Genomic DNA, 111,965 nt, shown 5'->3' with positions numbered 1-111,965 from the left:
CCGGCGCGCGCCAGCCCGAGGGCCGACGCGTCGAAGGCCATGCTGGCGCGCAGGGCCACGAACATCGCGGCGGAGAGGGGAATCAGTTCCAGCACCAGCACCCGCACCACCATCTCGAGCGCGAAATGCGACAGCCCGTAGCTCTTGGCCGTGACCAGCACGATGCGGATGATGACCAGGCTGATCAGGGCCGAGGCCAGCGAGAACCCCGGCAGCACCTGCCAGGTGCTGGCGTAGATGTGGCGCGCGGCCGCCAGCCGGTTGGCGCGGTTGTAGGTCGAGGGCGACAGCGCCATCACCAGCGCGACCGCGCCCAGGTGCACCATGTACCACCAGCTGCGCAGGTAGCGCAGGAACGCGAGGCCCCACAGGCTAGGCTTGGCGTAGAGGTCGAGGGTTCGGCGCATGGTGTCAATATGATACAAATTTTGGTGGATATGCCCGTTTTTTGTATCGAATTGATACCGGCGGCAGCGCGAACCCCGTCATTGGCGGCGCGCCTCCATCACCCCCTTCACTTCCGCGATCGCCGCCAGCGCCTTGTTCAGCTGCCCGGTCGAGCCGATCTCCGCGGTGAAGACCATGCGCGCCTGCCCCTTGCTGCTTTGCGTGTTCACGCCGATCACGTTGATCTTCTCGCGCATGAACACATCCGAGATATCGCGCAGCAGTCCCTGCCGGTCCATCGCCAGGATGAACAGGTCGACCGGATACACGGTCTCCAGCCCGGCCGAACCCCATTCGGTCTGGATCACCCGCTCCGGCGCCTTGGCGCGCATCTCGGCGAAGTTCTTGCAGCTGAGGCGGTGGATCGAGACGCCCTTGCCGCGCGTGACGAAGCCGCAGATCGGGTCCGGCGGCGCCGGCTTGCAGCACTTGGCCAGCATGGTCATCAGGCCCTCGGTGCCGACCACCAGCACGCCCGACTTGGCGCCCTGCTCCACGCTCGAAGCGCGGCTCTTGTTGACCACCGCTTCGTCGACGGGCGGCGGCGCTTCCACCGTGTCGTGCAGGGCCGCTTCCACGTGGCGCAGGCTGAACTTCTCCTTGCCGACCTGGATGAACAGCTCGTCGACCTTGGCAAAGCCGAGCTTTTGCGCCAGCGCTTCCAGGTTGACGGCGGTCTTGCCCTCGCGCTGGAGCGATTTTTCGACCAGCGCGCGCCCCTGGGCCAGGGTCTCGGCCTGTTCCTGCGCGTGGAACCACGCGCGGATCTTCGACCGGGTCCGGCTGCTGACCGTATAGCCCGGGCTGAGCCAGTCGCGCGACGGCCCCTGGGTGCCGGTCGGCCCCTTGGCAGTGATGATCTCGCAGGTCTGGCCGTTGCGCAAAGGCGTGTTCAGCGGCACCATCACGCCGTCGATCTTGGCGCCGCGGCAGCGGTGGCCCACCTCGCTGTGCAGGTGATAGGCGAAGTCGATCGGGGTCGCGCCCTGCGGCAGTTCCAGCACCCGCGCCTGCGGAGTCAGGACGAAGATGCGGTCGTCCAGGGTGGCGGCCTTGAGCTTTTCGACCCATTCCTTCTGCAGGTCTTCCTGGCCCGCGACCACGTCGGCCACGTCGCTCTTCCAGGCCAGCAGCTGGCGCAGCCAGGCGATCCTCTCGTCGTATTTCTGGCTCTTGAAGTTGGAGCCGCCCTCTTCCTTGTAGCGCCAGTGCGCGGCCACGCCGTACTCGGCGAAGTTGTGCATTTCCTGGGTGCGGATCTGCACCTCCAGCGGCCGCCCGTCCTCGGCGGTGACGACCGTGTGCAGCGACTGGTAGCCGTTCGGCTTCGGGCGCGAGATGTAGTCGTCGAACTCCTTCGGGATCGGGGTCCAGATGTTGTGGACGATGCCGAGCACCGTATAGCAGGCCTTGACGTCCTCGACGATCACGCGGAAGGCGCGCACGTCGTACAGCGAGGAGAAATCGAGCTCCTTGCCGCGCATCTTCTTCCAGATGCTGTAGATGTGCTTCGGCCGCCCCGACACCTCGGCCTTGATGCCGGCGTCGCGCAGCTCCTTTTCCAGCCGGTCGATCGAGGACTGCACGAAGCCTTCGCGCTGCATGCGCTTCTCTTCGAGCATCTTGGCGATCTGCTTGTAGGCGTCCGGCTCGATGAAGCGGAAGGACAGGTCTTCCAGCTCCCACTTGAGCTGCCAGATGCCGAGCCGGTTGGCCAGCGGCGCATAGAATTCGAGCACCTCGCGGCCATAGGCGCGGGTGACCTCGTCGAAGCGCTTCTGCTCCGAGAAATAGCGCAGGCTGGCGGCGCAGGCGGCCAGGCGCATCAGCACCACGCGCATGTCCGAGGCCATCGCCAGCAGCATCTTGCGCAGGGTCTCGACCTGGGCGGCGGCCTGCTGGGCGGCGTTCTTGCCCGCATTTTTCGCTTCCGCCACCTGGTCCTTGCCGGCCGTGAGGTCGCGCAGCTTGACCAGCTGGTATACGCCCTGCACCAGGTCGGACACTTCCTTGCCGAAGCGCTCCTCGAGCGAGCCCGCCACCGCCGGATCCATCATCGCCAGCTCGAACAGCAGGCCGGCGATGCGGGTTTCGGCGTCGGTGCGCAGCACCGCCAGCGTGCCGGCCACGCCGAGCGAGAACTCGAACGCATCCTGGCCCGTGCCGGCCCTGCGCTCGCCGTACATGCTGCTGGCGTAGTCGAGCGCCGTCTGGACCCGCGCGCAGTCTTCCACGCTGAGTCCCTGGACCAGCTGGGTGCTGGCGTCACCGAGTAGAACGCTTGATACCATCTAGCTTGTATGCCTCCGACTCAGCGCAGTGCTGCGGTGATGCAGACCTCGACCAGGCATGCGGGATTGGCCAGCTTGGCCTCGACGGTGGCACGCGGCGGGGTGTGGCCCTGCGGCACCCACTCGTCCCAGACGCTGTTCATGCCGGCGAAGTGCTCCATGCTCGAAATGAAGATCTGGCACATCAGCACGCAGGACTTGTCGCTGCCGGCTTCGTTCAGCAGGCGGTCGACGTGGCCCAGCACCTCGCGCATCTGGCCTTCGATGCCCTGGGTGGTGTCTTCGGCGATCTGGCCGGCCAGGTAGACGGTGCCGTTGTGGATGGCGGTTTCGGACAGGCGCTTGCCTACGTGGAGTCGTTTGATTTCCATAGCTGCTTTCTTATAAAACGTGGCGGAAGCCTCATGCTCCGCCGACTAAAAATTCGCGTGCGATCGCGATCTGGTCCGCACGCACGAAGGTGGGCGCATGGCCCACGCCCGGGATCTCGACCAGGCGCGGCTTCGGTCCACGCGTGCACATCTCCAGGGCCGTCTCGCGCGACAGCAGGTCGGACTGCGCGCCGCGCACGAGCAAGGTCGGGCAGCGGATCGCATCCCAGGCCGCCCACAGCTGGGCCTCGTCGCCGGCCGCGCGCTCCGGCGTGATGGCGCGGAAAGGCTGGGCCAGGCCGAGATCGTAATGGCGCACCCACTGGCCGCCCGGCTCCTGGCGCAGCACGTCGCTCGCCAGCTTGAACCATTCTTCCTCGGTGTGCGGACCGAAGGACATCGACACGGCCTTCACATAGGCCGCGCCGGTGTCGAAGTCGGGGAAGCGGATGTCCTGGCCGATGTACTCGCCGATGCGGGCCAGCGCGCCCTGGTCCAGCACCGGACCGATGTCGTTGAGGACCAGCTTGCGGATCGGGCTGTCTTCGAGCGAGGCCAGGATCATGCCGATCAGGCCGCCCATGGAGGTGCCGAACCAGTGCACCCCGAGGGTGTCGTCCTGGGTGACGCGCGCGATCAGCGTGACCATGTCGGCGACATACTGCGGCACCGTGTAGTACTCCGGATCGCGCAGGCGGCCGGAGCGGCCGCGGCCGACCACGTCCGGGCAGACCACGCGGTATTCGTCGCTCAGTGCCCGCGCCAGACCATCGAAGTCGTTGGCCACGCGCGTGACGCCGTGCACGCAGACCAGCACCTTCGGATTCGCGGGGTCGCCCCACTCCTTGTAGGCCATGCGGTGCAGGCCGGCGGGCGAACTGCACTGCACGCTTTTCAATCTGGCTTCGCCGATTTGCACCTTCGCCCCCGCTCAGTCATGACAATATTGGTTACTTTGCATCGCAACACGCCATTTTACTTGGCATTGCCATTAGAATTCTACCAATTCTGAGGAAGCAACCCGTTCACCCACGAAAGAGGACGCAATGAAATCCAATATGCTCAGCGGTAAAACAGCACTCGTCACCGGTTCCACCTCGGGCATCGGCCTGGGGATCGCCCGTTCGCTGGCGGAACAGGGCGCCAACATCGTGTTCAACGGCTTCGGCGACGCCCAGCAGATCGAGAAGCTCTACACGGACGTGGGCACCGAATTCGGCGTGCAGACCGCCTACCACAATGCCGACATGAGCAAGCCGGCCGAGATCGAGGCGATGATGCGTTTTGCTGCCGACAAGTTCGGCGGTGTCGACATCCTGGTCAACAACGCAGGCATCCAGCACGTGGCCACCGTGGACGAGTTCCCGGCCGAGAAGTGGGACGCGATCATCGCCATCAACCTGACCTCGGCCTTCCATACCAGCCGCCTGGCCATCCCCGGCATGAAGCAGAAGGGTTGGGGCCGCATCATCAACCTGGCTTCGGTGCACGGCCTGGTAGGCTCGGCCGGGAAGTCGGCCTATGTCGCGGCCAAGCATGGCCTGGTGGGCTTCACCAAGGTGACCGCGCTCGAACTCGCCGCGACCGGCGTGACCTGCAACGCGATCTGCCCGGGCTGGGTCCTGACCCCGCTGGTGCAGAAACAGGTGGACGACCGCGCCGCCCGCGACGGCCTCTCGAACGACGCGGCCAAGAAGGCCCTGCTGAGCGAAAAGCAGCCTTCCGGCGAGTTCGTCACCCCGGCGGAACTGGGCGCGCTGGCCGTGTTCTTCTGCAGCCCGGCCGGCGACCAGGTGCGCGGCGTGGCCTGGAACATGGACGGCGGCTGGGCCGCACAGTAAAGGCCACCATGACCGAGCGCCTCGACGAACAGAGCTTGCAGGACGCCTGCCAGGAACTGGCCCGGGTGGTGCTGGCCGCCGGGCAGCCCCAGGTCTCGAACGACATCCTGGAGACCCTGGCAGACCGTTTCTTCCGCGAAGTCGTCGATTTCGCGCCCGGTGTCGCCCGCGCCGGACGCGATCCGAACCTGCTCACGCGCGCGGTCCACTACCTGAACGACGCCCACGCCCTGCCCCTCATGGGCACGGACATGGAGTGGTTCCGCCAGGCCCTGGTATGCCTGGTGGAGCTGGCCGTGCCGGGCATTGCCCTGTCCGAACAGGGCGGCGCCTTCCTGCGCGACGTGCAGCTCGGGATCGAGCAGTCGCTCGGGGACCTGGAGGGTTGATGCCTGTGTCCACAAACGTGTTATTCCTGTCGCTCGCCCTGGTGGCGACGAATGCCCTCGCCGCATCCTGCGGCGCTCCGCCTTCCGGCATACTTCAGGCCGAACGCGTTGCCGCCGTCACGGCCTCGCGCGCCGAACCCGGCCTGTTCGAGGGGCCGGTGTGGATCAAGGATGCGCTCTACTTCTCCGACTTCAGCTTTGCCAAGGGCTTTCCCTCGCGCGTGCGCAAGCTGGCCCAGGACGGCACCGTAAGCACCGCGATCGAGAACAGCGGCAGCAACGGCCTGGCGGTGGACGCCGCCGGCAGGCTGGTGCTGGCCAGCCACAAGGACAAGGCGCTGGTGCGCCATGAGCCGGATGGCCAGGCCGTGCGGCTGGCCGCCGGTTTCAAGGGGGATGCGTTCAACTCGCCCAACGACATCGCCATCGCGGGCGACGGAACGATCTACTTTACCGATCCGGACTGGCAAAAGGCGGCCGCGCCCGGCGGGCAGCCGGTGACGGGCGTCTACCGCGTCGGCACGAACGGCGAGGTGACGCTGGTGGACGGCACCCGTCCCAATCCCAACGGGATCGCGCTGTCGCCCGCCGGGGACGTCTTGTACGTGAACGCCAGCGACGGCTTGCTGGTGGCCTATCCGATCGTCAAAGGCGTGCCGCAGGCCGGGCGCTCCCTGGTGAGCGGACTGGAAGGTGCGGACGGCATGACGGTCGATTGCCACGGCAACTTGTACGTGACCGAGCATGGGGCCAGGCGGGTGCGCGTGTTTTCGCCGCAGGGCGGGCAGCTGGCGACGATCCGGGTGGATGCCAATGTCACCAATGCGGCGTTCGGGGGCAAGGACGGCAAGACCTTGTATATCACCGGGGCGGGGGCGCTGTGGAGGCTGCCGCTGGAGGTGAGCGGCAGGCCCTACTGAGTTGCCAGGCGCCGCAGTTCGACGCCTGGCATCCTCACGCACTATCGCCTGCGGCCATACCAACCCGGCGGCTTCGTCAGGGAGGGAACCCGGGGCACTATCGGCTCGTATGCCATCTCGATGCGGAATTCATCCACGATGATGGTCCTCCCCGCCGGTGGATTGTCTCCATCGATACGGACCCAGGACAAGGTTAATGTCGACAGGTCTTTCGGACGTTGACGCGTGAGAAGCTCACTGATGTCGAACTCCAGTCTCGCCGGCCCATGGTGCGACGCCCCGGCAATCTGAAACGGTCCCAGGCTCCCGATAAGGAAGCGCGCACGCTCGGCGTGCGATGCAAACGTGTCCGGCATGTTCAGATAGAGCGCATAGAAATACCCGCCATCCTTGGCGAGTCCAGTCAGCAGCGCGCGGTCGATAACGAGCTTGGCAGCCAGGGCCTGCTGTCTCGCAGCGTCGACCACAGCTGACGTGCCGGAGGCAATCAAGGCCAATTCGGCCGCATCGACAGGGTCCAGCCCCAAGCGTATCGAACCGGAACGCTCATCGAACGCAAACTGTGCCGCCCCGCCGAGGACGCGACGCGTATCCGAGATACGGCGCCTGGCCACCGGCGCGAAGGCGCGCAACGGCGGCCGCTTGCTCGACGCGGCCTGTGTCGTCGCCGCCGTGTTGCCAGTGCCATTGCGCGCAGCAGTGGTGTACGGCGCTGGAAGCGTGTTTGGAACGTTGTTACTTGCATAGTCATTGCCGAGCCAGGTCGGTATCAGGGTCCACCAACGTTCCATGCTCAGGTCGGTCGCGTAGTCATGGTTACCGGCCCAGTACGGGTCGCTGTTCGTGCTTGAATACGGATGCGCCGACAGGGGAATACCCTTGCCGTCAGGAAGAGCCCACGCATGGGTAAGCCGATCGATATTCGCGTGATGCAAATAGAAGATCGGGTCGAGTGGCGACTGCATCGTCGCCATCAATCCGCCGATGAGGTTATGTACGGAGTTGTGCACGTTTTCGAGCTTCGGCTCGAAGGCATTCGGGGTCCCGTGCTGGAAATTGTAGACGTCGGGCGCGAAAGGCAGCAAGTCCAGTGCGCCGTGGATATTCGTGCCCATGCGTGGCCGGTAGAGGGGATTTCCCGGCGTCGAGTCGGTGAATTCGGCTGGTATTGTCGGATACGAATAATAATCCCAGTAGGGGACATTCAATTCCGGGTCGCCTGAAGCCAATCGAAGTTCTTGTTCGAAATAATGCAGATACCCCCGGTGCCATGCGATGAAGTAGGGCGCCCCGTGTGGACAAAAATTGACGTGTACGTTCGCCCAGTATTGCAAGGACTTGCGGTCCGATGGATTGGTATTCTGGCGCATTGCGGCGATTCCCTTCACGAACGACGCGTAATGGCTACCCATTTTGAACTGCTGCCATTCCTGACGGATGCGATGCTGTGATTGGGCAAGACCAGGCCGGGGCAAGCATTGGGCAATTGCGCCCGCTACCCCCGTCATGAGCAGTTTTCGCCTACCACGATTCAATTGCTTCATTTCATTCTCCTCCGTATGAACCAGACCATGAAAGGCAGTTTAGAGGGGAACGTCGCCAAGCAAGCAAGCACAACTACGACCTTTGAGAATGATCAAACCAAGTCTTGATCAGGTTGCTTGCGCCCGACATACAAAGCGAGCTGTCCGGCAACTGGCCTATGAAGAGCGTAATCCTTCATGACAGAGGCGTGCCACTATGCAGCTCTACCGGTTTCCTCAGGAATGCAATGCCGGGCCTGCCATTCGGCATCGAGGCTCGGACCAAAGCGGACTCGGCCGACATTTGCGCTGCATCAAAGCTTACTCGTCAAGATGAACGAAAATCTCTGACGCGGCGCAAATATTCTTGAGAGGAAGTTGCACTCATTAGATAACTAGCCCGGACAGCACGCTGCCGTCTCCCGGACGTGGCTTCGTAGCGATTCGGCTACTGCCAATTCACGGATCAGCTCACCTGGATTCTTTGTCAACAGAACAAAAATGATGCTCCTATGACGACTAGCGTGCTTACTGCCGACAATGGCGTGTCCGTTTCGATCTTTCATGACGAAATTCCGCTGGAAATCGAACAGGAATTAAACAGGTGCTATGAAACGCTGCACGCCTCATTGCCGTTCTTCAGGGTATTCCGACGCACGGACAATGCGAGTTGCTACGTGGCGCGGAAACTGGACAGCGTATTGGAGATCCTGGTCTTTCGCATCGAGCGCAGGCGTGTGCTCGTTCTGAATGAGATGTTTCACATCGACGCAGCTGAACTGACACGCTTCGTTCAATCGATCTTCAACTCATTTCCGCGCATCGATGTCATCAGCTTCAACGCACTCGACTGCTGTACTGGGAGCCTGGCCTACCCATTTCAGCGCTTCAATGCGAAAGACACCTACCTGGTCTCGCTTCCAGCAACGCCTGAAGCATACACCGCCAGCCTTGGAAAAACGACCCGGACCAGCATCCGACATCAGCTGAATACCGCGAGCAAAACTTTCCCTTCGTTGACGATGCGCTTCCTGGTGAAGGAGGAGATCGATGAGGACACGGTCCGTGCGATCGCACGGCTGAGCGAGCAAAGGATCAGCGGCAGCGGGGTGAAATTCACCCACGACGTCAAACGCATCCTCGCGTTGGCCAGGGAATGCGGTTTCGTATCGCTCCTCTGCATCGACGGAAAAATGTGTGCCGGTTCGGTGAATTATCAGATTGGCAGAAGCTTTTTCGGTGACATCACTGCCTACGCACCAGAATATGGACGTTATGGTGTCGGGAAGCTGTGTACCTACCTGACCATCTGCGAATGTATCCGCCGCGGCGGTGCGAAGTTCTACCTAGGCGGCGGTGAATTCGAATTCAAGCAACGCTTGTTGGGACAGCGGATCGGCATGGACGAGCTACAGGTGTACCGCTCGACAAGACGATTACTCGCCAATGTCGATTGTGTGCTGCAGGCATTCGCACGTTGCCAGCTTCGGCGATTGAAAGTTGCTTTGCATCAGCGTAAGAGTAGCCGGGCAGGCACCATTGCCTTCAGAGCCTTGCATGCCCTGAAAAACAAATTTGCCAAGTGATCCATCTTGGTTGGCTCATCCATCTGGTGATCGAACGTCCTTCAGCGTCCCTGGGGTCCGCACCGGTGATATCGGGGCTGAATATATCGTGACTGAACGCTCACCCAATCTCGACCTCCTGCGGACGATGGCAGTCATGTTTGTCGTCAGCAGTCACCTTTTGCTCGACAATTTTCCGCCCCTGGTGGGCTGGTTCCACCTCCAGTCGCTTGGGACGCTGGGCGTGATGATCTTTTTCGTCCATACCTGCCTCGTACTGCTGCAATCGATCGAACGGCATACGGTGATCAATGGCGCACCTCCCAGCGCCCTGTCGTTTCTTGTCGCTCGTGCTTTCCGCATCTACCCCATGAGTATCGTGGTGGTGGTGACGCTCGCCATGCTGGAACGGATTGCAACTGGCACGCAACCCAGCTTAAGTACTTTCTTGAGTAATGTTTTCCTTATTCAGAATCTGACAGGCGACAGCAACATCACACCGGTACTGTGGAGCCTTCCATTCGAACTGCAGATGTATCTGTTTCTTCCCGCGCTGTATAGCGTTGCAAGCGTCCCTCTCTGGCGTTCGGCACGCACCGTCGCCCTGCTATGGTGTGCATCCCTGGGATTGATTGCGCTGTTCCTGCTACTCGGATGGAACACGGATCTCATCAAATTTTTCCCCTGCTTTCTACCCGGCGTGCTTGCCTATACCTTGCGCGGGGCGCCGAAGACATGGGGATCGCTGCTGCTATTCGGCTATGTCGGCACGTTGGCTTTCGTCTACCCGCTACTTGTAGGGATGGGCCTCAGCGCAACCGTATTGGCCTGGATCAGCTGTCTGAGCTTGGGACTACTCATACCCCGGTGTGTCCAGCTGGAGTCCCGATGGCTGCAGTCCTGCAGCAGCACGATCGCGCGCTACTCCTACGGCATCTACCTTGTCCACGTTCCTGTCATGCACCTTTGCTTCGATTATTTCGGCGGCCTCCCAGGCTACCTGTCCTGGCTGTCGTTTTTCGCCGGGGTGGCTGGCCTGTCCTATCTGGGCTACCATTTGATTGAAAAGCCCGGCATCGAGTTTGGCCATGCGCTGATGCGCCGGATGAATGCGAGAGTGTCGGGAACGATGCGTCAGCTCCACTAGCGAAACCCCGCACGCAGGCGCGTACCGCCGCGTGCGGTGATCATGTCATGTCGCATGACACTACCGGATGACTTTGCTGACCGGAGCTAGGATTGGCTGTCTTCGGTGGCTAGTTCAATTCTTACTTCCCCGATCCCGATCGCCGGTCCGCGCGGGGCTTTGCTACCGTTGACGCGCACGAAAGACACGCTTGCCAACCCGACCTGCAGGCTGGAAGCGCCAGCCAGCTTCCTGCCAATCGGATAGGCGAGCTGCACACTGCCATGTCCATGGTGGCTTGCACCTGAGACCTGGAAAGCTCCCAGGGTCCCGATCAGCACGGAAATAGGTGTGCTTGACGGCCCGCCATCTGCCGGGATGTTCAAATAAACCTGGTAATAGAACCCCCCTTTTCTCCCTCCTTCCGAAAGCTCGACCTCATCCAGGACCAGCACAACCGAGCGATACTGCTTGGAACTGCCTGGAACACTGGCGGCATTTCCACGCATGATCTCCTGCAATGCTTTCCAATGCGAGGAAGAAACCGGTAACTGAGCACTGATCGAGCGTTCGTCCAGGCCGATACGACGCGCCCCGCCGATAGAGAACCTGGTCTCGCTTGTTGCCCGGGCTGCAGTCACTGGGAACGTGCCCAATGGCGGGAGCGTCGCCAACCTCTGCCCAGGTTCCGCTTGTACCCGGTGAATTTTTGCCGGAGACAACTGAGCAAGTGGGAGCCTGGTAGGCAGCGATTCGTTCTGGTAGGAATATTGCAAGACGCTCCGGGTATCATAGGTTGCACTGCGCGCCATGCTGAGCGTCGACGCATAGACGTGATTGCCTGACCAGTACGCCGATTTTTTCGACGGCATGGTCCGTCCTCCCCCGGCCGCCACCCACGCTACCCATAGACGGTCCACGTTTGCATGGTGCAGCCAGAAGATCGGATCGACCGGCGAACGCATGGTAGCCATCGTGTTTCCGATAATGTCGTGTACAGGGTTGTGCGGTGCACTTTCCAGGCTCGGCTCGAATGCATTGACCATCCCACGCGGAAAGTTTGTGAGCGTTGGAGAGAACGGTGCCAGGGTCAGCGCCTGTCGAACGTCGGTATTCACGCGCTCAACATAGAGCGGATTCGTCGTACTGGCGTTGGTAAATTCGGCCGGCAACGCAGGCGACGCATAATAATCCCAGTATGGGAGCGCCAGCCGACTGTCACCCGACACTGTCTTTAGTTGTCGTTCGAAGTAATACAGGTATCCCCGGTGCCAGGCGTAGAAATACGGCACGTTGTGAGGGCAATAGTTGATGTGTACCGCTGTCCAGTACTCCCAACTATTGGGGTCGGCTGGGTTGGTATTCGCCTTCATCCGACGAATGGCGTTCAAGAGTGAATCATATTGCGTGGTCACCTTGAACGCTTCCCAATCAAGCCGGCGCTGCAGGTTCTTCTGTGCGAGCGCATCCTGCATGAATGCAGGGATGGTCAGACCAAGTGCGGAGCTGCGCAAGAATTTGCGGCGGTTATTTGATTGAAGCATCATCTCCCTCCAACGAGCCGACCACGGTTCGCTGCGCCAATTATCTGGATAGCAAGAATTCTCCAATGCAAACCTAGTCTTTTCGAGCTGTTTTGAGCTAGCGCAAATCAATGTTACGTCTGCAAGCCGGAGAGGTTTTGATGTGGGTCATGGGTCGAGGCCGGTCGCGCGTAACATTTGCGGTAATGCAGCGCAGACACCCGTAGTGCGTTTGGTACGGTGCCACGCGGCGTAAAGAGGCACGGCGATACAGACTTTCATCAACGAAGCCCCCTGCGGCTTCGAAAATATCAGGCAATACAGGATCCACATATCCCGTGCAAGATATAAGGCCTGCGGATATCCACAATAGATACGGCGGCATGCTTCGGTGAACATGGCAACACCACAAACTTCACTACGAAGCGTTGCCATGAAAAAGCCATTCTATAAAGTCCTGTATGTCCAGGTGCTGTTCGCCATCGTGCTTGGCGTGCTGCTGGGGGTGTTCTACCCTGAACTGGGCGCGAAGATGAAGCCCTTGGGAGACGGCTTCATCAAGCTCATCAAGATGATCATCGCCCCGGTGATCTTCTGTACTGTCGTCGCCGGTATCGCCGGCATGCAGGACATGAAAAAAATCGGCCGCGTCGGCGGCAAGGCCCTGCTCTACTTCGAGGTCGTCTCGACCTTCGCGCTGGCCATCGGCCTGGTAGTCGCCAACTGGGTCAAGCCGGGCGCCGGCTTCAACGTCGACGCCGCCCACCTGGATGCCTCGTCCATCGCCCAGTACACGGCGAAAGCCAAGGACCAGAGCACCGTCGACTTCGTGATGAACATCATCCCGAACACCTTCGTCGATGCCTTCGCCAAGGGCGACATCCTGCAGGTCCTCCTGATCGCGCTGCTGTTCGGCTTCTCGCTGTCGATGCTGGGCGAGCGTGGCCGTCCGGTGACCAGGATGATCGACGACTTCTCGCACGCCATCTTCGGCGTGGTGAACATCGTCATGAAAGCCGCCCCGATCGGCGCCTTCGGCGCGATGGCCTTCACCATCGGCAAGTACGGCCTCGATTCGCTGCTGCCGCTGGCCAAGCTGATGGGCTCCTTCTACCTGACCTGCTTCGTGTTCGTGATCGGCGTGCTGGGCCTCATCGCCAAGTTCACCGGCTTTTCGATCATCCGCTTCATCAAGTACATCAAGGAAGAACTGCTGATCGTGCTCGGCACCAGCTCGTCGGAAAGCGCCCTGCCGGCCCTGATGCGCAAGCTCGAACGCCTCGGCTGCTCCAAGCCGGTGGTCGGCCTGGTGGTCCCGACCGGCTACTCGTTCAACCTGGACGGCACCAACATCTACATGACGATGGCAGCCCTGTTCGTTGCCCAGGCAACCAACACCGACCTGACCCTGATGCAGGAACTGACCATCCTGGCGGTGGCGATGCTGACCTCGAAGGGCGCATCGGGCATCACCGGCGCCGGCTTCATCACCCTGGCGGCGACGCTGGCGGTGGTCCCGACCATCCCGGTGGCCGGCATGGCCCTGATCCTCGGCATCGACCGCTTCATGAGCGAAGCCCGCGCCCTGACCAACTTCGTCGGCAACGGCGTCGCCACGGTGGTGGTGTCGAAGTGGGAGAAGGAACTCGACACCCAGCGCATGGACGACGTCCTGCACGGCCGCGTGCCGGTCGACGGCGACAAGGACCTGGAGCCGGTGCGCGCCGCCGCCTGATCCCCCTGTCCCTCCACAAAACGCGTCCTTCGGGACGCGTTTTTTATTTGGCGATCCTCAGTATTCTGCAAACAACCGTTGTCAAATGTGTCTGAAAAGCCTTGATTGTTCAATAACTCGCCTATACAGCCGAACAGTAGTTACGTAAGATGCTTGCCGCGGAGAAAATTACGAACATTCATTGCAACATTCAAGGACACAGCATGCCGGACCACACCATGGCGCCCCGCCAGGAAATCGCCTTCGTCAACGCCAACCTGGCAGATCTCGAGACGCTCATTGCAGGCATGCGTCCCGACATCGAGATCGTCATTCTCGACCCGGCAGGCGACGGTTTCGCGCAGATCGCGCGGACCCTCGACGGCCGCAGCAATCTCGATGCGATCCACCTGCTGGGCCATGGCGCCGCCGGCATGCTGGAACTGGGTGACGTCGTCGTCGACGCCGCCTACCTGAAGCAGCATGCCGACGTGCTGGCCGAGATCGGCGCCGCCCTGCACCAGGACGGCGACATCCTGCTGTACGGCTGCGACACCGGCGCGGGCAGCGCCGGCGCGGACTTCCTGCAGACCCTGGCGCAGGCGACCGGCGCCGACGTGGCGGCGTCGGACGATGCCACCGGCGGCGCGGCCGCAGGTGGCGACTGGCAGCTGGAAATCGCGGCCGGACAGATCGACAGCGGCACTGCATTCGCCGACGGCGCCGCCTGGTCGCCGATCCTGGCGCTGAGCGCGGGCACGGTGCATACCTACAGCCAGAACACCTGGGCTTTCAGCAGCCTGGCGAAGGATGCCGCAGGCAACATCTTCCTGGCCCATAAGCTGGACCAGACGGCGATCGCCATCAAGCAATGGACCGGCGCCGCCTGGACCACGGTGACCACCCTGACGACGGCGATGACCGGCGACACCTCGTTCTCGGACGACCTGTCGCTGCGCGTCGACGCGGCGGGCAATCTCGACCTGCTGTTCCGGCATGCGAAAGACGTGACCAGCTCGATCGATTCGATGCGTGGCATTAAGTTCGGCGAGTTCGACATGACGAGCCGCACCTGGACCACCACGACCATCGACGAGGCTTCGCACCCCAACGGCGCGCGCAACTACAACGATCCGGTGCTCAGCATGTCCCCGGACGGCACCCTGCATGCCGTGTACAACTACGCCCATACCTGGGACCCAGTCCGCGACTACACCATCAAGTACGCGACCAGCACCAATGGCGGCGCCAGCTGGACCACCTCGACGATCCTCACCACCAACTCGGCAACGGACGAGCTCAAGACCCCGACCGCCTTCACCGACGCGAATGGGACGGTGCATCTGTTCTACGTGCGCGAGGATTCCCAGAACACCTATTACGGCAACCTGTACTACGCCACCAAGGCCGCAGGCAGCGCCAGCTTCGGCACCGCCACCAAGATCGCCGACAACCTGACCTCGGCCTTCACCATGACCAGCGACGGCAATGGCCACTTCTACATCGGCTATTCGCTGCGCACCACCAACCCGGACAACAGCGTCTCGGGCTCCAAGCTGAATATCCTGAGTAACGAATCCGGGGCCTGGGCGACCGAGACCGTGCTGCAGGATGCGCGCGCCAACATCGTCGGCGGGCTGCAACTGGCCAACGGCAAACTCCACATGCTGGTGAACTCGCGCGCCCTGGACAACAGCGCGACCGACATCTACGTGATGCGCGACGACGGCGCGGTGTGGCAGAAGGGCTTCCAGGGCGAGGCGAGGCTGCCCCTGCTGAGCACGCAGAGCAGCACCGAGTATTTCTCGGAACGCACGTTCATGGTCAAGGACGACGGCAGCATCATGGTCCTGGCCCAGGACGGCGGCACGCCGAACCTGCGCAACATCTATTTCACCACCGGATCGTCGGCGGACTTCGGCCTGGTCAGCAACGTGGCGCCGACCATCGGCGAACTGCACGGCGATGCCACCGACTTCACGCCGGGCGTGGATCCGGTGCTCGAGGGCGCGTACATCGACGACCAGATGAACAGCCTGCCGGTCATCGTCAGCGATGCCGACAGCAGCGATTTCGCGGGCGGCCAGCTCTCCATCACCCGCAGCTCAGGCACCGCCAACGGCCAGTTCGTCTTCGATGCCGCCAACAGCGGCTTCCTGGCATTCGGCGCCGACAGCGCCAGCGCCGGGGGCAGCATCCACGCCGGCGATATGCTGTTCCTCTACCAGGGCGGCTCCTGGACCGCCATCGGCCAGGTCGACGGGATCCACGACGGCCAGGCCGGCCGCAACCTCGTGATCGCATTCAGCGACGCGGGCGCCACCCCGGCGAGGGTCCAGGAACTGATCGCCAACCTGCTGTTCACCGCGCCCACCCCGGGCCAGCGCGTGTTCTCGCTCACCGTCTCCGACGGCGACGGCGCCACCTCGAACCCGGTCAGCTTCACCATGAACGGCCGCGACGTCGTGGCGCCGACCGTGACCAACATCACCTCGACCACGGCGGACGGCGCCTACAAGGCCGGCGCCGCCATCCTGATCCAGGTGCAGTTCTCGGAAGCGGTGTACGTCACCGGCGCGCCCACGCTGCTGCTGGATAACGGCGGCGTCGCCACCCGCGTCGGCGGCAACGGCAGCAACACCCTGGTGTTCAGCTACACGGTGCAGCAGGGCCAGGTCTCGGCCGACCTCGACGTGGCCGGCACCGGCGCGCTCCAGCTCAATGGCGGCGCCATCAAGGACGGCGCCGGCAACGACGCCGTCCTGACCCTGGCTACGCCCGGCGCCGCCGGCTCGCTCGGTGCCAACAAGGCGATCCGCGTGGACGGCGCGGCCCCGACCGACATCGTCCTGAGCAACGCCGCCATCACCACCCTGGACGGCGCCAACGCCGTGGTCGGCAACCTCGGCAGCGTCGACGCCAACACCCAGGACAGCTTCACCTACAGCCTGGTGAGCGGCGACGGTTCGACCGACAATGCCGCGTTCGCGATCGTCGGCGGCACCCTGCGCGCCCTCGACGCGGGCGCCCTCGGCGAAGGCGTGAGATCGGTGCGCGTGCGCAGCACCGACGCCGCCGGCAATACCTACGAGGAAGCGCTGTCGATCGCGGTCAGCTCGCCGCCGACGGTGGCGATCACGGCCGCGCAGAACTCCCTCGGCGTGGGCGGCAGCACCCTGGTCACCTTCACCTTCAGCAAGACCCCGGTCGGCTTCGCCGCCGCCGACGTCAGCGTGACCGGCGGCAGCCTGGGCGCCCTCACGGCCGACCCGCAGAACGACAAGGTCTATACCGCCACCTTTACCCCGGACGCGGGCGTGCAGAACCTGGCGGCCACGATCTCGGTCGGCGCCGGCGCCTTCACCGACGCCGGCGGCCTGGCCAACGTCGCCAGCACCGTCAACGCCGCCATCGGCGGCGACACCCTGGCGCCGGCCGTCACCTCGGTGAGCGCCAGCAGCGCGAACGGCAGCTACAAGCTGGGCGACACCATCGCGATTCAGCTGAGCTTCTCGGAGGCGGTCACCGTCACCGGGCAACCGGGCCTGCAGCTCGACACCGGCGCCACCGACCGCATCGCGACCTACAGCGGCGGCAGCGGCACCAACACCATCAGCTTCAGCTACACGGTGCAGGCGGGCGACCTGTCCGCCGACCTCGACCTGGCCGGCACAGCCTCCCTGCTGCTCGGCGGCGGCAGCATCCGCGACGCGCTCGGCAACGATGCCAGCCTCACGCTGCCGGCGCCCGGCGCCGCCGGCTCCCTCGGCGCCAACAAGGCGATCCGCGTGGACGGCGCGGCCCCGACCGACATCGTCCTGAGCAACGCCGCCATCACCACCCTGGACGGCGCCAACGCCGTGGTCGGCAACCTCGGCAGCGTCGACGCCAACACCCAGGACAGCTTCACCTACAGCCTGGTGAGCGGCGACGGTTCGACCGACAATGCCGCGTTCGCGATCGTCGGCGGCACCCTGCGCGCCCTCGACGCGGGCGCCCTCGGCGAGGGCGTGAAATCGGTGCGCGTGCGCAGCACCGACGCCGCCGGCAATACCTACGAGGAAGCGCTGGCGATCGCGGTCAGTTCGCCGCCGACGGTGGCGATCACGGCCGCGCAGAACTCCCTCGGCGTGGGCGGCAGCACCCTGGTCACCTTCACCTTCAGCAAGACCCCGGTCGGCTTCGCCGCCGCCGACGTCAGCGTGACCGGCGGCAGCCTGGGCGCCCTCACGGCCGACCCGCAGAACGACAAGGTCTATACCGCCACCTTCACCCCGGACGCGGGCGCGCAGAACCTGGCCGCCACGATCTCGGTCGGCGCCGGCGCCTTCACCGACGCCGGCGGCCTGGCCAACATCGCCAGCGCCGTCAACGCCGCCATCGGCGGCGACACCCTGGCGCCAAGCGTGGTGATCGGCAGCGACCGCGGCACGTTCCGCGCCGGCGAGCAAGCCACGGTCAGCTTCACGTTCAACGAGACGCCGACCGGCTTCGGTATCGACGACATCACGGTCACCGGCGGCACGCTGAGCAACCTGGCCGTGACCTCCGACAGCAAGGTCTATACGGCGACCTTCACGCCGACCGCCGGCATCGACAGCCTGTCCGGCGCCATCGGCGTCGCGGGCGCGCGCTTCGTCGACGCGGCCGGCAACGCCAACGCCGCGTCGCTGCCGCTCACGATCGGCGGCGACACCCTGGCCCCGAACGTGAGCGCCCCCCACATCGGCATCGGCGGAGCCAGCGGCGCCGACGGCAGCTTCGTCACCGGCGACACCGTCACCGTGACCTGGAACGACGGCCCCGACGGCGACCGCAATGCCGACACCGCCGCCGTCAGCGTCGACTTCAGCGCCTTCGGCGGCCCTGCCGCGGCGGCAGCCGTGCTGGCGGGTGGCGTGTGGAGCGCCAGCTACCAGGTAACCGCGGGCAGCATCGATGCCGGAAACCGCAACGTGGCCGTCACCGTGACCGACAATGCCGGCAACAGCACCACCCGCGTGGACGGCGCCAACGCGTCGGTCGACAACCAGGCCCCAAGCGTGAGCGCGGGCGCCCTGGCCCTGTCCGGCGCCACCGGCAGCGGCGGCGCCTACCGGGTCGGCGACGTGGTCACCGCGACCTGGAACAACGCCAGCGATGCAAATGCCGACGTTGCCAACGTCCAGTTCGACTTCAGCCAGTTCGGCGGCGGTACCGTGGCCGGCAGCGCCAGCGGCGCCACCTGGAGCGCCAGCTACACGATCGTCGCGGCCGACATCGACGCAGGCAATCGCAACGTCGCGGTGAGCGTCACCGACGACGCCGGCCAGGTGACGCAGCGAAGCGGCGCCGCCAATGTGTGGGTCGATGCGATCCTGCCGCACGTGACCGCGATCAGCGTCGCCGGCAATCCGCCTCCGGACGCCACCGGCATCGACTTCACCGTCGTGTTCGACGAGGCGGTCAGCGGACTCGATCTGGGCGACTTCGTGCTCGGGACCGGCGGCAGCGCCACCGGCACCCTGGCCGGCATCAGCGGTTCCGGCACCACCTGGACCGTGAGCGTGAGCGGCATCAGCGGCAACGGCAGCCTGGAACTCGGCCTGAAGACGGGGGGCACGGGCATCGCCGATGGCGCCGGCAATATGGCGACCGCCGGCTACGACGCCGGCGCTGCCCATGCCGTCACCTTCAATGCGGCGCCGGTCATCGGCAGCAACGGCGGGGGCGCGACGGCGGCCTTGAGCGTTGCCGAGAAACAGCGTGCGGTGACCACCGTCAGCGCCACCGACGCCGAGTCCCATGCGATCACCTATGCGATCGCCGGCGGCAGCGACGCCGCGCTGTTCGAGATCGACGCCGCGACCGGCGTGCTGCGCTTCATCGCCACCCCGTCGCACGCGCAGGCGCTCGACAGCGACCGTGACCACGTCTACGAAGTCACCGTCAGCGCGCAGGACGGCCACGGCGCCATCGACAACCAGGCGCTGTCGGTCACCGTGCTGGCCGACCTGGACGGCGACGGGATCCCGGACCAGAACGACAACGACATCGACAACGACGGGCGCCCGAACAGCACCGAAGATCCGGTACCGGGCGCGCATGGCGGATTCGGCGACGGCAACGGCGACGGCATGCCCGATAGTAGCCAGCTGAACGTGGCCTCGCTGCCGACGGTAGCGGCGGGCGCGCCATTCGCCACCCTCGAGGTAGCGCCCGGCCTGAGCCTGGGCGCGGTCAGCAGCATCCCGGCCGCCAATGGCCTGCCGCGCCACGTCAAGATGCCGGTCGGCCAGTTCGACTTCACCATCGGCGGCGTCACTCCTGGCGGCACCGTCGAGGTCAGCATCTACGTCGACAGCGCGTACAAGGTCAATGGCTACTACAAGCTGGACGCATCCAACAACTGGGTCAACCTGGCGGCGCCCGTGACCACGGTGGGCAGCAAGACCAAGGTCACTTTCTCGCTCACCGACGGCGGCATGTTCGACGCCGACGGCGTGGTCAACGGCAGCATCACCGATCCGGGCGGCCTGGTCGTGATCGGCCCGGTCATCACCAGCAACGGCGGCCTGCCGATCGCCACCCTCGGCCTGACCGAGGGCGCAACCGCGGTCACCACGGTGCAGGCCGGCGAAGGCGTGAGCTACGCCATCACCGGCGGCGCCGACGCGGCGCTGTTCACGATCGATGCCGCCACCGGCGCGCTGCGCTTCATCAGTGCGCCGTCCTTTGGCGCGGCGCTGGATACGGGCGCGGACAACGTCTACGACGTTAACGTGAGCGCAAGCAACGCGTTCGGCACGGATACCCAGTCGCTGGCGGTGCGCGTGGACGCGGCAGCGCCGCCGACCACCGTCATCGACGGCGTCAGTGTCGGCACCGGAACCCGCAGCAACGCCGATGGCAGCATCAGCCAGGTGATCACGATCCCGGTGGTCGTGCCGACCCGCAGCGAATCCGTCGGCAACAATGACGTCGCCGACATCCCGCTGGTGAGCAGCGGTGGCGCCACCGTGCTGGGAGCCCAGGTGCCGGTCGGCGTCGGCCTGCAGGTGACCGGCTCCGGGGCATCCGGCGTGGCCGATGCCATCACCAACCTGATCCGCGAGATCAAAGGGGTCACCCAGGCCGGTTCGCACGACCAGGCCCAGATGACGGGCGGCGGTTCCGGTTTCCTGTCGAGCCTTCCGGCCAATGCCAACCTGCTGGTGCAGACCGTGGTGCCGACCGTGGCGCCGGGCGCCACCGCCGCCACCGGTCCGCTGGTGATCCAGGGCGCCGCGCCTTCGACCGGCGCCCCGCTGTCGGCGCTGGTGATCGACGCCCAGGGCCTGCCGTCCGGCTCGACCATCGAGCTGCAGAACGTCGACTTCGCGGCCATCGTCGGCGCGGTCCGGGTGACAGGCGGCGCCGGTTCGCAGACCGTGTGGGGCGACGGCGCCAGCCAGACCATCATCCTCGGCGCCGACGACGATGTCCTGCACGGCGGCGCCGGCAACGACATCGTCGGCAGCGCCGGCGGCAACGACAAGATCTATGGCGACGAGGGCGACGACATCGTGTTCGGCGGCCTTGGCGACGACCTGGTCGACGGCGGCAGCGGCATCGATACCGTCCAGCTGGTCGGCAGCGGCCGTGCCGACTACGTCGCCCGCTTCGTCGACGGCCACCTGGTGCTGGCGCACAGGAATGGCGGTGCGGACGGCACCGATACCATCGCCAACGTCGAGGTCCTGCGCTTCACCAGCGCGGCGGCCGACACCAGCGCACGCGGCAGCATCGAGCGCCTGTACGAGGCGGTGCTGGGACGCGAGGCCGATGCGGCCGGGGTGGATGCCTGGCTGGCCGCGCTCGGCCGCGGCGCATCGCTGGCGGATGTCGCGCGTCACATGCTGGCGAGCGGCGAAGCGCAGCTCCAGGCCGGCGGCGATGCCGACTTCGTGTCGGCACTGTACAGCCGTAGCCTGGAACGTGGCGTCGACGCCGGTGGCCTGCAGCACTGGACCGGCGTGCTGGCGTCCGGCGCCCTCACGCGTGCCGAGCTGGCGCTCCACATCACGGACTCGGCGGAGAAGCTGGCCAGGCCCGCGGTCCAGGACCTGGCACTCGGCGACAGCGACATCGGCGCGCTGGTGCGCATGTATGCCACGCTGTTCGACCGCGCGCCGGACAGCGCCGGCATGAACCACTGGCTGTCGCTGTCGGAAGCCGGCGTCTCGCTGGACCGGATCGCCGACCACTTCCTTGCCTCGAGCGAGGCACAGGCGTCCTACGGCGCGCTCGACAACCAGGGCTTCACGCAAGCGCTCTACCAGCACGCCATGCACCGCACCGGCAGCGACGTGGAAGTCGCGTACTGGACGGAACTGCTCGACAGCGGCGCCCTCGACCGGGGCGACGTGCTGCTGCAGTTTGCCGGCTCGACCGAAAAGGTGGAGCTGGTCGGCGTGATCGGCACCAGCCTGGACGGCGCAGGCATGCTCTGAGCGGCTGATTCGCCTCGCTGAAGCAAGGCCATGACGGCCCGGTCGCGTAGTCGGCCGGGCCGTTTTTTCATGCGGCGCAGCACCAAGCTGATCCCGGCGCTGGCCCACGCTCGAACCAGAACGCCAGCAAGCCGGACTACCCACCGCGCATGAAGCACGCACGACACGCGAAAAGAGTAGACATCAGTGTCTAGACACACTATTCTAGACCTGACCGAACCAATGAGGACGCTCATGCCACGCAAACCCGATACTCCCAAGCCGACCCCGGCCGAACTCGAACTGCTGCAAGTCCTGTGGCCAATGGCCTCGGGCACCGCCAAGCAGGTGCACCAGGAAATGCAGAAGACCAAGCCCGAAGTCACCTACGCCACCGTGCTGCGCCTGATGCAGATCATGCACGGCAAGGGCCTCCTGGTGCGCGACGAGAGCGAACGCTCGCACGTCTACGCCCCGGCCCACGCCCAGGACTCGGTCGAGAGCAACCTGCTGAAGGACCTGATGCAGCGCGCCTTCGCCGGTTCGGCCAAGGCCCTGGTGCTGGCCGCGCTGAAGACCGGCATCTCGAAGAAGGAACGGGAAGAGATCGAGGAACTGCTGCGTGAGGACAAGCCGGAGGACAAGGCCGGGGTGAAGAAATGAACGCCGCCGACCTCGTCGCCAGCGTCGGCTGGACCCTGGTCCACTTCCTGTGGCAGGGCGCGCTGATCGGCTGCGCCACCGCCACCCTGCTGACCGTGCTGCGCAACAGGCGACCCGAATCGCGCTACCTGGTCGCCTGCACTGGCCTGTTCCTGTGCCTGGCCTGGCCCGCTCTTGAGCTGGCGCTGCGCCTGCAGGGCGGCGGCAGCGACGGCGGCGATGCGATGGTGCTGTTCGCCGCCGGCCTGATAGCCGGCTCGCCCGTCGACGAGGGCTGGGGCGCCCTGCTGGCGGACCAGCTGACCTGGATCGTGGGCACCTGGGCCGTGTGCGCCCTGGCGATGGCCCTGCGCATGGTGGCCGGGCTGCTGTGGATCGAGCGCGCCGCCACGCACGAGCGCGCCGACCCGGCGTGGCAGGCGCGCATCGAACGCATGGCGACGCAGTTCGGCATCGACCGGGCCGTACGCCTGCGCGTGGTCGAACGCCTCGGCAGCCCGATTACCGCCGGCTGGTGGCGACCGGTCGTGCTGGTGCCCGCCTCGCTGGTGTCCGGCATGCCGGCCCACCTGCTGGAAGCGCTGCTGGCCCATGAACTGGCCCACATCAAGCGCCACGACTACCTCGTCAACCTCGGCCAGAACCTGGTCGAGACCCTGCTCTTCTACCACCCGGCGGTCTGGTGGATTTCAAGCCGCATCCGAGTGGAGCGGGAACAGATCGCCGACGATCACGCGGCAAGGATACTGGGCGAACCGCGGCGCCTGGCCCTGGCCCTATCCGAACTGGAAAAACTCCAGTTCTCAACCCACCACCTGGCCCAGGCGGCCAACGGAGGAGATCTTATGTCACGCATCAAACGATTGGTTCGTCCCGATACACAGGCGTTGAACTGGAAGGCGGCCATTCCCGTACTGGGACTGGTCATCGGCGCCGCAAGCTTTGCCCATGCGGCGCCCACGACCCCGGTCAAGAAGGATAGCGAGGCCGTGGCCAACTTCGACACCTGCAAGCGGCCGTACTACCCGGCCGAATCGATCAAGCTGCAGCATACCGGCACCGTCACCCTCGGCTTCCTGGTCGGCAAGAACGGCAAGGTCAAGGAATCGAAGGTCACCAAATCGTCCGGCCACGTGGCGCTCGACGAGGCTGCGCATACCGCACTGACCAAGTGCACGTTCAGGCCGGCCATGACCAAGGGCAAGCCGGTCGAGGCCTGGACCGCGGTGCAGTACGTCTGGACGCTGGAGTAAGCCTTCACCCAGCCTCATCGTGGCGGCTGGGGACGCCCGCCGCCGCCCACCCTCTCCTCACCTACGGAGCGTCATGAAGCTGTCTTCTCTCCTGCTGCTTGCCCCCCTCCTGATCTCCACCCTGGCTTTCGAGGCGCGGGGGCGCGCATCCCGGCCGCGTGTACCGGATCCACCCCCACCTGTCGGTGTTCATTCCCAGCGGCCGGGCGATCAATCCGGTCAGCAAGACCAACTGGGAAGGCAGCGGCGTGGCGCCGGACGTGAAAGTGAAGGCAGCCGACGCCCTGCGCACCGCTGAACGACTGGCACTGGGCGAACTCCTGAAGTCGCCCGCCAACGAGGCGCATGCGCAGCGGCTGCGCATGCGCTTGGCCGAGCTGAAGTAGGAGCTCGGCAGTACTCGTGTTACGCTGCGCTGCTTGCGGAATACCGCCAGCCTGAGGCGCAGCACGCCGCCCACCAAGGAGATCGCATGACCTGCATGAACCGTTTCGTCATTCTGTTCCAGCGCGCCTGGCCGCACGCCCCCGTATTCGCCATGTTCTTGGCAGGCGCATCGGCTGGCCTGGCGCATGCCGCGCCAGAAGAGGCGGCGCCGAAGCCGCGCTCGGCCTTCGACACCAGCACCTGCAGCAGGCCGGTCTATCCCGACGAAGATGCGCGACTGAAGAACGCCGGCACGGTCACGATGCAATTTCTCATCGGACCCGATGGATGGGTCGTGGAGTCGAGAATCCAGAAATCGAGCGGCTATCCCAGCCTCGACGAGGCGGCGCGTACGGCGCTGGTCAAGTGCAGATTCAGGCCGGCCACGCTCGAGGGCAAACCGGTGCGCGCATGGACGGGTGTCCAGTACGTCTGGACGCCGGAATGAAAACAAGCCCGGGCGCTCGCGCGGCCGGGCTTGCCTATCGGCGGGCGGCGCAGGCCACCCGTTTTCCTTATACCGCCGAGACGTCCAGCTCGCAGCCGGTCGCCGCCAGCACCTGCTCGGTCGTCACGCCCGGCGCCAGCTCCACCAGCTTGAGGCCGGTATCGGTCACGTCGAGGACGCCCAGGTCGGTGATGATGCGGTCCACCACGCCGACGCCGGTCAGCGGCAGGTCGCATTTCGGCAGGATCTTGTGGCTGGTCGAGCCGTCCTTGGCGGTAGCGACATGTTCCATCACCACGACCACGCGCTTGACGCCGGCCACCAGGTCCATCGCGCCGCCCATGCCCTTCACCATTTTGCCCGGGATCATCCAGTTAGCGAGGTCGCCGCGCTCGGACACCTGCATCGCGCCCAGGATCGCCAGGTTGATCTTGCCGCCGCGGATCATGCCGAAGGAGTCGGCCGAGCTGAAATAGGCAGCGCCCGGCAGCGCCGTGACGGTCTGCTTGCCGGCGTTGATCAGGTCGGCGTCCACTTCGGCGTCAAGCGGGAAGGGGCCGATGCCCAGCAGGCCGTTTTCCGACTGCAGGAAAACCTCGATATCGTTGGGGACGTAGTTCGCCACCAGGGTCGGCAGGCCGATGCCCAGGTTCACATAGAAACCGTCCTGCAGTTCCTTCGCCGCGCGCGCGGCCATTTCATCACGAGTCCATGCCATGTTTCTGTCTCCGCTCTAGTCTCAGTTGGCGCGCACGGTGCGCTGTTCGATGCGCTTTTCCGGCGTCGGGTTATGCACGATGCGGTGCACGAAGATGCTCGGGGTGTGCACCTGGTCCGGATCGATCTCGCCGATCTCGACCAGCTCTTCGACTTCCACAATGCAGATCTTGCCCGCGGTGGCCACGTTCGGGTTGAAGTTGCGCGCGGTCTTGCGGTACAGGAGGTTGCCGGCCTTGTCGGCCTTCCATGCTTTCACCAGCGAGACGTCCGGCAGCAGCGAACGTTCCATCACGTAGTGCTCGCCGTCGAATTCGCGGGTTTCCTTGCCTTCGGCGACGATGGTGCCGTAGCCGGTCTTGGTGTAGAAGGCCGGGATGCCGGCGCCGCCGGCGCGCAGCTTCTCGGCCAGCGTGCCCTGCGGGGTGAATTCGAGTTCGAGTTCGCCGGCCAGGAACTGGCGCGCGAATTCCTTGTTTTCGCCGACGTAGGAGGAGATCATCTTCTTGATCTGGCGGGTTTCCAGCAGCTGGCCCAGGCCGAAGCCGTCCACGCCCGCATTGTTCGAAATGGCCGTCAGATTCTTGACGCCGGAATCGCGCAGCGCCGCGATCAGCGCCTCCGGAATGCCGCACAGGCCGAAGCCGCCCACGGCGATGGTCTGGCCGTCTGCAACGATGCCGGCGAGCGCCGACTTCGCATCAGGATACACTTTGTTCATACCCGTCCCTTTTATAGGTTAAGCGAAAAGCTCTTCTGTACTACAGAGTAGAGGGCACCTCGAAAAACCGTCGCGAGCGGCAGCAGTTGCGATCGAGAAGCGTAGTCGTACGGCGGTACGACAAGCATCGCAGATCGCAAATGCAACGCGCAGCAGGTTTTTCGGGGTGCCCTTGAGTCTCAGCATAAAATACGCTGTACTGAATAACAATACCGTAGAAATACGGGCGGCCCCGTCCATGAACCGAGCAGTCGATCCACCTCAAGTGAACCCATCCGCAGTGTCGACCGCCTCCATCGATTACGAGATGATCTTCCAGCACGCGCCGGTGGGTATGTGCGTCTCGGCCGATCGCGTGATCCAGTCCTGCAACCGGGCCCTGGCAAGCATGTTCGGCTACGCCGAGGGAGACCTGAACGGCAAGTCCTTCAGCGTGCTCTACCCCACGATGGACGAATTCCTGCGCACGGGCGACCGCATCGTGCCGATCATGAACGCCAAGGGGCGCTATTCCGACGAGCGCATCATGCGCCGCGCCAGCGGCGAGCTGTTCTGGTGCCACGTGACCGGGAGCGCGCTCGACCCGGGCCTGCCGCTCGGCGCCGGCGTCTGGACCTTCGAGGACGTGAGCGAAAAACGGCCGGTGTCGGCCGAGCTGACCCCGCGCGAGCGCGAGATCGCGGCGCTGCTGGTGGAGGGCAAGACCAGCAAGATGATCGCGCGCGATACCGACCTGAGCCCGCGCACGGTGGAGATGCACCGCGCCAGCCTGATGCGCAAGTTCGCCGCATCGACCTCCTCCGAGCTGGTGCATAAGCTGGTCGGGGCGCGCTGAGCCGCTACTTCCTTGAACGCCGCACCGTGATGGCGCCGTCGCGTTCGATATAGGCTAATTTGACCTCCTCCAGGCTGGTGATCTCCTGCTGCCGCAGGGAGCTCATCAGTTCGTCCTCGGTGAGGAATTAGCGCCGCATGTTGCGTCTCAAGAGCTTTCCATCGCGGACCACCGGAATCGGCGGCGCCGACACCAGCCGCTCGATGAAACGGAAGCGGTAGCTCGCCGCGTTCAGGGCGTAGTCCCACAACACCAGCACGGCGATCAGGATCAGCCCTTCCGTCACCGATTCATAGGCGCCGAATGCGTTCGACGCCGCACCCGTACAGCACCGTGGCGCGTACGGCCAGTTCGATAAGTGGTGTATTGACTGCGAACATGGCGTCCCAGTCAGGCTGCGCAAATCTCGCGATCATCGGCTTACTCCTGCAGGTGCGACCGCCTTGCGACGGCATGCTCATGGAGCATATTTAACCATCAGCCGACGTCAGCGGGCGCAGCGCTCGTTCCGGATGAACAGCCTACGTGAGGCGGCACCAGGGTCTAGCACACGGTAGTGTGCCGCGCAAGGGCCAGGAGACCGTGCGGATACCGGTGACCCGCGCCGTGCCGCTCGTCGCCCAAGCGGCGCTGGCGGATTCAACGGTTGAAGAAACCCATCCACGGCAAGATGCATCGTGTAAATGTGATCCAGAGATCTTCTGCTTTGACTTCGTCCGAGCTGGACGACAAGCGTGTCGCGGGAGCGGCCGCTTCTTCAACAAGGATTCTTTGCGGCATCTTATGCCTGAGTAATGTCTTTCGCTCATTGACCGATATCAAAGCCGATGTTGAGATAAAGCGAAAAATGGCTTGAAACGAGCAGAACCGCAGTACCACGGTCGCCTTGCGCAGGACCTTCCACAACGTTGTGAACTGCGCAACACATGGACAGCCAGAGCAGGCGAGATGCTGTCTTCAAGTTGCGACGCAGTAGACACCATTCCTCTTGGGAAGGAAGACTTTTCCCCCTCCCCCGGCGGCGCCCCCGGCTGACCCTGGCTTACATGCTTGGCGAACCTGTCCAAAAGGCCACTGTAGACGATCATGAAGAGTAGAAGGGAACTCGACCTGGAACTCGTCAAAGCGGCGCAGGCCGGTGACATGCACGCCTTCGAAACACTCATCAGGCGCTACAGGACCAGGCTGACGCGTTACCTCTCGACCTTCCTCCGCGATCAGAGCGAAAGCGAGGATGTCGCACAAGAAGCTTTCATCAAGGCTTACACCGCCCTCCACACTTTTCGCGGCGAGTCGTCTTTCGCGACCTGGTTCTTCCGCATCGGCATCAACACTGCCAAGCGCACGCTCGTCCGCAACAGGTTGCGCTTTCCGCAGGCTGCCGAGCCTGCAGGCGAGAACGGCAACAGCCAGCAATACGCGGCCGCGGAGATGGATTTCGATACGCCGGAAGCGAAACTCGAAACAAAGCAGATTTTCGAACTGCTCAACCATGTACTCGACGAGCTTCCCGAGGAGCAGCGCACGGCCCTGGTGCTACGCGAACTCGAAGGCCTGAGCTACGAACAGATCGCGGAGCGGATGCACAGTCCCGTCGGAACCGTCCGGAGCCGCATTCACCGTGCCCGCGACACCATTGCTGCGGTCCTGAAATCCTCCTGAATCGCTGCTTGTGCAGTTGCCAAAAAAAATGCCCGCTGCAAGGCAGCGGGCGCGAGCGACGTGAGCCGGTCCGGAAGGACCGGCCACGGTCAGACGACCTTACGGAGCGACGCCGACAGTGTGCTGCAGGTTGTTGAAACCGGTACTGGCTTCCCAGGTACTGGTGTTCGCCATCTGGATCGAGTACTCCGGACGGGCGCTCAGCGAGGCCTGCGGATCGGGCAGGTTCAACAGCAGAGCGTAGGAGCCCTTCGGCATGGTCGACGGCAGCGTCACGGTCTGGTTGATGGCCACGGTCTGGCCAGCTTGCCACCTGCGCGGATCGGCGTTCAGCTTGACACGGTAGAGGGCATTGGTCGCGGTGTTACGGAAGACCAGTTCCACGTTGCGGCTGTTGAACGGCGCGGCCCAGCCGGTGTTCTGGATCGACAGGTTGACAGCAAAGGCGCCACCCGGCTTCGCCGTGCTCGAGAACGAGCCGGTCTTCATGACGAAGCGATAGCCCAGCTTCTGCTCGACTTCGGTGAAGCAGCCCTTCGAACGCCAGGCGTTGAGCACCGTGGTGTTGTAGTCCAGGTTCAGGTAAGACCAGTGGAACTTCGACATTTCGCTGATCGCGGTCGGGCAATCGCTGCGCGGCGGAACGTAGGCGCAGGTCTCGCCGCCGGCGACCGTGAAGTTGGTCTCGGCCGCGAGGTAGGGATACTCCACCGACGGGTTCACATAGGTGCCGTAGTCCGACCCGTTCGACAGGAAGCAGTCGTTATGGTGGCCGAGGCGCGCTTTCGCAGTGCCGGTGAAGGCTTCGCTGCTGGTCAGCGCGGTCGGGCTATAGAGCTTCATCTTGAACAGCGGCATGCGCAACTGCACCATGCGCTCGGCCGGGACGACAGCCAGCAGCTTGTCCACGACCGCTTTGCGGTCCGCCATGTTCTGGGCGGTCATGTTGTAGCTATCGCCGTAGTTCGCGGTATTGCCCCATTCGCCCCAGGCGCCGATCAGGCCGGCCTGGACGACTGCGATGACATCCTTGTTGGCGGCGAGGTAGGGCTGCAGCTGGGTCAGGTGGGTATTCACCATTGCCGGCTTGGCGTCGTTCGGGTTGTTGGCATCGGCGTATGCAAAGCGCACGATCGCTTTCAGGCCGGCCTTGCGCACCGTGTCCATCTGCTGCTGGAACAGGTTGAGCGTGGTCGAGCTGATCGGCGAGTTGACGAAGTTACGCAGGTAGAACACGCACAGCATCAGGGTCTCGCCATCTGCGGTGCGGAAGTTCGTCAGCTGCGTCTGGCTGAGCGGCGTTTCGCAACCGACGTGGCGGTAGAGACCGCGCTCGGGGTTGGCGATGGTTGCCGCGCTCGGGTTGTAGTTGACAGTCACCGATGCGCCCGGAGCCGGGGACGGCGTCGGGGTCGGGCTCGGTTCCGGGGTCGGTTCCGGAGTAGGCGTCGGGGTTGGAGTTGGAGTCGGGCTTGGTTCCGGAGTAGGCGTCGGGGATGGCGCCGGGGCCGGTCCTGACGAGGTCGAGGGAATCCAGCAGTACTTGGTGTTGCTCGGCGCGGGATCGCCGAACACTGCGTTCGTGCACTTGACTGGGCCAGTCAAGGTTTTGGTGACGTACCGGGTCGGAATGCCGTACCGCACCTGGGAAGTGCCGCTGAACGAGCAGGTGCCCCACTCGACGGCGCACTGGGTCCAGCCGGTCGGGCTGGTCGTCGTGCTGGTCGTCAAGGCGAGCACCGGCGAAACGCGCACCGGCGCTTCGCTCTGGGTGACCACGTTGGCGGCGGTAGGCGAGCCGATGTCGGCACGCGCCACCTGTACGGTGGCCACGCCATTGCTCGCGACCGAGCTGACGGTCTTGACGAAGGTCCAGCCCCACGCACCGTTGGTGCCGGAGTAGCGGTACAGGCGGCCGTTCTCGATCAGGTAGCTCGAACCGATGTTGTAGCCGCGATAACCGGTCGTGGCATTGCGGTCGGTGTCGAGATATACCCGCACCCAGGTCGGGCTGGTGGTGTAACCCATCTTCACGGTGACGGTCGTGCCGTCGCTCGTAGCGGTGGAGGCGCTTTGGGCCAAGGCAAACGGGCTGGATACGAGACCCGCCAGCAGTAGCAGAGTATGGATGTTGCGTCGAGCTGGTGCAGCAGAAAGCTTTTGAACTTGCATGTAAAGTTGTCTCTTATGAAAACGCGGGACGAAACCGTCCAGCCGTCGCTCGCGGATGAGCGACAGGATCTTGATGAGTCAGGAGAGAAGCCGACCAGGCAGACGCTGGTCAGGCGGCAGCGGGGAACTGCGCTGCGTTAGGAAGCAAGACGGGAAAGTGACTGGCGAGAATTCGGCAGTGTCACGGTTCGGCCATTAGGGACCATCGGGAAGTTGCCTTGCAGGAAAATACCCTTCAGCTGAACTGATTTGCGTGTTGCCATAAAGCTCCTCAATTACCGGTGGAAAGTACACGTTAGACTTTCTTTTAGGCGATTAGTTCCGCAATTCAAAAAAAAATTTTCTTTTGCGAAATTTATAATCTTCCGGAAAGAGCATTTGTGACAAAAACTCTTGCAATTAGTAATTCAATCTAAATCAATGTACAACATTTGTCTGAGATTTTTCTGCCATAATGGCAATTCTTGACTGGGGGAACTTAGTTAAGCACAAAATTATGCGTTCGATATTGGATTGATGCCAATGCACAATGCGCGGATGGACTTATAGATTTGCTTCATGGAGCTTTGTGCAATCGAGAGCCCTTGCTGCCGTTGGCAACGAAAACTGAACGATTGTCGAGCTGCCCGAACAAGTCAAGCCACATGGCGGCAATTCGCTCCATCGAGAACCGCTCCCGTACTTCAAGGGCGCGCCCGGCAAGGCGCATTCGCAGCTGGTCGTCCTTCATGAGACGCCCTAGCGAATCCTCGAGGCCCTGGGTGTCGCCGGGCTTGACCAGGTAACCGTCGACGCCGTGCCGGATGATATCGCGCGGTCCAGTATCGCAATCGAAACTCACGGCAGGCAGACCGCTGGCCATTGCCTCCACCAAGGTATTGGGAAAGCCCTCGAAGCGCGAACTCATTGCGTACAGATCGGCGCGGGCATACCATGCGCCGATGTTGCCGACCCGGCCTGGAAGGAACACCCGGTTCTCCAGCCCGGCGTGCGCGACCTGCGCCCCCAGTGCGGTACGCAGGGGACCATCGCCGAGAATGACGAGGTCCCATGTGGGATGGCGCGCAGACAAGCGGCCGAATACGTCGACAAGAACATCGAAGTCCTTTTCCTCGCTGAGCCGGCCGACGCCGAGCAGGATGCGCCGTCCCGGGGTGCAGGCGGATGCCGGGTCCAGTCTTGGCTCCTGCTCAGCCAGCGGCCAGCTCACGGGATTCGGAATCACCGGAGCGCTGCGCGCCTGCGTATGGGCTTCCAGCCACCAGGCGGATTCCTGGGTCAGGGCGACGACAGCCCCCAGACCGCCATAGGCAAACCGCCGCAGGCTCTCCCGCGCGAGACCAAGGGGGGCCATGGGAGGATAGGTATGCTCGGAACCCAGGGTCCGCACATCAGGCATTCCCCACGCCGCAAGTGCCAGTATCACGCTTGCAGTTTGCATGGCGCCCAGGGCGACGTCGGGTCGAAGTTCACGCAGCCAGCCTCGGAGCGCATGAACCCGCCTGGCAGTCCGCAGCGCTCCCGACAGCACATCCTCGCTCCCGCCCGTCATGTCCAGGCAGATCCGGCGAATGGCAGGATCGAGGGCATAGAAGTCTGTCGTCCGCGCTGCGACCGTCAATATCGTGATGTCCCAGCCGATCGAAGCCCAGTGATTGGCCAGATTCGCCACGACGCGTTCAGCGCCGCCGTTTTCAAGCGAATGCACGTAGATGAGCAATTTCATGAATTACCTCGGTTCGACGCGGGCTTCGTTCAGGATGGCCGGACCCGAAAGCTGGCCGCCAGTTTCTCGCCTCGGGCCAAGGCAGCGAGCTTGGCGTCCAGGTAGATGGTACCGGGCACGCTGCTGACCGTCGGATTGGCAATGACCCGGCCATCGAAGGCACCGGCGACCTTGCCGTGCAGCCTGATCCGGTCCCAGCTACGCTGTGTCCTGGCAATCACTCCCTCGGTCTCGTGGTCGAAGGTGAACATGGTCCGTGCACCCTCCACATGCATGAGATTGACGGTGGCGTCGATGTCATGCATGCTGCCCCGCTTTTCCGGCCCTTGATGGTAGAAATGCACATAGCTGGCATGGATGCAGGCACCGGTCACGTCCACCCTGACCCTCACCTTCTCCACATTTCCCATGCTTGCTCCTTCCGATACGAGTGCAATCAGCCCGTTGCTTCCCGGCCAGTCTGGCGTGCAGGAAACACGAACAGCGATGTCGGCGTCCTTCAGGCCATAGGCAATGAAGGCGCGCCGCACGTTATGGCAGGAAAGGTCGACATCGACCCCGCCGCACACGTAGTTTGCGCCGACCCCGTAGTAGCTGTCGCGCACCTCGCCGCGTACCTTGATCCCTTTCAGGTAGCTTCGCGTAGTAACGTTGTTGTTCGAGGAAAGTAGCCCGAGGACACGTTCGGCGTAACAATCGACCATGTTAAATCCGCTGCTCGCGGCGTCGGCCTGCAGACCGACGCAATACATGCCCTGCCAATCGACCCACGGCGTAAAGCCCTTGTCGAAGAAGCTCGCGCCTGCCAGGGTCAGGTTCGAGAAATTGAAAAAGTAGAACAGGCTCGGCATGAGCTTCCCCGCTGTCGTCGCGTGGAAGCTCGCTCCGTAGGCGGATATCGCGATATCGCGCGCACCGCGGCACAGGATGATCGGAGAGGCATCGCTGCGCGTCCCGAAATCGTACAGGCCCGGAGGCACCAGCAAGGTACCGCCACCGGCATCGGCCAGGATGCCGAAGGCCCGCTCGAAGCCGCGTACCAGCGCTTCCGGTGCCGCGCCAGGCACGCCGCCGAGGTCGGCCAGGCTGACCACCAGGGGAGGAACGATGGCGCCGCCTTTGGATCCGATCTTGTCGACATGCTGCGGCCGTCGGGGCGCTTCAGCGGTCTCGGCCGGGAGAATGCCTGCGATTCCGGCGCCAAGTCCGCCGAGCAGCAAGCGGCGGCGGCGCGAAAACGGCCATGCTGCCGGCGGAGCCATCGCTCAACTCCATCTCGCCGGTATCGGCCTGTGAACACCGCACTTCACTTTAGGTTCCTGCTCTTGATCAGGTAAAAGCCCTCGAAGACGAGCCTGGCCAGGGCGTGATGACGATGGCGATGCAGGAACTCCTTTGCTGCACGAACCCGTGCGTCGAGAAACATGCCCGCCGCCTGGTGCAGGTTTGCCAGCATCCTGGAATGCGAGCGGTAGATCTTCAGCTCATCCATACACAAGAGCTTTCCTCCCATATGCCGCTTGTACTCGAAGTGGCCGCCACCGAGATAGCAGCGGCTTCCCCCGCGGACCACGATCTCGCGAATGGTCTGGTAGACGCAAATCGTCCCCATTCCATACTTGCAGAACCGCTTGTCGTAGCCCAGCAGTTCGAAGAAGTAGCTTGATCCGAACTGGTAAGCGATGATGCCTGCGGCAATGCGTCCGTCGACCAGGACTGCGCTGGCAAAACCACAGCGCCTCGCCATGGCCGATATCTTCTCCCTGTCGTGGCGCATGTTCAGTCCGCGCGCCGCGATACCTTCTTCGCTCAGTTGCATGATTTCATCCAGCCAGGCGTCGTCGATGTCGCTGCCGTTGCGGAATTCCATGCGCAAGTCCGGAAAGGCTTTCCTGACGCGATTCCACTTGTGCTTGACGCTGCCACGCGTGGCAGCCCCGAGGCTTGCGGTATAGGCCTCCGCTGTCCCCGGCAACGCGATGCAGTAGGTGTGTTTCGCGGCATACTGCTGGACCGGGAACTCGAGCTCCCGCAGTTGCGTCTTGAGCGCCTTGAAGCGGATGAGGTCGATCTGTCCGAAGCGCGCGAACATGAACCGTGTAAAGCGTGCGAGCTCTTGTTCGTCGACTGCGATCATTTCGTTGAGCACCTCGAGGCAATTATCGCGAAAGACAAATACGAAGATATGGGTCGGAAGCCCATCGCGCCAGGAGACGTAGCAATGCGCCCCGCTAGTCGAGCGGAACAGTTCGAAGAACGGCAGGGACGAATGCAGGGTTTCGTAGAGTCTGGTGAGTTCCGGACCGACGAAGGCCGGGATTTCGTTCAGGTAGCAGGAGCCATAGAGGCCACGCTCATGCTTGGGCGAGGAAATCGGGCTCATGTTCTCGGCCCCCATAGTTGAGGCGCCTGGTAAGGATTCGACAGCCCGTCGGCTTGCCTCGACGCGTCCGAGAAACCGATCTCCACAAGAGCACGGCGCAACTCGGGATCGGGGAGGCAGGCGCAGCACAGTGCTCCTTCCCTGCCACGGCTCTGGAGATCGGACAGCACCTGCTCGAAGAAGCTGCGCACGAGCTCGCTTCCTGCGATCTCGCGATGCACATACAGGTCGGACAGCAGCATCTCCCCGCTCGGCTGTTCCGCCACCGAGCACGCAAGCAGCAGCCTGCCGTCCTGCGCCAGCGTATAGCAATCATGCGAGCGTTCCATGCGTTGCATGGCACGGCGCAGGAAGCCCCAATAGCCAGCCGGCGCGGTACGCCTGTCGCAGCTCAGCAAGTCCGCGACCTGGTTCTTCCCTATCGCGATGTCATGCACCTTGCACGCGGCAGCGTCGACGCGGCAGCGCAACACGCCTTCTCCATCGCCACGGCGCCCACGCAGCGCCCGGACAAGCGCGCGAATGCGTCCGCCACCACCGTGCCTGAACGCATCCAGCGCCGTCAACAGCTCCGCACCGCGGTACCCGACGGCGTGCAATCCTGCCTTTACCCATGCCGCGGAGCGCATGCGCGCTTTCGAAGCCAGCTTCCTGCACGCGTTGCCGTATACCGAAAGCTCGAACACCAGATCATGCCCGGTCGCAAGCTGCTCCTTGTACGCGTCTCCACCCGGCGTCAGATCGAACATCGGCAGGCCTTCCTGCGCGAGGTACACGCCCAGCATCGCCAGCAGCAGATTGCCGGGTGAATGGGCTGCAAATCCGGGCGCATGGCTATTGATGCCGAGGTGTAGCACACCTCGATCGCCGAGCAGTCCCACATGGGATGCTGCCAGCTTGCCGTCGACGGTCAGGATCGTCGTGTGGAGAAGCCCGCGCTCGTGCAGCTCGCGGAAGAAGCGCTTCTTCATGGGGTCGCTGAGGAACGGGGTCTGGCGGTGCAGCACGGCTTGCCTGAAGTCGTACTGCAGGCAGATTTCCTCGAATACCTGGGCGAAGCGCTCCCCGCAGCGCACGTGCTCGAACGCTACCCGGCCGATCCTGCTCAAGCGGTTGAAGTTCTGACGATGATTCTTCTTGTTGCGCTGGCGCCCCATCGCGTCGGCCTCGACGTGCATCACGGGACGCCGGTGCGGACGCAGCACGCTGTAGCGCGCGCAATGCCTGGTGTCGGCAGTCCAGCCCAGCGGCACGCCTGGCGGAAGATAGCGCAGGCACAGGTCGACGCCGGGAAAGTCTGCAGCCAGGCCCGCCAGCGCGGAGCGGATGAAGGCATCGCCGTCCCCCGGATCCGCAAGCCAGCATTGGTACTCCGCCTGGCGCTCGCCGGCTCCGGTGAGAACACCGTCACGTCGCCGGGCCAGGGTCAACAAACCCAGCAGTTCCCCCGTGGGGGAACGCGACAGCACGACCACCGGGAGGTAGAGGTCGCCGTAGAGCCGGTACCAGGGCAAGACAAAATCAGGATGCTGGCAGGCGGTCGCCCATGGGCAACGTTGGTACAGTGCCAGCCAGCTTGCCTGGAATGCTGGCGTCTCGGCCGCTTGCACGGCTTCGCTACCCGTCAACAATGAAAAGATCATGCCTTCCCTCCGTTCCGCACCGATACTCACATGCCGGACGCATACGCCGGCCGCCGCTGCACAAGGTTCCGCTGAGTCGATTCGATCTGCTCGATCGCGGCGAGGTACTTGGCGATGACGATGTTCTCGTCGAATTGCGCGGCCATCTTGCTGCGCCCATGCTCCCCCATCCGCAAACGGCGTTCGCGTGACAGCCCTGCCATGCGGATCATTTTCTGAGCGAGGTCCAGGGGATTCCTTGCCTCGCACAGGAAGCCGTTTTCGCCATCGTCGACCACATCCCTGCAGCCGGCCACGTCGGTGGCAATGATGGGCCGCGCCATCGCGGCAGCCTCGAGCAGAGAGTGCGGTACCCCTTCGCGGTAGGACGGAAGTACGATGCAGTCGGCTTGCGCCACGTAGGGACGCACGTCGTCGGTTCGGTCGAGATACTCGAGCGTGCCACGCTGCTCCCATGCCCGGATCCGGTCCAGGGAAAGTGCATTCGGATTAGCGCTGTCGACTGCACCCAGCAACTGGAAACGCACTCCCGGAAGGTGGCGGCGAACCAGGTCGGCGGCAGCCGCGTACTCCTCCACTCCCTTGTCCTTCAACATGCGTCCCACCAGCAGGAAGCGAAATCCGCGCTGTCCGTCGGGAGCGAGCGGCGCCGGCACGAAGTGCCGCAGGTCGATGCCCGAGCCAGGCAGGACGTCCGCGACCTGCTCGCGAGCCAAGCCAGCTTCGAGGAACAGCTTGCGGTCGTCCGCGTTCTGGAAGAACACGCGGCTCGAATACCGCAAGGAGTAGCGGTAGAGGCGCTTGACCACGCAGGTCAGGAGCGAGCGGTTGATGAAGGTCGCCCCGAGTCCGGCAATATTGTTCACGACAGGGATGGACAGGCCGTTCGCCGCGATCGAGCCATACACGTTCGGCTTGATCGTATAGCCCAGGTAGGCCAGCGGACGCACCGACTGCAGCACACGCCGGTACTTGACCAGCAGCGCAAGGTCACGGCTTGGGTTGCTGCCGTTGGCATCCATCGACAGCAGCTTGAAGCGGCAGCCGAGCTCCGCGAGCCGCGACGCATGGTCATCGCTGCGCGCCATGACCATGACGTCGTAACCACGCCCGACCAAAGCCCTCACCAGGCCGGCGCGGAAGTTGCAGACGTTCCAGGCCGTATTCACTGAAATAACGATCTTGCGGTTCATGTCGGCTCCTTAATGTACGCTCGCGGCTGTCGACCATGCGCGGCCGGCGCCTGCCCCAGGCGGACGGGAAGAGGCGGTCCGCCCCTGTCCCGCGTGCGTCCCTTCCAGCCAGGATTGGAACATCAGGACATCCCACAAGTGGTACTGCCAGTTGCGCCGTCCAGACAAGTGCTCGTTCCAGCGCAAGCGGATCGCAGCGGGATCGAAGTAGCCTTCGCGACGCAGGCGGGCCTCGTCGAGCAGGTCCGCTGCCCAGTCGCGCAGCGGTCCGCGCAGCCAGTCGCCGACCGGGATGCCAAAACCCATCTTCGGACGTTCGATGAGGGTCTTGGGAACGTAGCGGTACAACACCTGGCGCAAGGCCCATTTGCTGCAGCCGTCACGCAGCTTCATTGCCTGGGGCAGGCGCCACGCGAATTCCACCACCCGATGGTCGAGGAAAGGAACACGGGTCTCGAGCGACACGCTCATCGCCGCCCGGTCGACCTTGACCAGGATGTCGTCGGGCAGGTAGGTCAGCAGGTCGAGGGCCATCATGCGCTGGACGCCATCCAGTCCCGGCAGTGCCGGCGCATCGCCGGTGAGCACGGTGGGCGGCTCCTGGGCTCCGAGCACCAGCGCCGCGGGATCGTCCCAGTGCGACACCAGGCCGAGGTAGAGCTGGTCCAGGCTGGTGCAGGAGATGATCGCGGCGCCTTTATGGAGTTTGTCTCCGGGATGTTGGCAGCGCAGCGAACGCGGGGCGCAGCGGCCGAGACCGCGCAGCAGGCGGTCCCAGGATGCCACGGGCACACCGGTGATGGCGCCTGCCGCAAGCCGGCGCAACGGCACAGGGCTGGCGGCAATCGAATCCCAGAGCCTTGCCGCGAACTGATATCGGTTGTATCCGCAGAACAGCTCGTCACCTGCATCGCCCGAAAGCGATATCGTCACGTGCCGTCTTGCCAGGCGCGACACCAATGCCGTCGGCAGCTGGGAGGAATCGGAGAACGGTTCGTCGTACGTCTCCTGGAGCCGGGGCACCAGCTCCCTGGCTTCGGCGCCGCCGACATACAACTCGGTATGCTCGGTCCCGAGGTGATCGGCGACGGCCTTGGCATACTCCGCTTCGTTGTAGCCCTCTTCGTCGAACCCGATGGAAAACGTCTTGACCGGGCGCGCCGACTGCGCTTGCATCAGCGCCACGACGGTGGACGAATCGACTCCGCCCGACAAGAAGGCGCCGAGCGGAACATCGGCGTGCATTTGCATGCGGATGGCGTCGCGCAGCAGCACATCGAGCCGCTCGACCGCTTCTTCCGGACTGCCCTCGAACGGCTGCGACGTGCCCGCGATGGCTGCGTCGGCGGCCGACCAGTAGCGGACGAGCTGCGGCCCGGGCTGCCGCGCCGAGACCGCCAGGAGGCAGCCCGGCTGGAGCTTGGCGATGCCTTGGTAGATCGAGTACGGCGACGGGATGCAGTTGTGACGCATCTGCAGGCAAAGGGCGCCGCGATCGATCGCATGCTCGAATCGTGGGTGCGCGCGTAGCGCCGCCAGTTCCGACCCGAACAGGAAAGCCGCTTCCCTGCCCTGCCCCTGCCAGCCGTAGTACAGCGGCTTTTCCCCGATCCGGTCGCGGCCCAGTGTCAGCGTGCCCGACAAGCGGTCCCACAAGGCGAAGGCGAACATGCCGACAGCCCGTTCGATCGTTGCGCGTACGCCCCAGGCTTCGAACCCCGCCAGCAGCGTCTCCGTATCGGAATGGCCGCGCCAGGACGGCGCCGCTCCGGTCGCGGCGAGTTGCTCGCGCAGCTGGAGGTGGTTGTAGATTTCGCCGTTGAAGACCAGTACGTGCCTGCGCGTGGCCGAATGCATCGGCTGGTGGCCCGCAGGCGACAGGTCGACGATCGACAGCCTGCGGTGGCCGAGGGCTATTCCATGCTCCGGATCGCTCCAGTAGCCGGCATCGTCCGGTCCGCGATGGGACAGGCTGTCGGTCATTTGCCTGAGTATCGCTCCGCACCCATCCTCTGCAGCGAACTGGGTGGCGCCCAGAAATCCTGTTATTCCGCACATGCCAGATTCCTCCCTGCGATGACGTTGTCGTAGATCGATTCGAAGCGCCTGCGTGCGCAGTCCATGGTGAACACCGCGTGGATACGCTCGCGCGCCTGGCGTCCCATCTGTTGCCGGTAGGCCGGGCCGCCCTGCACCAGGCCGGCAACACCGCTGGCCAGCGCCTCCGGGTCGGCCTTGGGAACGATCACGCCGGTGTCGGCCATCAGGATGCCGACATCGCCGACATCGGTCGCCACGCAAGGCAAGCCCATGGCCATCGCTTCGCCAACCACATTGGGAAAGGCTTCGGTGCGCGAGGACAGGCAAAAGATATCCATGGCTGCCAGGCATACCGCAGCGTCGCTGCGCTCGCCCAGCAGTACGAAGCGCTCCTGTTGCCCGGTCGCGCGGATCCAGTGCATCAAGGCCTGGTTGTTCGGGAGCAGGTCCTTCCCGACCATCAGGAATCGCAGCCTAGGATGGTGACCGGCAAGCCTGCCGGCGGCCTGCACGAAGTTGGCATGGTCCTTGTAGAGGTTGAAGCGACCCAGGGTGCCCAGGACGATGTCGTCAGGACCGAAGCCGCACGCGGCGCGCAGGCTGTCCCGCTGCGCAATGCTGGCGCGCAGGGCCGTCAGGTCGAAGCCATTGGCCACTACCACCATCCGATCCTGGTCGTAGCCGATGATGGCATGCGAACGCCGTGCGGCTTCGGCCACGCAGACGATCGAGCGGGGGATCCAGCGGGAGAGTGCGGCGCAGGCGCGGCGCAGGGTGGCTGTCGTGGGGGCGCAGCCGCCATCGACGTCGGTCGTGCGGATACCCCAGATTACGTTGCGGTTGCCGGCCACGCGCGCGGCCAGGCCGCCCAGAAAGTCCGCGTGGTACATCCACGTTTGAACGATGTCAGGACGCAGGGTGCGGATCGTCTCGACCAGGCGCAGCATGTGCGCCAGCGGCGCACGCCGCACGTCGAGCACGACCAGCCCGATCCCTGCCTCGACAAAGCGCCTGTACATGCCGCCGCCGGGAATCAAGGACACAACCGTATGCGTGTATTCGCTGCCCTGGAACTCACGGATCAGCCGATAGAGCGCCATCTCGGCGCCGCCGACGTCGAGGCAGGTAATGACGTGCAGGATGTGGCGCCTCATGGCTGGCTCCAGGTGGTCGAAGCGATGCTTCCCAATGCCTGTGGCGGCCGGAGCTGGCTGGGGCTGGCCGCTTGCGCCGCCAGGGGTGCATCGAAATCGCCCATGCACCGGCTCTGCATTCCATAGCAATCTGCCAATCGCCGGTAGTGTCGCAGCACCTCCTCCAGCAAGGCCAGGTTCTCCTCGAGGTGGAGGCCGAAGTTGTGGGGGTGCCACCAGAGATGAAATATGCCGCCGCTCCGCGCGGCTGCCGTCATCGCCGCCTTCAGTCGAGCCAGGCGCAGGGACAGCAGGCCCTGGTATCTGGCTGAACACGGATACAGGAACATGCTCGCGGGCAGGTTCAACAGGCGCCCGTGCGCCTGTTCGCGCACCCCGGCCCGACCGCTCAGCGGCAGCAGGGAGTCGGCAAAGCGGACCGCCCGGCCAGCCAGTCCGCCCGCGACCTCATCGCCGTTCCTGTACAGCCAATGCTGCCGGTTGCCGCGATAGACCTGTACGCCGGCTGCCGGAAGCGCCGTCAGGAAGGAATCGGCAATCTGGTTGCGCGGGAAGACGATGCTGTGCAGTCCCAGCTTCAGTTGCGCGGCAAGTTCCGCGGCACAGGCCAGGTCAGCCGCGAACTGCTCGACCGTTACACCCGGTTCTCCGCAATAGAAGTGGCTATAGGTGTGCGTCGCCACCTCCTGGCCGGGCGTTTCGGCAATCCTCTGCACCAGATCCCGTGAAAAGAACAGATCCGGATGCTCCTTGACGATCGCGTCCATATGGTAGGGATTGAGGCCCACGCGAGCGTAGGTGGGCAGCGCCGATGGCCTGATCTCGCGCCACTGCCGGTAGTCGCGGCACATGATCATCCCCACAGTCGCCCAGGTCACGCGCGCACCGAATGCGCGGAACATGGATAGCAGGCGGGGTATGGCATCCCACTCTCCAAGAACGTTGCGCCCATACCCGGCCACAGTACGCTTGTCGGCGACGCCCCAGAAAAGCTCGAAATCCAGGGAGATCACTAAGGTCGAATTAGCCATGACGATCCTGCCGGAAAAGTTGAACCGCCTTCATCGCTCCACCTGCTCTTCGCGGTCCCGCGTGGCTGGCGCGGCGTGTGACCAGGCAAGCGGCAGACAGCAAGGTACGGGATTGGATTCGCGCCAGCTCACCGCCGACACGCCCCGTGTCTTGCGGCCCCGCCTGGGCGCACGTCCGGCAGACGCGCAAGCGAACGCGGCGAACCAGTACGTGGCCGAATCGAACATCTGGTGGGTAAACATCGACATGAACACGAACAGGAAGGCCATTGCCACCTGCAGTCCGGGTTCCTCGAAGAAGCGTCCGCGCAGCACGATTGCCACCATCCAGACCCACATGCCGACGCCGAGGACGCCGTATTCGGCCGCGAGCAGGAGCAACTGGTTGTGGGTGCTGCCGCGATGCGCCCAGAACTGCGTGGCGCCGGCACCCGCGCCGAACAAGGGATTCTCGAGAAACATCGACCACCCGGCCGCGAGGACGTCGGCACGCTCGCCGGCGCTGTCGTCGCCCAGGCTGAAGGTCGAGAAAAAGTCCAGACGCGCCAGGAGATTCCCCGCGGCGGCGTCGAAATCACTGCGCGACAACAGGTAACTTTCGAACGCCCCGGCGCCGGCGACGGCGATGCAAACGGCCAGCATGGCCATGGCGAATGCCGAGCGCGGCAAGGTCTTGAACAGGACCAGAATGATGCAGATCAGAAGCCAGGCCAGGATCGCCGAGCGCGAAAACGTGGCAAGCACTCCCACGCCGGTCAGCACGAACAATGTCCCCCTCCAGCGCACTGGCGTAATGGCGCAGGCGAGCAGGAACACCAGAAGCATGGCCTCTCCGGCCATGGTCGGATTGATGTACATCGCAGCTGCGCGCCCCAGCACCGCGCCCCCGGTTTCCAGCGGATACAGCCGGCCCGGCAGGATGAAATCCGCCAGGACCGCACAGGGAAGCACGAGCGCCAGCAGCACCAGTGCGCGCAGCCAGGATGCACTGGCGGCGGTATGGACGGCGAATCCCAGCACCAGCGCAAACACGGCATACTGGATGCGGATCGTGATGGCAGCCTGGCGGGCCTGCATGCCTGTATCTTCGAGCACGGCGCCGGCAAGCTGGCCGCTGCCGGGAAAGGCAGTCAGGTGGATCAGGTTCAGCACCAGGAACAGCCCGACCCATAGCGCAAAAGGCGACAGCAGGAAAGCGCCGAGGCTGCGTTGCTTCGTCAGCAGCAGCGGGAGCAGGAGCAGGAAAGCTGCAAAGTACGCGAACTTGGGCAAGAAGCCGGGCTGCAGGACATAAGCATAGATCGGCAGGTTCGCGAAGATGGCAAGGCCAACGAGTGCGAGGACCATGCTGTGGTATCCCGCCTCCAGGCCTCTGCCCTCTTCATCCGATGGGCCGCGCTGGAGTTCCCAGGAATAGTACGCGGCAGGAACCCGAGTCGGGACACTCATGCCTTGCCCCTTTCTTGCAACTGCCTGGTATCGGCGCCCGGAGGCGCCATGCGGGCGCCGGCCACTTCCCGGAACAGCGACTCCCACATGCCGACGATGCGTTCCAGCGAAAAGCGCTCCCGCGCCTCGCGGGCATGCGCCGCGAATTCGCCTCGCAGCGCTGCGTCACCCATCAGGCGATCCAGGGCGCGCGCCAGCGCATCCGCATTCTCCACGGGCACCAGGAGCCCGTCCAGGCCATGGCGGATGATGTCGCGCGGACCGGTGTCGCAGTCGAAGCTCACGGCAGGAAGCCCGTGTGCCAGCGCTTCGGCCAGCGAATTCGGGAACCCTTCAGAATGGGAGCTCATGACATACAGTTGCGCCCGTGCATACCATTCGGCCACGTTGCCCGCAATACCGGGCAGATGGATTCGAGCGGCGGCAGGGCCAGCCGCTATTGCCGCTTCCAGGGCCGGGCGCTGCGGTCCTTCTCCCAGGATGACCAAGTCCCAGTCCGGGTGGCGATCGGCCAGTTGCGCGAACACGCCAATCAGCACGTGATAATTCTTCACGGCATCGAGCCGGCCGACCGCCAGCAAGACCTTGCGTTCCGGCAGGCAGACGGCGGCAGGTGCGAGCCGCGGCAGTTGCTGGGGAAGAGGCCAGGCGACGGCATTCGGTATGACGGGCACACGCACTGCGTTCGAATGGGCCTGGATCCACCTTGCACACTCCTGCGTCAGTGCGACCACGGCGTCCAGGCGGCCATACATCCGCCGGCGCAGCGCAGCCCAGAAGCGGCTTAGTGGGAAGTGTGGCGGATAGCAGCGCTCCGACCCGACTACCGCCAGGCCGTCGATGCCGCGGCTGGCGAGTGCGAGCAGTACGTTAGGCGTACTCATCATTGCCACGGCGACCGCGGGTCGATCGGCGAGCAGTACACGGCGCAAGGCCGCGATGCGGCGCACGTTCTGGCGCAGCGCGTCGACGATCCCGGCGCTGGGGCCGGACAGGCCGAGGGCGAGACGCCTTACCCCGGGGTCGAGAACATAGAAGTCCTGGTCCGCCGCCGCCAGTGTCACGACGGTCACTTGCCAGTGGCGCTGGTTCCAGTAATTGGCCAGGGTTACAGCCACCCGTTCGGCGCCGCCGCCTTCCAGGCTGTTGGTAAATAAAATAATCTTCATGTGCGACCTCTGGAATCGACGCAGCCTCACCGCGGCCGCGCCAGGGCTAGCCTGAAAAACAGGGCATTGAGCGCATACGTGAATGTGGTTGCCAATGCAATACCGTTCAGCCCGAGGTGGGGCACCAGCAGTACGTTGCCGAGAACTTTTCCGGCGCACCCGATCAAGCCGGACCAGAACACCAGCCGGTAGCACCCCTGGCTCAGTGCATAGCTGACCAGCACCATGGTGCAAAAGTAGAAAGGCAGTTGAGGCAGGCTGAAACGCAAGACCTCGGCCACCTGCCTGGTGTCGTCGGCGCTGAACTGGCCGCGCTCGAACAGCAAGCCGACTCCCGCCGGGGCCAGCGCATGGCAAGCCAGCATGGCCGCCACCCCCGCCAGGAACATCACGCGCATCCAGGCGAACGCCACGCTTTGCAGCCGGGACCCTCCGCCGCTATCAGGGCTGGAAAATACCGGCAGCGTGGCGCGCGACACGGCAATCGCCGCCAGCGCCAGCACGAGAGACAGGACACGGTTCGCAAATCCCAGCGTCGCCACCGCCCCGGTTCCGAGCGAAACCGCATAGAACTGGTCGATGACCGTTGTAAGGCTCATGAATGCCTGGCCCAGAAGCATGATGCCGAAGCCTTCCCAGAACAAGGGCCATTGCGTCGACGACAAGGAAAACCGTGGCGCCGAGATTGCACGGCCAGCCGGGGCCAGCAGGACGCCGAGGTGCGCGCCGAGGCCTGCCAACGTGCCCCATATCAAAGGCTTGATGCCTCCGCCGGGCCAGGCCAGCACGGCGGCGCCAATCAATAGCGGCGGAATGCAGTCGTACAGGGTGTTCAGGTGACGTCCCGCGGACAACATCCATGCGGACTGCAGTGCAATCACGACACCCAGAGGGAGCATGAGACTCATTGCCGGTAGCGACTCCAGCACGAGCCGCGCGATGGCGTCGGGCAGCCCACCAAGGCCGAGCAGCAACATGCTCCTGATGCCGCTCCAGGCGAGCAGCGCCAGCGCCAGCCCGGCGATCAAGGCCACGCCCGACAGTTCGGCGCGAAAGCGCGGCAATTCCTCCGCATGGGACTGGCGCATGCGGACAGCGAGCGGCACCAGCACCGCCGTCAGCACACTCGCCCAGACGCCGAGCGGCCAGGACAGCAGGTTGTAGAGGAACTGATAGGCATCCACCTCGGCCGATAATCCATAGCGGTAAGCCACTGCCATCTCTTTCGCGGCGCTCATCAGCTTGCCGAGCAGTGCGAAGATGGCGACCGTAAGCATGCCGCGCAGAATCGCGACATGACGCGGATCGGCCATGCGCATCCGTGTCCCGAGCGTGCTCAACAAGTTCATCCGCTTCTCCTTGTCCGGATGACGATGCTGCCTAGCGCGCCGCCAGACGCTCGCTGGCGCTTCCCGTCGGGCTGGCGACGGCATGCAGGATCTCGCATAATGGCTCGGGCGCCGGTACGGACACGGGCAGCCCGGCTCTCGATTTGTTCAGCTCGCGCTTCAGGTACCAGGGCACGGTAGCCTCCAGGCCTGCGAAGATGCGGTACTCGGGGACGTAGCCCAGCTCGCGCGCTGCCTTGCCGATATCGGCTTGCGAATGACGGATGTCACCCTTGCGCAAGCCGCCATGCGTAGGATGCGTGGTCACGTCGACCCCGTATGCGCGCAGGATCGCCTTGATGTAGGCGTACAGCTGGTTCAGGCTGGTCGAGTCGTTGACCGCGACGTTGTACACCGCGCTGATGCCGGGTTGCTGTATCAGCGTCGCCAAGATATTCGCCTGGACCGCGTTCGCGATATAGCAAAAGTCGCGGCTGGTATTGCCGTCTCCGTTGATGACGACTTCACGCCCGGAGATCATCGACTCTATCCATTTCGGAATCACGGCAGCATAGGCGCCGTCCGGATCCTGGCGCTTGCCGAATACGTTGAAGTAACGCAGGCCTGCCGTGCCGAAGCCGTAGCAGCGTGCAAACGCTTCCGCATACAGCTCGTTGACGTACTTGGTCACGGCATAAGGCGACAGTGGCTTGCCGATGCAGTCCTCCACCTTCGGCAAGCCTGGATGGTTGCCGTAGGCCGCGCTTGACGCCGCGTAGACAAAGGACTTGACCCGCGCATCGCGCGCCGCAACCAGCATGTTGAGGAAGCCGGATACGTTGGTGTCATTGCTGGCCGCAGGGTCGTCGATCGAACGTGGGACCGAACCCAGCGCAGCCTGGTGCAGTACAAAGTCGACGCCTGCCACTGCTCGCCGGCAAGCCTCGGCATCGCGGATATCGCCTTCGAAGAAGCGGAAATGCTGCCATTGCGTCGGCGTCAGCTGGGCTCGTACATCGTCCAGGTTATGCCGGTGTCCTGTCGAAAAATTGTCGAGCCCGACAACCTTCTGATCGAGCTTGAGCAGGAACTCGAGCAGGTTGGAGCCGATGAAGCCCGCGCAGCCGGTCACCAACCAGGTCCTCGGATTGTCGCGCAGTTCGCCTTGCAATCTATTAAACATTTTCATGAATGGCTCTCTATATTAATAATGGCGGCTAATGAATTTCAGGCGGCGACGAGCCGTCGTTGGGGACGCAGGCCAAGGATGACGGCCGGATGCGCGCAGTGCCCCCAATGCCCGCGCACCAGGCGCATGTAAGTGGCGATGTAGGCAAGTACCTGCACTGCAACCAGCACGACGGCGCCGGCGACCGTGCCGCCGAACAGCAATGCACATAGCGTTGCAAGGGCCAGCCAGCTCGTCACGAAGCAAGCGACACCGGCATTGCACATCCAGGGATAGCGCCTGGTGCTGAGTCGGTGGCGCGCCACCCGGCGGTAGAACAGGGAGTGCAGGTGCAGCCGGTCGGGTGCGCCGGCGAGGCTGTCGCGCAGGATCTTCCGGCGATAGATACTGAACAGCACCTCGATCACCGGATAGGCATACATCGCCAGCACCTGCCATGCATTGATGCCGGGATTGCGTACGATCGCGAGCACAGCGATCTCGGCCACCCAGAATCCGAGGAAGTAGGCACCGCCATCGCCCATGAACAGGCGTCCGCCGGGGTAATTTAGCAGCAGGAATCCAATGCTTGCGCCAATGCCCGCCAGCGCCAGCTGCACCAGGGTGATGTCTCCCTCCCTCCAGCCGAGACAGGCCATTCCGGACAGAAGGACCACGACGGTCAATCCTGCCACCCCGTTGAAGCCGTCGATGATGTTGATGGCATTGCTGACCCCTGCCACGGCAAACACCGTCAACGCTATGGATACGGGTAGCAGTTCGAGCAGCCCGTCGATGCCCCAGATATCGAGCCGCGGCAGTCGTGCATCCAGCATCCAGGCGGCCAGCAAGGCACTGGCGACGATGGAACAGAAACGTGTCACTACGGACACTCTTTTAGTGAGGTCTTCGATGATTCCTGCCACGAAAGCCGGCATGGCGGCCAGCCACAATGCAATCAGGGCGACGTGTCCTCCCTCTGCACGCACCCGGGCCTCCGGATCGAAGGCGGCAAACAGGGGCACGGCAATCACCCCGACCACCAAGGCAATCCCCCCGGTCCGCGGCACGCTGCGCGTATGTACCTTTTGTATTCCCTTGAGATCCAGGTCGAACGAATAACTGCCGTGCCAGCGTTCGGTCGCGATATTCAGCACACAAACGGCGAAACTCACCAACAATGCTATCAGCAGGATTTCACTGTATTTCGCATCCAGCGTGACGGAAACCGATTCCAAATAGTGGATGACAGGTTCAGCTGCAATCATGATTTTCTCCGCCCATCCATTCTTATTGCAATTTCTAGCAAGGATCGCGCTACCAGCGTGACTCGCTTCAGTCCGCAATGTTGAATCGATCAATCCATCCGAGATCACTCATGTCTTACTCTAACAAAGTCCTTCCGAGACATAGATGGCAAAAATCGATGGATTCGAATGCTTAACAACGCGCTGGATGTATTTTTCCGATGGATTCTTTTCGTTAATCCCATGCGCGCCAATGCATATAATCATTTGAAAATCTGGAGCCCCAAAAAAAAACCCCGGGCGCGCCGGGGTTTTGACAATCATTTCGTAAACAAACAATGTAATCGCTATTCTCATGCCAGAATGGATAAGGATAAGCCTCTGAAAAAAAGGGCTTATACCAATCGGAACTGCCCGTCATAGCGTGGAAACGGTGGTCTCCTGCGTGTGCTGACAAGGGCATTCCTCAGAATCGCTGCAACCAGTCCGGCGGCCAGCCCCAGGACGCATGCCAGCGCGATCCGCGCTCGTACACCCAGACCGACCGGTTGGTAAGGAATCTCGGCACGATCCACAAGGCGTACGTCGGTCCTGCCCGGCAAGGCCAGGGCATCGAGCTTTTGACGGACGCCCAACAAGCTCGCATTGAGTTCGGCAGTAATCTGCTTGTCCCGCGTGAGGCTCGCCATTTGCTGCTCGACCGATGCCAGCGTCCGCCGCTTTGCCTGAACCCGATTCAGTTCCCGTTGAATATTCCGAATCCGTTCTTCGGCCACGAGCATTGCCGGATGTGCGGGCAAATAGCGGCTCGATAACTCCGACTTGCTGTTTTCCGCATCGGCAAGCTTATCCTGCAGTGCCACCGACTGCTGCGAAAGGATCTGTAATTCCTCGCCGGGATCGGATGTGCCGTGCATGCCGTTCAAGCGCGCGAACCGGGCGTCGAGGTTTTGCAGCCTGGCTTTCGATTCTTCCAGTTGCCGGTTATAAAAGGCCAGCACATCGCCTGTTTCACCGGATTTTTCACTGGCATGCTGGCGCAGGTATTCACTGCCGATCGCATTGAGAATGCCGCTGATTTGCTCGGGATCGGAGCCTTTCAAAGACAAGCCGATGACATTGGATTGCTTGCCGTTCTCCGAAATCACCAGGGAGCGTTGCAAGCGGTCGATGACTTGAAACCGTGGCGTACGGCTGACGATAAATTGCGCTCCCGGCTGGGCATGCAAATCGGTGACCAGGATGCCGATATCGCCATACGGCGTAGTGGCCCTCGAAAATTGCCCTACTTTTCCGGAAAATGCAATTCCAGAATCAGCTTCGGCAAGCTGAAAGCTGCCCTGGCCAGCGGCACGCAAGGTAAACGGCTTTCCAAGCAAGGCATCGGGGACCTCGAACCTGGCCACGGTGGCTTGCTCGCCGCCCCATGCGTAACCTCCGCGGCCGAACAGTCCGGGCTTCGACAACTCTGCTTTTCCACGCGAAAGAAATGCGCCAAGCAGCGGAAAGCGTTTCGGCTCTGCACTGATTTCAAGTCCCAGTGCGTCGACGACGCCCGCGAGGATCGAGCGCGACCTGAGAATTTCGACTTCGGTCGATGCAGGTACTTCGACCTGAAGGTCCGCGCCGACGGGCATACTGCGTTTGATCTGGATGAGCATGTTTGCCTGGTAAATCGGGCGCGTACTCAGCGCGTGCAGCGTGCCGAGCAGTGCTATCGCCACCGCAATTCCAAGTATCAGGCGCCAGTGAGTCAGAATGCCTTCCTGACGGACATTGGGCCCCGAATGCGCGCGATGTTCCGGGACTTTCTGGACGAGCTGCTGCAGATATGCGTTCATGATGCTTCACCTTGACGTTGAAACTTTCCGATGCCTTGTCCTCTCGCCCTGCCGCTAAAACACCCGCGCCCCCAGCCTGCGCAAGCTTGCGGCAAAACCTTCGACCAATGGATTTGTGGCAACTTCCTTTCCATGTACCAGATACAGCCTGACGATCCGGCTTGTTTCCCCCTGGAGCGGAAGGATCTGTAACAAGCCGGACTCCAGGCAGCCTTGCAGCCGGTACTTCGGTAACCAGGCGTAGGACAGCCCCTGACTCAAGGTCGTGACCGCACGGTCGAGGCTGTGCACCCTCCATGAGCGCAAGGAAGGCTGCACCTGCCTGCGCTCGTCCGCAGCGTAGTCGCTCCCCGCTACGCTTACCTGACAATAGTCCTTCAGGTCATCGGGTACCAGATCACGCTTCAGTGCGAACAAGGGATTGTCGCGGTGGGCGACAGCCACGTACTCAATACCGATCAGCTCCCTGCTGGTGAAGCCAGGGACGACGGTGGCGCTAATGGCGAGGTCGACAGCGTTCTCGCGCAGCGCACGGCCAACATGGTCGGCAGTCGCCTCCTGTATGCTCAAGCGCAGTCCGTGTGTCGACGGCTCCTGTTCACGCAGGGCGCGCATCAGTAAATCGGGAGGGAAGTCCGGGTCGACTGCAATGCGAAGCTCAGTTCCCAAGCCCTGCCGCAAGTGCTCGGCCAACTCTTCCAACTCCATGGCGCAACGAACAAGTTCACGCGAGCGGGCCAGCAACACCTTGCCGTCCTCGGTCAGCTGTGCCTTGCGTCCTCTTAGCGCCAACAGCGGTAAGCCGATCTGCTCCTGCAACTTGGCCAGAGCGTGACTGATCGACGACTGGCTGACGTGCAAACGTTCGGCGGCACCGACAAAGCCCCCGGCATCGACGACAGCATGAAACATACGCCATTGCTTCAGACTGATCCGAATGTTTCTGGCTTTCGGTGGCGTACTTGTGCCAGTCAACATCGCCTGGTATGCCCTGTCCCATCCGTTAAACGGTGCCGACAATGGATCGTTCAAATTCATTTTTCGATCCCATCAATCAAGAAGGTTCAATTGAGAGATTACATGTTCAATCCCATGCTCGATCCGAGCAACGGAACTTCCAATGCAATTTATTGCAAGCAATTCTCTCTAATAATCTTGTCTAAAAGCAGAAAACTTGATTTTATTGATCTGTCTGCTTCTGACGTTTGCGAAATATCAAACCTATGGGCGGGAAAATTTTACAACAACATAACCAAAGACAACTTGAGATCAGTCAACTTTCTTAACGACATTTAACGTTATTGCCTTCCGAAAAAGATCACGCGCTCAAAGCGCATCGGAACATCTTCATTTGGTGCAGAACGATCTCATTTTTGCAACGCGGCGGTTTCTTTAGTCGCAAAGTGCGAGTAACATTCAGTCCAGCAGTATTTACATGCATGAACTGTGAACAACTAGTTTTCTTAAAGCAATGATAAAAGTAATGATCAGCGATCCCGATCTATTCGCTCGGGAAGGTATCAAGGAAATGCTTGCAAAGCACCAAGATTTGCATGTTGTATATGAGTCGGCGGATTTATCGGAAACGGTACGTGGACTCAAGGACGTCCGGCCAGACGTGTGCATTCTTGAACTGTCTATTGCTCGACACTCTGGTTTAGGGCTTGTCCGTGCGTTGAAGAATCAAGGAAACAGCATCCCGCTGCTCGTCATGAGCCACTGTCACGAGCGGGATTTTGCATTGCGTGCAATCAGGGCTGGAGCTTCGGGCTATCTGCCCAAGGATTGCTCTGCCGAGCAACTTGTGTACGCGCTCAGGACTGCGGCTGACCGACGCCCATACGTCAGCGATACAGTCTGCGAAATGATCGTCGAGAGCCTTGTCGACATTCGTCCGAAGCGGCAACACGACAAGTTATCCGACACCGATTTCGACATTTTTTGCCTGATGGCCGAAGGCCTCAGCGCTGCTCGCATCGCCAGCATCTGCACGCTGAGCGTTGCTGTCGTTCGCGCCCGCAGAACGCGTATCATGGAGCGCATGGCACTGCACAGCGAGGCCGAGTTAGTGGAATACGCAATAAAGCGCAAGCTGATCAGTCACTCCTATCCAGTGCTCTGAGGGACTGCGGATCCTTGTCGATCCGTCGATCCGCGAGCCCGTTGAACAAGCCGTTGGCAACTGCATACTGAATGAGTTGCGAATGGGAACGAATGCCCATTTTTTCCATCAGTCGGGATTTGTGCGTGCTGACGGTCTTGATACTGATGCCGAGTCGAGTCGCGATTTCCGACACTTTGTCACCCACTGCCAAACGCTCGAAGATCTCGAATTCGCGTTGGGTAAGGGATCGGTGCGTGAAGTCTTTGCTAACCTCGCCCAGGTCTGCCGCCACCAAACGGCCGACTTCTTCATGCATATAGAGGCGTCCCGATGACACAGCCCTGATAGCTGCGGGCAGTTGATTTGCTGCACAGCCGGCATCCAGCAGGCCACGCACGCCCCCACGCAACATATTGAGTACCTGGTGCAGACTTGGCGAACGGGCAATGATAATCAGCTTGAGCGATGGATTCGCCTTTCGAAGACGCTCCAGACAATCTGTTCCACCCATATTGGTCGGATGCGCGATGACAACCAGTACATCGGCCATGAGCAGGTTTTCGTTGGACAAGATTTCTGAAGCGTGACTGACCTCCGCCATCACTCGTATGTCGTATTGCGGATGCAGGATGCGTTTCATACCTTCCCGCAACACCGTTAGACTGCTGGCTAACACGACATGGATAGTAAAGCTATCTTTCCGGCTATCATCTGTACGCATGTAAGCCCTCCACCCGTTTTCTGACCAGCAATTCGTGAACATCCATGGGCTTCCAGGTATTGCGTTACGGGGACAATTCAGGCAAAGCCTTGCTCCATTTTAATACATTGCCACCAAAGGTAATGCCTTATTCCCGATATTCGCAAATGCCTTACCACAAGAACTTTTGCGAAATCTCAAAGTTATCTTCATCAACTGCAAGTTTAAGGAAAAAAAACTTCAAATTTTTGATTCTCCTCAAACTAAAATCTTTAAATCCGAAACTTTTTTAAACATATTAATGCAGAAAGTTCCGACAACTGTAGTTTTTACGAACAGGACATTACAATTGTGCTCATCCGGCTAAGCGAGCTCGTCAGATAGCCCATCACTTTCCTCCGGCCACTCCTGCATCCTCAGCTTTCGAAGCACTCGCTGTAGATCGAGATCGAGTCGGCGGTCGTCGACGATGGGTGTAACATCTTGCGCGAGGGCGACAAGGAATGCGCTCAGCCGGGACGGGACAGGAACAGAGCAGCCGAGGCGCATACGGAGCCACATACCCTGTCGCACCGCGATCAGCAGCGCCGCCGCCACCTGCTCGGTCAGCTCCAGCACCCGCAGGCAATCGCGTGCCGCAATCGTCCCCATGCTGACCTTGTCCTGGTTGTGGCATTCGGTCGAGCGCGAGAACACCGAGGCCGGCATGGTCAGCTTGAGCGCCTCCGCCGTCCACGCCGATACGCTGATCTGCAGCGCCTTCAGCCCGTGCGAAATCGCCGCGCGCTCTCCCTGCATGCCCGACAGGTTGGCCGGCAGGCCCGCGTTGTAGCGGGTATCGACCAGCAGCGCCAGCTGGCGGTCCATCAAGTCCGCCAGGTTGGCCACCGCATTCTTCATGCCGTCCATGGCGAACGCGATGTGGCCGCCGTAGAAATGCCCGCCGTGCAGCACACGTTCGCCCTCAGGGTCGATGATGGGATTGTCGTTGGCGCTGTTCAGCTCGTTCTCGATCGTAGCGCGGAAAAAGGGCAGCGCATCGGCAAGCACGCCGATGACATGCGGCGCGCAACGGATCGAGTAGCGGTCCTGCAGGCGCTTGCCGTTGCGCTCTCCCTGTCCGGTGTAGCCAAGATCCGCGCGCAGCCAGCTTGCTACCTGCTGCATGCCCGCATGCGGCTTGACCGAGAACAGTGTCTCGTCGAAGTGGTGGGCGTTCCCGTCCAGCACGAACGAGGCCATCGCCGTGATGCGCGTCGCCAGCCGGGCCAAGTAGGCGGCGCGGTCCCAGGCCAGGCAGGCCAGACCCGTCATGACGGCGGTGCCGTTCATGAGCGCCAGGCCTTCCTTCGGGCGCAGGCGCAGCGGCACAATGCCGGCCGCGCGCAGGGCCTCCCCGGCCGGCAGCTGCACGCCGTCGCGCAGCACTTCGCGCTCGCCGCACAGCACCGCCGCCAGGTAGGACAGCGGCGTCAGGTCGCCGCTGGCGCCAACCGATCCCTCGCTCGGGATCAGGGGCACAAGGCCGGCGTCGAACAAGCGCACGATCTGCTCCAGCAGCCCGATACTCACGCCTGAATAACCCTTGCACAGCGAAGCCAGCCGCGCTGCCATGACGGCGCGGGTCTGCCCGGCATCGAGATACGCGCCCAGGCCGCAGCCGTGATACGTGTAGAGCTGGCGCGGCAGCTCGGGGACCAGGTGCAGCGGCACCGCAACCGTGCATGAGTCGCCGTAGCCGGTGGTCACGCCATAGATGACGCCCTCCTCGCGCAGCAGACGGTCGAGGAAGTCTGCGCCGCGCGCGATCCTGGCGCGAAAAGCCGGATCGCCGGACAGCACCGGTTGCGCCAAGCCATGCGCGATGGCGACGATGTCCTCGATCGCCAGCCGCCCTTCGTCGAAGCGAACGGTAGCGGCGCTCATGCGCCAGGCAGCAGCGCCCGCAGGCGTTCCGGCAGCGGCCGGGACTTCTCGGCCTTGAAGTCGATCCACACGAGCTTGGCGCCGCCTTCGGCATGCAGCGCGCCGGCCTGTCCATCCGAACCGACCAGCCGGATCTCGTGCGTGACCTCGATGCTCGAGCGGCCCGGCGGGCCGACATAGGTCCTGACTTCGATCTCGCCCGGATAGGTCAGCTGCTTGAGGAAGCTGCAGTGGGCGTTGACGATGACCGGGCCCTCGGTCGATGCGGCGGGGTCGGCCAGCGCGCCGGCCTGCTCCAGCCACGCGATGCGGGCCGATTCGATGTAGCGGAAATAAACGGTGTTATTGACGTGACCCATCGCATCCATGTCGCCCCAACGGATGGGGATCCTCATGGAATGTACGAACTGCTTGTTGCTCATTGCTTCCTTTATTGCTCGTTCTTGATTACTGCGCCGTCATGCCGTCGTCGGCCGTGATGACGGCGCCATTGATGAAATGGGCCTCGTCCGCCGCCAGCAGCAGCAGGAGCCCGTCGAGGTCTTCCGGCCTGCCGGTGCGCTTGCGGGGCAGCATGTCGATCAGCTTGCGGCCCTGTTCGGTGTCGAAATAGTCCTCGTTCATTTCGGTCGAGATGTAGCCGGGGCAGATGGCATTGACGTTGATGCCGTAGCGGCCCCACTCCACCGCCATCGCCTTGGTCATCTGCACCACGCCGGCCTTGCTCATGCAGTACACGCCGATCTGCGGCAGCACGCGCAGGCCCGCCACCGAGGCGATGTTGACGATGCGGTGCTGCTTGCGCGGGTCGCCCTTGGCGCGCTGGATCATGCGCTTGGCGGTCTGCTGCGCGACAAAAAAAGCGCCGCGCAGGTTGGTGTCCATGATGTAGTTGTAGTCTTCTTCGGTGACGTCCAGCAGGCGCTGGGTGCTCGACACGCCCGAATTGTTGACCAGGATGTCGATCGGACCGGCTTCGGTCTCGGCGTGCGCGATGGCCGACTTGATGCTGGCCAGGTCGGTCACGTCCAGGCGCACCACGTGGGCGGCGCCGCCGTCGGCCTCGATCTCGGCGCGCAGCTCCTTGAGCCGCTCGACCCGGCGCGAGGCCAGCACCACCTGCGCGCCGGCCCCGGCCAGCGCCTTGGCGAAGCGCGCGCCCAGGCCGCTCGAGGCGCCGGTGACCATGGCGATTTTTCCTTCGTAATTGACTTCGATGCCCACACGGCTCCCCTTCTTTGTCCATTGCGAAGCCATCATGATTACACAAATCATCAGTATTAGATTGCCGCATCTAATAATGTCCGTAAAATGGCGCCCAACGTTGCAATCGACAGTAAAAAAGTGCACACTCGTGCTTAAATTTTTCCTTCTTATTAAAATAATCATATGACTGAGCCAACCAACATCCTTGAACAATACGGACCGCGCGAAGCCATGGAGTACGACGTGGTCATCGTCGGCGGCGGTCCCGCGGGCCTGTCGGCGGCGATCCGCCTCAAGCAGCTGGCGGCAGAAAAGGGACAAGAGGTCTCGGTCTGCGTGCTCGAGAAAGGCGGCGAGCTGGGTGCGCACATCCTGTCCGGCGCGGTCATGGACCCGATTGCCCTGAACGAGCTGATCCCGGACTGGAAGGAAAAAGGCGCGCCGCTGAACACCGCGGTGACCGAGGACCAGGTGCTGTTCCTCACCGAGACCAAAGCGATCAAGACGCCGAACTTCATGGTCCCGAAGATGCTGACCAACCACGGCAACTACGTGATCTCGCTGGCCAATGTGACGCGCTGGCTGGGACAACAGGCGGAAGCGCTGGGCGTCGAGATCTTCCCCGGCTTCCCGGCCGCCGAAGTGCTGTACAACGAGGACGGCTCGGTCAAGGGTGTCGCCACCGGCAACATGGGTGTCAAGCGCGACGGCGAGCCGGGCGCGGACTTCCAGCTCGGCATGGAACTGCATGCCAAGTACACGCTGTTCGCGGAAGGCTCGCGCGGCCACCTGGGCAAGCAGCTGATGGCCAAGTATGACCTGAACAAGGGCAAGGACCCGCAGACCTACGGCATCGGCATCAAGGAGCTGTGGGAGATCGATCCGAGCAAGCACAAGCCGGGCCTGGTGATCCACACCGCCGGCTGGCCGCTCGACAACGACACCTACGGCGGCTCCTTCCTGTACCACCTGGAAAACAACCAGGTGGCGGTCGGCTTCGTGGTGGGCCTGGCCTACCAGAACCCCTACCTGTCGCCCTACGAGGAATTCCAGCGTTATAAGACGCACCCGTCGATCCGCCACTTCTTCGAAGGCGGCAAGCGCATCTCCTACGGCGCGCGCGCCATCACCGCGGGCGGCCTGCAATCGCTGCCGAAGACGGTGTTCCCGGGCGGCGCGCTGATCGGCTGCGACGCCGGCTTCCTGAACACCAGCCGCATCAAGGGCAGCCACGCCGCGATCAAGACCGGCATGCTGGCCGCGGAAAGCGCCTTCGCCGCGCTGGGCGAAGGCCGCCAGCACGACGAGCTGGCCTCCTATCCGGCAGCGTTCGAGAAGAGCTGGCTGCACGAGGAACTGCACGTCGCGCGCAACTTCAAGCCGTGGATGAGCAAGGGCCTGTACATCGGCACCATCATGACCGGCATCGACCAGATGGTCTTCCGCGGCAAGGCGCCGTGGACGCTGCACCACCAGCACGCCGACCATGAATGCCTGAAGCCTGCCTCGCAATTCAAGCCGATCGCGTATCCGAAACCGGACGGCAAGCTGACCTTCGATCGCCTGTCCTCGGTGTTCATCTCGAACACCAACCACGCCGAAGACCAGCCGATCCACCTGACGCTGAAGAACGCGGCCATCCCGGTGGACGTCAACCTGGCCAAGTATGCGGGCCCGGAACAGCGCTACTGCCCGGCCGGCGTGTACGAGTTCGTCAAGAACGACGATGGCAAGGACCGCCTGCAGATCAACGCCCAGAACTGCGTGCACTGCAAGACCTGCGACATCAAGGACCCGACGCAGAACATCGTCTGGGTGACGCCGGAAGGCGGCGGCGGCCCGAACTACCCGAACATGTGACCGGGATGCGGACCACGACATCGCGGCTGCGCGCCGCCGCCCTGGCCTGCGCGCTGGCCCTGCCCCTGGCCGCGCAAGCGGCCGACGAAGGCGTGAAGAGTGCCGCCCTGCTCGACCATGGCTGGTGGATCGACGCCGACATCACCTACCTGACGGCCAGCGGCCAGGACCTCAAGCTCGACGTCTATCTTCCGGCGAAGAAGAGCGACAAGCCGCTGCCCGTGGTGATGTACTTCCACGGCGGCGGCTGGGTGGCCGGCCGGCGCGAGGGCGCGGCGCTGTCCGCCATGCCCTACATGGAGATGGGTTTCGCCTTCGTGAACGTCAGCTACCGGCTGGCGAAGGTGGCGCCCGCCCCTGCCGCGGTCGAAGACACGCTGTGCGCGCTGCAGTGGATCGGGCGCAATGCGAAGAAGTACAACTTCGACCTGTCCAGGGTGGTGACCACGGGCGACTCGGCGGGCGGCCACCTGGCCCTCGCCACGGCCATGATCCCGTCCGATTCGCCGCTCACCCGCCAGTGCGCGGCCAACGAGCCCAGCTGGAGCGGACCGTACCAGAACGTGGCGCCGAAGGTGGCGGCGGTGATCAACTGGTATGGCATCACCGACGTCGCCGACATGCTGCAAGGCCCGAATGTGCGTTCCTACGCGGTGGCCTGGTTCGGCAGCATGCCCGAGTCCGAGCGCCAGGCGCTGGCGCGCGCGGTGTCGCCGCTGAGTCATGTGCGCGCGGGCGGACCGGCCGTGCTCACCATCCATGGCGACGCCGATCCGCTGGTGCCCTATGCGCATGGCCTGCGGCTGAAGGCGGCGCTCGACAAGGCGGGCGTGCGCAACGTCCTGCATACCATCAAGGGCGGCGGCCACGGCGGTTTCACGGCCGAGCAACACGTCGGCGCCTACAGTGCGGCGCACGGGTTCCTGCGCGAGCTCGGCATCGCACCCGCACAGCCCTGAGCGCCCTCTCCCCGGCATTCGGCCTAAGATGTGGCTTCCACCACATCTGACGCAAGGAGGCCACCATGCCTGAAAACAAGGATACCGGGGACAGGAGCCTGAGCGACATCCAGCTCGACGACTTCGACGTGAACCGCCAGCGCGAACGGCTGGAACGCAGCCGCCCAGATAACCTGCAATCGGACCGGCAAAAGGGTTCGCAACAGTCCGGCGAGGGAACAAAGCAGCAGGAAAAACGCTAGCCAAGCCCCTCTCATTTACTGATGACTTTGTACGGGCCGTCCTACGACGGCTCGTGCCCCATTCCGATTGTCTGCTTCCGCCGGGGAGCTATCATGGCCCCATCGACACTCAAACAAGGAGACTGGTATGGGTGAAAACAAAGGACATGGCGTCAAAGGGCCGCGCCACGACGATGACGTGGACGACCTCAGCATGAATACCGCAAGCGGCAAACCCGCCCAGGGCGGCCAGCAACAGTCCGGCAACATGCAATCGGGACAGCAGCAAGGCAGTATGCAATCCGGGCAGCAGCAGGGCAGTCGGCAGTCGGGCCAGCAGGGCGGCAGCCAGCAATCGGGACAGCAGCAACAAGGTAGTAAGCAATCGGGGCAGCAACAAGGGAGCCGCCAGTCGGGCCAGGGAGGGAGCCAGCAAAGCGGAGGGCAACACGCCTCCGGCGGCACGCCGGCACTCGATGACCTGGGTTCGCGTCAGGGTGAATCCGCCAAGGATGCATCGCAGGCCTGGAGCCAGGACAACAGCATCGACAAGCAACGCGGCAATCGTTAACCCCGGGCGCCGCTGAGCGCTCTTTACCTCGCAGTACGACGCGCACCGACAAGCCAGGCTTGCCGGTGCGCTTTACATTATGCCGTGCTGTTTCTTCAAGGCGAGAGCGTGCGAAGGGTCCTACGCCCCTTCCTCTCATACTCCGATTGCCGATGTCAGCAGGAGGATTAAGATGGTGTCTCGACAATCTTCGATAAGGAGACGAGCATGAACAAGCAGCCAAACCAGAAACAGTCGCAACCGGACAATTCGCAGAACGATCCGAGCAAGGACCTGGTGTCCGCAGCCGGCCAGGGCCAGCGCGAGGGCAACCAGCAATCCGGCGGGAAGCAATCGGGCAGCCAGCAGTCCGGCCAGCAGCAGATGGGCCAACAGGGCGGCCAGCAGCAAGGCCAGCAACAGGGCAATCAGCAGCAAGGTGGTGGCCAGCACGCTTCCGGCGGGACCCCGGCTCTGGATGACCTGGGCGGCCAGCGTCAGGGCGAAAGCGCCCAGCAAGCCGCCGACGCCTTCCAGCAGCAGGACCAGCAGCGCGGCAAGCGCTGATCGTCCACGCGCCCGCGTGCCGTCCCCTGGGGTCAGCGCGCGGCGTGCGCGCGGTTCAGGCGCCGTTCCGCGCGGCGCTGGATCGCTTCGAAGAACAGGCTCAAGGCCCAGTAGATGCAGGCCGCCGCGAGATACAGCGGCAGTGGCTGGAAAGTCACCGCGATCACTTCCTTGGTCGCGAGCATCAGTTCGGTCATGGTGATCACCGACACCAGCGAGGTGTCCTTGATCAGGCTGATGAGCGTGTTGCTCATCGAGGGCACCGCGATGCGCAGCGCCTGCGGCATGACGATGTGGTGCAGGGTCTGCCAATAGCCCAGGCCCAGGCTGAAGCTCGCGCGCCACTGCCCTTCGCTGACGGCGCGGATCGCACCGCGCAGGCTTTCCGACAGGTAGGCGCCCGCGTTCAGCGACAGCGCCAGCACCCCCGCCGTCACCGGCGTGAATTCGATGCCGACGCTCGGCAAGCCATAGTAGATGACGAAGATCTGCACCAGCAGCGGCGTGCCGCGCATGAGGCTCACGTACAGGCTGGCCGGCAGGCGCACGGCGGCCCAGGGAGCGATGCGCATCAGCGCCACCGGCAAGCCGATCGCCAGCCCGCCGATCATCGAGGCCACCGCGAACAGCAGGGTGTAGCCGGCGCCCGTCAACAGGGTCGGCGCCGCTTCGCGCAGCAGCGCGATCAGATCCACGCGACCGCCATTATTGGGCCGGGCGGCTGGCGTCGGTGCCGAACCACTTGAGCGACATCGCCTTCAGGGTGCCGTCGGCGGCCGCGTCCGCGAGGATCTTGTCGACCGCCGCCTTGAACTGCGGATTGCCCTTGCGGAAAGGGATGCCCATGCGCTCGGGCGCGCCGACCCGTGCGCCGGCCTTGATCGGCAGCTGTGAATGCTGCAGCAGGTAGGCCACCATCAGGCTGTCGTTGAGCGCCGCATCGATGCGCCCGAACGCCAGGTCCTGCAGGTTCTCGGGCGCGGCGGGATAGCTCTTCACCTCGATGCCCGGCACCGCCTTGGCCTGCTGCTCGAACACGCTGCCCTGCCCCACGCCGACCTTCTTGCCTTTCAGGTCGTTCAGGCTGGTGTAGCTGGCGCGGTCGTTCTTGCGCACGATGAGCTGCGGGAAGGAATAGGTATAGGGGCGCGAGAAATCAAAGGCCTGCTCGCGCTTGGCCGTGATGCCGACCTGGCTGACGATCACATCGTACTTGCCGGCAGCCAGGCCGGCGAGGATCGCGGCCCACTCGGTGGTGACGAATTCGGGTTTGACGCCCAGCTTGCCCGCGACCAGGCGCGCGACGTCGACGTCGTAGCCGGCCAGCTTCCCGGTCTTCGGGTCCTTGAAGTTGAAGGGCGGGTAGGTACCTTCCATCGCGATGCGCAGGGTGCCGCGCGCCTTCGCGTCCGTGAGCAGGTCGGCCGCCTGTACCGGCGCCAGGGCCGACAAGGAGGCGGCCAGCGCCAGGCCAAGTAGGGCACGGCGTGCCACGGTGGTCGAATGCTTGCCCATCAAATCCTCTCCATGCCTAGTCGAGCTGACTTTATAACCGAAAGCCGTGCCGGCGGGAAGCGCCGCGGGCCGCTCAGTATCTGCGACCGCGCGCTCCGAAGGGGTGGCCGACCACCAGGGTGGTGCTCAGCACCAGTGTGGACAGGCCGAGGATCAGCTGCACCAGCCTGTCGTCCGGGAGCACCCAGACCTGCCCGCGCGGCGGCTCGGCGCCGGTGGCCGCGACGATCAGGGGTGCGATCCAGTCGGCTTCCGGCTCGACGTCGAGGATCACCGCATCGCCGGTCGTCTGCATATACACGTTGCCGCCCTCGGCCAGGGTGAAGCAGATGCCGACGCCGGTCTCGGTCGGCTTGACCAGCTCCTGCAGGGCGCGGTTATGCTCGTCGATCCAGAGCTCGACGTCCTGCGGGGTTTCCAATGCGGTCCAGGGACGGGGGCGGAAGCGCGGCTGCGGGGTATCGGGTGGCAGGTTCATGTGATGCGGGCAAGAGCGGAACGAGCCGTATTTTACGCCAGCCGGCCGACGAGGATCAGCGACACCGGCTTGGCCGTTTCCGGATGGAGCGGTTCGCGCATCTCGACCACGCGCAGGCCGTGTTCCTCGAACAGCGCGAGCCAGCTCGAGACCGTACGGAAATACCAGGGCGCCGGATCGGTGAAGGCGCTGCTGAAACCGGCCCAGCTGCCGTCGCGCCAGCCGTCGGCATAGGGGGCGTCGCCGCAGGCCATCAGCGGGTGCACGGTCTGCACGATCAGCAGCCCGCCGGGCCGCAGGTAGGTCGGTGCGGCGCGCAGCAGCCCGCGCACGGCCTCGTCGCCGATCAGCGAAAAGTTACAGACCGCCACGTCGGCCGCCAGCTGCAATGCGCCGGCGGCGATCTCTTCGTAGCTCAGCTGGCGGAACTCGCCGCCGCCGGCCTTCCTCGCCTGCTCGACCAGGCCGGCGCTCGCGTCGACGCCCAGCATTGCTACCTCGGGCAAGGCCCTCACCAGCCAGCCTTCGCCGCAGCCGAGGTCGACGCCGGCCGCCGGCGCATACGCGCGCACGGTGTCGACGATCGCGGCGTTGGTGACCAGCACGCGCGACGCGATCTCGCCTCCCCGCACGGCGGCGGTCCAGGGATCGGTGTTGCGCGACCATGAATCGATGATGGATGCGTCGGTATGGGTAGTCATGCGGTCTCCTCGGTTGGCCGCATTATCGCCTACCGAAGAAAATACGGCATGCAAGGATGTTCATTTGACGTCGAGGGTCGCCAGGCGAACCTTGACATCCTCGCCATCGACCAGCAGCTCGCCGACCGAGATCGGCAGCGTGAAGCGCCGCCGCCCCGCACTGCCCGGGTTTACGTACAGCACGCCGCCCCGTTTGCTGCACAGCGGCTTGTGCGAGTGGCCCGACACCACCACGCGCATGCCCTCGCCAGCCGGATCGAGCGGCAATTCCTTGAGATCGTGGATCACGTAGATGGCGACCTGCCCCAGCCGCAGGATGGCGGTCTCGGGAATCTCGCGCGCCCAGGCGCCGCGGTCGTTATTGCCGCGCACGACAGTCAGCGGCGCGATCGCCGCCAGCGGCGGAAGGATCTCGGGACCGGTGATGTCCCCGGCATGGATGATGTGGTCGCTGCCCCGGAGGAAGGCGAGCGCCTCCGGGCGCAGCAAGCCGTGCGTGTCGGAAATGAGCCCGACGCGCATGCCGCTCAGGTCGAGCGCTTGCTGCCGGCCATCTTGGCCGTGGTGTAGATCGCGTACAGCGCCGCCAGGCCCACCACCACGTAGACGATACGGGTTGCCGGGCTGCCCGGGCCGAAGATGGTGGCGACCATGTCGACGTCGAACAGGCCGACCATCGCCCAGTTCAGGCCGCCGATGATCAGGAGCGCCATTGCCAGGTAGTCGAGTGCCGACATGGCGGAACGCCCATGCGCATGCAGGGAAGTGCGCCGTTCGCCCATCGTCCTGCGGTCCATGGTGGGAGTATTCATCGTTGCCATCATTGCCTCCTTGGAAAAGCAATACCGATAAACCAGGGCGGCCGCCCTGGCCGTGACAACTCATACTAGCCGAAGTTCGATGCCGAGGACGCACCGGTCGGCGCGCGTCAAGCGCGGCCGGGGGTCAGCCCTTCCAGGTTCGATTCAGTCCGGTATCGGCGTGGATCCAGCCGCCCTTCGGGCCGGCACGGTAGTAGTAGCCGACACCGCCCTGGCGGAAGCTGCGGATCAGGCCGCCGAGCACTTCCTCGCTCAGGCTGGCGATGCGGATGTCCGCCGCCTTGCCCACCATGTGCAGGGACTTGCGCGCGGCCGGGACGCCCTCCTCCACCAGGCGCTTGTTGGATGCCTCGGTGCGGTAGCCGGACAGGATCTCGAGCGGCTGGGTCATGCCGTAGCGCGCGATGAAGGCCTGGGTGCCCCACAGGATCTCGAACAGCTTGGGATCGATCGGCGCCGACGCGCGCCCGTTCACGTCGCGCAGGATGTGGCACAGTTCCTGGTAGGCGGAATCGATGATCTCGCCATCCTTCCAGTACAGCACCTTGGCGCGCTCGCCGCTTTGCGGGCGCACCAGCGACAGGGTACGCGGCTTGATCCAGAAATCGATGTCCAGCAGCTGGGCATCGAACAGGTCGGGCGGGGGTTCCAGGTCGGTCGTCTGGGCCGCGGCCGCGGCCGGGAACAGCAATGGAGAACCGAGGGTGCCCAACGCACAGAGCCGGGCACTTTGTTGCAGGAAATCTCTACGTGAAGCCATAACAAGCGAACTCAGCCAAATGAGGCGCTTACTATATCGCAAGCTTCTCCTGCACAAAAGAAGAGTTTGTCAAGTTTGTTGCGCGGACTTAATCATTGCAGTTGCAGAAACGCTTGCGGGCGGCAGCGCCCGGCCCTGTCTCGCACACGGCATCGAGCGGTTTCCACAGCAGGTCGCATTCGAGACCCCAGCAGGACTTGTCCTTGCCGGCGTTGACATAGCCCTGGCGCTCGAAGAAGGCGCTCGCGCTCGCCGGGCTGTGCAGGTGCAGTTTCTTGATGCTCCAGGCGCGCGCCTGCTCCTCGGCGGCAGCGATGAGTGCGCGGCCGATGCCGCTGCGGAGCGCCTGCGGCGACACATAGCACAGCGCCAGCTTGCCGGCCTGGGTCAGCAGGCACAGGCCCAGCAGCTCCCCGTCGCGCTCGGCGACCAGGGCGTGGTTGCTGGGGTTGGCAAACCAGGTGGCGACGTTGGCTCCGGTCTTGTTGCCGAGCCAGGCTTCCAGCACGGCCGGCCGGTCCTGGTGGTCGGCCTTGCAGCCGACCTCGATCGAGCGGCGCAGCAGGGCGCAGGCGGGGGAAGCATCACCGGGTACCGCCTTGCGAATGTCAAAACGCGTGGACATCAAACATCACTATGCATAAAAAACGATCAGACCGCGCTTGTGGCGCAATGGCTGGGCACGACTATACACCGAAAGCCCCCGACCTTGCTGTGCTCACCCATATCCGCAGCGACGCCGCGCAAGCCCGGACGCTGCCCTGCTCTGCAGTACTAAGCATATGACAAAACTATTGTTCCGTATTTTGAGCAATGTGCGGATGATGCACATTGTCACCACAAGATTCTGAAAAGCGAGAACATATGACCCTGACCTCCCCGCTCCGCCGTTTCCTCCTGGCCCTGTCGCTGGGCGCCGCGCTGCCGCTGTCGGCCAGCGCGGCCACGACCGAGCTGCTGAACGTTTCCTACGACGTGGCACGCGAGCTGTACAAGGACATCAACCCGGCCTTCATCGCGGCCTACAAGCAACAGACCGGCCAGACCGTCAGCATCAAGCAATCGCACGGCGGCTCGAGCAAGCAGGCGCGCGCCGTTGCCGACGGCCTGGAAGCCTCGGTGGTCACCATGAATCAGGCCAACGACATCGACATGCTGGCCGATCGCGGCCTGGTGGCCAAGGACTGGGCCAAGAAATTCCCGAACAATGCGGCGCCCTACTACTCGACCATGGTGTACCTGGTCCGCAAGGGCAACCCGAAGAAGATCCGCAACTGGGACGACCTGGCGCGCCCGGGCGTGCAGGTGATCATCCCGAATCCGAAGACCGCCGGCAACGGCCGCTATACCTACCTGGCGGCCTGGGGCTCGGTGCTGAAAAAGGGCGGCAACGAAGCGCAGGCGCGCGACCTGGTGGCCCGCATCTTCAAGAACGTGCCGATCCTTGATGCCGGCGGACGCGCCGCGACCACCACCTTCACCCAGCGCCAGATCGGCGACGTCCTGGTGACCTTCGAGAATGAAGTGAGCATGGTGCGCAAGGAATTCGGCGACAACTTCGAGGTGGTCTACCCGAGCAGCTCGATCCTGGCAGAATCGCCGGTGGCCGTGGTCGACAAGGTGGTCGACCGCCGCAACCAGCGCAAGGAAGCGACGGCCTACCTGAACTTCCTGTACTCGCCGGCCGGCCAGGAAATCGGCGCCAAGCACTTCCTGCGCGTGCGTTCCGATGCGGTGATGAAGAAATATGCCGCCAACTACAAGCCAATCCAGCTGTTCACGGTGGATGAGCTGTTCGGCGGCTGGCGCAAGGCCCAGGACGTCCACTTCAACGATGGCGGCGAGTTCGACAAGATCTACCAGTCGAAGTAAGCCATCCGCGACCAGGCCGGCTTGATCGGCCCGAGACGAAGCCCTGCCCTTGTGCAGGGCTTCGTCGTTACGGCGTCCGGTCCATGCCTGCACCCTGCCCAGCCGGAATATCTACCTAATCTGGCAATTGTCATGGACGCTGTGTTAAGTGGAGGGTTAAACTGCAACTAAATTCCGGTTCACAAGGCCGTTTTTGCTTGTGTGCCATAGACATGCATCATGCTTGATGCTATCTTCCAACTTCTGTAGTTGCCCTACAGCTAGATTGTTGAGTAGTCGCTCACCCACTGCCGCGTTTTCCCGCTCAACACAACCTATTCCTGCACCCGACAATGTTCAAAAAATTGTTTGCCACCGCATTGTTGTCGTTTTCGGCTGCGGCTTTCGCCGTGCCCTTCGGCTCGCAATCGGTGCTCGTGGTAGAAGATGACACCGGCAAGATTTTGCTGGAAAAGAATGCGGACCGCGTCGCGCCGATCGCGTCGCTCACCAAGCTGATGACCGCCATGGTCGTGCTCGATGCCAGGCAAGACCTGGACGAGCTGATCGAGATCGACCGCAGCGACGTCGACACCTTCAAGCACAGCAGCTCGCGGGTGCCGGTCGGCGCCCTGATCTCGCGCCGCGACGTGCTGCAGCTGGCCCTGATGTCCTCGGACAACCGCGCGGCCCATGCGCTGGCGCGCACCTATCCGGGCGGCCTGGCCGGGTTCAAGGTCGCGGTACGCCAGAAGATCGCCGCGCTGGGCATGACCCAGACCGTGATCGAGGAGCCGACCGGCCTGTCGCCGCACAACCGCTCGACCGCGGGCGACCTGGTGAAGATGGCGACGGCGTCGGCCAGGTATCCAGAGATCACGCGCATGTCGACCGAGTCGAAGGACCTGATCAACATCAACGGCCGCGAGGTCGAATACCGCAATACCAACCGCCTGGTCGGCGCCAAGGGTTGGGACATCGGCCTGTCGAAGACCGGCTACATCCAGGAAGCCGGCCGCTGCCTGATCATGAACATCAAGGCCGGCGGCAAGAACGCCACCCTGGTGCTGCTCAATGCCGGCGCCTCGTCGGCGCGCATCCTGGACGCACTGAACATCCGCCGTTTCATTAGCGGCGATGAGCCGGTGAGCATGGCCAAGGCCTCGAGCCGTGCGCCGCGCTACAAGGCTGCGTCGAGCCGCGCCCGCATCAAGGCCAGTGCCGGCGGCCCGCGCATCAAGGCGACGGCCGGCAAGGCCAAGGTCAAGGCAGTCAAGAAGCGCAGCAAGGCGAAGGTGGTGCCGAAGCGCCGCAAGAAGTAAGCGCATCGCTGCACCATGCAGACACAAAGGGGCCCACGAGGCCCCTTTTCTTGTTTCAGCGAGGATCTCAGTGGCTGCGCTGGGCCAGTTCGGGCCGGGGTGGCGGCGTGACCGTGTCCCACAAGGCGCCGCTCAGCTCCTGCACCAGGTCGTCGGTATAGGCGGCCGGCGGGGACTGCATCGCCACCACCCGCCAGGCCTTGCCGTCGACTTCGACGATGCGCAGCTGCACCCGCTCCGGCCCCTTCTTGTGCAGCCCCCTGCCGACCCAGGAATGGCGACCGCGGAATTCGGCGAAGTAGCTGTCCGCCAGTTCGAAGCGGTCGGCCAGCCGGTCGGCCAGCGCCTGGGCGTCCTGGCGCAGGGCCCGGCCGCCGCTTTCCTCGTGCGCGAACAGGACGGCGGCGTGGCCGCTTTGCTGGGTGAACAGGTGCTGCACGCTGCCGTCCGGCCCGGGGCGCACCTCGAGTTTCCATTGCGGCCCGATGCGCGCCATGCGTCCGGTGACCGGGTTGGTCCAGGCGACCGGCGGCGCTTCCAGCATGGCGCTGCTCTCGCGGCTGTCCTGGCGGTCGACGCCGTCGAGGATCAGGATGGCGCAGAACAGGCTGACGAAGGCGGTGCCGAACACGCCCTTCGCCAGCCAGCCGGTACTGCTCGCGCTGACCAGGAAATCGTCCTTGTCGTAGCTGGCCTGCACACCCTTGCGCAAGCGCAGGCCCTGGCGCGCCATGGTCACCAGGCTGATGAGCGGCAGGCCGAGCGCGAGGCCGTCGCACCAGATCTTCAGGTTACGCCGGACCAGTTCGCGGAAAGCCGGCACGTGCCCATCGGTCGTGATGAGGCGCAGTCCCAGCAGCGCCTTGCCCGGCGTGTTCCCGAGCAGCGCCTGCAGGGCCGCGTCGAGCACCAGGCCGCCGGGGATGCAGGCCAGGCCGAACAGTTTCCAGCCGAACGGGGTTTCGAGCCAGCGCAGGAAAGCCGGGGACACCTGGCCCAGGGCATAGCCCAGCACCAGGGCCACCAGCGCAGTCTCCCACCAGACGTCGAAGCTGCGGGCAAACCAGCGCGGCCAGGGCCCGGCCAGCGGGAAGGCCGGCAGGTCGTCGCAGGCGCTAGGGGGGCGCGCCACCGTGCCGGGTGCGGCACAGAACAATACCGTCTGCTGGTCGAGTGGCTGCATGGGTGCGCCAGGCGCTGTGACGCCTTGTGGTCAGGGAAAACTTCGTTAAAGGAAAAATTACACGAAAAATGCTGCCCGGTCTTTGTTCTTGTACGTGAGTAAGACCACGCAATAACGGTTGAGTTCGACGAAATGGGCCGGGTCGCGCACCATGCTTGGCCTTCGTCAAACCCGTAGTCGCGCCGTCGCGACACCGTTACCTTGCGCTCTGGCTCAGCGCGAAGTCGGCGCGATCATGCCGCGCAAGCCGCTGGTGCGGTGGGTGCGCTGCGCGATCGCCTCGAGCAGCACGGCGCCGGGGGGCGAGACCAGGGTGAACATCTCGCTGGCGCGGGTGATGCCGGTATAGACCAGCTCGCGGGTGAGGACGGCGCCGCGTTCGCGCGGCAGCGCCAGCACGGTATGGCGAAATTCCGAGCCTTGCGATTTGTGGACCGTCATGGCAAAGGCTGTCTCGACATTGCGCAGGCGGGTCGCCAGCACGCTGCGCACCGTATCGCCTTCGAGGAAGTACACGCGCAGGGCGCCGGGGCGCGCGGGATCGGGCAGCGTGAGCCCGATGTCGCCGTTGTAGACGTTGGTGGCGTAGTCGTTGCGGGTCACCATGACCGGGCGGCCCACATACCATTCGCCGTTCGGGCGCAGCAGCCCGGCCTGGGCCAGGCGCCGGGCCACCGCGTCGTTCAGGCCGGCGACACCCCACTCGCCGTCGCGCACCGCGCACAGGATGCGGAAGGACTCGAAGCGCTGCAGGACCTGGCGCACCCATTCTTCATGATTCGTGTTCAATCCGGCTTTATGGCCGGTATTCAACACGTCCAGGTAAGAACCGTAGCCGGATTGGGCCAGTTGCAGCACCTGCTGCTGCTGGGCGTTCTCGATCCAGCGCACGCCCGGTTCGCCTGCACGCAGCACCGCTTCGGCGCGCACGGCGTCGCCGGCGTTCACCGCCAGGGCCAGCTGGCCGATCGGGCCGCCGAAGCGGCGGCTGTGGCGCAGCATCACGGTCTGCTGGGCCAGCGCGCCGGCGTCGCCCAGGAATTCATCCGGCAATTCCTCGCCGCTGGCCGCGAGAACGTAATCGCAGGTGGCGTCGGTGTAGCCGCCGGCCCCGGCGTTGTGGCACAGGTCGCCGAGCACGGCGCCCGCCTCCACCGAGGCCAGCTGGTCCTTGTCGCCCAGCAGGATCAGGGTGGCGGAAGGTGGCAGCGCGTCCAGCAGCGAGGCCATCATCTCCAGGTGCACCATCGAGGCTTCGTCGACGATCAGCACGTCGACGTCGAGCGGGTTGCCGCGGTGGTGGGCAAAGGCGCGGGTGTCGGGACGCGCGCCCAGCAGGCTGTGCAGGGTGCGGGCGGCGCCCATGCGCAGCGTCAGTTCGCGCAGCGGCAGCGTCGAGCCGACCTTGTCGGCCAGCTCGTTCAGGGCCTTGTCGATCGACTGCTTCAGGCGCGCCGCCGCCTTGCCGGTCGGCGCGGCCAGGGCGATGCGCTGGCTGCCGGCTTCCGGGGCGGTGGCGAACAGCAGCGCCAGCAGGCGCGCCACGGTATAGGTCTTGCCGGTACCGGGGCCGCCGGTGATGATGGCCACTGAGCCGCGCAGGGCGATGGCGCAGGCCAGCTTCTGCCAGTCCGGGCCGTTGGTGCCACGCTGCGAGGCGAACAGCATGTCGAGCCAGCCGCGCACCGCTTCCTGGTCCACCTCGCGCTTGCGCGTCGCGCGCTCGCGCACGGCCTGGGCCACCAGCATCTCGTCGCGCCAGTAGCGGCGCAGGTAGAGGCGGTCGCCGTCCAGCACCAGCGGCTGGTCGTAGTCGAAGGCGCTGACGTCCCAGACCTGCTGGCAGCCGGAGAGACTCTGGGCCCAGCCCTGCGCGTTCTTCGGCAAGGGGCCGGCGGCGCGCGCCAGCAGCTTCCACTGCTCGTCTTCCCAGCCGAGCAGCCCTGCGGGACCTGCGGCCAGGTCGGACAGGAGCAGGCAGCTGTGGCCCTGCCCTTCCAGCTCGGACAGCACGCTCGTGGCCAGCACCAGCGCAGGCGGCGCCGCCCCCAGCGAGGCCACGAAGCGGGCAAAGGCATAGGACAGGCGGCGCAGCTCGCCGGTTTCGCTCAGGCGCGCCAGCTCGCTCCACAGCAGCGCGATGTTGGCTTCATGCTTAACCATGATGGTCCTTGTCCAGCAAAGCTTCCAGCCCGGCCAGGAGTTCCATGTCCGGGCCCAGCACGCAGCAACCGCGCGTGTCGGCGTTCGCGATCCCGCGCAGGAACAGGAACACGGCGCCGCCCAGCTGGCGGTGCGGCTCGTAGGCGCTTCCCAAGCGGCTCTTCAGGAGGCGGTGCAGCGCCAGCATGTAGATGGTGGCCTGGATGTCGTAGCGGTGCTCCGCCATGCCCAGCTCCATCGCGGCCTGGGTATAGGCGGCGTCGCCCGGCCCCAGCGCATTGGTCTTGTAGTCGAGCACCCAGTAGCGGCCGTCGTGCTCGAACACCAGGTCGGCGAAGCCCTTGAGCATCCCGTGCAGCACGCGCTCCGGCAGGACCGGACGGTCCAGGCCCTTCATGATGCGCGCGCGGCACAGGCGGTCCAGTTGCACCACGTCCAGGCGCTCGCTCGGGAACCAGAACTCCAGCTCGGGGACCGGATCACGCAAGGCACTCAAGGCCGCACCCAGCGGCGGGAGCGGGGTCGTGACCACCGCGTGCAGCCAGGCCAGGGCGTCGTCCAGGCGGTTGCCCCAGCCGGCGCGCTCGATGCGCTGGCCAAGCCTCAGCATGAATTCCGGCTCGTCGGCCCGATGAAAACCTTCCGCCGCCATCCATTCGAGCTGCTCGTGCATGAAGTTGCCCGGCACCGAGCCGCGCGGGAAGCGGTGCCAGGGCGCGTCCTCGATGCGCGGCGGCGTCACCACCTGCGGCGCCTCTTCCAGCAGGGTTTCCTCCTGGGCGCGCATCGGCGCCGGGGGCGGCGCGACGACCGCCACGGCGTGGCGCACCAGCGAGGTGAAGGAACCGATCGACCAGTCGCGCTCGAAACTGGCGTCGTAGCGTGGCGCCCCCAACAGCTCCGGGCGCACGTCCTCGCGCGCCAGCAGGGTGCGGCCCTGCGCCTCGGTGAGGTCGTGCAGCACGATGCCTTCGACGCCGCCGCGCAGGCGCTCCAGGCGCTCGCGCAGCAGTTCCGCGTCGATCTTCTCGCCGCCGCCCAGCAGGTAGCCCAGCGCCGACTCGTGCAGGCGGTTCTCATTCTTGCTGCGGCCGCTGATCGGCGCCGCGCCCAGCCACAGGTAGTGGCGCGCGCGCGTCAGCGCCACGTACAGCAGGCGCAGGTCTTCCTCCAGGCGCGCCCGGTCCACCGCCGCCAAGGACTCGTCGCCCAGCGCCAGGTCGAGCCGGCGCGTGCCGTCGATGCCGACGAACTCGAAGAAGGCGCGGTTGCGCCGGTCGGTACGGCGCGCCGTCACCGCGAACGGCAGGTAGACCAGCGGGTATTCCAGGCCTTTCGATTTGTGGACCGTGACCACCTTCACCAGCTCGGCATCGCTTTCCAGGCGCAGCACGCGCTCGTCGCCGCCTTCGCCCAGGCCTTCGACCTGCTCGGCCAGCCAGCGGATCAGGGCCTGCTCGCCTTCCAGCTGGCCGCTCGCTTCCTGCAGCAGCTCGGCCAGGTGCAGCAGGTTGGTCAGGCGCCGCTCGCCGCCCGGCTGGCGCAGCAGGCGCGCCGGCAGGCCCAGTTCGTGCACGAAGCGGCGCAGCATGGCCAGCACGCCCTGGCGCTGCCAGGCGCCATGCAGGTTCTTGAGCTGCTCGACGCGCGCTTCCCAGGCCACTTCGTCGCTCGAGAGCCGGGCCAGTTCGCCCAGCGGCAAGCCGGCGGTACGGGTGGCGAAGGCGGCGCGCGCCAGGATGCCGTCGAGTGGATTCGCCACCGCATACAGCCAGCGCAGCACGTCGGCCGCTTCCTCGCTTTCGACGACCGAATCCTTGTCCGACAGGTAGACGCTGGCCACCTTGCGCTCGACCAGCGCGCGGCGCACCGCGGCGGCTTCGCGCCGGTCGCGCACCAGGATCGCGATATCGGCAGGCATCAGGCGGCGGAAACGCTCGCCGTCCGAGAAGCCGACGCGCTCGTCGCCCAGCAAGCCGACGATGTGCTCGGCGCAGTGGTGGGCAAAATACTCGCGGTACTCTTCCTGGTTCATCGGGCCGGCGCAGCACACCGACATCGCATGCTGCGCGCCGTCGGCCCCCACCAGGCGTTCGCGGTGGCCCTTGGCCTGCACGGCCTCGAAAGGCAGCGGATTGTCCTCGCCGCGGCGGAAACGGAAGGCCCCGAGCGGGTAGCCGCCCTGCCCGTCGACGCCTTCGGCATGGCGGAACAGCTGGTTCACCGCTTCCACCAGCTCGCTGGTGGAGCGGTAGTTGACGCCCAGCTGGTAGTGGCGCCCGGTGGTGGCGCGGCGCGCCGCCAGGTAGCTGTGGATGTCGGCGCCGCGAAAGCCGTAGATCGACTGCTTCGGGTCGCCGATCAGGAACAGGCCCCGTTCCGGGTCGTTGTCCGCCACCCGGTACAGCAGATCGAAGATACGGTACTGGTCGGGCGAGGTGTCCTGGAATTCGTCGACCATCGCCACCGGGAACTGCAGCACGATGCGCTGGCGCAGCGCCTGCCCGTTCGGCCCCTCGAGCGCATCCTTGAGGCGCTCGAGCATGTCGGCGAAGCCGAACTGGCGGTTGCGCGCCTTCAGCTCGCGCATACGGGCGGCGATGTGGCTGGCGGCGTGGCGCAGCAGCGCGTGCGACAGCGGCTGCAGGCGCGCCAATGCATCCCGCAAAGGCGCGGTAAAGCCGAAGCAGGCCGGTACCTCGGCCACGAAGTCCTTGCTGAAGGCGTCCACAATGCCGTCCGGGCACAGGCGTTTCCATGCCGTCTCGTTCAAATCCGGCAGCACCCGCTCCGGGTCGATCGCCCAGGCGCGCAGGGCCTCGAACCACTTCACCAGCGAATCAGCGCGCATCTTGTTGCCGTTGAAGCACTTCGGGTTGCGTTCGCGGTGGCCGGCGATCCAGCTTTCCATCTCGTCCGCGCGCGCGGCCCAGCCTTCCTTGAGGCCGGCCAGCTCGGCGCGCAGCGCCGCCTGCACGCGCGCCACCAGGGAGCCGAGCGGCTCGGGCGCGCACTCTCCCAGCAGGTGGGTGCGCGTCACCAGCTCGCGCACGCCGCCCTTCAGGGCCTCGACATCGCGCCAAGATTCGCGCACCGACGCCAAGGCATCAGCGCCCAGCGGGTAGACATGCTGGCGCCAGTAGTCGTGTGCGGCGTCCTCGAACAGGGCGCGCTCGTCGCTGACCAGCTCTTCGTCGAACAGGCTGCCGGAGTCGAACGCGTGCTCGCGCAGCATGCGCTGGCACCAGGCGTCGATGGTAAAGATCGCCGCCTCGTCCATCGTCTCGGCGGCCAGCACCAGGCGGTGGGCGGCGACGCTGCGCTCAGCTTCCGTAGGATAGGCATCGGCCAGCTCGGCCAGATAGGGGTCATCGACGTCGAGCTGGCCGCGGAAGTACGCCGCCGCCTCGACCAGGCGCTCGCGCACCCGGTTGGCCAGCTCGCGCGTGGCGGCGCGGGTGAAGGTCATCACCAGGATCTCGCTCGGCAGCAGCGGGCGGAGGAAAGCCGCCTCGCCGCCATGGCCGAGCACCAGGCGCAGGTAGAGCGCGGCGATGGTCCAGGTCTTGCCGGTCCCGGCCGAGGCCTCGATCAGGCGCGAGCCGTGCAGCGGGAACACCAGGGGTTCGAGGTGCTGGCTCATGCCGCCTCCCCGCCCGCATCGCCGCCCAGCGGAGCGACCTGCACGCCGGTTTCCAGCCAGTCGGCCAGCGGCCCGTACAGGTCGCGCGCCACGTGCGGCCAGTCGCCGGCCGCCACCAGCGAAGCGAAGTCCGGCCACAGGCGCGCCAGGCACAGTTCCTCGACTTCGCCGGAGAGTTCGTAGCTGCCGTCATAGACCAGCCGTGGGTCGCCTTCCTGCAGCAGGGCCAGCGCGGTCTTGCAGGCCACGCCCAGCGGCCGGTCGAGGTTGGTGCGCCACAAGCTGACCAGGTCGTGCAGCGTGGCCGCGGCCTCCGTCGGATTCAGGGCCGGCATGGTGAGGATCGCATCGCGCGCCACCAGGTGGCCGGCCACCGGTGCGCCGGCCGCGCTGGCCGCCAGCTGGCGCAGCCAGGCGCCGATCAGCTTGTCGCCCCGCGGACGGCCTTCCCGGTCCAGCACCTTCGAGGACATCTGCATCAGCCAGGCGGTGTCGCTGCCATCGGAGCGCAGGCGGTCGATCCAGTCGTCCAGCACCAGGCCATCCTCCAGCCCCAGGCTCACTGCGCGCTTCGGTGCATTGTGCGGGAAACGCTCGCCCAGTTGCAGCCAGGCGGTGCGCACCGGCACCAGGCCGTCGACCAGCTCCTGCTGCCACTGGCGTCCCATCAGGCCGATCGGCAGCACGCCTTCGCGCGCCAGCCGTTCGGCGCGGCTGTTCAGGGCCGCGCGCACCTCCGCACTACTCGTCCCATCGTGCGCTTCCACCGGGCCGCTGTCGTCGAGCAGGTGGTCTTCGATGAAATAACGCTCCAGCGCGTCGAGCGAAAACGGTTCCTCGTCCTCGCCCACCACGGCGGCGTCGGCGAACACCACGCCCAGGCGGCGCCGGAAGAAGTAGCGCGCCGGCTGGCGCAGGAAAGCCGCCAGCTCGCCCAGCTTGAGCACCAGGCCGGGCTCGATCTCGTAGGGCGGCAAGGCGTCCACGCCCCCGGTCTCCTCGTCTTGTCCGTGGGCGGTGCGCCATTCGCCGGCAAAGGTCAGCAAGCCGCCGCGCTCGAAATAGCGGCGGCTGAAGGGCTGCAGCGCATGCTCCGTGGTGCGTTCGGACAGGTCGAGGTTCCAGCCGTTCTTCAGGTAGTCGCGCAGCTGGGCCACCAGCACCGAGGCCGGCTGCTCGCTGTTGTCGCGCACATTGCGGCCGACCCAGCTCACGTACAGCTTGTCGCGTGCCGACAGCAGCGCTTCCAGCATCAGGTAGCGATCATCGTCGCGGCGCGAGCGGTCGCCCGGACGCGCCATGCCCGGCAGCGCCAGCAAATCGAAGTCGGCCTGTTGGGTACGGCGCGGAAAGTCGCCGTCGTTCATGCCGAGCAGGCACACCACGCGAAATGGCACGGCGCGCATCGGCATCAGCGTGCAGAAGGTCACGCCGCCGGAGACGAACTGGTGGTTCAGGGTCGGCTGGTCGAGCTGGCTCAGCCAGGCTTCGCGCATCACGCTAAGGGGCACCGGCTCGCTGAATTCCGCGCTGTCGCAGGTCTCGAGCCAGCACTGCAGCGCTTCGTTCAGCTGCGCCAGGGTCAGGCGGTCTTTCTCGTCGCCGGCATGGAAGAAGGCAGCAAGGAGTGCGCGCGCCGCCTCGCCCCACTCGGCCGGGGTGCGCGACTGCACCAGCTCGGCGCGCCAATGCAGGAGGTTCTCGATGAACTGGGCCAGCGAGCCGGCCAGCGCGGCGTCAAGGCCGCCGACTTCGGCATAAGGTTCGATGTCGCCGAAGCTCCTGCCTGCGCCGCTCGCGTAACCGAGCAGCATGCGGCGCACGCCGAAGATCCAGGCGTTCTGCTCACCCACTGACGCCAGGCCCAGCCCGGCGCGGTGCTCGCGGTCCAGGCCCCAGCGCACGCCCGAGCCCTCGATCCAGCGGCCCAGGATCGGCAGGTCGTCGGCATCCAGGCCGAAGCGCCCGGCCACCGCCGGGACGTCGAGCAGGTCGCGCACCTCGCTCTGGCGGCAGCGCTGCTGCGGCAGGCGCAGCAGCCATTCGAGCGCCACCAGCAGCGGATTCACGCTGCGGTCGCGCACGTCGCCGATCTCGAAGGGAATGTGGCGCGGGTCGCTGCGGCGGTGCTGCTCGAACACGGCGTGGATCGCGGCCGAGAACACGTCGATGTCGGGCACCATCACCACCACGTCGCGCGGACGCAGGCTGGGGTCCTGGGCGAACCAGGACAGCAGCTGGTCGTGCAGCACCTCGACTTCGCGCTGGACGCTGTGGGTGATGTGGAATTCGATCGAGCGGTCGTCGCGCGGCGGGGCGGTCTGCGGATGCTCGTCGGGCGGCAGCAGGTCGCGCACCGCGGCCTGCGCCTGCTGCAGCAAGGTCTCGCCTGCGGATTCGTCGAACAGGTCGACCCGCAGGTTTTCGTAGCGGCTGCCTTCGCCCTGGTCGAATTCGTCGAGCATGCGCACGAAATCGCGCCCCTGGCGGCCCCAGCTCGCCAGCAGCGGGTGGCTGTGCATGTGCAGTTCCTCGACCGGCACGCTGGCGAGTTCGATGCCGCCGCGCGGCTGCTGGCGCCGGCGCGCCGCCTTGAGCAGCTCGCGCCCCTCGATGATGTCGCCCCAGTAGAAGCGGCAGGGATTGGGCACCGCGAACAGCACCTGGGTGTGGCGCGACAGCGCGGCGATGGCCTGCAGGGTCTGGTAAGGCAGGGTCGACATGCCGAACAGGATCACGCGGCGCGGCAGGCGCGACACCGGCTCGCGCCCGGATTCGATGGCGGACACGAATTGCTGGTGGATGCTGGCACGACCCGTAACGCGCTGCTCCTGGGGCAGGCTGGCGTGGATTTCGCGCCACAGGCAGGCCTGCCACTTCAGGTCGGGACCGAGCGGCAGCGGGTCGCCGACGGCGCGGCGCAGCTGGTCGCGTCCGGCTTCCCAGTCGGCCAGCCAGTCGGCGCGGTAGACCTGGTACTGGTCGTACAGGTCGGCCAGGCGCTCGGCCAGCTGCAGGCGGCGCTCGGGGCAGCCGTCGCCCAGGAATTGTTTCAGCGGCGCATAGCTGGCGTCTTCCACCAGCGCGGGCAGCAGGCGCATCAGGCGCCAGGTGAGCGGGTCCTTGTCGAAGGGCGCGCGGGTGGGCACGCGCTCGCGCCCCAGCATGCCGCGGTAGGCTTCCCACAGGAAGCGCGCCGGCAGCGCCACGCGGGTCGCGGCGCACACGCCCATTTCCTCGGCCAGCGCGATCTTGAGCCACTCGGCCACCCCGTTCGACTGCACCAGGATGGTCTCCTGCTCGAGCGGTCCCAGCGGGTGCGCGCGCAGCCAATCGAACATGGCGCTGCGCAGCAATTCCATCTGGTTGCCGTGCAAAATCAACAAGCCGGGGGTGATCGGGGAGGACATCGGAATGCTTGGGTTGCTCAAGGGGCAAAGTCTACCCGGTTTGACCGTTTCACGAAAGGCTTGGCCAGGGTTCTTAGCCTTCTAACAACGTCCAAAAAGACAGGGTCAGGCCCGGTCCCGGGCGCGCACGCCAAGGCGGCCGGCGATCTCGCGCTCGACCCGCGCCAGCTGGGCGCGCAGGCGCGCCGCCAGCGCCCTGGCCTGGGCGGGACGCCCGGCCTGCGCCTCGATCTCCTCGCACAGGGAAGCGAACGCACCGGCGCCGACCGCGCGCGCCGAGGACTTGACGCGGTGCGCCACCGCGCCCACCCTTGCCATGTCGCCGCGCTCCAGCGCCGCATCGATCTCGGCCAGCGCATCGCGCGCGCTCGACACGAACAGGAAGGCGTATTTACCCATCCGTTCGCGCTCGCCGCCGAAGCTGGCCGCCAGCGCCTCGAAATCGACCGCTCCGGCGCCGGCAACCGGTGGCGGGAGCACGTCGGGCGCCGGCGCCGTGCTGCGGCCGAGGCAGCGCGCGATGGTGGCCGCCAGCAGCTCCGGCACCACCGGCTTGCTGAGGAATTCGTCCATGCCAGCCTGCAGGCAGCGCGCCCGGTCTTCGACCCCGGCATTGGCGGTCATGGCGATCACCAGGGTGCCGGCAAGCTGCGGGTCCTGGCGGATGCGGCGCGTCGCTTCCAGCCCGTCCATGACGGGCATCTGCACGTCCATCAGGACGCAGTCGAAACGCCGGCGCCGCATCGCCTCCAGCGCCTCGATGCCGTTGCCGGCCACGCTCACCTCGGCGCCGGCCTGCTGCAGCAGCTCGCGACCGACCTGCTGGTTGAAGGCGTTGTCCTCGACCAGCAGCACCGCGCAGCCGTCCAGGCGGGCGGCGTGCGCCGCCGGCGCCGCCCCCAGCCCGGCACCGCCGGCTGCGCCCTCTTCCAGCGCCGGGTTCAGTTCCAGCCGCGCCGTGAACCAGAAGGTGCTGCCCTGCCCCGGCGTGCTGTCGACCCCGACCTCCCCATGCATCAGCTCCGCCAGCTGCTTGCTGATCACCAGGCCCAGGCCGGTGCCGCCATGGCGCCGCGTGGCCGAGGGGTCGGCCTGGTGGAAGGGCGTGAACAGGCCGGCCAGCTTGTCGGGCGCGATGCCGATGCCCTTGTCCTGCACCTCGAAGCGCACCAGGAGCTCGGGGCCGAAGGCGTGTTCGAGCCGGGCGCGCAGCAGGATGCGGCCGTGCTCGGAGAACTTGACGGCGTTGCCGGCGAAGTTCAGCAGCACCTGCTCCAGCCGCAGCGGGTCGCCGCGCAGGGGACGCATCAGCTCGGGGGCGATCTCGACGTCGAAGCCGAGTCCCTTGCTGGCGGCCGCCTGACCCAGCTGCTGCTCGACGTTGCGCATCACCCTGTCGAGCATGAAGCCGCGGGTGGCGAGTTCCAGCTTGCCCGCCTCGATCTTGGAAAAATCGAGGATGTCGTTGATGATGCCCAGCAGGTGCTGGCCCGAGTGGTAGATCTTGTCCAGGTAGCCGCGCAGCTGCGGGTCGGGGTGTGCCTGCAGCGCCAGGTGGGCCATGCCGATGATGCTGTTCATCGGGGTGCGGATCTCGTGGCTCATGTTCGACAGGAAGTCGCTCTTGGCCTGGTTGGCCGCATCGGCGCGCGCCTTGAGGTCGTGCAGCGTGGTCACGTCGGTCGAGATGCACAGCACCGCCGGCATCTCTCCTTCCGGGTACAGGGGCACGCGCACGCTCCACATCTGGCGCACGCTGCCGTCCGGCAGCGGCAGTTCGGCCTGGCAGGCGTGGCGTTCGCCGCTGTCGAGCACAGCGCGGTCGCGCTCCCATCCCTCGTCGGCGCTGTGCGCCGGCACCAGCTCGAAATCGCGCCGGCCGACGATGTCCGCCGCCTTGCGCCCGATCAGCGCCGCGCTCTTCGCATTCACGTACAGGAGGCGGCGCGCGCTGTCCTTCAGGTAAACGTAGGCGTCCAGGTTGTCGAGCACCGAATCGAGCAGCAGCCGCTGGTCGAGCGCGGCGCGGCGCGATCGGTACAGGTTGAAGAACAGCGCGAAGCCCAGCAGGCTCACTCCGAAGCCGGAGCCGAAGGCCAGCAGCGGCAGGCTGCGGTCGGCGCCCGCCGCCATGGCGGCGCGGTCGGCCGAGAAATGGGCTTTCCAGCGGGTGCCGGCGTAATCGATCGGCAGCAGGATCGTGAAGCGCCCAGCCGCTTTCGACTGGCCGCGCACGTCGGGCCCCAGCAGCAGACGGTCGCGCGCATCCAGCGCCGGCGCCGCCCCGGATATCGTGTTGCGGGCGCCCGGCCGGGTGGGCCCGGTTTCGCTGTACAGGCTGAGCGCCACCGGCTGGCTTCCTTGCGGGCCGAGCGCGCGGCGCACCAGCTCGTCGACCGAGAACGCGATGCCGATGCTGCCCATGTAGCGCGCGCGCCGCTCCTCCACCGTGGCCGGCAGCCCGCCGCCCAGGTAGAGCTGCTCGCGCATGCCAAGCGCCGTGTGTGGAACCGGGTGCTGCAGGCGCACCGGGTTGCCGGACGCACCCAGGCTCCCCTCGTCGCGCGTCCGCGCCACGACCGCGGCGATGTGGGGCTGGGCCGCGATGTCGAAGCCGACCCGGTCGTTCGGCTGCTTGGCCGGCTCGACCCAGGTGATCACGGCGTACCACGGACGGCGTCCGGCCGGCTTGATGTCGAAATCCGGGTAGCCGTTCGGATCCACGCTGCGGTCCTGCCGTACGCTCGCGATGAAAGCCTCGCGCCGGGCATCGGGCACGTAGGCGATGAAGGACACCGCCTCGATCGCCGGGAACTGTGCCGGCAGGTCGAGCGCCTTCACGTAACGGTGCAGGCGTAGACGCGTCAGCGGGCCTTCGCCGGCCGTATGCAGCGCGGCCAGGCCACGCACCACCTGGGTATACGAGACGATCGCGTTCGACACCCGTTCCTGGGCCAGCCGCGCCACGGTCTCGAAACGGCGCCGCGCGTTGTCCTCGCCCGCCCCGGCCGCGACCCGGTAGCACAGCGCGCCGACCGCGAGCGACAGCGCGAGCCCTGCTACCCAGGGGGCGGCGCTCGCGCCCTGCTGGGCCACACCGGGCGTATTCGCTGCGGAACTAGCGGTCATTGAAGAATCCATGGCTCTGGAGTGCGGGATCTGCCTGCTCGATGTTGCTAGTATAGGCAAATGCCGGCCCGGCTTGCTCAACAATATTTACTTCACCTTCAATGAATTCAGCCACGACGCCATCCGCCCACGACGATCCCTACCTCTGGCTCGAAGAGGTAGGGATCGCCCTCAAAGGCAGTAGGCATGCGGGCTTCAGGATTTTTTACTAAAATCCGTTTAATATCCCACTAAATCACTTCGCGCTGACGGTAAGCCAGCCGCCCCGCAAATCGTCGTATCGGTCGGTCATTGCAGCGTTCTTGTGCCCCAGGATCGACTGCGCGAATGCCGCCCCAAACTCTTCCCGATACAAGCGCTCTGACAAGCTCCGGATTTCGTGAAAGGTTGGTGGCGTCCGCCCATCCGAGGCCTGAATCCCCGCCTTCTCTCTGGCCCGTTGAAACGCTTCGGATAGACTGCCCGCCGCGAGCTGGTCACCTGGTTTTGCTTTCCCCATCTTCTCGACATGATGAATCATGTAACGGCTAACGATCAGGTCCCGGCATGCGGCAACTGCTTCGCCGATCGATACGCCAATCTTCGCTAGTCTGATTGCACCATCCAGTTGGAGCTTCACCTCCCCCTTTGACTTGCCCTGTGCCACGTGCAAGAAGCCATCTTTGAAGTCGGCAAATTTCATCTTGGTGATGTCATCTCGGCGCTGCGCCGTCGTCAGCGCAAGCATCATCGCGCGTTGCAGCCATGCGTTGGCCTGCGCGTGAATCTGCCAGAACTGCTCGAGCGTCAAGCGTTCGCGCTTCACTTTGTAAGTCGGCGTAAAGGTCGCGCTTACCGGGTTCTTCCCCACCTCAATGACGCCCTGCGTTTCGGCCCACCTGAACAGATCGCTGAGGCGTGTGCGCATGGCATGAGTCGCGGCGGCGCCGCTATCCTTTTCGTGCGCCTCAATGAAGCGCGCGACGTGTGCGGTCGTTATCTCGGCCATGCGGCGCGCGCCAAGGTCCGACTCCGCGGCTTTCCTCAGATATCGTACTGCATTGTCAAGCGTGGAGGCCGAGGGCTTTTTTTTCGTTTCCCACAGCTCGCGGTAGATTGGAATCCACTCCCGCAAGGTGTAATCAGACTTCCCGAGCACCCAATCGACAAGAGACGAGCGCTCACGGCCGGCGAGCGCCGCATTCGCCGCGCGAGCCTCCTGCATGGCTTTGGCCCGCTCCTTGCCCAGCCCCTTAATAGCTTTTGTCTCCGGATTCCGATAGTAGAAGTACCCGGCGGGGTTCTGGTACAAGTTGGCCGGGAGTGCTCGGTTCTTCGCTAATCTTGCTCTGCCCATTTCAGTCCACGTAGCGCGCGTCGCGCTTTACCTGCCAGGTGCGCCCGACCTTCTGCGGCTGCGGCTGAATGTGGCCGTCGCGCACCCAGCGGATCAGAGTGTTTTTGTGCGGGATCTTCGAGAACATCGAAGCGGCCCACTCCTGTAGCGTCACATAGCGCGACTGGATCGTTTGTTTCTGCATCACTTCCTCCCTTCCATATTCTCGTGCACGCACCCCGCGCAACGCGGATCCGGCGTCGTCCTGGTGTACTGGCACTCCGTCGTCATCACGTGCCGGACGTCGACATAGACTGGTACGCGCTGCGGCGCGCCGAAGCCATCGCGGAATGTCGCGCTCCATCAGGCCTGGGCCTGGTGCGTTACGGCGCCGGCGGCCGGCCGCAGCTTGTTGTGGCAGCCGTTCAGTTGCATGCCTTCTCTCCTTCTCCTGGGTGAGCAGGAGCGGCAACTTCCAACAGCGCTTCGTAGATGCGCTCGCCGTCCTGCCGGAACATCTGCCGTGGGTCCATGGCGCTTGCGACGAGCTGGCCGTCGATGGCGTTCTCGATGGCGCAAATCATGGCGTTTGTCGGCGCTTCGGGGAGCAGCACATATCCATCCGGCGCAGTCCACCCGGCTTTCTCCACCTCTCCTGATGTAGGAGTGGTGGAGACTGGAGCGCGGCGGGGGTTGTTCGCCCATGCGCGCCATGCAATTTCGGTGCGCCCGAACTTGTAGGCCGGGAAGTGCAGCAGCCCGTCGTCCGTCTTCAAGTGCTCGCCCGCCTTGTCGAGCGGAAGCCCGCCGTGCGATGTTGCCCAAGCCTCAAAAGCCTGCTGCACCTCTCCCGCAGTCGGAATGCCGGTATCGGGTGCTGGTGCAGCGCGCTCGCTGATTGCTCGCCATTCGTCCCAGAACTTGGCGCAGGTCGCCTTCCAACTATCGAAGGGCAGGTCGGCGCGCGACAGGCCATTCAGCCACGCCGCCATCCGCTGTGCCAGGCTTGCCAGATCATCGGTTGGCGCATCAGCAGGTGCTGCTGCCTTGGTGGCGGCGAGATAGAGCGGCACGTCCCATTCTTCGCCGGGCACCTTGGTTGCTACGACGGTGCTGCCGGGCATGGTGCCGTCGATGTCGCATTCGCGTACGTACAGCACCGGCTCGCCTTGTTGCTTTCGGATTACCGCCTCAAACTCGGCGCGGCTCTTGTTCAGGTCCAGGGCTTCCCCTGCGGTATTGGTGGTGTTGTCCATGTCTCAGTCCTTGCTTATGAACGCGTCGAGCGCGCGGTTTATGTCTTTCATCATTTTGAGGATGGCCGCTTGGCACGCGTCTACCTGCTCAACCAGCCATGCATGGTGCGAGTAGTCGCGCCCGCGAGCCCTCCGGTCCTGCGCGATCAGTTCGCAGGACTTGCGGAACAACTCAGCGCGCCGGGTCAGCATCGTCTCCCTCGTTGTTGTTCGTGCGCTGCGCGCGGCCCGATGCGGTGTCGGCCTTAGCCTCCAGACGGCTTTCCTCGCCGCAGTCTTCGCACCGCACGCGGCCAGCGAAGTGCTCGACGGGTGCGCCAATCATCGGCTTGTAGCGGTGCGCGCCGCCGTTGAGGCAATCGGCCTTGCGCGGGTAATAGGTGCGCTCGTACTCGACCCCGAAGATGAACGACTTGCTGCACTCGTGACACTCATGCTCATGGTCGGTCGGTTCGTAGCAGTCGTCCGGCTCGCCCAGGTCCGCTTCGCAATACGGGCATTCAAGCGTGTAGCTCATTGCTCGCCACCTTTCTCATCGCGGGTTTCCGCCGCGTCAGCGGCACGCTCGTCCCGAATGGCGCGGATGAAGATCGGTTCGCCGGTCATTTGGGATGTGCCGATGGGCTCGTCCGTTTGTCCTTTGAGGTAAGGGCAGACTTCCTCGCCGCAGACGAACAGCGGGCCGAGGTCTTCCGTCATCAACGCGCCGCCGAGCGATACCTGCCCGCAGTCGCCAAAGCAGTGCCTGGTTATCAGGGCTTCCTGAACCGAGAGGACTAGTCCGTAGAGGTTAGCCATCACGCATCCCCTTTCGCGTCAGCGGCACGTTCCATGCTCTTGAGGGCGGCACGGATGCCATCGGCAAGGCTCATCGGGGCGAGGCCGGGGCACACGCCAGCGTCGAGCAGGACTTGCCAAGCATCGCGCATCGCATCGCGGTCTGCTGGTGCAGGGGCGGCATAGAGCGGGATGTTGTAGCTTTTGGCGATCTCGCCCCAATACCCGAAGTTCACGGTTTCCATCTTGCGCTTTGACGCCGCCGTGGTGCATTCCTTCAAGTTATCGCGCATCCACGCCACTGGTTCAGCCGTTACTGGTGCGGGAGAGCTGGGCTTGGCGTAGCCGCTGTGCGCCTCGGAATCATAGTTGGTGGGGCAAGGGCGCTCGGCCAGTTCCCCGATCAGGTAGCGCATGGCGTCGGCATCGTATTGCACGCGGCCAGGGTATTCCGACACCGAGAACGTGTAGCTGTCGGTGTCGAACATCGATGCGCCTTTGCGCTTCAGGATCGCGGTGAAGTTACTCTTGCCGTTCGACTCGGGCATCGAGCCATACCACACAGTCAGTTCTGGTTGAGTGGCCGTCACTTGTGCGCCAGGAGTGGACATGCGGGCGATGTCCTTTACTGCACCTTCCAGCAGTCCCGCGAGGCTATCGCGTCCTGCATTGCGCAGGGCCAGCAGGACATCGGCGGTCACGTTTTGCAGGTACTGCACCGGGCTGCATGGCTCATCCGTCAGCCCTGCCCCTGCATCTGCTGGGGTGGCGAGAGGGGCGGCGTTGTTGTTGTCCATTATTTGCTCCCATCCGTCACGAGTTGAATTCCTGCCGCGCGCAAAAGTGCCTGCATCTGCTCCAGCTTCACATACTCTCCGGTCGGGGCTTCATACACGCCCATCACCTTCGCATAGCGATAGCGTGAGATCATCGACGCATCGACCTTGCGCGGTGTCGCCTGCTCGGTGTCTGCTGCTACTGGAGCAGCCGCGCACAGTGCGGCGTAGACCTTGTCCCAGCTACCGAACGAGACGTTGCTGCCGAGGTCAGGGTCCCACTCCACGGACATCTCTCCGCGCACCGCATCTTCCAGCGCCTCGGCCATCTTGTCGGTAAGCTCGCGAGGCATCGCCAGCCCTGCCTGTCCTGCTGCTGGTGCAGCGGAAGGAGATGCGGCGTCGTCCCACTGCAGCGGGTGGCCAGGGAGTTTGTCGGTGATGCGGCGATCTTGGGTCATGCTGCCTCCTTGTGTTCTTGGTTTGCGGGGCCGAACAGCGCGGCCACAAGCGGGTCTCGGGGAATGCCAATCTGTACTGCCTTGTGAATGCCTCGCTTTGGCGCGATCAGGCGGTCAAGCACTTCGTCTTCGCTTGGCAGGCTGGGGTCGGCGCCAAGCTCCCACAGCGCCGGCCGGATGCCCGGCGGAGTCGCAATGCGCACCTTGCGCAGCGTCTTCTGCATGTAGCGCAGGTAGCCATTGAGCGTGTTCGGCTCGGTCTTCGTTGCCTTGGCCATCTCGGGCGCGGTGCAATGCTCACGGGAAAGCATGTCGAGGATCTTGGCGACTGCAGCGGCGCGCTCCCTCTCCCATCGTTCGCGCTTCGCGGCGGCTTCTGGTTTCGCACGGGTCATGCTGGTACTCCTGCCGTCTTTTCGAACTGGACACCGCGCTCGGCGCCGAAGGCATAAATCAGCTCGATCAACTCCGAGAACTCGGCCTTGCTGTACGTCCTGGTGCGCTCGCCGAAGACGACGAAGCCGCCATCGAGGCCCGGCGCCGAGCGCTGCTTACGCAGGGATGCGGTCAACAGGTCTTTCCAGTCGTCGGCGGTCAGCTTCACGCCGTACCACACGACCTGGTCGGCCAGCTTCTGCAGCAAAGGCCACATGAGGGCGTTCTGTTCAAGGCTGCGGGTCGGCTCGCCGACGGTGACGCAGTAGCCGGCCGGCGCCGCGGCGATGCACTGGATCGCGTTCTGGCGAGCGCCGTCGTGCGCGAGGATGAACGTGCGCTTCATGGTCAGAGCGGAACGTCGTCGAGTTGAACTGCGGCGCCGCCGTTGGTCTTCTCGAAGTACGGCGCGCCATTGAGCTCGGTGTGCAGCGAGTCGAAGCCTTCCTTGATCTGCTCCAGCTTGTACGATTCCACTTCGCGCCAGGCGGTGGTCTGGAAGTGCTTCTTCAGCAGGGCGATCACCCTCTCCTTCCCGTCCTGTGACCGACCCGAAATGCCGTGCTCGGTCATCAGGTTCTGGATCTTCTCCAGGTAGATCTGGCGTTGCTCTTCGCGGTACTTCCAGTCGTGCGCACTGCCGAGCTCGGGAATGATCCCGTCGCTGTTGCGGCTGGTGTCGACGCCCAGCTGCGCGCCGCCCAGGTTCAGCAGCTCGATGTGCGGCAGGAAGTCGCGGAAGGTCGGGTTGACGAACTCGGAGCCGTCGATCACGTTGAATCGCTCCTTAAGGATGTACGCTCGGCGGATCTGCCGCTTGGTCTCAAATTCCATCTGACGCTCCATGAGCACCAGGATGGACGGCTCGTAGCCGGTCTCGGTCTCGGCCTTCATCTTCACGCCGGTCTTCTCGAGCTCCTTCTTGCCGTTCTCTTCGTTCTGGAAGAAGTCATACTCGTAGCCCATGCGGCCGCACATGATGATGTGCAGGGCTGAGTTCACGTAGACGTCGGTGAAACGGCGCCATTCGCTCTTGAGGTAGGCCCAATCCTGGAACTCCAGGCCGCGGCGACGGTTGCGCTTGCGTGCATACGACTCGGTGAATTCGGTCCAGAAGTGCGTGATCGAGTCGATCAGCAGCAGCGAGCCGTTGCGCTCCGCTTCTTGCACCGCCGGCACCAGGTCGGCGAATGCGCGGGTCTTCGCCTGCATCATCTTGATCCCGGCCTGATCGAACAGCGGCTTCACATAGTCGCTGCCGGTCTCGGTGTCGAGGAAGTACACCGGCTTGTTCGCGTACTCGATGCCACGCTCCTGCAAGTACTGAATCAGGCCAATGGCCACGTTCGCCGAGGTGTGGGTTTTGCCCGATCCCGCCAGACCCATAAAGCCAGCCTTCATGTAGGCCTGGGTATGTTCGGCTGGCTTGAAAAGACTTTTCATTACTGCTCCTGTTGAATGGTTGGCCTGCTACTCACGTCCTCAACACTCGCCATGAGGAACAAGAGGGTCAGGACTGCTAGAACTGCGGTGGCGGCGCGGCGGATCATCCCGGCAGCCCGGTGAGGATCGCGCTCACGGTGGCCGCTACCCAAAACAGAACGGCTGCGACCTTGACCTTGAGGACTCGGATTTCGTGCTCGCTCATCGCATCACCGTCAGAACAAGGGTGATCGGGCCACGCGAATACAGCGCGGTCAGCAGGGTGTCGAGCGCTTCGCTGCCGATCGCGTAGTAGAAGCGAGGGCCGGAGGGCTGGTTGACTTTGATGCGGAAGGTCATGCAGCACTCCCGGTTGGCAGAGGTCCTGCTTTGATCTGGTAGGCACGACCGCAGGTCATGCAATAGGTGCGCACCGTGCGGCCAGCAGTGCTGACTCGACGAATGGTCACGATGCGATGTTTTGCTGGGCACTTGCTGACGTCGCGGTAAGTCTTAGCGCTCATCCCTCTTCTCCTGTCGTTATTCGCCAGCCCTGCCGGCTCGGTTGTCCTGCCACACAGCGCCGCCCGTTCCCTTGAAATACCGGTTGATAGGAATTTCACAGGCGGCGCTGTGTAGGCCCTCTTGCGAGGGCGTGGTCTCACGCAGCTCGGAGACGCTGCTGCAGCTGGAACTCTTCCCATGCAGCCTCAGCGCGGCGCTCTGCGAGCGACATCGCATAGGCGCGGTCTTCCCGCTGCAGCTCCTGCTCGGCCTGCTTCGTGGCGATGTCGTTGATCAGCTCGTCCAGCACGGCGCGCAGCGCGTTCTCACCGGCCATCGTGCGGCGGATCAGGTCGGCTCGCGCCTGGTTGTCCTGCAGGTAGTCGCCGAGCGCTTCGTCGATCTCGGTCGTCAGGTTCGGAGTGCCGTGCGAGACGGCGGCGGCGATGGACTGCGCGGCCTCACGTGTCAGCTGGTCGAGGCGCTCTTCGGGGGCTAGGCGGGTCAGTTGGTCGGCCATCGTGTTCTCCAGTCGGCGGCTCGGGTGAGCTCGGTTGCGATGGAGTTAGTATAGAACCGCTATACTTCGAAAGTAAAGAAAAACTATACGTGCTAGACGAAAAAAAGCCCGCTCACTGGCGGGCTCAGGTCGTGACCTTGATTAGTGCTTTACTTCGCCGCCGGCTAGGCCGGGGCTGGCGCCTGGGGCGCTGGACTGTCACCGCAGCATTGATGCCGCTGCGTAGGCCTCCATCTGGAGGACTTAAGCCTGATGCCGAGGCAGAGCAGGAACTCAAGAAATTTTAGCTATATTCAACCCGGGCTGTCAGACGATTCGAACGGATCCGGCTGAAGCATACGATCACTAAGGTAGTAGAGCCCCCACAATGTTACGGCAACCATCTGAAACAAGAACAGAAGATAAAAGCCAAACATCACCCATGACAACACGTCAACTACAAGGCTCGCAACTACTGCCCTCGCTGGACCCGCAATCGCTTGACCATATGTTGCAAACAAACTTAGCACTATGCTGACGGCTGTCAGATACGCGAATAACAGGCAGAGAAACCGGCGCCGCGACAACTTCATCTCAATCCACGCTCCAGCAAAACGCGTTTGAATGGTTGGGGTAGGTGCGGGAATAATGCTATCCAGGGATGAGCCTCGCTGACCGAATGTAGCCACTGCAGCAAGTGCCGCTATGTAAAAGCCCGGCAGGGCTTGGACCAGGCCTTGCGCTGTAGCTACTACTCCAAATGTCGCCCAAACATTCATTCCCTCCCTGAATGGCGCAATAAGAGCAATGGTTATTGCCGTCAGGGCAAGAGGAAGATACCAGTCCACTTTTCGCTTCACCGGGTGGTGAATGAATATGTAAGCAAACGGCCTTAGAAGTTGGTAGAAGAGCATACCTGCATTCTAGATGAGTGCGAACAACCTGTCTCGGATTTCAGGAACAATTTTGTCGCATCCAGTATTCAACCTGGTTTTGAAACCAGTCAGACGCTCTTTCTTTACGAACCTGTCCTCATGAACAAGTCGAAGCGTATTTGCGTCCAGCTCAACCGTGTAAGAGCTTTTCTGAGCATCGGTGAACTTTACGCGTAATGAATCAAGCTGTTCCTTGTTCGCTCTTTTGCCAACAGATCTAAGAGCATCCCATATCGGGAAATCCTTGTCGCGTAGCGCAAGCTTGATAGTCTTGCTTTTCTCAACAGTATACTTATCCTCATCAAATACCTGATCACGTGCACGCAAATCAACCAACTCAATCCCATTAATAGTAGATTCTTCTAAGTCTGCGGTGAAATCATCCGAGGGATGTCCGACGAATGCAAACTTATATCGCGCATTTCTCACGGTGCCACTTGGGTCTTTAACTTGGAAGAACGTTTTGTTCGCCCCCTTCGCCTTCGTCACGATGAGGGCGAGAATGCTCTCAATATCTTTTGTACTGATTCCTATTGCCTCCTCCAGTACCGTCAGATATACATTTGGCTTAACCGGCTTCAGCCGAATTGCGAGGTGAGCGGACGATGCGTTGCCCTGCCTTCCTTGTTTCGCAGTTACTGAAAAATGCTTTGAAGCCGGTTCTGAAACAGCTTGATCTGCTGCCAGTTGATCAGATCGGCTGAATAGCAAAACTGCTTTGGTCTTCGCAGTATTCACTTCGAAATCAGCTATGTGCCACGTCTCCGTTTTTTCACGATTCTCGCGGAAGAATGGCTTTGCAGTATTGTATGCGTTAATCTGATTGAGGACGTCAATCAGTGGCCTCTGCGGCAGTGTCATCGTGGATCGATTTGCTCTATCCACGCAATAAGAGTCAACAATACAATCGAAATATTTAACAACTCGGCTATTACTTTTCATGGTCTTCTAGTTATTATTGGGATTTTACGCGACAGCAGTGAATCATCATCCTGCGGCAGATCGAGGTGCGGCACGCAACCACGACAACTCCGGCACTCACCCGAAAATTTCGCGGTCCGTTTCGATTTCACGGCGATGTCTTGCCATAGGCGACAGCACCTCGAACTCGTAGTCCTTGGCCACGTTGTTGATTTCTCGAGCGTGAGTCTCGATGTTTTCTAATGCGTTATTTAGCTGATCTAACTTCGCAGGTAGCATTTCGTGCTCGGAGACATGATGTCTAATCATTCTAAGATCGGATGCTATATCTGAAAGCTTGGAAAAGCATGCATATAGAAATATGACCGCGATAACTGCGCACCATTGCAATATCTCCACTGCCCACTCCTTTTGAACAACATTAACAAGTCCAAGTTACTATTAGTTGCACCCTATGCGCCCATTGCCGGCTTAACCTTCTTTATCCAGCCCTGCCGCAGCGCCCACCGCACTTCAGTACGCCAGGTGATGCGCCGGCCGGTTCTGGTCGTGTTGACCGGATCAGGCGCCCGCCTCGCCAGCTCTTCGAATGACTTGCAGTCCCAAATGATTTGCCAGAGCGCCCATTTGGCTGCATCAATCTCTTCGTTGGCTTTAAGCCGGCTCCTATTGAGGACGATATATTCGCCCTCTAACACTTCAGGTTTCGCTCTGGGCATGGTCATCATCCTGCGGCAGATCGAGGCAAGTCTCACCTCAAACCGCTGGCGGCTGTGGCGGGCCACCCTCAAGAAGTGCTACGCGCTTCTCCAGCACTTCGATGCGCTGAACAAGTTTGCTCACGTAAAATGCCACGGCGCATGCGACTATCAAGCTGATAACTGCCATCAAAATCTCCTAAATGAAGAAGTGGTGCGGCATCCAGGCGTGCCGCATTGCCTTTGATTGTCATCCTGATGCAGATCGAGGCGCAGCACAGAACTCGCGCCAGGTCTTGCTGAAATCCCTAGTCGATTCGTCGTCAAACAGCACTGTCTTGCCGTTAGCGATGAATCGCTTGAACCCAGCGTATCCGCCGAAGCTGTTTTTCCCATTCACCTCGCCGCAGTAGATGCCGGCCTGGGCGGTAAACTCATTGCGGAACTTGAGGCTGTCCGCATCCTTCGCGGCCGCTCTGATCATCGAGCGGGCGACAGTGGAGATTTCGGCTCGCGGGTAGGTGGGCTCGGCGGCCGGCGCGCTCGCATCGCCATCTGGTCGAGAGGCCATTAGCCCAACGGCCACGACCACGATCCCTATAACGGCGATCCTCATGCGAGAGGCGGGCTTCTTTGGGGCCGCGCCGCAATGCGGACAAGCATTCGCCTCGGCGCTGACGCTGTGACCACATTCATGACATGCAACCAGTGCCATATTTCCTCTACTGAATGGTCTTGCCGTTCAACGTCAATTGCTCAATCTGACCTGTCGAAACGCTACCAATGCAGCTGGCCGACATGGGTACTTTCGCGCCAAATCCATTCTGAAAGTGAAAGGATCCACGCCCCCAGGCAAAATAGAACTCGTCGCCCTTCCCGTAGTTCTTGGTATAGGGCGGCGCTTCAGCCCCGCCATACTCCGCAAGCCCAGCGATTCTCTGCTGACAGTTGAGCAGAGCTGCCGACACCTTCTGCGCGTGCTTCTTCTCTTCCGATGGCACAACCACGCGGTAGCCGATCAAGATCACTAGGACGGCGATCACGACCAGAATCGTGTAGCTGAACCACAGGCGCGCCGGGCTCATCTGACCAGTAGATGCAACCGGGGCCGGCATCGCGGAGCTGCTCGCAACCCCGCCCTTGGCCGAACCCGCCGTTCTACTCTGCATTGCAGGGCGCCGCGGCAGGCTAGCTCTACACTTGGGACACTCGCTCAAGCCGGGTGCCGAAATATATGCTTTGCAGCCGGGGCATTGAATGGCAGCCATCTCTACTCCATGCGGCATCTAAGCGTGCCGTTTCGCGCCTCGAGTCTACCTGCTGAGCTGGAGCAAAAGACTCACCAATTGTCTCGCCGGCTAAACGTGATCGCTCTCCTTGCGGACGACTCGGCCGATGATGATGCACTCGGTGCCGCCGCATCGCATCTTCTTGTACTTGTCCTGGTCTTCGTTGTCGGATGCAAGCCACCACTGCCCCATGTGCTTCACCAAGCGCTTCACGACAGCCTCGCCCTGGTAGTTGACGGCATAGACCACGCCGTTGACCAACGTCGTGTCCGCGGTGTTGATCACTACGACGTCCCCGTCATACAGGTTGGGCTTCATGCTCTCGCCCTTCACGTAGATGGCGATTAGCTTCGAAGGGTTGTAGTCGTGGCGCTCGATCCAGTTGCGACGCATACCCAGGGTTCCGCCATCGCGCCGCTCGGGCTCAGTCTGGAAGCCGGTTATGCCGGCCGACAGCCGCAGCTTCACCATTGGGATCTGCACGAAATCAGGATCGTCCTTGTCACTCGGGACGATCTTCATCGCGCCCGGCACCTGACCGGAGAGGGAGCTGAGGATGTCTTGAGGCAGGGGCTGCTTTGTGATCTTCGCGATTGCGAGCAGCTGGGGCAAGTTCGGGTTGTGCTTGCCAGTCTCCCAGTGCGAAATGTTCGCCTTGGTATGGCCGCGCTCGGTCCCTAACTCCAAGGCGAGCTGAGCGCCCAGGGCGGCGCCTGACAGGCCGGCGGTAGTCCGGGCCTCCCTTACCCAATTAGCAATCATTGTCTGAATATCCATCGACGGGAGCGTATAGGAAATCTAAACGAATAAGGTATAGAAATCCTTGACCACACAGTATAGAGTAACTATACTTGGATCAAATCCACTCCCAAAAGCCAACAAAAATGACCTCCGAAGAAGCCCTGAGTAAAGCCGCCGACATTGCCGGCTCCATGCAAGCCCTCGGTGAGCAGCTAGGTGTGACGAAGGGCGCGGTAGGCCAGTGGAAGCTGCCTGGCCGCCAAGTTCCGGCGGAGCACTGCCCCACCATCGAGCGCATCACTGGTGGCGTAGTTCGTTGCGAGGATCTTCGGCCCGACGTCGACTGGCAGGTGATCCGCAGCAGCGGGCGCCGCGCCGTTGATCGCCGTGCTGACAAGAAGTGATTTCGAAGTATCCATGACCTGAATTGTCGAGCAGACAGATTTCCAAAACATCATTCTTTTTCGAGCCAACAGCATGAACGCCAAAGACGCCTTCCACCAAACCGTACATAACGCCCCTGGCGGTTGTGCCGCTCTGGCTGTTCGCCTCGGCATGTCCCCGACCATCCTGCGCAACAAGGCGAACCCGAACAACGTCGCCAACGTCGTGACCATCGACGACATCGACCGCGTGATGGAGCTGACCGAGGACTACTCGGTCTTGCACGCCCTGGCCCAGGCTCACGGCTTCGTGTGCACCAAGCTCGACGCCGGCCAGACCAGTGACATCGCCGTGCTTGAGTCGGTTACCGACATCTGGTCGAAGCTGGGCAGCGTCGGAACCCAAGTGCACGCCGCCCTGGCCGACGGCCGCATCGACCTGCACGAGGTCAAGCACATCGAGGCCGCGATCTTCACCGCGATCCGCCCGATGATGGACTTGCTGACTCGCCTGAACGGCATGGCCGAGAAGGGCTGATCATGGACCAAATCGTCAGCCGAGCAATGATCTTCGACCGCGGCGCCGCAGCTTTCAACGTCGGCCGTCCTCGTGATTCGCACAACATGAACTGGCACTCGCCTGCCCTGCCTGACTGGCTGGCGGGGTATGACCATGCGGCCAAGGTGTGGGCGCAGGCTACCAACAAGCAGGCCATCGTCGTCATGCTGGAGGCAGCAGAGGTATGAGCCAGCTCGTATCCATCAAGGAATGGCTCGGCCATCACGGCGAGCCCATTACCCCCGAAGCCATCCAGTTCACCACCAGGCCGGCCAAGAGCTGCCGCGGCTGCCTGTTCGACGGCCAGCATTCGTCCGTGTGCGATCGCGCCTGCCAGGCTGCTGAGCGCGCGGAACTGGATCACTGCGAGCGCGGCTTTGTCTACGTCGCCAAGCAGGCGGATCCGCGCCAGGTGTCGCTGATCGAACAGGAGCATTGATCATGGCGCGCGCACGAAACATCAAGCCCGGCTTCTTCACGAACGAGGAGCTGGTCGAACTCCCCTTCTCCACTCGCCTGCTGTTCATCGGCCTGTGGACCCTGGCTGACCGCGAGGGTCGGCTTGAGGACAAGCCCAAGCGGATCAAGATGAATCTGTTCCCCGCCGACAGCGTGGACGTTGATGCGGCACTGGACGAACTGCAGGCTTCCGGCTTCCTGAAACGATATGAGGTTGATGGCGCCCGGTTTATTCAGGTGCTCGCATTCAGGAAGCATCAAAATCCGCACAGGGACGAAAAGGCTAGTCTCATCCCTGCACCGGACGGGCACGGTGCAAACACTGTGCAAGCACCGGGTAAGGATGGTGGCAATCCGGCTGATTCTCCGATTCCTGATTCTCCGAAACCTGATACCCCCAACAACAACAACACCGGCGCGAGCGCGCCCGTCGAAGTCGTCGCCCAGCCTGACGACCTTGCCAGCCCAACGGCCGCTCCGCTGCCGCCTGCTCAAGCCCTGCCTGATCCGCAAGACCCGGCCTTGGTGCTGACCCTGGCCCTGCGCCCGCTCGGCGTCTCGGCTCTGTCGACCCATCCGACCGTGATCGCCTGGGCCGACGCCGGCGTACAGGTCGAGACCTTGACCGAAGCGGTGCGCATGGCTCGCGAGCACAAGCCGACCGGCACGATCCCGCCGAACTACCTCGCGCCGATCGTCGACAAGCTGCTCAACCCCGGCGCCGCAGCCCCTGCTGGGCGGGGTTCCGCGCCGGTCAACGAAAAGTTCCACTTCTCGCACCTGGACCGCTCCGGCGACCAGGCTGCAGCGGAAGCCAGCCGACAACGCCACGGCATCACCATGCCGGGCCCTGACGAGGATCTCGAGATATGAGCGACGACAACCTGCAAACCGTTAGCGGCGCACTGTCGCCGCTTGGCTCCGATTGGGCCGCAATTGGCGCGCAATTCGGTGCGAAGCTGGCGATGGTCGCCGGCGAATGCCCGCAGCACGGCCCGGCGGAAGTCCTGACCCGCGCCGGCGCCGCCTGGAGCTGCCCGCGATGCCTCGAGATGGCGATGGCCGCCGAGACCCGTGCACTGTGGCTGCAGACCCGCGCCGCGGACTTGATGGCCACCGCGACCATCCCGGCGAAGTACGTCGGCCAGCGCTTCGTCGCCAGCACCGACGAGCAGCGCATCGTCCTGCGTACCGCGCAGCAGTACCGCGACTTCATCCTGCGTGAGCCGGCCTGGGCGGCGCTGATCCTGGTGGGCATCACCGGCACCGGCAAGACCTTGCTCGCCTGCCAGCTGGGTCAGTCGCTGATCTCCAAGGCCTCGCGCTCGGTCCGCTACATCACCGCCGCCGGCATGATCAGCGAGATTCAGGCCAGCTACGGCCGCGAGGGCAAAAGCGAGGAAGGCGAGATCATGCGCTTCGCTCAGTACGACATCCTGATCCTCGACGAGATCGACGCCATCCGGAACACGGACAACGCCAACCTCCTGCTCACCGAGATCATCAACCGCCGCTACAACGAGGCCAAGCCGGTCATCGTGATCAGCAACCAGCCGTTCGACAACCTGGCGCGCTACGTGGGCGAGCGCGTGCACAGCCGCCTGTACGAGAACGCCTTCGTGTGCGACTTCCGGTGGGCGGATCAGCGGCGCGCTGGCGTCAATCAGCCTGCGCTGCAGGTGGTGCGATGAAGCGCGACCTGATGACGCTGGAGCTCGACCTGGGCGATGAGCGGCCGGCGCCGATCCCTGCACCCGTCGCCCTGCTGATCGAGCGCGGCGCCCTGTTCGTCGTGAACCATAGCGGCGGCAAGGATTCCCAGGCGATGTACCTACTGCTGCGCCAGCATGTCCCAGCTGACCAGTTGGCGATCGTGCACGCCGACCTGGGCGCTGTCGAATGGGCTGGGGCGTATGAGCACATCCTCGCCACTACGGCCGGCGAGCCGATCCACGTCTGCCGGGCGCGCCGGACCCTGCTGGAGATGATCGAGGAACGCGGCATGTTCCCGTCACCGCAGCAGCGTCAATGCACCAGCGATCTAAAGCGGGGCCCGATTGAGCGGACGATCCGCGAAATTACCCGGGCGCGCAAGGAGGCCGGGCACCCAGCCTGGGGCCTGATTGTCAACTGCATGGGGATGCGCGCCGAGGAGTCGGCGAACCGCGCCAGGCTGGCGACGTTCAAGCTACACGCCGGGAATAGCAAGGCTGGCCGCGAGTGGTATGACTGGCTGCCCATTCACGCCTGGTCGGAGGCCGATGTGTTCGCCGCCATCGCTGCCGCCGGCCAAAAGCCGCACGTGATCTACGCCTTGGGTATGCGGCGCTTCTCATGTGTCTTTTGCATCTACGCCACCGACGAAGACCTCAAGACCGCCGCCACCCTGGCTACCACTCGCCCCGAGCTCGTCAACGACCCGGGCATCTACCGCAAGTACGCCGGCCTGGAGCGCAGCACCGGCCAGGTAATGATGATGCCGAAGAATGGCGTCCGTCGCTCGCTGGAGCAAATCACTGGAGTCGCCGCATGAACCGCTCCCCCATCGCCCGCGCCAGCACCCTCAAGCCGGGCCCGAGAACGCGCAAGTGCGCCGTCAAGGGCTGCGGTAACCGCTTCCAGCCGCGGAGCATGATGCACAAGGTCTGCGGCCCGGAATGCGCTGAAGTGCACGCGGTAGCGGAGCGGAAGCGCCTGGCCGCCAAGCTCGCCGCCGCCGACCGCGCCGAGACCAAGGCGAAGCTGGCCAAGTTCAAGCGCCGCCCTCAGTACGTCGCCGAGGCGCAAGAGGCCTTCAACGAGTACATCAGAGAGCGGGACCGGAATCAGCCCTGCATTTGCTGCGGCTCCTTCCAGGCCGCCGGCGAAGGCTCGCTCGTTGGCGGCGGCTGGGATGCCGGCCATTACATCAGCCGCGGCCACGCTTCGCACTTGCGCTTCGATGAGCGCAACGTGCACAAGCAGCGGAAGGGCTGCAACAAGCCGGGCGGCACGACCCGCGCCAAGTACCGGGCCGGCCTGGTGGGGCGCTATGGCGAGCAGTACGTCGCCGAGCTGGAAGCGCTCGAGTACGCGCCGCCGAGCCGGGATCTGACGATTGCAGAGCTGGTGCGGATCAAAGAGACCTATCGCGCGAAGCTGCGCGAACTGAAGAGGGAGGCGGCGTGAACTCCTTGTATGGAATGCCGGTGATCGTGAACCCGATGCTTGACGATGTGCCCAAGATGCGCCTGAGCGAGAGTGTGCGTCAGATCGTGACGCCCGAGTTCGCCGCCTCGGTCGATCGCTGGATGCTCGACTTCTTCGGTGCTGAGAATCGAGTGCTGGTCCTACAGGGGCAAACTTTCGTCGTTGGGCCAAAGACGCTGGCTGCACTCAGACTGCAAGGGAAGTTCCTGCCATGACGAACAGCGAACGACTTCATGCCTGGATCGGCGAGCACATGCCCGAGATCGCTCAGGATTTGGCCTGCAGGAACCCGGCCCTGTTCCGCGCTCGCCTCAACGCCCTCACCGGCGCCCAGGTATGCAGCTGCGACACGATAGAAGACGGAAGCGCCCGGTTCCTCGCGGCGCTTCGAGATTTGACAGGAGAGCTATGACCGAACGCCGCGCAACGATTACCCTGAGCTGGCGCCCGGGCATGCCCACGCGCCGGGAAGACGACTACCGCGAGGTGACCCATTTCCAGCCGGTGAATTGCCCTCGCCCTGCGTCGGCTGTGCAAGAGCAGCGCGCCATCGAGTCGCGCCTGATCAACTGGAGCCGCTGGACGACTGCCCCAATGCACAGCCGCGTCGCCTCCAGCCAGACCGGGGCCATATGCGACCGACTGCGCCGCGCTGCCCTGGGTGATCAGGACAGCAGCGACGAGCGCCGCAAGATCGACGAGAACGATGCGCTGCTGATCGAGCGGAACCTCTGGAAGCTGCGCGGCACCCAGCGGTCCCTGCTGCGCATGCACTACGTGAACAACTGGCGGTGGCCGGTCATCTTGCGCATGCTCAGGCAGAAGGTGCGGAAGGCGCACTTCGATATCCTGTTGGCCAACGCGCAGGAGGCGATAGAATATGAGATCGACAATACCAAGAGGGCAAGATGATCAGTCAAAAGCCGGTGCCAAATGACACGGTGCGCCATTACCTGCAGCGCGCAGCGGAAGCGGGCGGGATTCAGGTGAAGTGGGATCAGGAGAACGGGTTCACCCGCTACGATAACAACGCCAGGTGGAATCCTTGGGACGACAACGGCGACGCGCTCGACCTGGCCGAAAAGATGATGATGACGTTCTCGCTTGAGCCCTCCCGCGTGGCCGTGCACTGGGGTCTTTACGGCGAAGAGGAGAACACGCAGGATACGTACGCGACCCTGCGTCGGCTCATCGTGCGTGTTGCAGCCGAGTCAGGAGCCGCCTAAAGCGCTCCAAATTTCTTGACAACAGGAAAACTCAGCGGTACATTCCTAGTCACAACTTAATTCCGTCTAGAAAGACGTGCGGCGGTTCCCTGAAGGGAGCCCGCGGCTTCTCTAGAGTAAAGCCCGCGCCGAAAGGTCAGCGGGCTTTTTGCTTATTACTGCGGCTTGCGACGACGCAGGCCGGCGACACCCAGGGCGCCGATCGCTAGCAGGGCGAAGCTGCCTGGCTCGGGAACGCGACCTGGGCCAATATAGGTTGGCACAGTGCGATAGACCCCCTCGGTGTACCCGCCCATTGAATCGAGATAAGCAATCAGGTCTTTGCTAATCTCGCCTCTTGATGCGGTACCGTAGTGGATCCCGGAAAAGTTTCTGAATCTGCAACCGGTCTCGTCCCAGCACATATAAATCGAATTCTCGTAGGTCGCCATGTAGTTGAAGCTCCCTCCGGTGCCTCGCGAGAAAGTGACGCGCAGGTCGGTGAACTGATCACTGCCGAAGTCGCTGGTCACAGAGAAATTCGTTGGTCCATTCTGCTTAAAATATGTGGTCGTAGCTGCGATTATGGTGCTGCCCTCCCCTTGCTGCGCAGGATACAGGCCTTGTAGGAAGGGGAAGAATGGATTCGGCACATCCTGCCTTATCTGAAAGTCGGCGATGGATTGGTCGTCCTCGTGCATGACAATGAAGCCTGACACGGGACCGCCTAGATTAAACTGGACATAACCAGCTGAGGCATTAGCCGAGAGCAGAGCTGCTGCTGCAAGAGCGATTAGTTTTTTCATGTCTATCCCTAAATATAAGTTGGATGCCAGCTGCTAGAGCAATCAGCGTGCCAGCAAGTAATATTCCTGCAAAATCATAGGGATGGGCACAGGCCAAGTGCGCGCCACGTTGCCCATGTAAAGGCTGCCGACGCTTTTCTATGCGCGCCGCATTACACCTTATCGTATTGCTAATTAGTTAGCTCCCCAGTTACAATCGAAGCTCGACCAGTGGTGTTGGCATAGCTGGTCGTTTAGCCGCCACGCAGGCCCCTGCGCTGGCGGCTTTTTACTGCAGTGTCTCCAATGCTGACGATCAATCAGCATCTTCGCCCCGGCTCGCAACAGCTGGGGCTTTTTTATTCTGAGGTCTGCCATGAGCGTCGAAGCGGAAGTGCTGTGGCTGCGCATCTTGGTGCAGGTATGCCGCGAGCAGTCAATCATCGACGCCAAGCCATGAGCCCCGAGGCTGAGGTTTATCGGGGCGTCATTGTCCGCGCTGTCACCGGCATGCGCCCGGCGATGATCGCCACGGTGGATGACGCGACCCGGCTTGAGTCGCTGTGCGAGCAGCTGGCCAGGGCTGAGCGGATCGGCGAGATGCTTCAGGACCAGGGATTCAACCCTTGCCGCCTTCCGATTGATGAGGCGGTGAAGCTGCTGCTGGAGAAGCCATGAAGCTCACCACCCTCAAGTCCCGGCTGCAGACCGTCGGCCCGCGCCTGTCCGCCCTGCCCGTTGCTACCGGTACCGTAGAGCGTAAGCGAGGCGCTGGGCGGGCGCCGAATTTTCTTTTTTTCTCTACCGTTGGACAGTAAACTTTTACTGTTGAGTGACGGCTCTCGTCACGAGTCAGTGAGGGTGAAATGAGCAAAGCAGATGACCAAGGCCGCAAGGTTTGCGTTGATTGCGGTGTCGAGAAGGACATTTCCGAGTTCGGCATTCATTCACCCGGGTTTCGACGGGCAAACTGCAAAGTGTGTCGTCGGGCGGCTGGCGTTCAATTCCACAAGAAGAACAAGGACGAGATCAACGCCAAAAAGAGAGAGGCTCGAGCTGCAAACGTCGAGTATCACCGGGAGCGCAATAAGCAGTGGTACTACGACAATCACGAGAAGGCAAAAGCAAAGCGCGCAGAGTGGCGGGCTGCGAACCCGGAGCGTATGCGCGCTGCTACTGCTGCATGGCGGGCGAAGCATCCAGATAGGCAGAAGGCCGCCGAGGAGGCATGGCGAGCGGCCAATCCTTGGTTCACGCGGTCCTCATTGATCCGCAGGCGCGCACAGCTGGCGGTTAGCAAGGGAAGGCTTTCTCGAGACATCGTCCAAAGACTCCTTGCCTTGCAGCGTGGTCGTTGCGCGTGTTGTGGTGAGAGTCTTGGTGATGAGTACCATTTAGATCACATAATGCCTCTCGCTCTAGGCGGGGCCAATATTGACGCCAACATGCAGCTCTTGCGGGCAATCTGCAACCTGCGCAAGGGTGCAAAGCATCCGGTTGAATACATGCAGGACAAGGGCTTCTTGCTATAGCAGCACAATAGCCCGAAACCTGTGAAACAAGGGAGTCGGGATGGCTTGGGGCACAAAGAGCCGACACGAGCGCGGCTACGACAGTGCCTGGGTCAAGGTGCGCAACGAGGTGATGAAGCGCGACTGCGGTCTATGTCAGACCTGCCAGCGCGCCGGCCGCACCTCGCTCGCTCACGCTGTTGACCACATCGTAAGCAAGGCCAAGGCTGCAGCCCTTCAGTGGCCCCGCGCCAAGACCGATCACCCATCCAATTTGGAAGCGATCTGCAACCCCTGTCACCTCGTCAAAACGGAGGCTGAGCAGGGGAAGCGGAGGCGGTCGACCGTGGCAATTGGCCCGGACGGCTGGCCTGTCTCGCTCGACTTACGGAATGAAGACGTTATCCCGATGATACTTGAGGAATGCGAGACGCTGCTGGGATAACAATGCTTGGTTTAGCCCTGCAACTGGGTTTCCAGCTGCGTTAGTTAGTCCCAGAGATGCACCCACGGTCTTTGGCAACAAACTAGAAATTCGCATTGCACCAGTAGTTTCAAAAGAAATGAGACCGCGGTCGAAAAGCACATCCACGTGGGCACTCAAAGCGATTCCGTTGTCTGGAGTAAGTCTCTCAGCATTGGTTGAGACGGCCCAAGGTTTTATGTGAGAAGCACGAAGCAAGGCAGGGAATGCGATATTCAAAACGCCACATGTGTCCCCACACGCGGCAAGAACGTTTTGTCGGAATTGCTGTTGACCTATACGAATCTGGACTAAGGCCGCCGCAGATGTAGCGGGTGGCACTACAGCACCCGCTGTATTCAAGTATGGTGCAACAACTCCAGTGGATGGGTTGAAGCCCAGCTCTGCCAGTAATGCGTTGCCTGCCTGATCTGAAATCGCGCAAGCGTATGTATAAGAAGTTGTACCTGCAGTCGTTATCAGCTTAGGAATCGCTGAAGCTAGGGCTGAGCTGATAACTGGATTCGAATAAAGGTGGGCTGCGGTACGTGGGCATGGGGCAGGAAAATATTCAGCTGTAGCACAGTAGCCTGTGGTTGCCCAGCCTCCAGTGTGGGTGCCAGGCTTAGGAGCGTTGTTCACAGCGGCAGTCTTTACGATCGCTATGTAATCGATCTTGCTGGGTCCTTTGCAGATAACGATGTCACCTGGCTTAAACAACCCAACGTTAGTGTGATGCTTGAAGGTGGGAGTAGATCCACTCGGCGCCCAGAAGAATCCTCCTGCTCTCTCTGCTGCTGCACTGCTGCCTTGATTGACCCAGTAAAACGCCATTGCATAGCTCCTGTTGACATGCCAAATAGTTAAACGGAAAACGTGATCAGCATTGCAGTTTAGCTGAGGGCCAACTAAGAGAAATGCGCGAATTATCACTATGGTGCCGCCTGTGCTACCTCATCCGCCTGCAACTATGCGATCGGCTGAGCGACAGAACCGTTAAGCTCGGGTATTGAGACGGGGGGGGCTATAAAAGCCCAGAGCGGGTTGATATTGGGGACCGCCTGCTCCCCGTTCTTTCCATAAACGTGGACAAAAAAAGTTAAAAGGTAGCTCGCGCATGACACAACGAGGCAGGAAATCGACGGCGTCCCGCGAAGTCGCCGGCCTCGTCGCGCCCGTAACCGGCGAACAGCGGCTGCGCGTGCCCGCGCATTTGAGCGACGCCGAGCAATCCGTCTGGCTGGAGGTGGTGAACGACCAGCCGGCCAGCGCATTCAGCCCGACGCACTCCCCGCTGCTCGAGATGTACTGCCGACACATCGTGAACGGCCGCATCCTGGCAGACGAGCTGCTGAACTTTGACCGCGCCTGGCTGGCGGACGATGACGGGCTGAAGCGCTACGACCGACTGCTGGCGATGTCCGAGCGCGAGAGCCGCGCAGCATCGTCGCTGGCCACCCGCCTGCGGATCACTCGCCAGGCCGTGGAGCATCCAACGACTGTTGGGCGCAGCCTTAAGAACCAATCGAAGGGACGTAAGCCATGGGAGCTCGCAGCAAGCGACAGTTGAGCCGCGGCGAGCGGAATATCGCTTGGATTGAGCACCATTGCAGGATCCCGGAGGGGAAGCTGGTCGGCCAGCCGGTGAAGCTGACCGCGCACCAGCGCCGCTGGATCTGCCGGATTTACGACTCCCCTACCCGCGTATTCATCCTGTCGATGGCGCGGAAGAACGCGAAGACCGCGCTCTCGGCTTTCTTGCTGCTCCTGCACCTGTGCGGGCCAGAGGCGAAGCCGAACAGCCAGTTATACAGCGCGGCGCAGTCGAGGGATCAAGCGTCGATCCTATTCGCCCTGGCAGCAAAGGTCGTCCGGATGTCGCCCGACCTGTCGGAGTTCGTTGGCATCCGGGATACAGCAAAGCAGCTGTACTGCGAAGAGCTGGGCACGCTTTACCGCGCACTGAGCGCGGACGCCGCAACTGCCTACGGCCTGAGCCCGGTTTTCGTTGTGCATGACGAGCTTGGCCAGGTGAAAGGGCCTCGCTCGGAGCTCTATGAGGCCCTGGAAACTGCGAGCGCCGCACAAGAATCTCCGTTGTCCATCGTGATCTCGACGCAGGCACCGACCGATGCGGATCTGCTCAGCCTGCTGATCGATGATGGCCTGACCGGTGCGGATCCTCGCATCAAGGTGGAGCTCTGTACCGCGCCTCTCGACCTGGACCCCTTCAGTGACGAGGCGATCAGGGCGGCAAATCCGCACTTCGACATCTTCATGAACAAGGAAGAGGTCCGGAGGCAGGCAAACGACGCGAAGCGCATGCCCAGCGCGGAGGCCGGCTACCGAAACCTGATCCTAAATCAGCGTGTCGAGGCTCGCAGCCCGTTTGTGACCCGAACGGTCTGGCAGGAGAACGGAGGCGCGCCGGACGAATTCGACCCCGGCACGGAAGTATTCGGCGGGCTCGACCTGTCGAGCGTGTCTGACTTGACGGCGCTGGTGTTGACCGGCGCCCAGGGTGATTGTTTTGGCGTGCAGTCGACGTTCTGGCTGCCTAGCGAGGGGCTGGCCGAGAAATCGCGCGCTGACCGCGTACCGTACGACTTGTGGCATCAGCAGGGATTTCTGCAGACCACGCCCGGCGCATCGATCGAATATGAATTCGTGGCACACCGCTTGCGCGAGGTGTTCGACCGGCACAACGTGCGCGCGCTGGCCTTCGACCGCTACAACATGCGCTTTCTGAAGCCGTGGTTAGAGCGCGTCGGGTTCACGCCTGAAGAGCTAGAGCGCTTCATCGAATTCGGGCAGGGCTTCCAGTCGATGTCGCCCGCCCTTCGGGAGCTTGAATCCCTGCTCCTGGCACGCCGGCTTCGCCATGGCAATCACCCCGTACTTACGATGTGCGCGGCAAACGCCACTGTCGTGACGGATCCGGCTGAACAACGGAAGTTCACGAAAGGCAAGGCGACCGGCCGTATTGACGGCATGGTCGCCTTAGCGATGGCGGTAGGCGTAATGCCGAACGCGCCGGAAGAAAGCGGCCCGTCGGCCTACGAGAGCCGCGGCATCTTAATGTTTTAAGGAACCCCATGGAACTATTCGACGCCCTGTCCGCCACGTCGCACTGGCGGGATGTGCAGTCGCGCCCATCGGGCGGCCAGACCTTCGCATCCTTGACCAGCACCGACCTCATGGGCTACATGCGTGGCGGCGAAACCGCAAGTGGCGAGTACGTGACGGCGTCGAAATCGCTGGAAAACATGGCGATCCTGCGCAGCGTCAGCCTGATTTCCGAGTCGATCGGCATGCTGCCACTGAATTTGATGGCTAAGGGCGACGAGAAGGCCTACGCATCCGAGCACGCCGCGCATCGCCTGTGCAAAGTCCGCCCTAATGAGTACCAGGGGCCGTACAAGTTCAAGAGCACGATGCAGTTACGCGCTCTACTGCACGGCAACGCCTATGCTCGCATCATTTGGCGCGGGAATACGCCTGTCCGGCTGATTCCACTGGACTCGAGCAAGGTGACGCCGAAGCTCAACGATGATTTCACGGTCAGCTACGAGTACAGGCGCCCGGATGGCGGCCTGGTGGTACTCGCCGCACGCGAGGTTCTGCACCTGGCCGACCTGGCGGACGACGAACACGGCCTGATCGGCCTGTCGCGCGTGAAGAAGGCACGCGAGGCGATCGGGTTGGCTCTGCAGGCGCAGAAAGCAGCGGCCCGTGTGTTCAAAAACGGCGTCATGGCCGGCGGCGCGCTGAGCTACCCCCGCAAGCTGGACGATCAGCAGATTAAGAACATCCGTGAGAGCCTGGAGGCGCGGTACGCCGGCACGGAGAACGCCCACAAGTGGATGGTTCTGGAGGATGGCATCACGGCTGAGAAGTGGGCCAACTCGGCGAAGGATTCCGAGCTGGGCGAGAGCCGCGATCACCAGATTGAAGAGATTGCCCGCGCCATGGGCGTGCCGCGCCCGCTCTTGATGATGGACGATACGTCCTGGGGCACTGGCATCGAGCAGCTGGGCATCTTCTTCATCCAGTACGGCCTGCAGCACTGGTTCAATATCTGGGAAGACGAGTTAGCCCTCAAACTGCTGACCGAAAAGGAGCGCGAGCTCTACTACTTCAAGGTCAACGAGCACGCGCTGCTGCGCGGAACACTGAAGGACCAGGCGGACTTCTTCGCCAAGGCGCTCGGCTCCGGCGGCAGCCAGCCGTTCATGAAGGCAAACGAGGTCCGCGACCGCCTGGATCTCCCCAGGTCCGACGACCCGGCCGCAGATTCGCTGCAAAGCACCCTCACGAGGAAAACGAATGTCCCTGATCCGACTACCTGAAATCAAGGCTGATGCCCGCATCGCAACTGCGCAGTTCGACCTGCGCCAGGACGCGCTCGACACCTGGGAGCCGGGCGTGCGCGCCGCGGCTGATGGCGACGCGAAAACGATCAGCATGTATGCCCCGATCGGCCAGACCTGGGACGGTGAAGGCGTGACCGCGCGCCGCATCGGCGCCGCACTGCGCGCCATCGGCGACCATGATGTGACCGTCAACCTGAACTCGCCGGGTGGTGACTTCTTCGAAGGCGTGGCGATCTACAACCTGCTGCGCATGCACTCGGCCAAAGTGACGGTCAACGTCATGGGCATCGCCGCCTCGGCCGCTTCGGTGATCGCCATGGCAGGCGACGAGATCAACATGGGCGAAGGCTCGCACCTGATGATCCACAACGCCTGGGTCGTCGCCGCCGGTAACCGCCATGACATGGCGGAAGCTGCCGCCTACCTGGAGCCGTTCGACAACGCCATGCGCGACCTGTATGCCGAGCGTACCGGGCTGGATGCCAAGGTGATCGCCAAGATGATGGACGACGAAACGTTCATCGGCGCCTCCGATGCGGTCGAAAAAGGCTTCGCCACCGGAAAGCTCGATCGCGCCGCAGTCAAGAAAGACGCAAAGGCCGCTCAGCACATGAAGGTGCTGGCCACCGTCGAGTCCTCGCTGGCGAAGTCCGGGCTTTCCCGGGCCGCGCGCCGCGAGACGCTCAACGCCCTATTCAGCGGCAAGCCGGGCGCTGCCGTGAATCCCGATGCCACGCCGGGCGCTGGCAACGACATCGAAGTTGAAGCCTCGCTTCAAGACCTCCTGAACACTCTGAAAGGTAACCAATGAAACACAATCGTGTCCTCCTGGCCAGCGCACTCGCAGTCGCAGCCACCGCCCCGCGCGGCATCGTCAGCGGCGTGCGCGCCGACGGCGGCAACGCAACCCAGCTCGTCCAGCAACTCCAGCAGGCATTCGCCATGTTCAAGGACGAACACACCCGCCAACTGAACGAGATCAAGGCCGGCATCAACGATCCGCTGCAGGCCGGCAAGGTCGAGAAGATCAACGAAGAAATCGCGAACCTGCAGGCAGCGATCGACAAGACCAATACCCAGATCGCCGCCGCCCAGATGGGCGCTGTCGGCGGTCGCCAGATCAAGGACAAGGAGTACAGCGACGCCTTCCAGGCGCACATGCGGCGTGGCGATGTCCAGGCAGCGCTGAACAAAGGCGTCGCCGAAGATGGTGGCTACACGTCGCCAGTCGAATGGGATCGCACCGTCACCGACAAGCTGGTAATCGTGTCGCCGATGCGCGCCCTGTGCTCGGTCCAGTCCGTCAGCGGCACCGGCTACGAGAAGCTGGTCAACAAGCGCGGCACCACGTCCGGCTGGGTCGGCGAAGAAGACGCCCGCACCGAAACCGAAACCTCGAAGCTGGCCAAGCAGGGCTACAGCTGGGGCGAGATCTACGCGAACCCGTCGGCCACCCAGCAGATGCTGGACGACAGCGAAATCGACATCGAGCAGTGGCTGGCCGGCGAGGTCGACGTCGAATTCGCGTACCAGGAAGGCAAGGCCTTCGTCTCGGGCGACGGCACCAAGAAGCCGCGCGGCCTGCTGACCTACGCGGCCGGCGGTTCGAACCTGCACCCGCTGGGCGGCATCGAGGTTGTCGCTTCGGGCGCCGCTGGCGCAATCACCGGCGACGCGATCCTGAACCTGATCTACGCGCTGCCGGAAACCTTCACCGGCAACGCCAAGTTCGGCATGAATCGCAACACCATGCTGGCGATCCGCAAGCTGAAGGACTCGGACGGCAACTACCTCTGGCAGCCCTCGCTGCAGGCCGGCCAGCCGTCGACCCTGGGTGGCTACGCAATCGCCGACATCCCGGATATGCCGGGCGTCGCCGCGAATGCGCTGTCGATCGCCTTCGGCGACTTCAAGCGCGCCTACAAGATCCTGGACCGCGTCGGCGTGCGCGTGCTGCGCGACCCGTACACCAAGAAGCCCTACGTGATGTTCTACACCACGAAGCGCGTCGGCGGCGGCTTGGAGAACCCGGAGTGCATGAAGTTCATGCGCATCGCCGCGGCCTAATAGTTGCGTGACCCGAAAGGCCCGGCTGATGTCGGGCCTTTTCATTTGGAGAAGCCGATGAAATTCGCAAAACCATTCCAGGGCGTGCCGGACGGCGAAATTTACCCGGTGCAGTACCAGGCCGGCGACGAATGCCCGGCGGAGCTCGAGGCAGCAGCTGCCGCGCTGGGCGCCTTCGAAGTCGAAGACGCCGAAACCGTCACCCGCACGGCCAAAACCAAGAAGTAACCCCGCAGGGCGCACAGTCGCCCTACTCCCGACTTACCAGAGAGCCCGCATGAAATTCCCTGACCGCGTAAAGCAGAACGTCACCGGCAGCGCCGCCGCGCTCGTGCTGGGCGCTGCTGTCGCGCCGTATCGCACGCTGGCCGCGGCTATTGCTGCTGGCGATGTCGCTGCTGGTGATCGAGTCTCCGTCTGCGTCGAGGATGCTGCCGGCAACTGGGAGGAGTCGTACTACTCCGTCACGAGCGGCACGCAGCTGGCTCGTGAATCCGTGTACCGCAGCTCGGGCACGGTGACGTTCCCGGCAACCGCCTTCTGTACCGTGTTCGGCAAGGATCTGGTCGTCACGCGCGACGTCGCCTTCTCGGCAACTGTCCCGCTGACCCACGCGGGCGCGGCCTACATGCCGCAAACGACCGTCACCGGGCCTCTCACCTTCACGCCGGCGGCGAATGCCGTACGCGGAGCGCTGGCCTACTTGCGCCTTGTTGCCGACGGCACGAATGCGCCGAACTTCTCGGCCTTCAAGGAATGGGGCGGCTCGCTCGGCTACGACAACCGCAACGGCATCGTCAACCAGGTGCAGTTCTTTCATGATGGTTACGATTCCTGGTACAGCGTGAGTCAGGCGGCTGATGCAGCGCCTGTCGCCCCGGCTGACACGACCGCCCCAACCTTGAGCAGCCCGACCGCAGCATCGACCGGGCAGACCACCGGCAGCGGCTCCGTGACCACGAACGAGGGCAACGGCACGCTCTACTATCGCGCCACGGCCAACGCGACGGAGACTGTCGCCACGGTCAAGGGCGGCAGTTCGCTTGCCATCACCAGCACCGGCAGCAAGGCCGTTACCGTGTCGGGCCTGGCCGCTTCGACCGTCTATTACCTGCACTTCGTTCAAGCCGATGCCGCAGGCAACGACTCAGCGGTTACGACCTCGCCCAGCTTCACCACGGCAGCCGCTGGCGATACTACTGCGCCGATCCTGTCGAGCCCGACCGGCACTAAAACCGGCAGCACGACCGCGAGCGGCACCGTCTCGACCAACGAGGCAAACGGTACGCTATACCGCCTGGCGAGCACGAACGCGGTCGAGTCTGCGGCAACCATCAAGGCCGCAAACCTGACGCAGGCAGTCTCCGCGACTGGCGTGCAGAATGTGAGCTTTACTGGCCTGACCGCAGCCACCCAGTATTACGCCCACTACGTCCACCGCGACGCGGCGGGCAATGATTCGACTGTCGCAAGCAGCGCGGCATTCACAACGGATGCTGCAGCGCCGCCTGATACATCGCCGCGCTTCACGCAGCTTGCCGGCATCACGGAAAGCGGCAGTTCTCCCAATTACGTCTACACCGGCAACAGCAGCGGGGCTGCTTTCTCGACGCAGAATTCCCTGTCCAACGTGGGTCTACAGTCTGGCGTGGACGGCTCGATGCAAATCACGCTCGGCACGCGATCGGGCGATGGCTTCATCATGGGCATCACAACGAGCGGCACCCCTGTTGCGTTCGGTTCGCTGCCCTATGCGGTGTACTGCAACGGCAACGGAAGCCTGTACAAGGGCATCACGAATGGCGCTGTCCAAGGCAATAACGGAACCAACATCGCGCCCGCGAACGGCGATAAAGTCCGTTTGCGCCGCACTGGCACCGATTTGGTGGGCGAGGTTTCAAAGGATGGCGGCGCCACATGGACTACTTTCTATTCGTGGACTGGCGTCCCGACCGGGGCTTACAAGTTTGACCTGATCCTTACCGGGGTTACGTCAATCAACAGCCTGGTAGCGGTGGGGCTGGCATGATCGGCCCAATTCTCGGTGGCGTGCCGAAAATACGCTACACATCGGATGCAACCAACGTCGTATTCGATGGCAACTCGCTGGTATTCGGGCAGGGGTCATCGGGTGGGCAGAGTATGCCTGCCCAGTTGGCCGCGCTAGCCCCAATCGGTGGGCGGCTTTCCATCACGAACCTCGGCATCAGCGGTCAAAACTTGGGGCAGATGCGCTCCAATGCATCTGATGTCGATGGTGCTTGGGTGGATGGAAAGAGGAACGTTCTCCTGGTATGGGAAGGGACAAACGCCCTCAACTATGGGGGCACGGTCAACAATGCCTACAACGACACGGCTGCGTATTGCGCGGAAAGGCTTGCGCTGCATCCCTGGCTGATCGTCCTGCTCACAACAATCCCGCGCCAGAATCAGGGGGCGACGCAGGCCGATACGGACGCCTACAACGCCAAGCTGACGGACTACAACACGCGCATCAAGAGCGGATACAAGGCGATGGGCGCAAAGGCGGTTATCGACGTTCGGCAGGAAGGCAGTCCGTTCGCCTTCGCCAACTACCTGCCCGCAACCTTTGATGCCCCTGGCGTCGGTTCGCTTTGGGCGAGCGAGGGCGCGATGCGAGTTCACCTGAATAACGCTGGCTATGGCGTTGTCGCGCAAATGGTCGCCGATGGCCTCAAGCGCCTGCCGGCGAGATAAGGAGGCGCGATGCTTGCATTTTCGCCAATAGCCAGCGCGCCGATTGGTGGCTTGGCCGCGGTCGCTAGTCTGCCGCCCGATCCGCCCGGCGAGGGCATCGACGCCACCAAGGTGCCAACTGCTCGGGTTGTCGTCTTCGCCGGCGGCATCCGAACAGTCGTCTTCCCGGGCGGCATCAGAACAGTGAGGTTTTAATGGCCAGGACAAAACCCGAGCTCGTCGCGGACAAGTGGCGGCTCGACAAGGATCCGGACGACAAGCTGTGGTACGTGGCGAACGTGATCGCGCAGCTGACTGACGCCGCGACTACCGCCACCTCGTTTGAGGTGGTCGTCGAGGGGGTGACCGTGCTGGAAAAAGCCGCTCCTCAGGGCGAGCGAAGCAGCCTGCTGCCGGTGAAGCTCGGCGGCATGGGTGCGCAGAACGTCGAGAGCTCCTGCACCTTCCGCGTCACGTGCGCGAACGGCGAGCAGTTTGACAGAACCATGTACTTCGACCGAGTGAGCAACTGATGTTCGATGCGACCAAACTTCCGACTGAGCCGTGCGACCCGGCCAAGGCGGCAGAGCAGCCCGCCCCACCGGAGCCGCAGTTCGTTCGTGCGCCTGAGGGCAGCGGCCACGAGGCGGCCCTGAAGGAAAAGCGATGAGCGCCCGCCTCGTTGTGCCGCCCGCCGGCCTGCCGGTCCCGCTGGCCGCTGCGATCGCGAAGGCGAAGGCTGACGGC

114 protein-coding genes and 1 pseudogene (2 of these 115 only partly in view) are annotated in these 111,965 nt (G+C 63.5%); 49 read left to right on the top strand and 66 right to left on the bottom strand.

From position 1 onward, the window contains the following. From ACK6C6_RS08770 to ACK6C6_RS08755, 4 genes are all read right to left on the bottom strand, one after another. A protein-coding gene (locus tag ACK6C6_RS08770; protein ID WP_409266942.1) for an MlaE family ABC transporter permease crosses the window boundary here: on the bottom strand, positions 1–407 show its 5' portion. It extends 400 nt beyond the left edge of the window; 407 of the gene's 807 nt are visible here — the first part of the coding sequence; its start codon is at positions 405–407; its stop codon lies off the left edge, out of view. 78 nt (positions 408–485) lie between these two features. Then, the gene (locus ACK6C6_RS08765) at positions 486–2,738 is read right to left on the bottom strand and encodes a RelA/SpoT family protein (protein ID WP_409266941.1); all 2,253 of its coding nucleotides are present in this window, start codon (positions 2,736–2,738) and stop codon (positions 486–488) included. A 20-nt stretch (positions 2,739–2,758) separates the two neighbouring features. Then, complete coding sequence (locus ACK6C6_RS08760; protein WP_036206866.1) at positions 2,759–3,109, bottom strand: RidA family protein; 351 nt, start codon at positions 3,107–3,109, stop codon at positions 2,759–2,761. A 31-nt stretch (positions 3,110–3,140) separates the two neighbouring features. Beyond that, the gene (locus tag ACK6C6_RS08755) at positions 3,141–4,022 is read right to left on the bottom strand and encodes an alpha/beta fold hydrolase (RefSeq protein ID WP_409267316.1); all 882 of its coding nucleotides are present in this window, start codon (positions 4,020–4,022) and stop codon (positions 3,141–3,143) included. Positions 4,023–4,155: 133 nt separating this feature from the next. Here ACK6C6_RS08755 and ACK6C6_RS08750 point away from each other — a divergent pair, with 133 nt between their 5' ends. Genes ACK6C6_RS08750 through ACK6C6_RS08740 form a run of 3 tightly spaced genes read left to right on the top strand, consistent with a single transcriptional unit; the run spans position 4,156 to position 6,259 of the window. Next, positions 4,156–4,950, top strand: coding sequence for a 3-hydroxybutyrate dehydrogenase (locus ACK6C6_RS08750; RefSeq protein WP_209586330.1), 795 nt, complete (start codon positions 4,156–4,158; stop codon positions 4,948–4,950). Between the two features lie 8 nt (positions 4,951–4,958). Continuing rightward, a complete protein-coding gene (locus tag ACK6C6_RS08745) occupies positions 4,959–5,339 on the top strand; it encodes a hypothetical protein (RefSeq protein WP_313029922.1) in 381 nt (126 codons plus the stop codon). Continuing rightward, positions 5,339–6,259, top strand: coding sequence for an SMP-30/gluconolactonase/LRE family protein (locus tag ACK6C6_RS08740; protein ID WP_409266940.1), 921 nt, complete (start codon positions 5,339–5,341; stop codon positions 6,257–6,259). Before ACK6C6_RS08745 ends, ACK6C6_RS08740 begins: the two co-directional genes overlap by 1 nt. 41 nt (positions 6,260–6,300) lie before the next feature. Here the strand turns inward: ACK6C6_RS08740 and ACK6C6_RS08735 are convergent, their stop codons facing one another. Next, positions 6,301–7,803, bottom strand: coding sequence for a tyrosinase family protein (locus ACK6C6_RS08735; RefSeq protein WP_409266939.1), 1,503 nt, complete (start codon positions 7,801–7,803; stop codon positions 6,301–6,303). A 491-nt stretch (positions 7,804–8,294) separates the two neighbouring features. On the opposite strand from ACK6C6_RS08735, the gene ACK6C6_RS08730 reads away from it, so the two are divergent. Further along, positions 8,295–9,368 (top strand): GNAT family N-acetyltransferase, encoded by a 1,074-nt coding sequence (locus ACK6C6_RS08730; protein WP_409266938.1) that lies wholly within the window; start codon positions 8,295–8,297, stop codon positions 9,366–9,368. An 88-nt stretch (positions 9,369–9,456) separates the two neighbouring features. After that, a complete protein-coding gene (locus ACK6C6_RS08725; RefSeq protein WP_409266937.1) occupies positions 9,457–10,494 on the top strand; it encodes an acyltransferase family protein in 1,038 nt (345 codons plus the stop codon). Between the two features lie 86 nt (positions 10,495–10,580). Here the strand turns inward: ACK6C6_RS08725 and ACK6C6_RS08720 are convergent, their stop codons facing one another. Beyond that, on the bottom strand, positions 10,581–12,020 hold the full coding sequence (locus ACK6C6_RS08720; RefSeq protein WP_409266936.1) for a tyrosinase family protein: 1,440 nt from the start codon (positions 12,018–12,020) through the stop codon (positions 10,581–10,583). Between the two features lie 409 nt (positions 12,021–12,429). Between ACK6C6_RS08720 and ACK6C6_RS08715 the strand changes: the two genes are divergently transcribed. From ACK6C6_RS08715 to ACK6C6_RS08690, 6 genes are all read left to right on the top strand, one after another. Further along, positions 12,430–13,731, top strand: coding sequence for a dicarboxylate/amino acid:cation symporter (locus ACK6C6_RS08715; RefSeq protein WP_409266935.1), 1,302 nt, complete (start codon positions 12,430–12,432; stop codon positions 13,729–13,731). Positions 13,732–13,934: 203 nt separating this feature from the next. Next, positions 13,935–22,181, top strand: coding sequence for an Ig-like domain-containing protein (locus ACK6C6_RS08710; RefSeq protein WP_409266934.1), 8,247 nt, complete (start codon positions 13,935–13,937; stop codon positions 22,179–22,181). A 234-nt stretch (positions 22,182–22,415) separates the two neighbouring features. After that, positions 22,416–22,823, top strand: coding sequence for a BlaI/MecI/CopY family transcriptional regulator (locus ACK6C6_RS08705; RefSeq protein ID WP_209586322.1), 408 nt, complete (start codon positions 22,416–22,418; stop codon positions 22,821–22,823). Continuing rightward, positions 22,820–24,076, top strand: a complete 1,257-nt coding sequence (locus ACK6C6_RS08700; RefSeq protein ID WP_409266932.1) for a TonB family protein — start codon at positions 22,820–22,822, stop codon at positions 24,074–24,076. Before ACK6C6_RS08705 ends, ACK6C6_RS08700 begins: the two co-directional genes overlap by 4 nt. Positions 24,077–24,234: 158 nt before the next feature. Next, on the top strand, positions 24,235–24,462 hold the full coding sequence (locus ACK6C6_RS08695; RefSeq protein WP_409266931.1) for a hypothetical protein: 228 nt from the start codon (positions 24,235–24,237) through the stop codon (positions 24,460–24,462). 86 nt (positions 24,463–24,548) lie between these two features. After that, positions 24,549–24,950 carry an energy transducer TonB gene (locus ACK6C6_RS08690; protein ID WP_409266930.1) on the top strand — a complete coding sequence of 134 codons (402 nt, stop codon included), beginning with the start codon at positions 24,549–24,551 and terminating at the stop codon, positions 24,948–24,950. A gap of 67 nt (positions 24,951–25,017) precedes the next feature. On the opposite strand, the gene ACK6C6_RS08685 is transcribed toward ACK6C6_RS08690, so the two are convergent. Then, positions 25,018–25,668, bottom strand: a complete 651-nt coding sequence (locus ACK6C6_RS08685; protein ID WP_209586318.1) for a 3-oxoacid CoA-transferase subunit B — start codon at positions 25,666–25,668, stop codon at positions 25,018–25,020. A 21-nt stretch (positions 25,669–25,689) separates the two neighbouring features. Continuing rightward, positions 25,690–26,388 (bottom strand): CoA transferase subunit A, encoded by a 699-nt coding sequence (locus ACK6C6_RS08680; RefSeq protein ID WP_036206847.1) that lies wholly within the window; start codon positions 26,386–26,388, stop codon positions 25,690–25,692. A gap of 238 nt (positions 26,389–26,626) precedes the next feature. Between ACK6C6_RS08680 and ACK6C6_RS08675 the strand changes: the two genes are divergently transcribed. After that, positions 26,627–27,223 carry a LuxR C-terminal-related transcriptional regulator gene (locus tag ACK6C6_RS08675; protein WP_209586317.1) on the top strand — a complete coding sequence of 199 codons (597 nt, stop codon included), beginning with the start codon at positions 26,627–26,629 and terminating at the stop codon, positions 27,221–27,223. Between the two features lie 4 nt (positions 27,224–27,227). Here the strand turns inward: ACK6C6_RS08675 and ACK6C6_RS08670 are convergent, their stop codons facing one another. After that, on the bottom strand, positions 27,228–27,332 hold the full coding sequence (locus tag ACK6C6_RS08670) for a YetF domain-containing protein (protein WP_409267315.1): 105 nt from the start codon (positions 27,330–27,332) through the stop codon (positions 27,228–27,230). Between the two features lie 18 nt (positions 27,333–27,350). Further along, the gene (locus tag ACK6C6_RS08665) at positions 27,351–27,509 is read right to left on the bottom strand and encodes a hypothetical protein (protein ID WP_409266929.1); all 159 of its coding nucleotides are present in this window, start codon (positions 27,507–27,509) and stop codon (positions 27,351–27,353) included. A 360-nt stretch (positions 27,510–27,869) separates the two neighbouring features. On the opposite strand from ACK6C6_RS08665, the gene ACK6C6_RS08660 reads away from it, so the two are divergent. Both ACK6C6_RS08660 and ACK6C6_RS08655 read left to right on the top strand, forming a co-directional pair. Continuing rightward, positions 27,870–28,079 (top strand): hypothetical protein, encoded by a 210-nt coding sequence (locus tag ACK6C6_RS08660; RefSeq protein ID WP_409266928.1) that lies wholly within the window; start codon positions 27,870–27,872, stop codon positions 28,077–28,079. Between the two features lie 230 nt (positions 28,080–28,309). Beyond that, the gene (locus ACK6C6_RS08655; RefSeq protein WP_209586314.1) at positions 28,310–28,885 is read left to right on the top strand and encodes a sigma-70 family RNA polymerase sigma factor; all 576 of its coding nucleotides are present in this window, start codon (positions 28,310–28,312) and stop codon (positions 28,883–28,885) included. A 99-nt stretch (positions 28,886–28,984) separates the two neighbouring features. Here the strand turns inward: ACK6C6_RS08655 and ACK6C6_RS08650 are convergent, their stop codons facing one another. From ACK6C6_RS08650 to ACK6C6_RS08575, 16 genes are all read right to left on the bottom strand, one after another. Then, positions 28,985–30,967: a DUF4832 domain-containing protein gene (locus ACK6C6_RS08650; RefSeq protein WP_409266926.1), complete on the bottom strand. Its 1,983-nt coding sequence runs from the start codon at positions 30,965–30,967 to the stop codon at positions 28,985–28,987. 646 nt (positions 30,968–31,613) lie between these two features. Continuing rightward, positions 31,614–32,783, bottom strand: coding sequence for a glycosyltransferase family 4 protein (locus ACK6C6_RS08645; RefSeq protein WP_409266924.1), 1,170 nt, complete (start codon positions 32,781–32,783; stop codon positions 31,614–31,616). 29 nt (positions 32,784–32,812) lie between these two features. Next, positions 32,813–34,045 carry a hypothetical protein gene (locus tag ACK6C6_RS08640; protein ID WP_209586311.1) on the bottom strand — a complete coding sequence of 411 codons (1,233 nt, stop codon included), beginning with the start codon at positions 34,043–34,045 and terminating at the stop codon, positions 32,813–32,815. A 44-nt stretch (positions 34,046–34,089) separates the two neighbouring features. Beyond that, positions 34,090–35,166 carry a GNAT family N-acetyltransferase gene (locus tag ACK6C6_RS08635; protein WP_409266923.1) on the bottom strand — a complete coding sequence of 359 codons (1,077 nt, stop codon included), beginning with the start codon at positions 35,164–35,166 and terminating at the stop codon, positions 34,090–34,092. Next, positions 35,163–36,809, bottom strand: a complete 1,647-nt coding sequence (locus ACK6C6_RS08630; RefSeq protein WP_409266922.1) for a GNAT family N-acetyltransferase — start codon at positions 36,807–36,809, stop codon at positions 35,163–35,165. The genes ACK6C6_RS08635 and ACK6C6_RS08630 overlap by 4 nt, the downstream gene beginning before the upstream one ends. A gap of 26 nt (positions 36,810–36,835) precedes the next feature. Next, entirely contained in the window at positions 36,836–38,002 is a 1,167-nt protein-coding gene (locus ACK6C6_RS08625) for a glycosyltransferase family 4 protein (protein ID WP_209586308.1), read from the bottom strand. A 9-nt stretch (positions 38,003–38,011) separates the two neighbouring features. Next, on the bottom strand, positions 38,012–40,060 hold the full coding sequence (gene asnB, locus ACK6C6_RS08620) for an asparagine synthase (glutamine-hydrolyzing) (RefSeq protein ID WP_409266920.1): 2,049 nt from the start codon (positions 40,058–40,060) through the stop codon (positions 38,012–38,014). Next, positions 40,048–41,196 (bottom strand): glycosyltransferase family 4 protein, encoded by a 1,149-nt coding sequence (locus tag ACK6C6_RS08615; protein WP_409266919.1) that lies wholly within the window; start codon positions 41,194–41,196, stop codon positions 40,048–40,050. Before ACK6C6_RS08615 ends, asnB begins: the two co-directional genes overlap by 13 nt. Next, the gene (locus ACK6C6_RS08610; protein WP_409266917.1) at positions 41,193–42,227 is read right to left on the bottom strand and encodes a polysaccharide deacetylase family protein; all 1,035 of its coding nucleotides are present in this window, start codon (positions 42,225–42,227) and stop codon (positions 41,193–41,195) included. The genes ACK6C6_RS08615 and ACK6C6_RS08610 overlap by 4 nt, the downstream gene beginning before the upstream one ends. 30 nt (positions 42,228–42,257) lie before the next feature. Further along, entirely contained in the window at positions 42,258–43,574 is a 1,317-nt protein-coding gene (locus ACK6C6_RS08605) for an O-antigen ligase family protein (protein ID WP_409266915.1), read from the bottom strand. Between the two features lie 98 nt (positions 43,575–43,672). Beyond that, positions 43,673–44,845, bottom strand: coding sequence for a glycosyltransferase family 4 protein (locus ACK6C6_RS08600; protein WP_409266913.1), 1,173 nt, complete (start codon positions 44,843–44,845; stop codon positions 43,673–43,675). A 26-nt stretch (positions 44,846–44,871) separates the two neighbouring features. Beyond that, positions 44,872–46,194, bottom strand: coding sequence for a lipid II flippase MurJ (locus tag ACK6C6_RS08595; protein WP_409266912.1), 1,323 nt, complete (start codon positions 46,192–46,194; stop codon positions 44,872–44,874). Between the two features lie 31 nt (positions 46,195–46,225). Beyond that, entirely contained in the window at positions 46,226–47,356 is a 1,131-nt protein-coding gene (locus ACK6C6_RS08590; protein ID WP_409267314.1) for an SDR family oxidoreductase, read from the bottom strand. Between the two features lie 44 nt (positions 47,357–47,400). Next, entirely contained in the window at positions 47,401–48,609 is a 1,209-nt protein-coding gene (locus ACK6C6_RS08585) for an MraY family glycosyltransferase (protein ID WP_409266911.1), read from the bottom strand. 374 nt (positions 48,610–48,983) lie between these two features. Beyond that, entirely contained in the window at positions 48,984–50,429 is a 1,446-nt protein-coding gene (locus ACK6C6_RS08580) for a GNVR domain-containing protein (protein WP_409266910.1), read from the bottom strand. 54 nt (positions 50,430–50,483) lie between these two features. Then, a complete protein-coding gene (locus tag ACK6C6_RS08575; protein ID WP_409266909.1) occupies positions 50,484–51,467 on the bottom strand; it encodes a LysR family transcriptional regulator in 984 nt (327 codons plus the stop codon). Positions 51,468–51,912: 445 nt separating this feature from the next. Here ACK6C6_RS08575 and ACK6C6_RS08570 point away from each other — a divergent pair, with 445 nt between their 5' ends. Beyond that, the gene (locus ACK6C6_RS08570) at positions 51,913–52,551 is read left to right on the top strand and encodes a response regulator (RefSeq protein ID WP_409266908.1); all 639 of its coding nucleotides are present in this window, start codon (positions 51,913–51,915) and stop codon (positions 52,549–52,551) included. Here the strand turns inward: ACK6C6_RS08570 and ACK6C6_RS08565 are convergent. From ACK6C6_RS08565 to ACK6C6_RS08550, 4 genes are all read right to left on the bottom strand, one after another. Further along, a complete protein-coding gene (locus ACK6C6_RS08565) occupies positions 52,526–53,254 on the bottom strand; it encodes a LuxR C-terminal-related transcriptional regulator (protein ID WP_409266906.1) in 729 nt (242 codons plus the stop codon). The two genes, ACK6C6_RS08570 and ACK6C6_RS08565, sit on opposite strands and share 26 nt — an antisense overlap. 342 nt (positions 53,255–53,596) lie before the next feature. After that, positions 53,597–55,159, bottom strand: a complete 1,563-nt coding sequence (gene hutH / locus ACK6C6_RS08560; protein WP_409266904.1) for a histidine ammonia-lyase — start codon at positions 55,157–55,159, stop codon at positions 53,597–53,599. Next, positions 55,156–55,581 carry a thioesterase family protein gene (locus ACK6C6_RS08555; protein WP_209586295.1) on the bottom strand — a complete coding sequence of 142 codons (426 nt, stop codon included), beginning with the start codon at positions 55,579–55,581 and terminating at the stop codon, positions 55,156–55,158. The genes hutH and ACK6C6_RS08555 overlap by 4 nt, the downstream gene beginning before the upstream one ends. Positions 55,582–55,606: 25 nt before the next feature. After that, the gene (locus ACK6C6_RS08550; RefSeq protein WP_307189282.1) at positions 55,607–56,416 is read right to left on the bottom strand and encodes an SDR family oxidoreductase; all 810 of its coding nucleotides are present in this window, start codon (positions 56,414–56,416) and stop codon (positions 55,607–55,609) included. Positions 56,417–56,548: 132 nt separating this feature from the next. On the opposite strand from ACK6C6_RS08550, the gene ACK6C6_RS08545 reads away from it, so the two are divergent. The 5 genes from ACK6C6_RS08545 (at position 56,549) to ACK6C6_RS08525 (ending at position 60,522) form a co-directional block, all read left to right on the top strand. Continuing rightward, positions 56,549–58,225, top strand: coding sequence for an electron-transfer flavoprotein:ubiquinone oxidoreductase (locus tag ACK6C6_RS08545; protein WP_209586294.1), 1,677 nt, complete (start codon positions 56,549–56,551; stop codon positions 58,223–58,225). Positions 58,226–58,230: 5 nt separating this feature from the next. Next, complete coding sequence (locus tag ACK6C6_RS08540; protein ID WP_409266902.1) at positions 58,231–59,184, top strand: alpha/beta hydrolase fold domain-containing protein; 954 nt, start codon at positions 58,231–58,233, stop codon at positions 59,182–59,184. Between the two features lie 65 nt (positions 59,185–59,249). Next, complete coding sequence (locus ACK6C6_RS08535; RefSeq protein WP_409266901.1) at positions 59,250–59,426, top strand: hypothetical protein; 177 nt, start codon at positions 59,250–59,252, stop codon at positions 59,424–59,426. A 127-nt stretch (positions 59,427–59,553) separates the two neighbouring features. Further along, complete coding sequence (locus ACK6C6_RS08530; RefSeq protein ID WP_209586291.1) at positions 59,554–59,976, top strand: hypothetical protein; 423 nt, start codon at positions 59,554–59,556, stop codon at positions 59,974–59,976. A 207-nt stretch (positions 59,977–60,183) separates the two neighbouring features. Next, the gene (locus tag ACK6C6_RS08525) at positions 60,184–60,522 is read left to right on the top strand and encodes a hypothetical protein (RefSeq protein ID WP_409266899.1); all 339 of its coding nucleotides are present in this window, start codon (positions 60,184–60,186) and stop codon (positions 60,520–60,522) included. Positions 60,523–60,554: 32 nt separating this feature from the next. Here ACK6C6_RS08525 and ACK6C6_RS08520 read toward each other — a convergent pair whose 3' ends face one another. From ACK6C6_RS08520 to ACK6C6_RS08485, 8 genes are all read right to left on the bottom strand, one after another. Further along, positions 60,555–61,217 carry an amino acid ABC transporter permease gene (locus ACK6C6_RS08520; protein ID WP_209586289.1) on the bottom strand — a complete coding sequence of 221 codons (663 nt, stop codon included), beginning with the start codon at positions 61,215–61,217 and terminating at the stop codon, positions 60,555–60,557. Positions 61,218–61,227: 10 nt separating this feature from the next. Beyond that, positions 61,228–62,037 carry a transporter substrate-binding domain-containing protein gene (locus ACK6C6_RS08515; protein ID WP_409266898.1) on the bottom strand — a complete coding sequence of 270 codons (810 nt, stop codon included), beginning with the start codon at positions 62,035–62,037 and terminating at the stop codon, positions 61,228–61,230. A 73-nt stretch (positions 62,038–62,110) separates the two neighbouring features. Continuing rightward, positions 62,111–62,515, bottom strand: a complete 405-nt coding sequence (locus ACK6C6_RS08510; protein ID WP_409266897.1) for a hypothetical protein — start codon at positions 62,513–62,515, stop codon at positions 62,111–62,113. Positions 62,516–62,547: 32 nt separating this feature from the next. Next, complete coding sequence (locus ACK6C6_RS08505) at positions 62,548–63,216, bottom strand: class I SAM-dependent methyltransferase (RefSeq protein WP_409266895.1); 669 nt, start codon at positions 63,214–63,216, stop codon at positions 62,548–62,550. Between the two features lie 60 nt (positions 63,217–63,276). After that, positions 63,277–63,738, bottom strand: a complete 462-nt coding sequence (locus ACK6C6_RS08500) for a metallophosphoesterase family protein (protein ID WP_409266894.1) — start codon at positions 63,736–63,738, stop codon at positions 63,277–63,279. A 5-nt stretch (positions 63,739–63,743) separates the two neighbouring features. Continuing rightward, positions 63,744–64,028 carry a DUF378 domain-containing protein gene (locus tag ACK6C6_RS08495; protein ID WP_229445833.1) on the bottom strand — a complete coding sequence of 95 codons (285 nt, stop codon included), beginning with the start codon at positions 64,026–64,028 and terminating at the stop codon, positions 63,744–63,746. Between the two features lie 133 nt (positions 64,029–64,161). Beyond that, the gene (locus ACK6C6_RS08490) at positions 64,162–64,797 is read right to left on the bottom strand and encodes a DUF882 domain-containing protein (RefSeq protein ID WP_209586284.1); all 636 of its coding nucleotides are present in this window, start codon (positions 64,795–64,797) and stop codon (positions 64,162–64,164) included. 88 nt (positions 64,798–64,885) lie between these two features. After that, complete coding sequence (locus ACK6C6_RS08485; RefSeq protein ID WP_409266892.1) at positions 64,886–65,422, bottom strand: GNAT family N-acetyltransferase; 537 nt, start codon at positions 65,420–65,422, stop codon at positions 64,886–64,888. 239 nt (positions 65,423–65,661) lie between these two features. Between ACK6C6_RS08485 and ACK6C6_RS08480 the strand changes: the two genes are divergently transcribed. Beyond that, the gene (locus ACK6C6_RS08480) at positions 65,662–66,669 is read left to right on the top strand and encodes a sulfate ABC transporter substrate-binding protein (RefSeq protein WP_409266890.1); all 1,008 of its coding nucleotides are present in this window, start codon (positions 65,662–65,664) and stop codon (positions 66,667–66,669) included. Between the two features lie 332 nt (positions 66,670–67,001). Further along, a complete protein-coding gene (locus ACK6C6_RS08475) occupies positions 67,002–67,970 on the top strand; it encodes a serine hydrolase (protein WP_409266888.1) in 969 nt (322 codons plus the stop codon). 67 nt (positions 67,971–68,037) lie between these two features. Here the strand turns inward: ACK6C6_RS08475 and ACK6C6_RS08470 are convergent, their stop codons facing one another. The 22 genes from ACK6C6_RS08470 to ACK6C6_RS08365 form a co-directional block, all read right to left on the bottom strand. Then, on the bottom strand, positions 68,038–69,153 hold the full coding sequence (locus ACK6C6_RS08470; RefSeq protein ID WP_409266887.1) for an RDD family protein: 1,116 nt from the start codon (positions 69,151–69,153) through the stop codon (positions 68,038–68,040). Between the two features lie 213 nt (positions 69,154–69,366). After that, complete coding sequence (gene recD / locus ACK6C6_RS08465; protein ID WP_409266886.1) at positions 69,367–71,316, bottom strand: exodeoxyribonuclease V subunit alpha; 1,950 nt, start codon at positions 71,314–71,316, stop codon at positions 69,367–69,369. Beyond that, positions 71,309–74,959: an exodeoxyribonuclease V subunit beta gene (gene recB / locus ACK6C6_RS08460; protein WP_409266885.1), complete on the bottom strand. Its 3,651-nt coding sequence runs from the start codon at positions 74,957–74,959 to the stop codon at positions 71,309–71,311. Before recB ends, recD begins: the two co-directional genes overlap by 8 nt. Further along, a complete protein-coding gene (gene recC, locus ACK6C6_RS08455) occupies positions 74,956–78,369 on the bottom strand; it encodes an exodeoxyribonuclease V subunit gamma (RefSeq protein WP_409266883.1) in 3,414 nt (1,137 codons plus the stop codon). Before recC ends, recB begins: the two co-directional genes overlap by 4 nt. 105 nt (positions 78,370–78,474) lie before the next feature. Continuing rightward, positions 78,475–81,498, bottom strand: a complete 3,024-nt coding sequence (locus ACK6C6_RS08450) for a CHASE domain-containing protein (RefSeq protein WP_409266882.1) — start codon at positions 81,496–81,498, stop codon at positions 78,475–78,477. Continuing rightward, positions 81,488–81,613 carry a hypothetical protein gene (locus ACK6C6_RS08445; protein ID WP_409266881.1) on the bottom strand — a complete coding sequence of 42 codons (126 nt, stop codon included), beginning with the start codon at positions 81,611–81,613 and terminating at the stop codon, positions 81,488–81,490. The genes ACK6C6_RS08450 and ACK6C6_RS08445 overlap by 11 nt, the downstream gene beginning before the upstream one ends. 120 nt (positions 81,614–81,733) lie before the next feature. Continuing rightward, positions 81,734–82,834, bottom strand: a complete 1,101-nt coding sequence (locus tag ACK6C6_RS08440; protein ID WP_409266879.1) for a tyrosine-type recombinase/integrase — start codon at positions 82,832–82,834, stop codon at positions 81,734–81,736. Position 82,835: 1 nt separating this feature from the next. Continuing rightward, complete coding sequence (locus ACK6C6_RS08435) at positions 82,836–83,018, bottom strand: excisionase (RefSeq protein WP_409266878.1); 183 nt, start codon at positions 83,016–83,018, stop codon at positions 82,836–82,838. 220 nt (positions 83,019–83,238) lie between these two features. Further along, the gene (locus tag ACK6C6_RS08430; RefSeq protein WP_409266876.1) at positions 83,239–84,069 is read right to left on the bottom strand and encodes a hypothetical protein; all 831 of its coding nucleotides are present in this window, start codon (positions 84,067–84,069) and stop codon (positions 83,239–83,241) included. Between the two features lie 3 nt (positions 84,070–84,072). Further along, positions 84,073–84,261, bottom strand: coding sequence for a hypothetical protein (locus tag ACK6C6_RS08425; protein WP_409266875.1), 189 nt, complete (start codon positions 84,259–84,261; stop codon positions 84,073–84,075). Beyond that, entirely contained in the window at positions 84,242–84,586 is a 345-nt protein-coding gene (locus tag ACK6C6_RS08420) for a hypothetical protein (RefSeq protein WP_409266873.1), read from the bottom strand. Before ACK6C6_RS08420 ends, ACK6C6_RS08425 begins: the two co-directional genes overlap by 20 nt. Then, positions 84,583–84,867: a hypothetical protein gene (locus tag ACK6C6_RS08415; protein ID WP_409266871.1), complete on the bottom strand. Its 285-nt coding sequence runs from the start codon at positions 84,865–84,867 to the stop codon at positions 84,583–84,585. Before ACK6C6_RS08415 ends, ACK6C6_RS08420 begins: the two co-directional genes overlap by 4 nt. Then, complete coding sequence (locus ACK6C6_RS08410) at positions 84,867–85,643, bottom strand: hypothetical protein (protein WP_409266869.1); 777 nt, start codon at positions 85,641–85,643, stop codon at positions 84,867–84,869. Before ACK6C6_RS08410 ends, ACK6C6_RS08415 begins: the two co-directional genes overlap by 1 nt. Then, positions 85,643–86,083 carry a hypothetical protein gene (locus ACK6C6_RS08405; RefSeq protein WP_409266868.1) on the bottom strand — a complete coding sequence of 147 codons (441 nt, stop codon included), beginning with the start codon at positions 86,081–86,083 and terminating at the stop codon, positions 85,643–85,645. The genes ACK6C6_RS08410 and ACK6C6_RS08405 overlap by 1 nt, the downstream gene beginning before the upstream one ends. Further along, entirely contained in the window at positions 86,080–86,478 is a 399-nt protein-coding gene (locus ACK6C6_RS08400; protein WP_409266867.1) for a hypothetical protein, read from the bottom strand. Before ACK6C6_RS08400 ends, ACK6C6_RS08405 begins: the two co-directional genes overlap by 4 nt. Further along, entirely contained in the window at positions 86,475–86,864 is a 390-nt protein-coding gene (locus ACK6C6_RS08395; RefSeq protein WP_409266866.1) for a recombination protein NinB, read from the bottom strand. Before ACK6C6_RS08395 ends, ACK6C6_RS08400 begins: the two co-directional genes overlap by 4 nt. Before the next feature lie 2 nt (positions 86,865–86,866). Continuing rightward, complete coding sequence (locus ACK6C6_RS08390) at positions 86,867–87,961, bottom strand: AAA family ATPase (protein WP_409266864.1); 1,095 nt, start codon at positions 87,959–87,961, stop codon at positions 86,867–86,869. Between the two features lie 201 nt (positions 87,962–88,162). Further along, the gene (locus ACK6C6_RS08385) at positions 88,163–88,300 is read right to left on the bottom strand and encodes a hypothetical protein (RefSeq protein ID WP_409266863.1); all 138 of its coding nucleotides are present in this window, start codon (positions 88,298–88,300) and stop codon (positions 88,163–88,165) included. A 301-nt stretch (positions 88,301–88,601) separates the two neighbouring features. After that, complete coding sequence (locus tag ACK6C6_RS08380; RefSeq protein ID WP_409266862.1) at positions 88,602–88,964, bottom strand: hypothetical protein; 363 nt, start codon at positions 88,962–88,964, stop codon at positions 88,602–88,604. A 293-nt stretch (positions 88,965–89,257) separates the two neighbouring features. After that, complete coding sequence (locus ACK6C6_RS08375; RefSeq protein ID WP_409266861.1) at positions 89,258–89,857, bottom strand: hypothetical protein; 600 nt, start codon at positions 89,855–89,857, stop codon at positions 89,258–89,260. Between the two features lie 9 nt (positions 89,858–89,866). Next, entirely contained in the window at positions 89,867–90,739 is an 873-nt protein-coding gene (locus tag ACK6C6_RS08370; protein ID WP_409266859.1) for a hypothetical protein, read from the bottom strand. 512 nt (positions 90,740–91,251) lie between these two features. After that, on the bottom strand, positions 91,252–91,518 hold the full coding sequence (locus tag ACK6C6_RS08365) for a hypothetical protein (protein WP_409266857.1): 267 nt from the start codon (positions 91,516–91,518) through the stop codon (positions 91,252–91,254). Here ACK6C6_RS08365 and ACK6C6_RS08360 point away from each other — a divergent pair. After that, entirely contained in the window at positions 91,517–91,744 is a 228-nt protein-coding gene (locus ACK6C6_RS08360) for a hypothetical protein (protein ID WP_409266855.1), read from the top strand. The genes ACK6C6_RS08365 and ACK6C6_RS08360 overlap by 2 nt on opposite strands. Positions 91,745–91,747: 3 nt before the next feature. On the opposite strand, the gene ACK6C6_RS08355 is transcribed toward ACK6C6_RS08360, so the two are convergent. The 4 genes and pseudogenes from ACK6C6_RS08355 to ACK6C6_RS08340 all read right to left on the bottom strand — a co-directional run bounded on the left by ACK6C6_RS08355 (position 91,748) and on the right by ACK6C6_RS08340 (position 93,563). Beyond that, the gene (locus ACK6C6_RS08355; RefSeq protein ID WP_409267322.1) at positions 91,748–92,113 is read right to left on the bottom strand and encodes a hypothetical protein; all 366 of its coding nucleotides are present in this window, start codon (positions 92,111–92,113) and stop codon (positions 91,748–91,750) included. A 30-nt stretch (positions 92,114–92,143) separates the two neighbouring features. Further along, positions 92,144–92,212: pseudogene (locus ACK6C6_RS08350) on the bottom strand (zinc ribbon domain-containing protein); the annotation flags it as partial. A gap of 7 nt (positions 92,213–92,219) precedes the next feature. Then, the gene (locus ACK6C6_RS08345; RefSeq protein WP_409266854.1) at positions 92,220–92,666 is read right to left on the bottom strand and encodes a hypothetical protein; all 447 of its coding nucleotides are present in this window, start codon (positions 92,664–92,666) and stop codon (positions 92,220–92,222) included. 189 nt (positions 92,667–92,855) lie between these two features. Beyond that, a complete protein-coding gene (locus tag ACK6C6_RS08340) occupies positions 92,856–93,563 on the bottom strand; it encodes a S24 family peptidase (protein WP_409266853.1) in 708 nt (235 codons plus the stop codon). A gap of 107 nt (positions 93,564–93,670) precedes the next feature. Between ACK6C6_RS08340 and ACK6C6_RS08335 the strand changes: the two genes are divergently transcribed. The 12 genes from ACK6C6_RS08335 (at position 93,671) to ACK6C6_RS08280 (ending at position 99,343) form a co-directional block, all read left to right on the top strand. After that, positions 93,671–93,931 (top strand): transcriptional regulator, encoded by a 261-nt coding sequence (locus tag ACK6C6_RS08335; RefSeq protein ID WP_409266851.1) that lies wholly within the window; start codon positions 93,671–93,673, stop codon positions 93,929–93,931. 73 nt (positions 93,932–94,004) lie between these two features. Continuing rightward, complete coding sequence (locus ACK6C6_RS08330; RefSeq protein ID WP_409266850.1) at positions 94,005–94,448, top strand: phage regulatory CII family protein; 444 nt, start codon at positions 94,005–94,007, stop codon at positions 94,446–94,448. Between the two features lie 2 nt (positions 94,449–94,450). Further along, positions 94,451–94,657, top strand: a complete 207-nt coding sequence (locus ACK6C6_RS08325; RefSeq protein WP_409266849.1) for a hypothetical protein — start codon at positions 94,451–94,453, stop codon at positions 94,655–94,657. Next, complete coding sequence (locus ACK6C6_RS08320; RefSeq protein WP_409266847.1) at positions 94,654–94,908, top strand: hypothetical protein; 255 nt, start codon at positions 94,654–94,656, stop codon at positions 94,906–94,908. Before ACK6C6_RS08325 ends, ACK6C6_RS08320 begins: the two co-directional genes overlap by 4 nt. 2 nt (positions 94,909–94,910) lie before the next feature. Beyond that, positions 94,911–95,801 (top strand): hypothetical protein, encoded by an 891-nt coding sequence (locus ACK6C6_RS08315; protein WP_409266846.1) that lies wholly within the window; start codon positions 94,911–94,913, stop codon positions 95,799–95,801. Beyond that, on the top strand, positions 95,798–96,619 hold the full coding sequence (locus ACK6C6_RS08310; protein ID WP_409266844.1) for an ATP-binding protein: 822 nt from the start codon (positions 95,798–95,800) through the stop codon (positions 96,617–96,619). The genes ACK6C6_RS08315 and ACK6C6_RS08310 overlap by 4 nt, the downstream gene beginning before the upstream one ends. Continuing rightward, complete coding sequence (locus ACK6C6_RS08305; protein WP_409266843.1) at positions 96,616–97,461, top strand: phosphoadenosine phosphosulfate reductase family protein; 846 nt, start codon at positions 96,616–96,618, stop codon at positions 97,459–97,461. Before ACK6C6_RS08310 ends, ACK6C6_RS08305 begins: the two co-directional genes overlap by 4 nt. Continuing rightward, positions 97,458–98,096, top strand: a complete 639-nt coding sequence (locus ACK6C6_RS08300; protein WP_409266842.1) for a recombination protein NinG — start codon at positions 97,458–97,460, stop codon at positions 98,094–98,096. The genes ACK6C6_RS08305 and ACK6C6_RS08300 overlap by 4 nt, the downstream gene beginning before the upstream one ends. Continuing rightward, positions 98,093–98,332: a hypothetical protein gene (locus tag ACK6C6_RS08295; protein ID WP_409266841.1), complete on the top strand. Its 240-nt coding sequence runs from the start codon at positions 98,093–98,095 to the stop codon at positions 98,330–98,332. Before ACK6C6_RS08300 ends, ACK6C6_RS08295 begins: the two co-directional genes overlap by 4 nt. After that, on the top strand, positions 98,329–98,529 hold the full coding sequence (locus ACK6C6_RS08290) for a hypothetical protein (RefSeq protein ID WP_409266839.1): 201 nt from the start codon (positions 98,329–98,331) through the stop codon (positions 98,527–98,529). Before ACK6C6_RS08295 ends, ACK6C6_RS08290 begins: the two co-directional genes overlap by 4 nt. Then, a complete protein-coding gene (locus ACK6C6_RS08285; protein ID WP_409266837.1) occupies positions 98,526–99,029 on the top strand; it encodes a hypothetical protein in 504 nt (167 codons plus the stop codon). The genes ACK6C6_RS08290 and ACK6C6_RS08285 overlap by 4 nt, the downstream gene beginning before the upstream one ends. Next, a complete protein-coding gene (locus tag ACK6C6_RS08280; RefSeq protein ID WP_409266836.1) occupies positions 99,026–99,343 on the top strand; it encodes a hypothetical protein in 318 nt (105 codons plus the stop codon). The genes ACK6C6_RS08285 and ACK6C6_RS08280 overlap by 4 nt, the downstream gene beginning before the upstream one ends. 155 nt (positions 99,344–99,498) lie before the next feature. Here the strand turns inward: ACK6C6_RS08280 and ACK6C6_RS08275 are convergent, their stop codons facing one another. Further along, complete coding sequence (locus ACK6C6_RS08275) at positions 99,499–100,128, bottom strand: PEP-CTERM sorting domain-containing protein (RefSeq protein ID WP_409266835.1); 630 nt, start codon at positions 100,126–100,128, stop codon at positions 99,499–99,501. Between the two features lie 285 nt (positions 100,129–100,413). Between ACK6C6_RS08275 and ACK6C6_RS08270 the strand changes: the two genes are divergently transcribed. From ACK6C6_RS08270 to ACK6C6_RS08255, 4 genes are read left to right on the top strand one after another with little or no spacing between them, the layout of a single operon-like run. Continuing rightward, entirely contained in the window at positions 100,414–100,785 is a 372-nt protein-coding gene (locus tag ACK6C6_RS08270) for a hypothetical protein (protein WP_409266834.1), read from the top strand. After that, positions 100,782–100,925, top strand: a complete 144-nt coding sequence (locus tag ACK6C6_RS08265) for a hypothetical protein (protein ID WP_409266833.1) — start codon at positions 100,782–100,784, stop codon at positions 100,923–100,925. Before ACK6C6_RS08270 ends, ACK6C6_RS08265 begins: the two co-directional genes overlap by 4 nt. 48 nt (positions 100,926–100,973) lie before the next feature. Next, on the top strand, positions 100,974–101,639 hold the full coding sequence (locus ACK6C6_RS08260) for an HNH endonuclease (RefSeq protein WP_409266831.1): 666 nt from the start codon (positions 100,974–100,976) through the stop codon (positions 101,637–101,639). A gap of 40 nt (positions 101,640–101,679) precedes the next feature. Beyond that, positions 101,680–102,063 carry an HNH endonuclease gene (locus tag ACK6C6_RS08255; RefSeq protein ID WP_409266829.1) on the top strand — a complete coding sequence of 128 codons (384 nt, stop codon included), beginning with the start codon at positions 101,680–101,682 and terminating at the stop codon, positions 102,061–102,063. Here the strand turns inward: ACK6C6_RS08255 and ACK6C6_RS08250 are convergent. Further along, on the bottom strand, positions 102,004–102,915 hold the full coding sequence (locus ACK6C6_RS08250; protein WP_409266828.1) for an HNH endonuclease: 912 nt from the start codon (positions 102,913–102,915) through the stop codon (positions 102,004–102,006). The genes ACK6C6_RS08255 and ACK6C6_RS08250 overlap by 60 nt on opposite strands. A gap of 283 nt (positions 102,916–103,198) precedes the next feature. On the opposite strand from ACK6C6_RS08250, the gene ACK6C6_RS08245 reads away from it, so the two are divergent. The 10 genes from ACK6C6_RS08245 to ACK6C6_RS08200 all read left to right on the top strand — a co-directional run. Then, positions 103,199–103,651, top strand: coding sequence for a hypothetical protein (locus ACK6C6_RS08245; protein ID WP_409266827.1), 453 nt, complete (start codon positions 103,199–103,201; stop codon positions 103,649–103,651). Next, positions 103,624–105,168, top strand: a complete 1,545-nt coding sequence (locus tag ACK6C6_RS08240) for a terminase large subunit (protein WP_409266826.1) — start codon at positions 103,624–103,626, stop codon at positions 105,166–105,168. The genes ACK6C6_RS08245 and ACK6C6_RS08240 overlap by 28 nt, the downstream gene beginning before the upstream one ends. A gap of 8 nt (positions 105,169–105,176) precedes the next feature. Beyond that, complete coding sequence (locus tag ACK6C6_RS08235; protein WP_409266824.1) at positions 105,177–106,430, top strand: phage portal protein; 1,254 nt, start codon at positions 105,177–105,179, stop codon at positions 106,428–106,430. Then, positions 106,408–107,265, top strand: coding sequence for a head maturation protease, ClpP-related (locus ACK6C6_RS08230; protein WP_409266823.1), 858 nt, complete (start codon positions 106,408–106,410; stop codon positions 107,263–107,265). The genes ACK6C6_RS08235 and ACK6C6_RS08230 overlap by 23 nt, the downstream gene beginning before the upstream one ends. After that, positions 107,262–108,521 (top strand): phage major capsid protein, encoded by a 1,260-nt coding sequence (locus ACK6C6_RS08225; protein WP_409266821.1) that lies wholly within the window; start codon positions 107,262–107,264, stop codon positions 108,519–108,521. Before ACK6C6_RS08230 ends, ACK6C6_RS08225 begins: the two co-directional genes overlap by 4 nt. A 57-nt stretch (positions 108,522–108,578) precedes the next feature. Next, positions 108,579–108,749 carry a hypothetical protein gene (locus ACK6C6_RS08220; protein ID WP_409266820.1) on the top strand — a complete coding sequence of 57 codons (171 nt, stop codon included), beginning with the start codon at positions 108,579–108,581 and terminating at the stop codon, positions 108,747–108,749. 49 nt (positions 108,750–108,798) lie between these two features. After that, positions 108,799–110,550: a hypothetical protein gene (locus ACK6C6_RS08215; RefSeq protein ID WP_409266819.1), complete on the top strand. Its 1,752-nt coding sequence runs from the start codon at positions 108,799–108,801 to the stop codon at positions 110,548–110,550. Beyond that, positions 110,547–111,239, top strand: coding sequence for an SGNH/GDSL hydrolase family protein (locus ACK6C6_RS08210; protein ID WP_409266818.1), 693 nt, complete (start codon positions 110,547–110,549; stop codon positions 111,237–111,239). The genes ACK6C6_RS08215 and ACK6C6_RS08210 overlap by 4 nt, the downstream gene beginning before the upstream one ends. Positions 111,240–111,433: 194 nt before the next feature. Further along, on the top strand, positions 111,434–111,751 hold the full coding sequence (locus tag ACK6C6_RS08205) for a hypothetical protein (protein ID WP_409266816.1): 318 nt from the start codon (positions 111,434–111,436) through the stop codon (positions 111,749–111,751). A 133-nt stretch (positions 111,752–111,884) separates the two neighbouring features. Continuing rightward, positions 111,885–111,965, top strand: partial view of a hypothetical protein gene (locus tag ACK6C6_RS08200; RefSeq protein ID WP_409266815.1) — the beginning only. Its footprint extends 465 nt past the window's final position; only the first 81 of its 546 coding nucleotides appear in the window; it begins with the start codon at positions 111,885–111,887; its stop codon lies off the right edge, out of view.

The sequence above is a fragment of the Massilia sp. BHUDP2 genome (assembly GCF_046236355.1).
In the GTDB taxonomy this organism is placed as follows: domain Bacteria; phylum Pseudomonadota; class Gammaproteobacteria; order Burkholderiales; family Burkholderiaceae_D; genus Telluria; species Telluria varians.
The sequence above is the reverse complement of the archived record's forward strand: the minus strand, read 5'-3'. Positions and strand labels throughout refer to the sequence as shown.

Coding starts and splice junctions, on each gene's coding strand:
- ACK6C6_RS08375 (WP_409266861.1), bottom strand. CDS start 89,857: ATGCTCTTCTACCAACTTCTAAGGCCGTTTGCTTACATATTCATTCAC.
- ACK6C6_RS08685 (WP_209586318.1), bottom strand. CDS start 25,668: ATGGCATGGACTCGTGATGAAATGGCCGCGCGCGCGGCGAAGGAACTG.
- ACK6C6_RS08495 (WP_229445833.1), bottom strand. CDS start 64,028: ATGAATACTCCCACCATGGACCGCAGGACGATGGGCGAACGGCGCACT.
- ACK6C6_RS08470 (WP_409266887.1), bottom strand. CDS start 69,153: ATGCAGCCACTCGACCAGCAGACGGTATTGTTCTGTGCCGCACCCGGC.
- ACK6C6_RS08750 (WP_209586330.1), top strand. CDS start 4,156: ATGAAATCCAATATGCTCAGCGGTAAAACAGCACTCGTCACCGGTTCC.
- ACK6C6_RS08230 (WP_409266823.1), top strand. CDS start 106,408: ATGTCCCTGATCCGACTACCTGAAATCAAGGCTGATGCCCGCATCGCA.
- ACK6C6_RS08385 (WP_409266863.1), bottom strand. CDS start 88,300: ATGACCTTCCGCATCAAAGTCAACCAGCCCTCCGGCCCTCGCTTCTAC.
- ACK6C6_RS08400 (WP_409266867.1), bottom strand. CDS start 86,478: ATGACCCGTGCGAAACCAGAAGCCGCCGCGAAGCGCGAACGATGGGAG.
- ACK6C6_RS08305 (WP_409266843.1), top strand. CDS start 96,616: ATGAAGCGCGACCTGATGACGCTGGAGCTCGACCTGGGCGATGAGCGG.
- recB (WP_409266885.1), bottom strand. CDS start 74,959: ATGAGCCAGCACCTCGAACCCCTGGTGTTCCCGCTGCACGGCTCGCGC.
- ACK6C6_RS08535 (WP_409266901.1), top strand. CDS start 59,250: ATGCCTGAAAACAAGGATACCGGGGACAGGAGCCTGAGCGACATCCAG.
- ACK6C6_RS08275 (WP_409266835.1), bottom strand. CDS start 100,128: ATGAAAAAACTAATCGCTCTTGCAGCAGCAGCTCTGCTCTCGGCTAAT.
- ACK6C6_RS08270 (WP_409266834.1), top strand. CDS start 100,414: ATGCTGACGATCAATCAGCATCTTCGCCCCGGCTCGCAACAGCTGGGG.
- ACK6C6_RS08690 (WP_409266930.1), top strand. CDS start 24,549: ATGACCTGCATGAACCGTTTCGTCATTCTGTTCCAGCGCGCCTGGCCG.
- ACK6C6_RS08580 (WP_409266910.1), bottom strand. CDS start 50,429: ATGAACGCATATCTGCAGCAGCTCGTCCAGAAAGTCCCGGAACATCGC.
- ACK6C6_RS08625 (WP_209586308.1), bottom strand. CDS start 38,002: ATGAACCGCAAGATCGTTATTTCAGTGAATACGGCCTGGAACGTCTGC.
- ACK6C6_RS08510 (WP_409266897.1), bottom strand. CDS start 62,515: ATGAACCTGCCACCCGATACCCCGCAGCCGCGCTTCCGCCCCCGTCCC.
- ACK6C6_RS08430 (WP_409266876.1), bottom strand. CDS start 84,069: ATGGACAACACCACCAATACCGCAGGGGAAGCCCTGGACCTGAACAAG.
- ACK6C6_RS08600 (WP_409266913.1), bottom strand. CDS start 44,845: ATGAAGATTATTTTATTTACCAACAGCCTGGAAGGCGGCGGCGCCGAA.
- ACK6C6_RS08735 (WP_409266939.1), bottom strand. CDS start 7,803: ATGAAGCAATTGAATCGTGGTAGGCGAAAACTGCTCATGACGGGGGTA.
- ACK6C6_RS08635 (WP_409266923.1), bottom strand. CDS start 35,166: ATGAGCCCGATTTCCTCGCCCAAGCATGAGCGTGGCCTCTATGGCTCC.
- ACK6C6_RS08570 (WP_409266908.1), top strand. CDS start 51,913: ATGATCAGCGATCCCGATCTATTCGCTCGGGAAGGTATCAAGGAAATG.
- ACK6C6_RS08330 (WP_409266850.1), top strand. CDS start 94,005: ATGAACGCCAAAGACGCCTTCCACCAAACCGTACATAACGCCCCTGGC.
- ACK6C6_RS08310 (WP_409266844.1), top strand. CDS start 95,798: ATGAGCGACGACAACCTGCAAACCGTTAGCGGCGCACTGTCGCCGCTT.
- ACK6C6_RS08765 (WP_409266941.1), bottom strand. CDS start 2,738: ATGGTATCAAGCGTTCTACTCGGTGACGCCAGCACCCAGCTGGTCCAG.
- ACK6C6_RS08225 (WP_409266821.1), top strand. CDS start 107,262: ATGAAACACAATCGTGTCCTCCTGGCCAGCGCACTCGCAGTCGCAGCC.
- ACK6C6_RS08235 (WP_409266824.1), top strand. CDS start 105,177: ATGGAACTATTCGACGCCCTGTCCGCCACGTCGCACTGGCGGGATGTG.
- ACK6C6_RS08730 (WP_409266938.1), top strand. CDS start 8,295: ATGACGACTAGCGTGCTTACTGCCGACAATGGCGTGTCCGTTTCGATC.
- ACK6C6_RS08300 (WP_409266842.1), top strand. CDS start 97,458: ATGAACCGCTCCCCCATCGCCCGCGCCAGCACCCTCAAGCCGGGCCCG.
- ACK6C6_RS08595 (WP_409266912.1), bottom strand. CDS start 46,194: ATGAACTTGTTGAGCACGCTCGGGACACGGATGCGCATGGCCGATCCG.
- ACK6C6_RS08325 (WP_409266849.1), top strand. CDS start 94,451: ATGGACCAAATCGTCAGCCGAGCAATGATCTTCGACCGCGGCGCCGCA.
- ACK6C6_RS08500 (WP_409266894.1), bottom strand. CDS start 63,738: ATGCGCGTCGGGCTCATTTCCGACACGCACGGCTTGCTGCGCCCGGAG.
- ACK6C6_RS08640 (WP_209586311.1), bottom strand. CDS start 34,045: ATGGCTCCGCCGGCAGCATGGCCGTTTTCGCGCCGCCGCCGCTTGCTG.
- ACK6C6_RS08220 (WP_409266820.1), top strand. CDS start 108,579: ATGAAATTCGCAAAACCATTCCAGGGCGTGCCGGACGGCGAAATTTAC.
- ACK6C6_RS08525 (WP_409266899.1), top strand. CDS start 60,184: ATGAACAAGCAGCCAAACCAGAAACAGTCGCAACCGGACAATTCGCAG.
- ACK6C6_RS08550 (WP_307189282.1), bottom strand. CDS start 56,416: ATGGCTTCGCAATGGACAAAGAAGGGGAGCCGTGTGGGCATCGAAGTC.
- ACK6C6_RS08745 (WP_313029922.1), top strand. CDS start 4,959: ATGACCGAGCGCCTCGACGAACAGAGCTTGCAGGACGCCTGCCAGGAA.
- ACK6C6_RS08705 (WP_209586322.1), top strand. CDS start 22,416: ATGCCACGCAAACCCGATACTCCCAAGCCGACCCCGGCCGAACTCGAA.
- ACK6C6_RS08335 (WP_409266851.1), top strand. CDS start 93,671: ATGACCTCCGAAGAAGCCCTGAGTAAAGCCGCCGACATTGCCGGCTCC.
- ACK6C6_RS08675 (WP_209586317.1), top strand. CDS start 26,627: ATGAACCGAGCAGTCGATCCACCTCAAGTGAACCCATCCGCAGTGTCG.
- ACK6C6_RS08440 (WP_409266879.1), bottom strand. CDS start 82,834: ATGGGCAGAGCAAGATTAGCGAAGAACCGAGCACTCCCGGCCAACTTG.
- ACK6C6_RS08210 (WP_409266818.1), top strand. CDS start 110,547: ATGATCGGCCCAATTCTCGGTGGCGTGCCGAAAATACGCTACACATCG.
- ACK6C6_RS08240 (WP_409266826.1), top strand. CDS start 103,624: ATGGGAGCTCGCAGCAAGCGACAGTTGAGCCGCGGCGAGCGGAATATC.
- ACK6C6_RS08255 (WP_409266829.1), top strand. CDS start 101,680: ATGGCTTGGGGCACAAAGAGCCGACACGAGCGCGGCTACGACAGTGCC.
- ACK6C6_RS08515 (WP_409266898.1), bottom strand. CDS start 62,037: ATGGGCAAGCATTCGACCACCGTGGCACGCCGTGCCCTACTTGGCCTG.
- recC (WP_409266883.1), bottom strand. CDS start 78,369: ATGTCCTCCCCGATCACCCCCGGCTTGTTGATTTTGCACGGCAACCAG.
- hutH (WP_409266904.1), bottom strand. CDS start 55,159: ATGAGCGCCGCTACCGTTCGCTTCGACGAAGGGCGGCTGGCGATCGAG.
- ACK6C6_RS08355 (WP_409267322.1), bottom strand. CDS start 92,113: ATGAGGATCGCCGTTATAGGGATCGTGGTCGTGGCCGTTGGGCTAATG.
- ACK6C6_RS08345 (WP_409266854.1), bottom strand. CDS start 92,666: ATGCAGAGTAGAACGGCGGGTTCGGCCAAGGGCGGGGTTGCGAGCAGC.
- ACK6C6_RS08505 (WP_409266895.1), bottom strand. CDS start 63,216: ATGACTACCCATACCGACGCATCCATCATCGATTCATGGTCGCGCAAC.
- ACK6C6_RS08340 (WP_409266853.1), bottom strand. CDS start 93,563: ATGGATATTCAGACAATGATTGCTAATTGGGTAAGGGAGGCCCGGACT.
- ACK6C6_RS08260 (WP_409266831.1), top strand. CDS start 100,974: ATGAGCAAAGCAGATGACCAAGGCCGCAAGGTTTGCGTTGATTGCGGT.
- ACK6C6_RS08425 (WP_409266875.1), bottom strand. CDS start 84,261: ATGCTGACCCGGCGCGCTGAGTTGTTCCGCAAGTCCTGCGAACTGATC.
- ACK6C6_RS08565 (WP_409266906.1), bottom strand. CDS start 53,254: ATGCGTACAGATGATAGCCGGAAAGATAGCTTTACTATCCATGTCGTG.
- ACK6C6_RS08450 (WP_409266882.1), bottom strand. CDS start 81,498: ATGACCGCTAGTTCCGCAGCGAATACGCCCGGTGTGGCCCAGCAGGGC.
- ACK6C6_RS08250 (WP_409266828.1), bottom strand. CDS start 102,915: ATGGCGTTTTACTGGGTCAATCAAGGCAGCAGTGCAGCAGCAGAGAGA.
- ACK6C6_RS08585 (WP_409266911.1), bottom strand. CDS start 48,609: ATGATTGCAGCTGAACCTGTCATCCACTATTTGGAATCGGTTTCCGTC.
- ACK6C6_RS08720 (WP_409266936.1), bottom strand. CDS start 12,020: ATGATGCTTCAATCAAATAACCGCCGCAAATTCTTGCGCAGCTCCGCA.
- ACK6C6_RS08365 (WP_409266857.1), bottom strand. CDS start 91,518: ATGCCCAGAGCGAAACCTGAAGTGTTAGAGGGCGAATATATCGTCCTC.
- ACK6C6_RS08530 (WP_209586291.1), top strand. CDS start 59,554: ATGGGTGAAAACAAAGGACATGGCGTCAAAGGGCCGCGCCACGACGAT.
- ACK6C6_RS08615 (WP_409266919.1), bottom strand. CDS start 41,196: ATGAGGCGCCACATCCTGCACGTCATTACCTGCCTCGACGTCGGCGGC.
- ACK6C6_RS08370 (WP_409266859.1), bottom strand. CDS start 90,739: ATGACACTGCCGCAGAGGCCACTGATTGACGTCCTCAATCAGATTAAC.
- ACK6C6_RS08380 (WP_409266862.1), bottom strand. CDS start 88,964: ATGGCCGACCAACTGACCCGCCTAGCCCCCGAAGAGCGCCTCGACCAG.
- ACK6C6_RS08485 (WP_409266892.1), bottom strand. CDS start 65,422: ATGTCCACGCGTTTTGACATTCGCAAGGCGGTACCCGGTGATGCTTCC.
- ACK6C6_RS08315 (WP_409266846.1), top strand. CDS start 94,911: ATGGCGCGCGCACGAAACATCAAGCCCGGCTTCTTCACGAACGAGGAG.
- ACK6C6_RS08540 (WP_409266902.1), top strand. CDS start 58,231: ATGCGGACCACGACATCGCGGCTGCGCGCCGCCGCCCTGGCCTGCGCG.
- ACK6C6_RS08645 (WP_409266924.1), bottom strand. CDS start 32,783: ATGAAATTGCTCATCTACGTGCATTCGCTTGAAAACGGCGGCGCTGAA.
- ACK6C6_RS08575 (WP_409266909.1), bottom strand. CDS start 51,467: ATGAATTTGAACGATCCATTGTCGGCACCGTTTAACGGATGGGACAGG.
- ACK6C6_RS08715 (WP_409266935.1), top strand. CDS start 12,430: ATGAAAAAGCCATTCTATAAAGTCCTGTATGTCCAGGTGCTGTTCGCC.
- ACK6C6_RS08410 (WP_409266869.1), bottom strand. CDS start 85,643: ATGGACAACAACAACGCCGCCCCTCTCGCCACCCCAGCAGATGCAGGG.
- ACK6C6_RS08290 (WP_409266839.1), top strand. CDS start 98,329: ATGACGAACAGCGAACGACTTCATGCCTGGATCGGCGAGCACATGCCC.
- ACK6C6_RS08285 (WP_409266837.1), top strand. CDS start 98,526: ATGACCGAACGCCGCGCAACGATTACCCTGAGCTGGCGCCCGGGCATG.
- ACK6C6_RS08415 (WP_409266871.1), bottom strand. CDS start 84,867: ATGGCTAACCTCTACGGACTAGTCCTCTCGGTTCAGGAAGCCCTGATA.
- ACK6C6_RS08760 (WP_036206866.1), bottom strand. CDS start 3,109: ATGGAAATCAAACGACTCCACGTAGGCAAGCGCCTGTCCGAAACCGCC.
- ACK6C6_RS08245 (WP_409266827.1), top strand. CDS start 103,199: ATGACACAACGAGGCAGGAAATCGACGGCGTCCCGCGAAGTCGCCGGC.
- ACK6C6_RS08395 (WP_409266866.1), bottom strand. CDS start 86,864: ATGAAGCGCACGTTCATCCTCGCGCACGACGGCGCTCGCCAGAACGCG.
- ACK6C6_RS08360 (WP_409266855.1), top strand. CDS start 91,517: ATGGTCATCATCCTGCGGCAGATCGAGGCAAGTCTCACCTCAAACCGC.
- ACK6C6_RS08205 (WP_409266816.1), top strand. CDS start 111,434: ATGGCCAGGACAAAACCCGAGCTCGTCGCGGACAAGTGGCGGCTCGAC.
- ACK6C6_RS08605 (WP_409266915.1), bottom strand. CDS start 43,574: ATGGTCCTCGCACTCGTTGGCCTTGCCATCTTCGCGAACCTGCCGATC.
- ACK6C6_RS08490 (WP_209586284.1), bottom strand. CDS start 64,797: ATGGCTTCACGTAGAGATTTCCTGCAACAAAGTGCCCGGCTCTGTGCG.
- recD (WP_409266886.1), bottom strand. CDS start 71,316: ATGGTTAAGCATGAAGCCAACATCGCGCTGCTGTGGAGCGAGCTGGCG.
- ACK6C6_RS08630 (WP_409266922.1), bottom strand. CDS start 36,809: ATGATCTTTTCATTGTTGACGGGTAGCGAAGCCGTGCAAGCGGCCGAG.
- ACK6C6_RS08655 (WP_209586314.1), top strand. CDS start 28,310: ATGAAGAGTAGAAGGGAACTCGACCTGGAACTCGTCAAAGCGGCGCAG.
- ACK6C6_RS08475 (WP_409266888.1), top strand. CDS start 67,002: ATGTTCAAAAAATTGTTTGCCACCGCATTGTTGTCGTTTTCGGCTGCG.
- ACK6C6_RS08590 (WP_409267314.1), bottom strand. CDS start 47,356: ATGTTTAATAGATTGCAAGGCGAACTGCGCGACAATCCGAGGACCTGG.
- ACK6C6_RS08610 (WP_409266917.1), bottom strand. CDS start 42,227: ATGGCTAATTCGACCTTAGTGATCTCCCTGGATTTCGAGCTTTTCTGG.
- ACK6C6_RS08320 (WP_409266847.1), top strand. CDS start 94,654: ATGAGCCAGCTCGTATCCATCAAGGAATGGCTCGGCCATCACGGCGAG.
- ACK6C6_RS08435 (WP_409266878.1), bottom strand. CDS start 83,018: ATGCAGAAACAAACGATCCAGTCGCGCTATGTGACGCTACAGGAGTGG.
- ACK6C6_RS08215 (WP_409266819.1), top strand. CDS start 108,799: ATGAAATTCCCTGACCGCGTAAAGCAGAACGTCACCGGCAGCGCCGCC.
- ACK6C6_RS08265 (WP_409266833.1), top strand. CDS start 100,782: ATGAAGCTCACCACCCTCAAGTCCCGGCTGCAGACCGTCGGCCCGCGC.
- ACK6C6_RS08390 (WP_409266864.1), bottom strand. CDS start 87,961: ATGAAAAGTCTTTTCAAGCCAGCCGAACATACCCAGGCCTACATGAAG.
- ACK6C6_RS08680 (WP_036206847.1), bottom strand. CDS start 26,388: ATGAACAAAGTGTATCCTGATGCGAAGTCGGCGCTCGCCGGCATCGTT.
- ACK6C6_RS08700 (WP_409266932.1), top strand. CDS start 22,820: ATGAACGCCGCCGACCTCGTCGCCAGCGTCGGCTGGACCCTGGTCCAC.
- asnB (WP_409266920.1), bottom strand. CDS start 40,060: ATGTGCGGAATAACAGGATTTCTGGGCGCCACCCAGTTCGCTGCAGAG.
- ACK6C6_RS08280 (WP_409266836.1), top strand. CDS start 99,026: ATGATCAGTCAAAAGCCGGTGCCAAATGACACGGTGCGCCATTACCTG.
- ACK6C6_RS08555 (WP_209586295.1), bottom strand. CDS start 55,581: ATGAGCAACAAGCAGTTCGTACATTCCATGAGGATCCCCATCCGTTGG.
- ACK6C6_RS08710 (WP_409266934.1), top strand. CDS start 13,935: ATGCCGGACCACACCATGGCGCCCCGCCAGGAAATCGCCTTCGTCAAC.
- ACK6C6_RS08545 (WP_209586294.1), top strand. CDS start 56,549: ATGACTGAGCCAACCAACATCCTTGAACAATACGGACCGCGCGAAGCC.
- ACK6C6_RS08420 (WP_409266873.1), bottom strand. CDS start 84,586: ATGAGCTACACGCTTGAATGCCCGTATTGCGAAGCGGACCTGGGCGAG.
- ACK6C6_RS08740 (WP_409266940.1), top strand. CDS start 5,339: ATGCCTGTGTCCACAAACGTGTTATTCCTGTCGCTCGCCCTGGTGGCG.
- ACK6C6_RS08405 (WP_409266868.1), bottom strand. CDS start 86,083: ATGACCCAAGATCGCCGCATCACCGACAAACTCCCTGGCCACCCGCTG.
- ACK6C6_RS08480 (WP_409266890.1), top strand. CDS start 65,662: ATGACCCTGACCTCCCCGCTCCGCCGTTTCCTCCTGGCCCTGTCGCTG.